The 110694-nt window shown below is 59.8% G+C and carries 122 protein-coding genes, 2 tRNA genes and 1 other RNA gene (2 of these 125 cut by a window edge); 90 read left to right on the top strand and 35 right to left on the bottom strand.

Annotated elements, in window-relative coordinates:
* The 7 genes in view from KIT08_01220 to KIT08_01190 are tightly spaced (at most 49 nt apart) and all read right to left on the bottom strand, a layout consistent with a single transcriptional unit that may run on beyond the window.
* Positions 1–341: the beginning of a hypothetical protein gene (locus tag KIT08_01220; GenBank protein ID UYN89873.1), read on the bottom strand. 475 nt of this gene lie to the left of the window's left edge; 341 of the gene's 816 nt are visible here — the first part of the coding sequence; its start codon is at positions 339–341; its stop codon lies beyond the left edge, outside the window.
* Positions 342–390: 49 nt separating this feature from the next.
* The gene (locus tag KIT08_01215; protein ID UYN89872.1) at positions 391–672 is read right to left on the bottom strand and encodes a hypothetical protein; all 282 of its coding nucleotides are present in this window, start codon (positions 670–672) and stop codon (positions 391–393) included.
* Entirely contained in the window at positions 669–881 is a 213-nt protein-coding gene (locus tag KIT08_01210; protein ID UYN89871.1) for a hypothetical protein, read from the bottom strand. Before KIT08_01210 ends, KIT08_01215 begins: the two co-directional genes overlap by 4 nt.
* Positions 882–1193, bottom strand: coding sequence for a hypothetical protein (locus tag KIT08_01205; GenBank protein ID UYN89870.1), 312 nt, complete (start codon positions 1191–1193; stop codon positions 882–884).
* Positions 1194–1646: a hypothetical protein gene (locus KIT08_01200; GenBank protein UYN89869.1), complete on the bottom strand. Its 453-nt coding sequence runs from the start codon at positions 1644–1646 to the stop codon at positions 1194–1196.
* Positions 1643–1825 carry a hypothetical protein gene (locus KIT08_01195; GenBank protein ID UYN89868.1) on the bottom strand — a complete coding sequence of 61 codons (183 nt, stop codon included), beginning with the start codon at positions 1823–1825 and terminating at the stop codon, positions 1643–1645. Before KIT08_01195 ends, KIT08_01200 begins: the two co-directional genes overlap by 4 nt.
* Positions 1818–2171 carry an HNH endonuclease gene (locus KIT08_01190; GenBank protein UYN89867.1) on the bottom strand — a complete coding sequence of 118 codons (354 nt, stop codon included), beginning with the start codon at positions 2169–2171 and terminating at the stop codon, positions 1818–1820. The genes KIT08_01195 and KIT08_01190 overlap by 8 nt, the downstream gene beginning before the upstream one ends.
* A 67-nt stretch (positions 2172–2238) precedes the next feature.
* Here KIT08_01190 and KIT08_01185 point away from each other — a divergent pair, with 67 nt between their 5' ends.
* Positions 2239–3735: a recombinase family protein gene (locus KIT08_01185; protein ID UYN89866.1), complete on the top strand. Its 1497-nt coding sequence runs from the start codon at positions 2239–2241 to the stop codon at positions 3733–3735.
* 159 nt (positions 3736–3894) lie between these two features.
* On the opposite strand, the gene KIT08_01180 is transcribed toward KIT08_01185, so the two are convergent.
* Positions 3895–3963, bottom strand: a tRNA-OTHER gene (locus KIT08_01180).
* 65 nt (positions 3964–4028) lie between these two features.
* Between KIT08_01180 and KIT08_01175 the strand changes: the two genes are divergently transcribed.
* Entirely contained in the window at positions 4029–4424 is a 396-nt protein-coding gene (locus KIT08_01175) for a hemolysin III family protein (GenBank protein ID UYN90771.1), read from the top strand.
* A gap of 48 nt (positions 4425–4472) precedes the next feature.
* On the opposite strand, the gene KIT08_01170 is transcribed toward KIT08_01175, so the two are convergent.
* Positions 4473–4640 (bottom strand): DUF1328 domain-containing protein, encoded by a 168-nt coding sequence (locus tag KIT08_01170; protein ID UYN89865.1) that lies wholly within the window; start codon positions 4638–4640, stop codon positions 4473–4475.
* A 130-nt stretch (positions 4641–4770) separates the two neighbouring features.
* On the opposite strand from KIT08_01170, the gene KIT08_01165 reads away from it, so the two are divergent.
* The 18 genes from KIT08_01165 to KIT08_01080 all read left to right on the top strand — a co-directional run bounded on the left by KIT08_01165 (position 4771) and on the right by KIT08_01080 (position 20004).
* Positions 4771–5574 carry a GntR family transcriptional regulator gene (locus KIT08_01165; GenBank protein ID UYN89864.1) on the top strand — a complete coding sequence of 268 codons (804 nt, stop codon included), beginning with the start codon at positions 4771–4773 and terminating at the stop codon, positions 5572–5574.
* Positions 5575–5606: 32 nt separating this feature from the next.
* A complete protein-coding gene (gene rpiB, locus KIT08_01160) occupies positions 5607–6230 on the top strand; it encodes a ribose 5-phosphate isomerase B (GenBank protein UYN89863.1) in 624 nt (207 codons plus the stop codon).
* Entirely contained in the window at positions 6217–7155 is a 939-nt protein-coding gene (gene deoC / locus KIT08_01155; protein ID UYN89862.1) for a deoxyribose-phosphate aldolase, read from the top strand. The genes rpiB and deoC overlap by 14 nt, the downstream gene beginning before the upstream one ends.
* Position 7156: 1 nt before the next feature.
* Positions 7157–7444: a EutN/CcmL family microcompartment protein gene (locus KIT08_01150; protein ID UYN89861.1), complete on the top strand. Its 288-nt coding sequence runs from the start codon at positions 7157–7159 to the stop codon at positions 7442–7444.
* A 2-nt stretch (positions 7445–7446) separates the two neighbouring features.
* A complete protein-coding gene (locus KIT08_01145) occupies positions 7447–8919 on the top strand; it encodes an aldehyde dehydrogenase family protein (GenBank protein ID UYN89860.1) in 1473 nt (490 codons plus the stop codon).
* 53 nt (positions 8920–8972) lie between these two features.
* Positions 8973–9296: a BMC domain-containing protein gene (locus tag KIT08_01140; protein ID UYN89859.1), complete on the top strand. Its 324-nt coding sequence runs from the start codon at positions 8973–8975 to the stop codon at positions 9294–9296.
* Between the two features lie 11 nt (positions 9297–9307).
* Complete coding sequence (gene eutJ, locus KIT08_01135) at positions 9308–10180, top strand: ethanolamine utilization protein EutJ (protein UYN89858.1); 873 nt, start codon at positions 9308–9310, stop codon at positions 10178–10180.
* 7 nt (positions 10181–10187) lie between these two features.
* A complete protein-coding gene (locus tag KIT08_01130; GenBank protein UYN89857.1) occupies positions 10188–10817 on the top strand; it encodes a hypothetical protein in 630 nt (209 codons plus the stop codon).
* 9 nt (positions 10818–10826) lie between these two features.
* Positions 10827–11180, top strand: coding sequence for a hypothetical protein (locus KIT08_01125; GenBank protein ID UYN89856.1), 354 nt, complete (start codon positions 10827–10829; stop codon positions 11178–11180).
* Complete coding sequence (locus KIT08_01120) at positions 11180–11500, top strand: EutN/CcmL family microcompartment protein (protein UYN89855.1); 321 nt, start codon at positions 11180–11182, stop codon at positions 11498–11500. The genes KIT08_01125 and KIT08_01120 overlap by 1 nt, the downstream gene beginning before the upstream one ends.
* A complete protein-coding gene (locus KIT08_01115; GenBank protein UYN89854.1) occupies positions 11500–11778 on the top strand; it encodes a EutN/CcmL family microcompartment protein in 279 nt (92 codons plus the stop codon). Before KIT08_01120 ends, KIT08_01115 begins: the two co-directional genes overlap by 1 nt.
* Before the next feature lie 43 nt (positions 11779–11821).
* Positions 11822–12448 carry a signal peptidase I gene (gene lepB / locus KIT08_01110; GenBank protein ID UYN89853.1) on the top strand — a complete coding sequence of 209 codons (627 nt, stop codon included), beginning with the start codon at positions 11822–11824 and terminating at the stop codon, positions 12446–12448.
* A 181-nt stretch (positions 12449–12629) separates the two neighbouring features.
* Positions 12630–12702, top strand: a tRNA-Glu gene (locus tag KIT08_01105).
* A 156-nt stretch (positions 12703–12858) separates the two neighbouring features.
* On the top strand, positions 12859–14670 hold the full coding sequence (locus KIT08_01100; protein ID UYN89852.1) for an oligoendopeptidase F family protein: 1812 nt from the start codon (positions 12859–12861) through the stop codon (positions 14668–14670).
* Between the two features lie 71 nt (positions 14671–14741).
* Entirely contained in the window at positions 14742–15713 is a 972-nt protein-coding gene (locus tag KIT08_01095; GenBank protein ID UYN89851.1) for a zinc ABC transporter substrate-binding protein, read from the top strand.
* A 122-nt stretch (positions 15714–15835) separates the two neighbouring features.
* Positions 15836–17416, top strand: a complete 1581-nt coding sequence (locus KIT08_01090) for a diguanylate cyclase (GenBank protein UYN89850.1) — start codon at positions 15836–15838, stop codon at positions 17414–17416.
* Positions 17417–17466: 50 nt separating this feature from the next.
* Positions 17467–19545: a PAS domain-containing protein gene (locus KIT08_01085; GenBank protein UYN89849.1), complete on the top strand. Its 2079-nt coding sequence runs from the start codon at positions 17467–17469 to the stop codon at positions 19543–19545.
* Between the two features lie 12 nt (positions 19546–19557).
* Complete coding sequence (locus KIT08_01080) at positions 19558–20004, top strand: response regulator (protein UYN89848.1); 447 nt, start codon at positions 19558–19560, stop codon at positions 20002–20004.
* A 221-nt stretch (positions 20005–20225) separates the two neighbouring features.
* On the opposite strand, the gene phoU is transcribed toward KIT08_01080, so the two are convergent.
* Entirely contained in the window at positions 20226–20918 is a 693-nt protein-coding gene (gene phoU, locus KIT08_01075; protein ID UYN89847.1) for a phosphate signaling complex protein PhoU, read from the bottom strand.
* A 174-nt stretch (positions 20919–21092) separates the two neighbouring features.
* Here phoU and KIT08_01070 point away from each other — a divergent pair, with 174 nt between their 5' ends.
* The gene (locus KIT08_01070) at positions 21093–21773 is read left to right on the top strand and encodes a metal-dependent transcriptional regulator (protein ID UYN89846.1); all 681 of its coding nucleotides are present in this window, start codon (positions 21093–21095) and stop codon (positions 21771–21773) included.
* A gap of 413 nt (positions 21774–22186) precedes the next feature.
* On the opposite strand, the gene KIT08_01065 is transcribed toward KIT08_01070, so the two are convergent.
* From KIT08_01065 to KIT08_01040, 6 genes are all read right to left on the bottom strand, one after another.
* The gene (locus KIT08_01065; protein ID UYN89845.1) at positions 22187–23410 is read right to left on the bottom strand and encodes an AAA family ATPase; all 1224 of its coding nucleotides are present in this window, start codon (positions 23408–23410) and stop codon (positions 22187–22189) included.
* A 978-nt stretch (positions 23411–24388) separates the two neighbouring features.
* Entirely contained in the window at positions 24389–25054 is a 666-nt protein-coding gene (locus KIT08_01060) for a hypothetical protein (protein UYN89844.1), read from the bottom strand.
* Positions 25055–25409: 355 nt separating this feature from the next.
* Positions 25410–26804 (bottom strand): ATP-binding protein, encoded by a 1395-nt coding sequence (locus tag KIT08_01055; protein ID UYN89843.1) that lies wholly within the window; start codon positions 26802–26804, stop codon positions 25410–25412.
* A complete protein-coding gene (locus KIT08_01050) occupies positions 26722–27435 on the bottom strand; it encodes a DnaD domain protein (protein UYN89842.1) in 714 nt (237 codons plus the stop codon). The genes KIT08_01055 and KIT08_01050 overlap by 83 nt, the downstream gene beginning before the upstream one ends.
* The gene (dnaB, locus tag KIT08_01045; protein ID UYN89841.1) at positions 27413–28813 is read right to left on the bottom strand and encodes a replicative DNA helicase; all 1401 of its coding nucleotides are present in this window, start codon (positions 28811–28813) and stop codon (positions 27413–27415) included. Before dnaB ends, KIT08_01050 begins: the two co-directional genes overlap by 23 nt.
* The gene (locus KIT08_01040) at positions 28814–29410 is read right to left on the bottom strand and encodes a bifunctional nuclease family protein (GenBank protein ID UYN89840.1); all 597 of its coding nucleotides are present in this window, start codon (positions 29408–29410) and stop codon (positions 28814–28816) included.
* A gap of 268 nt (positions 29411–29678) precedes the next feature.
* Between KIT08_01040 and KIT08_01035 the strand changes: the two genes are divergently transcribed.
* Complete coding sequence (locus tag KIT08_01035; protein ID UYN89839.1) at positions 29679–30362, top strand: response regulator transcription factor; 684 nt, start codon at positions 29679–29681, stop codon at positions 30360–30362.
* A 478-nt stretch (positions 30363–30840) separates the two neighbouring features.
* Here the strand turns inward: KIT08_01035 and KIT08_01030 are convergent, their stop codons facing one another.
* Complete coding sequence (locus tag KIT08_01030) at positions 30841–31656, bottom strand: hypothetical protein (protein ID UYN89838.1); 816 nt, start codon at positions 31654–31656, stop codon at positions 30841–30843.
* A 63-nt stretch (positions 31657–31719) separates the two neighbouring features.
* Positions 31720–33495: an arginine--tRNA ligase gene (argS, locus tag KIT08_01025; GenBank protein ID UYN89837.1), complete on the bottom strand. Its 1776-nt coding sequence runs from the start codon at positions 33493–33495 to the stop codon at positions 31720–31722.
* A 268-nt stretch (positions 33496–33763) separates the two neighbouring features.
* Between argS and KIT08_01020 the strand changes: the two genes are divergently transcribed.
* Genes KIT08_01020 through KIT08_01010 form a run of 3 tightly spaced genes read left to right on the top strand, consistent with a single transcriptional unit; the run spans position 33764 to position 37271 of the window.
* Positions 33764–34237, top strand: coding sequence for a universal stress protein (locus tag KIT08_01020; GenBank protein UYN89836.1), 474 nt, complete (start codon positions 33764–33766; stop codon positions 34235–34237).
* 1 nt (position 34238) lies between these two features.
* A complete protein-coding gene (locus KIT08_01015; protein ID UYN89835.1) occupies positions 34239–35957 on the top strand; it encodes an ABC transporter permease subunit in 1719 nt (572 codons plus the stop codon).
* A 3-nt stretch (positions 35958–35960) separates the two neighbouring features.
* A complete protein-coding gene (locus tag KIT08_01010) occupies positions 35961–37271 on the top strand; it encodes an AAA-associated domain-containing protein (protein ID UYN89834.1) in 1311 nt (436 codons plus the stop codon).
* A gap of 71 nt (positions 37272–37342) precedes the next feature.
* Here the strand turns inward: KIT08_01010 and rpsT are convergent, their stop codons facing one another.
* Positions 37343–37618, bottom strand: coding sequence for a 30S ribosomal protein S20 (gene rpsT, locus KIT08_01005; protein UYN89833.1), 276 nt, complete (start codon positions 37616–37618; stop codon positions 37343–37345).
* A gap of 181 nt (positions 37619–37799) precedes the next feature.
* On the opposite strand from rpsT, the gene era reads away from it, so the two are divergent.
* Together era and KIT08_00995 are read left to right on the top strand one after the other, a co-directional pair.
* Positions 37800–38711, top strand: a complete 912-nt coding sequence (gene era / locus KIT08_01000) for a GTPase Era (protein UYN89832.1) — start codon at positions 37800–37802, stop codon at positions 38709–38711.
* The gene (locus tag KIT08_00995) at positions 38711–39427 is read left to right on the top strand and encodes a hypothetical protein (GenBank protein UYN89831.1); all 717 of its coding nucleotides are present in this window, start codon (positions 38711–38713) and stop codon (positions 39425–39427) included. The genes era and KIT08_00995 overlap by 1 nt, the downstream gene beginning before the upstream one ends.
* 118 nt (positions 39428–39545) lie before the next feature.
* On the opposite strand, the gene KIT08_00990 is transcribed toward KIT08_00995, so the two are convergent.
* Together KIT08_00990 and KIT08_00985 are read right to left on the bottom strand one after the other, a co-directional pair.
* Positions 39546–41456: a DUF2075 domain-containing protein gene (locus KIT08_00990; protein ID UYN89830.1), complete on the bottom strand. Its 1911-nt coding sequence runs from the start codon at positions 41454–41456 to the stop codon at positions 39546–39548.
* A gap of 3 nt (positions 41457–41459) precedes the next feature.
* Positions 41460–42356: an NAD-binding protein gene (locus tag KIT08_00985; GenBank protein UYN89829.1), complete on the bottom strand. Its 897-nt coding sequence runs from the start codon at positions 42354–42356 to the stop codon at positions 41460–41462.
* 152 nt (positions 42357–42508) lie between these two features.
* On the opposite strand from KIT08_00985, the gene KIT08_00980 reads away from it, so the two are divergent.
* The 7 genes from KIT08_00980 to KIT08_00950 all read left to right on the top strand — a co-directional run bounded on the left by KIT08_00980 (position 42509) and on the right by KIT08_00950 (position 50054).
* Positions 42509–44293, top strand: coding sequence for a class I mannose-6-phosphate isomerase (locus KIT08_00980; protein ID UYN89828.1), 1785 nt, complete (start codon positions 42509–42511; stop codon positions 44291–44293).
* The gene (locus tag KIT08_00975; GenBank protein UYN89827.1) at positions 44286–46967 is read left to right on the top strand and encodes a hypothetical protein; all 2682 of its coding nucleotides are present in this window, start codon (positions 44286–44288) and stop codon (positions 46965–46967) included. Before KIT08_00980 ends, KIT08_00975 begins: the two co-directional genes overlap by 8 nt.
* Positions 46964–47296, top strand: coding sequence for a fructose PTS transporter subunit IIB (locus KIT08_00970; protein UYN89826.1), 333 nt, complete (start codon positions 46964–46966; stop codon positions 47294–47296). The genes KIT08_00975 and KIT08_00970 overlap by 4 nt, the downstream gene beginning before the upstream one ends.
* A gap of 95 nt (positions 47297–47391) precedes the next feature.
* Positions 47392–48435 carry a PTS fructose transporter subunit IIC gene (locus KIT08_00965; protein UYN89825.1) on the top strand — a complete coding sequence of 348 codons (1044 nt, stop codon included), beginning with the start codon at positions 47392–47394 and terminating at the stop codon, positions 48433–48435.
* Between the two features lie 76 nt (positions 48436–48511).
* Complete coding sequence (locus tag KIT08_00960; protein ID UYN89824.1) at positions 48512–48949, top strand: fructose PTS transporter subunit IIA; 438 nt, start codon at positions 48512–48514, stop codon at positions 48947–48949.
* Positions 48950–48993: 44 nt separating this feature from the next.
* Positions 48994–49719 carry a GntR family transcriptional regulator gene (locus KIT08_00955; GenBank protein UYN89823.1) on the top strand — a complete coding sequence of 242 codons (726 nt, stop codon included), beginning with the start codon at positions 48994–48996 and terminating at the stop codon, positions 49717–49719.
* A 71-nt stretch (positions 49720–49790) separates the two neighbouring features.
* Positions 49791–50054: an HPr family phosphocarrier protein gene (locus KIT08_00950; protein ID UYN89822.1), complete on the top strand. Its 264-nt coding sequence runs from the start codon at positions 49791–49793 to the stop codon at positions 50052–50054.
* An 83-nt stretch (positions 50055–50137) separates the two neighbouring features.
* Here KIT08_00950 and rnpB read toward each other — a convergent pair.
* An RNA gene (gene rnpB, locus KIT08_00945) (RNase P RNA component class A) lies at positions 50138–50489 on the bottom strand.
* 188 nt (positions 50490–50677) lie between these two features.
* Between rnpB and KIT08_00940 the strand changes: the two genes are divergently transcribed.
* From KIT08_00940 to mazG, 38 genes are all read left to right on the top strand, one after another.
* Positions 50678–54610 (top strand): DNA-directed RNA polymerase subunit beta, encoded by a 3933-nt coding sequence (locus tag KIT08_00940; protein UYN89821.1) that lies wholly within the window; start codon positions 50678–50680, stop codon positions 54608–54610.
* 320 nt (positions 54611–54930) lie between these two features.
* Positions 54931–55356 carry a 30S ribosomal protein S12 gene (rpsL, locus tag KIT08_00935; GenBank protein ID UYN89820.1) on the top strand — a complete coding sequence of 142 codons (426 nt, stop codon included), beginning with the start codon at positions 54931–54933 and terminating at the stop codon, positions 55354–55356.
* 64 nt (positions 55357–55420) lie between these two features.
* Positions 55421–55891, top strand: a complete 471-nt coding sequence (rpsG, locus tag KIT08_00930) for a 30S ribosomal protein S7 (GenBank protein UYN89819.1) — start codon at positions 55421–55423, stop codon at positions 55889–55891.
* A 23-nt stretch (positions 55892–55914) separates the two neighbouring features.
* Positions 55915–57984 (top strand): elongation factor G, encoded by a 2070-nt coding sequence (gene fusA, locus KIT08_00925; GenBank protein UYN89818.1) that lies wholly within the window; start codon positions 55915–55917, stop codon positions 57982–57984.
* 33 nt (positions 57985–58017) lie between these two features.
* Entirely contained in the window at positions 58018–59220 is a 1203-nt protein-coding gene (tuf, locus tag KIT08_00920) for an elongation factor Tu (GenBank protein ID UYN89817.1), read from the top strand.
* Between the two features lie 7 nt (positions 59221–59227).
* Entirely contained in the window at positions 59228–59542 is a 315-nt protein-coding gene (rpsJ, locus tag KIT08_00915) for a 30S ribosomal protein S10 (GenBank protein UYN89816.1), read from the top strand.
* A gap of 226 nt (positions 59543–59768) precedes the next feature.
* Positions 59769–60398 carry a 50S ribosomal protein L3 gene (gene rplC / locus KIT08_00910; protein ID UYN89815.1) on the top strand — a complete coding sequence of 210 codons (630 nt, stop codon included), beginning with the start codon at positions 59769–59771 and terminating at the stop codon, positions 60396–60398.
* An 18-nt stretch (positions 60399–60416) separates the two neighbouring features.
* Positions 60417–61049 carry a 50S ribosomal protein L4 gene (gene rplD / locus KIT08_00905; protein ID UYN89814.1) on the top strand — a complete coding sequence of 211 codons (633 nt, stop codon included), beginning with the start codon at positions 60417–60419 and terminating at the stop codon, positions 61047–61049.
* Positions 61050–61067: 18 nt separating this feature from the next.
* Positions 61068–61370, top strand: coding sequence for a 50S ribosomal protein L23 (rplW, locus tag KIT08_00900; protein ID UYN89813.1), 303 nt, complete (start codon positions 61068–61070; stop codon positions 61368–61370).
* Complete coding sequence (rplB, locus tag KIT08_00895; GenBank protein UYN89812.1) at positions 61370–62209, top strand: 50S ribosomal protein L2; 840 nt, start codon at positions 61370–61372, stop codon at positions 62207–62209. Before rplW ends, rplB begins: the two co-directional genes overlap by 1 nt.
* A 23-nt stretch (positions 62210–62232) precedes the next feature.
* On the top strand, positions 62233–62514 hold the full coding sequence (rpsS, locus tag KIT08_00890) for a 30S ribosomal protein S19 (protein UYN89811.1): 282 nt from the start codon (positions 62233–62235) through the stop codon (positions 62512–62514).
* An 8-nt stretch (positions 62515–62522) separates the two neighbouring features.
* Positions 62523–62921, top strand: coding sequence for a 50S ribosomal protein L22 (rplV, locus tag KIT08_00885; GenBank protein UYN89810.1), 399 nt, complete (start codon positions 62523–62525; stop codon positions 62919–62921).
* A 9-nt stretch (positions 62922–62930) separates the two neighbouring features.
* Positions 62931–63608 carry a 30S ribosomal protein S3 gene (gene rpsC / locus KIT08_00880; protein UYN89809.1) on the top strand — a complete coding sequence of 226 codons (678 nt, stop codon included), beginning with the start codon at positions 62931–62933 and terminating at the stop codon, positions 63606–63608.
* 27 nt (positions 63609–63635) lie between these two features.
* Complete coding sequence (gene rplP, locus KIT08_00875; GenBank protein UYN89808.1) at positions 63636–64058, top strand: 50S ribosomal protein L16; 423 nt, start codon at positions 63636–63638, stop codon at positions 64056–64058.
* A 5-nt stretch (positions 64059–64063) separates the two neighbouring features.
* Positions 64064–64330 carry a 50S ribosomal protein L29 gene (gene rpmC, locus KIT08_00870; protein UYN89807.1) on the top strand — a complete coding sequence of 89 codons (267 nt, stop codon included), beginning with the start codon at positions 64064–64066 and terminating at the stop codon, positions 64328–64330.
* The gene (rpsQ, locus tag KIT08_00865) at positions 64327–64587 is read left to right on the top strand and encodes a 30S ribosomal protein S17 (protein ID UYN89806.1); all 261 of its coding nucleotides are present in this window, start codon (positions 64327–64329) and stop codon (positions 64585–64587) included. The genes rpmC and rpsQ overlap by 4 nt, the downstream gene beginning before the upstream one ends.
* Entirely contained in the window at positions 64587–64958 is a 372-nt protein-coding gene (gene rplN / locus KIT08_00860) for a 50S ribosomal protein L14 (protein ID UYN89805.1), read from the top strand. Before rpsQ ends, rplN begins: the two co-directional genes overlap by 1 nt.
* A gap of 15 nt (positions 64959–64973) precedes the next feature.
* Positions 64974–65306, top strand: coding sequence for a 50S ribosomal protein L24 (gene rplX / locus KIT08_00855; GenBank protein ID UYN90770.1), 333 nt, complete (start codon positions 64974–64976; stop codon positions 65304–65306).
* A 36-nt stretch (positions 65307–65342) separates the two neighbouring features.
* Complete coding sequence (gene rplE / locus KIT08_00850) at positions 65343–65891, top strand: 50S ribosomal protein L5 (protein ID UYN89804.1); 549 nt, start codon at positions 65343–65345, stop codon at positions 65889–65891.
* Between the two features lie 3 nt (positions 65892–65894).
* On the top strand, positions 65895–66077 hold the full coding sequence (locus tag KIT08_00845) for a type Z 30S ribosomal protein S14 (protein UYN89803.1): 183 nt from the start codon (positions 65895–65897) through the stop codon (positions 66075–66077).
* 16 nt (positions 66078–66093) lie between these two features.
* Positions 66094–66501, top strand: coding sequence for a 30S ribosomal protein S8 (gene rpsH / locus KIT08_00840; protein ID UYN89802.1), 408 nt, complete (start codon positions 66094–66096; stop codon positions 66499–66501).
* 25 nt (positions 66502–66526) lie between these two features.
* Complete coding sequence (gene rplF / locus KIT08_00835; protein UYN89801.1) at positions 66527–67075, top strand: 50S ribosomal protein L6; 549 nt, start codon at positions 66527–66529, stop codon at positions 67073–67075.
* Positions 67076–67090: 15 nt separating this feature from the next.
* Entirely contained in the window at positions 67091–67456 is a 366-nt protein-coding gene (rplR, locus tag KIT08_00830; GenBank protein ID UYN89800.1) for a 50S ribosomal protein L18, read from the top strand.
* Between the two features lie 42 nt (positions 67457–67498).
* Complete coding sequence (gene rpsE / locus KIT08_00825) at positions 67499–68074, top strand: 30S ribosomal protein S5 (protein ID UYN89799.1); 576 nt, start codon at positions 67499–67501, stop codon at positions 68072–68074.
* A complete protein-coding gene (gene rpmD / locus KIT08_00820; protein UYN89798.1) occupies positions 68064–68261 on the top strand; it encodes a 50S ribosomal protein L30 in 198 nt (65 codons plus the stop codon). Before rpsE ends, rpmD begins: the two co-directional genes overlap by 11 nt.
* A 3-nt stretch (positions 68262–68264) precedes the next feature.
* Positions 68265–68738, top strand: coding sequence for a 50S ribosomal protein L15 (rplO, locus tag KIT08_00815; GenBank protein ID UYN89797.1), 474 nt, complete (start codon positions 68265–68267; stop codon positions 68736–68738).
* Complete coding sequence (gene secY / locus KIT08_00810; GenBank protein ID UYN89796.1) at positions 68735–70078, top strand: preprotein translocase subunit SecY; 1344 nt, start codon at positions 68735–68737, stop codon at positions 70076–70078. The genes rplO and secY overlap by 4 nt, the downstream gene beginning before the upstream one ends.
* 20 nt (positions 70079–70098) lie before the next feature.
* Positions 70099–70758 carry an adenylate kinase gene (locus KIT08_00805; protein UYN89795.1) on the top strand — a complete coding sequence of 220 codons (660 nt, stop codon included), beginning with the start codon at positions 70099–70101 and terminating at the stop codon, positions 70756–70758.
* The gene (map, locus tag KIT08_00800; protein UYN89794.1) at positions 70755–71525 is read left to right on the top strand and encodes a type I methionyl aminopeptidase; all 771 of its coding nucleotides are present in this window, start codon (positions 70755–70757) and stop codon (positions 71523–71525) included. The genes KIT08_00805 and map overlap by 4 nt, the downstream gene beginning before the upstream one ends.
* 111 nt (positions 71526–71636) lie before the next feature.
* Entirely contained in the window at positions 71637–71750 is a 114-nt protein-coding gene (rpmJ, locus tag KIT08_00795) for a 50S ribosomal protein L36 (protein ID UYN89793.1), read from the top strand.
* Positions 71751–71758: 8 nt separating this feature from the next.
* Entirely contained in the window at positions 71759–72148 is a 390-nt protein-coding gene (rpsM, locus tag KIT08_00790; protein ID UYN89792.1) for a 30S ribosomal protein S13, read from the top strand.
* Positions 72149–72169: 21 nt separating this feature from the next.
* Positions 72170–72622, top strand: a complete 453-nt coding sequence (gene rpsK / locus KIT08_00785; protein ID UYN89791.1) for a 30S ribosomal protein S11 — start codon at positions 72170–72172, stop codon at positions 72620–72622.
* A 120-nt stretch (positions 72623–72742) separates the two neighbouring features.
* Entirely contained in the window at positions 72743–73732 is a 990-nt protein-coding gene (locus KIT08_00780; protein UYN90769.1) for a DNA-directed RNA polymerase subunit alpha, read from the top strand.
* Positions 73733–73735: 3 nt separating this feature from the next.
* Entirely contained in the window at positions 73736–74113 is a 378-nt protein-coding gene (rplQ, locus tag KIT08_00775) for a 50S ribosomal protein L17 (GenBank protein UYN89790.1), read from the top strand.
* A 107-nt stretch (positions 74114–74220) separates the two neighbouring features.
* Positions 74221–74898 (top strand): tRNA pseudouridine(38-40) synthase TruA, encoded by a 678-nt coding sequence (truA, locus tag KIT08_00770; protein UYN89789.1) that lies wholly within the window; start codon positions 74221–74223, stop codon positions 74896–74898.
* An 83-nt stretch (positions 74899–74981) separates the two neighbouring features.
* Entirely contained in the window at positions 74982–75419 is a 438-nt protein-coding gene (rplM, locus tag KIT08_00765; GenBank protein ID UYN89788.1) for a 50S ribosomal protein L13, read from the top strand.
* 12 nt (positions 75420–75431) lie between these two features.
* Positions 75432–75824, top strand: a complete 393-nt coding sequence (rpsI, locus tag KIT08_00760; GenBank protein UYN89787.1) for a 30S ribosomal protein S9 — start codon at positions 75432–75434, stop codon at positions 75822–75824.
* Between the two features lie 221 nt (positions 75825–76045).
* Entirely contained in the window at positions 76046–77110 is a 1065-nt protein-coding gene (mazG, locus tag KIT08_00755; protein ID UYN89786.1) for a nucleoside triphosphate pyrophosphohydrolase, read from the top strand.
* A 247-nt stretch (positions 77111–77357) separates the two neighbouring features.
* Here the strand turns inward: mazG and KIT08_00750 are convergent, their stop codons facing one another.
* The 5 genes from KIT08_00750 to KIT08_00730 form a co-directional block, all read right to left on the bottom strand.
* Positions 77358–79589, bottom strand: a complete 2232-nt coding sequence (locus KIT08_00750) for an excinuclease ABC subunit UvrA (GenBank protein ID UYN89785.1) — start codon at positions 79587–79589, stop codon at positions 77358–77360.
* Between the two features lie 110 nt (positions 79590–79699).
* A complete protein-coding gene (locus tag KIT08_00745) occupies positions 79700–80194 on the bottom strand; it encodes a DUF1801 domain-containing protein (GenBank protein ID UYN89784.1) in 495 nt (164 codons plus the stop codon).
* 2 nt (positions 80195–80196) lie between these two features.
* On the bottom strand, positions 80197–80646 hold the full coding sequence (locus KIT08_00740) for a DUF1801 domain-containing protein (protein UYN89783.1): 450 nt from the start codon (positions 80644–80646) through the stop codon (positions 80197–80199).
* 93 nt (positions 80647–80739) lie between these two features.
* Entirely contained in the window at positions 80740–81186 is a 447-nt protein-coding gene (locus KIT08_00735) for an SRPBCC domain-containing protein (protein ID UYN89782.1), read from the bottom strand.
* Entirely contained in the window at positions 81183–81524 is a 342-nt protein-coding gene (locus tag KIT08_00730; GenBank protein ID UYN89781.1) for a winged helix-turn-helix transcriptional regulator, read from the bottom strand. Before KIT08_00730 ends, KIT08_00735 begins: the two co-directional genes overlap by 4 nt.
* A gap of 103 nt (positions 81525–81627) precedes the next feature.
* Here KIT08_00730 and KIT08_00725 point away from each other — a divergent pair, with 103 nt between their 5' ends.
* Positions 81628–82230: a hypothetical protein gene (locus KIT08_00725; GenBank protein UYN89780.1), complete on the top strand. Its 603-nt coding sequence runs from the start codon at positions 81628–81630 to the stop codon at positions 82228–82230.
* A 50-nt stretch (positions 82231–82280) separates the two neighbouring features.
* Here the strand turns inward: KIT08_00725 and KIT08_00720 are convergent, their stop codons facing one another.
* From KIT08_00720 to KIT08_00700, 5 genes are all read right to left on the bottom strand, one after another.
* A complete protein-coding gene (locus KIT08_00720) occupies positions 82281–83984 on the bottom strand; it encodes a DUF262 domain-containing protein (protein ID UYN89779.1) in 1704 nt (567 codons plus the stop codon).
* 111 nt (positions 83985–84095) lie between these two features.
* Positions 84096–84905 carry a leucine-rich repeat domain-containing protein gene (locus KIT08_00715; protein UYN89778.1) on the bottom strand — a complete coding sequence of 270 codons (810 nt, stop codon included), beginning with the start codon at positions 84903–84905 and terminating at the stop codon, positions 84096–84098.
* A complete protein-coding gene (locus tag KIT08_00710) occupies positions 84905–85747 on the bottom strand; it encodes a DUF1684 domain-containing protein (protein UYN89777.1) in 843 nt (280 codons plus the stop codon). Before KIT08_00710 ends, KIT08_00715 begins: the two co-directional genes overlap by 1 nt.
* A gap of 64 nt (positions 85748–85811) precedes the next feature.
* Positions 85812–87326: a mechanosensitive ion channel gene (locus KIT08_00705; protein UYN89776.1), complete on the bottom strand. Its 1515-nt coding sequence runs from the start codon at positions 87324–87326 to the stop codon at positions 85812–85814.
* A gap of 166 nt (positions 87327–87492) precedes the next feature.
* On the bottom strand, positions 87493–88863 hold the full coding sequence (locus tag KIT08_00700; GenBank protein ID UYN89775.1) for a tryptophanase: 1371 nt from the start codon (positions 88861–88863) through the stop codon (positions 87493–87495).
* Positions 88864–88929: 66 nt separating this feature from the next.
* On the opposite strand from KIT08_00700, the gene KIT08_00695 reads away from it, so the two are divergent.
* The 3 genes from KIT08_00695 to KIT08_00685 all read left to right on the top strand — a co-directional run bounded on the left by KIT08_00695 (position 88930) and on the right by KIT08_00685 (position 91189).
* Positions 88930–89568 carry an MBL fold metallo-hydrolase gene (locus tag KIT08_00695; protein ID UYN89774.1) on the top strand — a complete coding sequence of 213 codons (639 nt, stop codon included), beginning with the start codon at positions 88930–88932 and terminating at the stop codon, positions 89566–89568.
* Between the two features lie 8 nt (positions 89569–89576).
* Positions 89577–90074 carry a DinB family protein gene (locus KIT08_00690; protein UYN89773.1) on the top strand — a complete coding sequence of 166 codons (498 nt, stop codon included), beginning with the start codon at positions 89577–89579 and terminating at the stop codon, positions 90072–90074.
* A gap of 443 nt (positions 90075–90517) precedes the next feature.
* Entirely contained in the window at positions 90518–91189 is a 672-nt protein-coding gene (locus KIT08_00685) for a hypothetical protein (GenBank protein ID UYN89772.1), read from the top strand.
* Between the two features lie 76 nt (positions 91190–91265).
* Here the strand turns inward: KIT08_00685 and rny are convergent, their stop codons facing one another.
* From rny to recA, 3 genes are all read right to left on the bottom strand, one after another.
* A complete protein-coding gene (gene rny / locus KIT08_00680; GenBank protein ID UYN89771.1) occupies positions 91266–92786 on the bottom strand; it encodes a ribonuclease Y in 1521 nt (506 codons plus the stop codon).
* A 10-nt stretch (positions 92787–92796) separates the two neighbouring features.
* A complete protein-coding gene (locus KIT08_00675; GenBank protein ID UYN89770.1) occupies positions 92797–93429 on the bottom strand; it encodes a RecX family transcriptional regulator in 633 nt (210 codons plus the stop codon).
* Between the two features lie 297 nt (positions 93430–93726).
* On the bottom strand, positions 93727–94752 hold the full coding sequence (gene recA, locus KIT08_00670; protein UYN89769.1) for a recombinase RecA: 1026 nt from the start codon (positions 94750–94752) through the stop codon (positions 93727–93729).
* Between the two features lie 198 nt (positions 94753–94950).
* Here recA and KIT08_00665 point away from each other — a divergent pair, with 198 nt between their 5' ends.
* From KIT08_00665 to KIT08_00600, 14 genes are all read left to right on the top strand, one after another.
* Positions 94951–97218 (top strand): NADP-dependent malic enzyme, encoded by a 2268-nt coding sequence (locus tag KIT08_00665; GenBank protein UYN89768.1) that lies wholly within the window; start codon positions 94951–94953, stop codon positions 97216–97218.
* Between the two features lie 182 nt (positions 97219–97400).
* Complete coding sequence (locus tag KIT08_00660; protein ID UYN89767.1) at positions 97401–97898, top strand: low molecular weight phosphotyrosine protein phosphatase; 498 nt, start codon at positions 97401–97403, stop codon at positions 97896–97898.
* Positions 97899–98058: 160 nt separating this feature from the next.
* Positions 98059–98751, top strand: coding sequence for a fructosamine kinase family protein (locus KIT08_00655; GenBank protein UYN89766.1), 693 nt, complete (start codon positions 98059–98061; stop codon positions 98749–98751).
* A gap of 155 nt (positions 98752–98906) precedes the next feature.
* On the top strand, positions 98907–100043 hold the full coding sequence (locus KIT08_00650; protein UYN89765.1) for a GNAT family N-acetyltransferase: 1137 nt from the start codon (positions 98907–98909) through the stop codon (positions 100041–100043).
* The gene (locus KIT08_00645; GenBank protein ID UYN89764.1) at positions 100040–101095 is read left to right on the top strand and encodes a polysaccharide deacetylase family protein; all 1056 of its coding nucleotides are present in this window, start codon (positions 100040–100042) and stop codon (positions 101093–101095) included. Before KIT08_00650 ends, KIT08_00645 begins: the two co-directional genes overlap by 4 nt.
* A 211-nt stretch (positions 101096–101306) precedes the next feature.
* Entirely contained in the window at positions 101307–101750 is a 444-nt protein-coding gene (gene mraZ, locus KIT08_00640; protein UYN89763.1) for a division/cell wall cluster transcriptional repressor MraZ, read from the top strand.
* Between the two features lies 1 nt (position 101751).
* Positions 101752–102690: a 16S rRNA (cytosine(1402)-N(4))-methyltransferase RsmH gene (gene rsmH, locus KIT08_00635; GenBank protein ID UYN89762.1), complete on the top strand. Its 939-nt coding sequence runs from the start codon at positions 101752–101754 to the stop codon at positions 102688–102690.
* Positions 102691–102789: 99 nt separating this feature from the next.
* Entirely contained in the window at positions 102790–103263 is a 474-nt protein-coding gene (locus KIT08_00630) for a hypothetical protein (GenBank protein UYN89761.1), read from the top strand.
* A 2-nt stretch (positions 103264–103265) separates the two neighbouring features.
* Positions 103266–105050: a penicillin-binding protein 2 gene (locus tag KIT08_00625; GenBank protein ID UYN89760.1), complete on the top strand. Its 1785-nt coding sequence runs from the start codon at positions 103266–103268 to the stop codon at positions 105048–105050.
* Entirely contained in the window at positions 105047–106483 is a 1437-nt protein-coding gene (murF, locus tag KIT08_00620; protein UYN89759.1) for a UDP-N-acetylmuramoyl-tripeptide--D-alanyl-D-alanine ligase, read from the top strand. The genes KIT08_00625 and murF overlap by 4 nt, the downstream gene beginning before the upstream one ends.
* Complete coding sequence (mraY, locus tag KIT08_00615) at positions 106473–107462, top strand: phospho-N-acetylmuramoyl-pentapeptide-transferase (protein UYN89758.1); 990 nt, start codon at positions 106473–106475, stop codon at positions 107460–107462. Before murF ends, mraY begins: the two co-directional genes overlap by 11 nt.
* Positions 107463–107465: 3 nt before the next feature.
* Entirely contained in the window at positions 107466–108836 is a 1371-nt protein-coding gene (gene murD, locus KIT08_00610; protein ID UYN89757.1) for a UDP-N-acetylmuramoyl-L-alanine--D-glutamate ligase, read from the top strand.
* Complete coding sequence (locus KIT08_00605) at positions 108833–110131, top strand: cell division protein FtsW (GenBank protein UYN89756.1); 1299 nt, start codon at positions 108833–108835, stop codon at positions 110129–110131. Before murD ends, KIT08_00605 begins: the two co-directional genes overlap by 4 nt.
* On the top strand, positions 110049–110694 hold the 5' portion of the coding sequence (locus tag KIT08_00600) for a UDP-N-acetylglucosamine--N-acetylmuramyl-(pentapeptide) pyrophosphoryl-undecaprenol N-acetylglucosamine transferase (GenBank protein ID UYN89755.1). Its footprint extends 467 nt past the window's final position; only the first 646 of its 1113 coding nucleotides appear in the window; its start codon is at positions 110049–110051; the stop codon falls past the right edge of the window. The genes KIT08_00605 and KIT08_00600 overlap by 83 nt, the downstream gene beginning before the upstream one ends.

Below are 110694 nucleotides of genomic sequence, written 5' to 3'. Positions count from 1 at the left end.
CCCTCGCGGGTCTGAAACCAGCGCGAACGGGCGGCAATGGGGGCTACGGCTAGGCCGCGGCGCATGTAGGCCTGGTACGGGTCGCCGGCCCGGGGCGTCAGGGTTTGCAGGTTGAACGAGTTGAGAACATCCTGCTTGCCGATGGCGGCGAGGTAGTCTACAAACTCGGCTTCGTCAGCCTGGAAGCCGCCAAAGTACTGCTCGCCGCGCTCTTTGCCGGCGTCGCGTTTGCCGTTGCGGAAGCTCATAAAGATATGGGGGAAGGGTAGCTTTACGCCGCCGCCCACGTCCATGCTGCCGCGCATTTCTTCGTTTGCACCAATCGGGATGTTGAATGACATTTTTTCTGTTCTCCAGTTTTGTTTGGGTTTAGGGTTTGTCTGAGTCGGGTTACGCAGCTTGCATTTGCAACTCCTCAATGCGCTTCAGTACGTGCAATTCGTAAGGTGCGCCCATCTTGCGCGCCGTCTCTAGGCTAGTTTGGATGCACACCAGACAGTTGTCTTTGTGGTGTTGGTACTCTGCGTTACGCTGATGGGCGAGAGGGTGGTCGAAGGGGTTGTAGTCCTCCGGTAGGGCGTTCCATTCATCGCTGAATGGATCCGGCATCCACAACCCCAGCAAACGGTTGCCTTCTTCGCAAAGGCGGTCGCGGACGTATTGGTAGGTCATTTGTCAGAGTCCAGTATCTTTGCGGAAAGTAGATGGCCGCCGTTGATGTAGTCCCATGCCTTGTTTGCCAGCGTGCCGCGCAAAACCAAGTCATATTCTTCGGTCTTGCCGCCAATGAAAGATATAAAAAGCGTGTTGCTGAGAAAAGCAATCTCGCTAACTGCGTCAAGATTGATAACTGTGTTGTCTACACGAATCAGATTAGCCATTCACACCCTCTCCTTCATGGGCTGGCTCATACAAATACTGCACCGCCCATCATTCATTAGCGGGATGGAGTGATACATGCAGGTGGCATGTTCGCTCACCAGGGTGGGCTTCGAAAATCCGCCCGTTCCTCGGCGCACGATAGTTTGAATGGCGCGTACCTGCTCCCCGTGATCGCAACCTGCCAGCCAGGCGCGCTCTAAATCCTCTTTTGCGAACTTAGCCTGGGACGCGGTGAGATAGAACGAGTCCGAGAAACGCTGCCCGTCTTTGTAGATGGCGTAGGCGTTGGTGGTGGGGCGGATTTCAAACATTTAGCCCTCCCTCTCTAGTATTTGTTCGGCAGTCATTTCGCCAAAGCGCTCGTTGTATTCCTTATGGAGTTCATCCCAGAGCCATTCTTCGCCGTTGGCAAAGAACTGCTCCATGATTTTGTCGGCGTAAAGGCTTGATCCGCCGTAATAGCAATTCGCGCCATCCAGGTATTCACATGCACCCATTGGCGACTGCCCCTCATACTGAGGTTCGCGGGCGTGGTAGCCCCAGTCGTAAGCCATTGGCGCTAAACCGGAGTGGGCCTTTTTGGCAAGCTCGTCGTGATTGTGTTTTAGATACCATCCCGTTGACATGACGAATTGCGTAGCCCCCTTTTCGCCAACGAGGACAAAGCGAACAGTTACCGCGCCAATTCCATAGTTCTGCTTGGGGTCGGTGTGGCGCTTGTCGAACGCCGGACGCCACTGAGTGATGCGCTTGAACTTGCTCACGCCACCACCTCTACTTCCTGCACCAACTCCACAGAGATAGGCGCAGAACAAATACGGCACTCGCGCTTGTGGTCTGCGATGAACCCGGGATCGCCATCCTTCTCGCGGTTCCAAGTGCTTTTGTAAGCACGCGCGGCCCAGGTCAGTTCCAGGTAGTGAAGTTCTTGGCAGTTAGGCATTGGTTTGCTCCATTACTCGGTTTAGAATTTCAGTGAACGATCCGCCGCTACTTGCCCACGCCTGGTAATCTTCGCGGGTGTCGTGGACGGGCTTGGTGCGATTGCAGAAGTAGCACATGGCTACCAGGTTCTCGGCTTCGTCCTTGCCGCCAGCCACGCGGTCTACCATGTGGCCGCACTCGTAGTTGCCGCCCCATTCGAGGGGCTTCTTGCACACCTGGCAGCGGCCACCGTCGCGTTCGAAGACGGTGCGGCGCAGGGAAGCCCAGGATTGGGCGCCTGTGCCGGTGGCGATGATGGCGATGCGACCGAGTGCGTTATTGGCGGTCATTATAAAATCGGGCATGCCTGAATAATACAGGCGTACCCGATAAATGTCAAGTGGCAATTACAGCGGTGCTAAAATAGAACAAATGGACAGAGCCGCTATTTACACCCGCGTTTCCACCGATGAGCAGACAGAGGGTTATTCGCTAGAGGCCCAGGTAGAGCAGTGCCAGCGCTACTGTGAGCAGAAGGGCTATGCGGTGTCGCGGGTGTACCGTGAGGACTTCACTGGAACATCAGCCAACCGCCCGGCCATCAACGAAATGCTTGCGGATCACCAGGCTTATGACGTGGTGGTGGTGTACCAGGTTGACAGACTTTCCCGCTCCCGTACTGCAATGGTGGTTATTGAGATGGAATTGGAGCGCCTGAAGAAGCGCACCGAGTTTGTGGTGGGCAACTTTGACACTACGCCGGAGGGCAACTTATTCAAAAACCTCATGGTGGACTTTGCGCAGTTTGACCGTGAGAATTTGCTGCGCAGAACTTCCAGCGGGCGGACGAACAGAGTGCGGGCCGGCAATGTGACTGTGGGCAGGGCGCTGTTTGGATACAACTATGTTAGCGAGGGGCGCGTCGGTAAATACGCCATCAACGAAGACGAGGCCAAGTGGGTGCGCCAGATATTTGAGTGGTATCTGGGTGGAATGAGCTTGTTTGGGATTGCTAAAAAGCTGACTGCTGAGCAAGTTCCAAGCAGGGCTGATAAGAAGGGGTGGCGCAAGAAGACGCAATACGCTACTTGGTACGATTCCTCGGTGGTGCGAATTCTCAGAAATCCCGCCTACTACGGAGAGTGGGCTTATGGGCGCCAGGGGCCGCGCGTGATTGTCAATGTGCCGGCCATCGTAAGCAAGGATGTGTGGGAGGCGGCCGGGCGGCAGATAGCCAACAATCGGCGCATGGGGAGGCGCAATACCAAGTATCCGTATTTAATGCGAGGGCGCTTGAAGTGCGCTCATTGTGGCTATCACTTCGTTGCTATTCAGCGAAATCCCAGGGGTAAAAACATTCAGCGCCGCTATCGATGCAAGGGGACTATTGGTTCACCGCTTCATGGATGGGAGAAGATATGTCGCGGTGAACCTTCAACAGAAGCGGTAGATGCTGCGGTTTGGGATTTTGTTGTACGCGCAATCTCTCAACCCGAATTGACAGCAGAAGCAATGCGGCAAAAACATGAGTTGGTGCGGCAATCCACCGTTCAGCTGCAAGCCGCTATAGACACGCTGGGGAGGCAGCTCGAAAAGCTGGATGAGCGCCGCGTGCGATTATTGGATTTGTATGCTGATCAGAAAATCCCCAAAGAGGATTTAGAGGGTCTTGTTGCAGAGAATGTTCGAGAGGCAAAGTCTGCGCGAGAAAGGCTGGACGATTTGAAGTCGGCTTTGGGTGAAAGCCCCCCGGATCCCGAAATGGCCAGGGAATTCCTTGAAAAGTACCGCGATGGTTTGGAGGAGGCCACTTTGGGAGAGCGCGAGCGTATTGTGGCCGAGCTTGGATTAACTGGGCTGGTTTCAAAAGACAGAAAAACAGTTACTGTGCGCGGCGATTTTCTAGAGGGCATTGTAGCCCTCCCTTAAACGCACACCGCCCCATTGCTGGGGCGGGGCGGACAGGGGGATGGGACAAAAATCGATCTGTCTTTTTGCTTCACCAGGCTATGCCGGTAAAGGAATCTCCAGAAACAATGATAGATTTTATAGCCCCGATTGTCAAGTGTACAATTGTTCTAAGGGGCGTGGTGGACCCGGAGGGAGTTGAACCCTCTAAAGCGAATTTTGGAGATTCCTTTACCACCCGGCGGGCCCACACAAATATTATAGACCGACTCCTTACAGACAAGCAAGGTTTGCTGTTTTGACTAGCATTCTTCCTGCTGATCGCCGGCACCTACACGCCCTTCCTGCTGGTCAATCTGCGCGGGCCATGGGGTTGGAGCCTGCTGGCCGTTGTGTGGGCGCTGGCGATTGCCGGAATCGCCCTGCAAGGCGTCATGCTCAAGCTGCCGCGCTGGGTCAATGCGATCCCGTACATCGGCATGAGCTGGCTGGTCGTGGTCGCCATCCGCCCCATGCTGGAGAACGTGGCGCCCGGCGGCCTGTGGCTGCTGGCGGGCGGTGGGCTGGCTTATATGCTGGGCGTGATATTCTATGTATGGAAGCGGCTGCCTTTCAACCACGCCATTTGGCATGGTTTCGTGCTCATTGGCAGCGCCCTCCATTATTTTTCGGTTCTCTTCTATGTAATACCGTTGGCGCCAGGTGCCTGAACAATAAAAAAAAGCCCGCCATTTGGCGGGCTTTTTTTTGCTCTCAGATCAGGCTACCGGTGGGCGCCGGCCAAACACGAGCGAGATAACGAACAGCACCAGAAATACGATGAACAGAATTTGGGCAATGTCCGTAGCGGCGCCGCCGATGCCGCCGAAACCCAAAGCGCCAGCGATCAGCGCAACGATCAAGAAGGTAAGGGCCCAGTTAAGCATAAATCCTCCATTTCTAGCTGGCAGAGGGCCAACTACTGCGGACAACGGCAGGGCCGCACCTAAGTTACCTTGGGGGCTTGACTCACATCTGGCTTTTAGTTATTCTTATGGAGTTAGAACATGTTGGAATATGTTGGAACAGCAAACTAGACTCCAATCCAGTGGCAAGCCACTATACGAGGCCATGGCCGACGAGCTGCGCGAGCAAATGCGCACCGGCCGTCTGCAGCCCGGCCAGCGCATCCCCTCCGAGAGCGAGCTGTGCGAGCTGTACGGGGTGGGGCGCAACACCGTGCGCCACGCCATTGCCGACCTGACCGCCCAAGGCTACCTGCGCACGCTGCAGGGCGTGGGCAGCTTCGTCACCGAGCCGCGCGTAAGCAAGACCGCCGAGTACCTGCTGGGTTTTACCCAAGAGATGCAGATGCAGGGCCGCCAGGTGGGCAGCCGCGTGCTGGAGGCCAGCCTGGTGCCGGCCGACTCCTTCCTGGCGCGCCGGCTGCAAGTGCAGTTGGGCAGCCCGGTCGTGTTCCTCAACCGTTTGCGCTTTATGGATGGTGAGCCCACTGCGATCGAGCGGGCTTATTTGCCGCATGAACTCTTTCCCGGAATTCTGGAGCATGACTTCGCCACCGCGTCGCTGTACCAGGTATTAGCCGAAGAATACGGCCAGCGGCCTGACCACGCTGAGCAGGAGATCGAAGCCAGCCTGGCCACCGAACAGGTGGCCCAACTGCTCGGCCTGTCGCAGCCTGCGGTGGTGTTCGTCTTCCATCGTGAAACCCGCACCGCCGAGGGCCGTGTGATCGAATACGTCGACTCGGAAGTGCGCGCCGACCATTTCCGCTTCTACGCCAATCTCAAACTTCATGCACCCGTGCAGGATTTTGGCTTTCGCCGCTTATCTGTTCCCGTTGGGGGCGGGAAGGGCTAGCGCCACCCTGTGGCCGTGCCTATAATCCAGCTATGGCTCCCATCTCAGACGCCGAGATCCAGCAGATCGTCCAGCGCGTGACCGCCCAGTTGAGTGGCAGTATGGCGAAGGCAGTTTCACCGCCTTCGCCCGCGCAGCCTGCGGCTGCGAAGCAGACGTTGGCTGCGCAAGACCCATCGGCTGGCTGCGTCATCGCCGTCGGCGCCGACCACGGCGGCTACGCTATGAAAGAGGTGCTCGAAGAGCACCTCAAGGCCAATGGCTACACCGTCGTCGACTGCGGTACCAACAGCACGCAGGCGGTGGACTATCCTGATTTCGCCGAGGCGGTGGCCCGCAAGGTGGCCGGCGGCGAGGCCTGGCGCGGCATCATTGTAGATGGCGCCGGCATCGGCAGCTGCATGGCTGCCAACAAAGTGCGCGGCGTGCGCGCCGCCCTGTGCTACGACTACGCCACCGCGGTCAACAGCCGTGAGCACAACGACGCGAACGTGCTGACCCTGGGCGCCGGCCTCATCGGCCTGGCGCTGGCCAAGCAGATCGCAGACACTTGGCTGCGCACCGAATTCGGTGGCGGCCGCCACGCCGGCCGCGTGGACAAGATCATGTCGATCGAAGGACGATCGGCCATCGAGGCAGCCAATGGCATACGATAGCGAACAAGTACGCAAGATCGTGGAGATCGTGACCCGTGAGGTGCTGCACGCCCTTGCTGAGCAGGAGCATGCCCATAATCACGACAACTGTGAGCACTGTACCCAGGAATGCGCGGATGGCATCTGCGTCAAGACCTGCTTTGACCGCGTGGGGCATGTCATCAATGCCGGCGCCGAGCGTTTGACTTCCTCCCTGGGCGGCATCCCTCAAGACCCCAGTGTGGCCAAGCTGATCGACCATACCCTGCTTAAGCCAGACGCCACGCCTGACCAGATCGCCCAGCTGTGCTACGAAGCGCGCAAGTACGGCTTTGCTTCGGTGTGCGTCAACCCGGGCTATGTCAGATTGTGCGCCGATCTGCTCAAGAACACGGATGTTAAGGTTTGCACCGTCATCGGCTTCCCCTTGGGCGCAGATGCGCCGGATGTCAAAGTCTTCGAGACCGAAACGGCGTTGCGAGACGGCGCCACTGAAATTGACATGGTCATCAACATCGGCGCCCTGAAAGGCCGTGATTACACCCTGGTGGCACGTGACATTGCCGGAGTGGTGCACATCTCGCACGCCGCGGGTGTGCTGGTCAAAGTAATTATTGAAACCGCGTTGCTGGAAGAAGAAGAAAAGGTTACCGCCTGCTTGCTGGCCAAAGAAGCCGGTGCTGACTTCGTTAAAACCTCGACTGGCTTCTCTGGCGGCGGCGCAACCGCCGCCGACATCGCCCTGATGCGCCGCGTGGTCGGCCCGGATATGGGCGTCAAGGCCAGCGGCGGCGTGCGTGACTATGCCGACGCCAAGACCCTGGTGGATGCTGGCGCCACGCGCATTGGCGCCAGCGCCGGCGTCAAGATCGTGGCCGGCGAAAAAGAGATGAGCAGCACCGTGGTTACCAAGGCGGCTGCTCCTGAACCGGCAAAGGCATATTGATATGTTGATCGCAAAAGTCATCGGTACCACTGTAGCCACCATTAAGGACCCCAAGCTGGAGGGCCGCAAGCTGCTCATCTGCCGTGAGGCCGATGAGAGCGGCAAGGCCACCGGCAAACCCTATGTCGCCATCGACACGGTGGATGCTGGGGTGGGCGATCTGGTGCTCACTGCCCACGGCTCCAGCGGCCGCCAGACCGCCATCACCAAAGACACGCCAGTGGATGCGGTCATCATGGCCGTGATCGACTCGCTGCAGGTGGATGGCGCCAACACCTATAAGAAATAACCATGGCTGAACTCGACAAAGACCTCCAGTCCATCCAGCAGGCCCGCCACATGGTGGAGGCGGCCCACGCCGCCCAACGCATCTGGGCCAAGGCCACCCAGGAGCAGGTGGACCGCGTCTGTCAGGCCATGGCGGATGTCGCCTTCCAGGCCTCCGAGCGCCTGGGGCGCATGGCCAGCGAGGAAACCGGCTACGGCGTACCTGAGCACAAGAAGCTCAAGAATGAGTTTGCCTCCAAGCATGTGTGGGAGAGCATCCGCAACATTAAGACAGTCGGCGTAGTGCGCCATGACCCGCAGATGCGTGTGTATGAGATCGCCTGGCCGATGGGTGTGGTGGCGGCGCTGGTGCCCAGCACCAACCCCACTTCCACCACGATGAACAAGATCCTCATCTCGGTCAAGGCCCGCAACGGGGTCGTCGTGGCCCCGCATCCGGCGGCAGTCAACTGTTGTGTCGAGACGGCCCGCCTGATGGCGCAAGCCGCGGTGGCGGCCGGCGCGCCGGAGGGGCTCGTCCAGTGTATGTCGCAGATCAGTTTGCAAGGCACCAATGAACTGATGAGCCACCACCGCACGGCGGTCATCCTGGCCACCGGCGGCAGCCCCATGGTGCGCGCTGCCCACTCGCAGGGCAAGCCGGCCTACGGCGTTGGCCCCGGCAATGTGCCGGTGTATGTGGACCGCAGCGCCGATATTGAACGCGCCGCCCGCTACATTGTGGCCAGCAAGTCCTTCGACTATTCCGTCATCTGCGCCACGGAACAAGCCGTCATCGCCGACCGCCCGATCGCTTCCCGTTTGCAGCAGTTGATGGAGAACGAAGGCGCCTATTTCATGAGCGAGTCGCAGACCCAGGCCATGCGCACCACGCTCTTCCATCCCGATGGCAGCATCAACACCGCCACCGTCGGCAAGTCGCCGCAGGCACTGGCGGGGCTGGCAGGCATTTCCATCCCCAGCCATGCACGCATCCTGGTGGCCAAGCTGCGCAAGATCGGGCGCGAAGAACCCCTCTCGCGCGAGAAGCTCACCACCGTGCTGGGCTGGTACGAAGTGGACGGGTGGGAGCAGGGCTGCGACCGTTGCGTCGAAATGATCCTGTTCGGCGGGCGTGGGCACAGCGTCATCCTGCACACCGGCGACGACAAGATCGCCATGGCTTTCGGCCTGGAGAAGCCGGTCTTCCGCATCGGCGTCAACACCATGGGCACCCTGGGCACCATTGGCCTCACCACTAATGTGATGCCTTCGCTGACCCTTGGCTCCGGAGGCATCGGCGGCGCCATCACCGGCGACAACATCACTGTCTATCACCTCTTCAACGTCAAGCGCATGGCCTACGAAACCACGCCGCCGCCCGAGGCCGCCATGCGGCCCGGCAGCGTGCCGGCTCGCTCGGTGGATACGCCTTCGGCCGGTGACATTGAGAAGATCGTTTCGGATGTAGTTAGCGAGATTTTGCGTAACTCCTAAGGGAGTGCGATATGAAATCAACCAAAAAGACAAGTTCTACGAAGGAGAGAAGTATGGCACAAGATCTAGGTTTGATTGCTTTGGGTATGGTGGAAACCCGCGGCCTGGTGGGCGCGGTGGAAGCCGCAGACGCCATGGTGAAGGCTGCCAACGTCGTGCTCATCGGTTCTGAGTATGTGGGCGGCGGCTATGTGACCGTGATGGTGCGTGGCGATGTGGGCGCGGTCAAGGCCGCCACCGACGCTGGCGCCGCGGCTGCCAAGCGCATTGGCGAGCTGGTGTCCGTGCACGTCATCCCGCGCCCGCACGAGAATGTGGAGATGATCCTGCCGCAGCAGACCCGCGGCACCATTGGCGGCCGCTCCGGCGCTAAGTAAACGAGCGCAGCTTGACGCGTAGCGCCGTCGCCATGCGCGATCCGGCAGCCACGCTGGCGCAGGCCGCACAGGTGCTGCGCTGGCTGGGCGACCCCGAGCCGCCGCCGCTCGCACAGCCGCCGCAAGGCGAGCTGTATGTGGGGGCAGACCTCGGCACGGCGTACCTGACCCTGGTGGTGCTGGATGCTGAAGGCACGCCCATCGCCGGCGAATATCAATTCGCCCAGGTGGTGCGTGACGGCCTGGTGGTGGACTATGCGGGCGCGGTGGAGCGCCTGGCGGGCATGAAGGCCCGCGTGGAAGCACGCATCCGCCGCCCGCTGGAGTACGCCGCCAGCGCCTACCCGCCGGGTGTGCCCATGGCTGAGGTGCGCGCCACCGCTAACGTGGTGGAAGCGGCCGGCCTGCGCTGCGAGACCTTGGTGGATGAGCCCAGCGCTGCCAATGCGCTGCTGGGTATCCAGAATGGGGCCATCGTGGATGTGGGCGGTGGTACGACCGGTATCGCCATCCTGCGAGATGGCGAAGTGGTCTACACCGCAGACGAAGCGACGGGTGGCACGCACTTCACGCTGGTAATTGCGGGAGCGCACCGCGTGAGCTTTGAGGACGCCGAGGCCATGAAGACCGACCCGGCCCAGCAGCCCCGCTTGCTGCCGGTGGTGCGCCCGGTGATGGAAAAAGTGGCCAGCATTACCGCCCGCCACATCGCCGCCTACGAGCAGCAGGGCGGCGGCAAGGTCGGGCAGCTGACCTTGGTGGGCGGCACGGTCAGCTTCCCCGGCATGGCCGAAGTGGTGCAAGAGTTCACCGGCATCCGTACTGAGGTGCCGCCGCATCCCGTGTTCGTCACGCCCATCGGCATGGCGCTGCACAGTAAATAGGAGTTGTATGGCACAAGAAAAATTCTCATTACGCTGCTACTGCTATCTCGACCGCATGCAGCCGCAATACGCCGCCTTCGTCGGCACCATCACCCAGGGCGATCTGCCCACCGAGGGTATGGCCTCCCTATATGTGGAGATGGCGCCCGGCAACGAAGCCTTCCGCATGGTGGACATCGCCGTTAAGGCCACCGAGGCCCGCCCCGGCGCGCAGCTGGTGGAGCGCGAGTTCGGCATGTTCGAAGTGCATTCCATGAACCAGGCCGCCGTCAAAGAAGCCGGCCAGGCCGTGCTCAACCGTCTTGGCCTGACGGTGCAGGACCGCATCAAGCCGAAGATCGCTTCGCAGCAGATCATTACCAACGTGGACCCGTACCAGGCCCAGCTGCTCAACCGCTTCCGCAAGGGCAGCATGCTGGTGCCCGGCGAGACCATGCTGGTGATGGAAGTAGCCCCCGCCGCCTACATCAACCTCGCTTGCAACGAGGCCGAGAAGAAAGCCAGCATCAAAGTGATGCATGTCTCCTCGGTTGGCCGTTTTGGCCGCATGTGGCTGGCAGGTAGCGAATCCGAAATTGTTACCGCCAGCGAAGCCGCCACCCAGGCGCTCAACGCGCTGGATGGCATCGAGGGCTAAGGAGCACGTATGCCGAAGGTCTTTTACACCGAGCGAGACATTCAAGACCTGGCCCACCAGGGCGTGACCTCGCTCACTGTCACCGAAGACACGGTGCTGACCGAGCTGGCCCGCGAGAGTGCCCGCCGCCTGGGCATCAGCCTGGTGGACGAGAAGGACAGCCGCCCATCCTCCGCTCCAGCCCGCCCGTACATCAGCGAAACTGCTTCCCCCGCGGCTGCCCCGGCGGCTAAGCCTGCCGCTGGCGGCAACGAGCTGGAAGCCCGCGTGTTCACCGCGGTCAAAGCCAAGCTAGGTGGCCAGGTGGACGAAACCCTGTTACGCACCATCGTGCAGCGCGTCATCAAGAGCCTGGGCAAATAATGATCTTTGGCCGTGTGCGCGGGGTAGCTATTAGTACCCTCAAATATCCAGACCTGGCTGGCTGCCGCTTGTTGGTGGTGCAGCCGCTCAACAGCAAGCTGGAGCCGGTTGGCAGCCTGCAGGTGGCCGTGGATGTTGTGGAAGCTGGCGAAGGCGACCTGTGCGTCATGGCTCGCTCGCGTGAGGCTGCCCTGGCCCTGCCGGACGTCAAGTTTGTGCCGGTGGACCTGGCCTTGGTCGGATTGGTGGATGAGCTACAGGTGCGCCCCGATGGCGAATTTGACTTCACATTGAAGGCGGGCACGGCCCGATACAGCTGATGATAATTGGCAAAGTCACCGGCACAGTCGTAACCACCCTCAGCCACGCTGCCTTCAAGCATCGCCGCCTGCTGGTCGTGCAGCCGCTCACCCTGCCGGGCGAGCAACCCAGCGGCGATTTCATCGCTCTCGATAGTACCCAGGCAGGGGTGGGGGATACGGTCCTCGTCAACCGCGAGGGCAACGGTGCCCGCCAGGTGCTCGCCAACCCAGATGCCCCGGTTACCTCCGTAATTGTTGGCATTGTTGATTCGTTGACTATCCCGAGCCTGGACTGAGCCTGCGCTCATCTGCGTGGGTATATAATCCCAGCTCACTTTCATGGCACTCCCTCCTCATCCCACAAGCACTACAGATAATGTAGGCCCTCTCGACCGCCAAAATGTGGTGGCTCTTGAAGCGCCAGCACCATCCAGGGCGCGCCGCTTGCTGGTGGAGCTTATCGAGACCATTCTGCTGGCGCTGTTTCTTTTCCTCGCCATCAACTTTGTCTCCGCTCGCATCCGCGTGGATGGCGTCAGCATGGAGCCCACCTTTCAGCTCGGTGATTATGTCGTTGTCAATCGCCTGGCCTACCGCGCCGGCGATATTGAGCGCGGCGATGTGGTGGTGTTCCCCGCGCCCAACAGCCCGGAGATCGACTATATCAAGCGCGTCATTGCACTGCCGGGTGATCGGGTTGCCGTGTACAACGGCGCCGTAGTCGTCAACGGTGTCACTCTACAGGAGCCTTACATCCTGGAGTTGGCTGGCGGTAACTATGCTGAGCGCATCATCCCCGCTGGTTATGTCTTCGTCATGGGCGACAACCGCAATAATTCAGATGATTCTCGCAGTTGGGGCTTCCTCGCCATCGAAGACATTATTGGCAAAGCCGTTTTCCGCTACTGGCCTTTCAACAACATGACCGTCGTGGATCATCCGGTGTTGCTGGCGGGCCAACCCTAAATTCGTGCAAATTTCCCTTTACTGGCATGGTAAAATGCCGCCTGCTCTGCGTTAGAGCAAGGCTGTTCCAGAACTAAGTGTCCTCCAGAGTTCGCTTGCGAACTCTGAATCCAATTGCGAGCAATTGGAGGCCCGACCAGTTTTGGAGACAGCTTATCCAAATTGCTTCGCAATTGGATAAGCCCCCATCGTCTAGAGGCCTAGGACGTGGCCCTTTCAAGGCTAAAACCGGGGTTCGAATCCCCGTGGGGGCACAAGCAGCGCTTAGGCGTTGCAGCCCAACCCACAGATACGCCCCAGTAATGGGGCGTATCTGTTTAATGCGGTCGCCGGCTTGCATGCCCCCGCTTTCAGCTTTTTTCGCTGTGCTACACTCATGGCTTCCACCACGAACAAACAAGGAGAAATCAATGGCTGAAATCACTCGCTCGCAGGCGCCCATTGAAGCAACCTGGAAGCGCGAAACCACCTTCGCCTCTTGGCAAGCCTGGGATGCTCAGTTTGAGCAAGCCAAAGCCGGCTTGCCCGAGCTAAAGGCGTGGAGTGGAAGGCTGGCTGTTGGACCCGCGGCCCTGGCTGACTGGTTCGAGGTGTATGACAGGCACGCCGTAAGCCTGGGCGAGCTGGGTGGTTTTGTGGGCTGGGCAGTCACGGTAGACGGCAGCGATGAACAAGCCAATCGACGCCAGGGCTTGTTCGGCGCGCTGGACGCGGAATTTGACGCCACAGTTGCCTTCGCCCTGCCGCAAATGCTGGCGGTCGGTGAGCAGCTGTTGGATTGGGCGCAGCAAGAGCCGCGTCTTGCAAAGTATAGGCATTATCTCCACAATCTTCTGCGTTTGCAACAGAACACTCGGTCAGAGGAAGTGGAAGAGCTGTTGGGCATGGTCAATGATCCGTTTAGCCTGACGTATCGCAGCTTTAGTGAGCTTACAAACAGCGATCTCAAGTTTGCGGATGCGGTGGATGCAGCGGGCGATCATCATCCCATCTTTCAGTCCAGCTATGGCTCTTCAATACAGTCGGTTGATCGTACTCGTCGCCGTAGTGCTTGGGAAAGCTACTTTGATGGCTATCTCGGCATGCAAAACACCCTCGCCGCCATGTACCTGGGCAACGTGAAGCAGCAGGAGTTTCTGCGCAAAGCGCGCGGCTTTGACAGTGTGCTGGAGATGCGCCTGGCGCCAACCAACTTGCCGGTGCAAGTTTTCCGCAATCTCATTGATGTCTTCACAGATAATCTGCCAACCTGGCACCGATATTGGGCGGTCAAATCCAAGCTGTTAGGTCTGGAACGCATGGCGCCGTATGACATTTGGGCCCCCATATTGCAAAAAGTGCCCACCGTGCCCTATGCGCAGGCCGTTGAATGGATCTGTGATGCGCTCCGACCGTTGGGCCAGGACTACGTTGCCACCATGCGTGCTGGTAGTCTGCAAGAGCGCTGGGTGGATTGGGCGCCCAATAAAGAGAAACGCCAGGGCGCAGCCTCGTCCCGCATGGTGGGGCGCAAACCTCCATATATTTTCATGAGCTACAACGACACCGTTTTCAGTCTAAGCACGCTGGCGCATGAGCTGGGCCATTCCATGCACAGCCATGCCTTTGCCCGTCACCAGCCGATCGTTTACAACGACTACGGTGCAATCTCATCCACCGTTACCGAAACCGCCTCTAACTTTCAACAGGCGATGACCCGCGCCTATCTGCGCAAGGAACTGGCAGGCGATGCTAACTTTCAGTTGGCGATGGTGGATGAAGCCATGTCCAATTTCCATCGCTATTTCTTTATCATGCCCACGTTGGCGCGTTTCGAAGAAGAAGTCTATAGCCGCGCCAAAGCAGGCAAACCACTCAGCGCCAGCATCTTCAATGGCATCTTGATGGAGTATTTTGCTGAAGGCTATGGAAACACGTTTCAAGACGACCCCGCACGCACAGCCGTTACCTGGGCGCAATTTCTACACCTATACATCCCTTTTTACAGTTTTCAATATGCCGTCGGTATAAGCGCTGCGCATGCAATAGCCGAGAAAGTGTTGGCCGATCAACCGGGCGCCGTGGCTGACTATCACAGCTTTTTGCAAGCTGGTGGTTCGCTGTACGCAATGGATCTGTTCGATCTGGCAGGGGTGGACATGAGCTCGCGCGCCCCGATCGAGGCCGCTTTTCGTGAACTGGAAGCCAACGTCGCTGCCCTCGAGAGGTTGGCCGATCAGTAGCACCAATCCTTGACAAATGGCAACCTTGCTCCTTATAATGATAATGATAATCATTTTCAATAAGGAGAATTATGCGTAAGATTTTTCTAGTGTTCCTGGCTTTTTTGCTGGCCTCTTGTTCTGCATCGCAGGGAACAGATGCCCTCACGGTCGTAGCAACTACGCCTATTCTGGCCGATGTTGTCTCGCAGGTGGGGGGTGATCACATCCAGGTCAGCGTGCTTATCCCCGCCGGCACTGATCCGCATGCGTTTGAGGCAACACCGCAGGACGCTGCAAACATCGCTGAAGCCGATCTGGTATTCGTAAACGGCCTTGGTCTGGAAGCTTCGCTTGAAGCGTTCCTTCATGATGTGGCAGATGCCGGCCGCGTAGTCGTAGCCTCCGAAGGGGTAGTGGCTTTGGAGTTTGAGGATCATGATCACGAGGAAGAGCACGAAGCCGGGCACGAACACGAGGGCGAAGACCACGAACATGAAGGGGAGGAGCACGAGGGAGAACACCATCACCACGAAGGTGAAGATCCCCATGTGTGGATGAATCCGCTCAACGTAAGTATCTGGGTCGATAACATCACTGCCGCGCTGATTGTCGCTGACGGCGACAATGCTGCCGTATACGAGGCGAATGCCGAAGCTTACAAAGCCAGCCTGACCGAGCTGGACGGGTGGATCACAGAGCAGGTAGGCGAAGTGCCTCAAAGTAACCGTCAACTAGTGACTGATCACGAATCCTTCAATTACTTTGCCCACCAATATGGCTTCGAGATCGTTGGCGCATTGATCCCAAGCTTCAGCACGCTGAGCGAGGTCTCCGCGGCTGAGCTGGCCGAGCTTGAGGAAGCTATTGCATTCCACGACGTACCAGCTATTTTTATCGGCGCGTCCATGAATCCCAGCCTGGCTGAACGCGTTTCGGCCGATACCGGGGTTACGCTGATAGTTCTATATGGCGAAACCCTCAGCACATCAGATGGCCCGGCCCCGAGCTACATTGAGATGATGCGTTACAACGTCAGCTCAATAGTCACCGCGCTACGTTAGTTCCCGGTAAAAGAGGGCAGCCGTTTTCGGCTGCCCTTTTTTCTTTGCTTCCCACCTTGTTTTTGCATTCGCCAAGTTGAAAGTTTGATATAGTCTCAACACTCTATGGATGAGGTTTGCACGTGATCGTTGAGTGGGGCTACGCGCTGGCGCTGGTCATTGCCGGCTTCATAAGTGTTGGAGTTGCGGTTGGTAACTGGCCGCGCCGCGCTTTTCATGCTGGGCGCGCCCTATTGGCATTCTTGCTGTGTCTCAGCTGGTGGTCCTTCACTTATGCCCTGTTCTGGCTGCGTATTCCGGGGCCAACTCCTTTTTTCTGGATCGATCTAACATACTTTAGCGTCGTGGCTGTGCCCATAGCGCTCACCGTTTTTACCCTGCAGTTTACTGGACGCGGCCGGTACCTAACCCGGCTCAACATGACCTTGCTGCTTGTCGTGCCTATTCTTACGCTCGTGCTTTTGTGGACAGATCCACTGCATGGCCTGTTCTTTGCTGGCACGCGCGTTCCGGGCCAGGGAGTGATCTTTGACGGCGGCCTGGGCTTTTATCTCAATCTGGTGTTCGGCTATGGCCTGATCCTTGTTTCGATCGTGATGCTGTTGCAGGCCTTTGGTCGTTCAACGGGCTTGTATCGCAGCCAGATCCTTGCAGTGCTGGTGGGCATTTTCATTCCCATCCTTGTCAATGTGCTCAGCCTGCTTGGCGCCAGCCCGTTCCCTAATCTGGATCTTACGCCCATCACCTTCACCATTACAGGCATCTTTTTTGCTTATGCCCTATTCCGTTTAGGCCTGCTGGATATTGTGCCGATCGCTCGCCACGCGCTGGTGGAGCAAATGAGCGATGGCCTGATCGTGTTGGATGGCCAGGAGCGCGTGGTGGACATCAACCCGTCAGCCCGTTCGATCCTTGAGCTTGCCGTAGACCCGATCGGGCAGACCGGCGCCAAGGTGTTCGGCGCCTGGCCGCAGCTGGGGGCCTTGCTGCTGCAAATGCGCCCAGCCAGCCAGGAGCTGCTGCTGGGCGGCATGCCGCAGCGCACTGCGGAAGTCTTCATTACACCGCTATATGACCAGGCCGGCGAATTTGAGGGGCGCCTCATCGTCATCCGCGACATTACGCAGCGCGTAGAAGTAGAGCGCCAGCTGCGCGAGCAGATCGCCCAGAACGAGGCGTTGCAAGCCCAGCTGCGGGAGCAAAACATCCGTGACCCGCTAACGGGTGTTTTTAACCGCCGCTACCTGGAAGAGTCGCTCCACCGTGAGCTGGCCAACGCCACACGCAAGCATGAGCCTCTAAGTGTCGTGATGCTGGACATTGATATGTTCAAGAGCTTCAACGATACGTATGGCCACGCCATTGGCGACCTGGTCTTGCAAACCGTGGGGCGTATTCTGAACGAGAACACGCGTGCCGGAGACATTGTCTGCCGCTATGGCGGCGATGAGTTCGTGGTCGTGTTGCCAGGTGCCACCGCAGAGACCGCCCGAACCCGTGTAGATGAATGCCGCCGCCGCTTTGCCGATGCAGTTTTTCAGGTCCAAGGCAAATCTTTGCGCTCTACGCTATCGGCAGGGGTGACCATTTACCCGTTGCATGCTGACAACGCGGCTGCGTTGTTGGAGTGTGCAGACCGCGCCCTGTATCAAGCCAAGCAGCAGGGCAAGAACCTGACGGCCGTACTCAGTTCCTCGGCGTAGCTCCCTTGCAAATCTGTTAGCAAGCTGATTTTCGAAATCATGTAAGCTGATTGCGGCTTGCAGTACTGCAAGCTGTTGATGTGCAGCTGGAGGCAAAGATAGACGATAAAAAGATAGTCCTTGTATTCAGCTGGCTGGTGCTGATCTTGGGCTTGCTAGTGTATTTAGGCTGGGCCTTTGATGTCCCCCAGCTCACCTCGCTTTTTATCAATGAAGGCGCCATGAAGGCTAATACGGCCTTATGCCTTGCCCTGTTGGGTGGAGTACTTGTGCTGCGTCAAAGTTCGAAGCTGGCCCATCAGCTTTGGGTGCCTGTGCTGGCTGGTTTAGTGCTGGTGATCGCGCTAGCTACTCTGGCCCAGTTTGTCTTCGATATTAATCTGGGTATTGATGAGCTTCCCTTCAAAGACGACATGACCTCCGTGGTCACGGAAGCCCCAGGGCGGATGTCGGCTACGACTGCCATATCCCTTGGACTTCTGGCGCTCGCCGTGTTGCAGGATCAAGTATGGTCTGACAAAGTGCGGCGCTACATGCTTTTTACCGTACTGTTACTGAGCCTGAGTGTCTTTCTTAGCTATCCTTTCACCTTTGCGTTTGGGGAGAGCATATTTCTGTATACGGGGATGGCGCTCAATACTTCCATCCTGATAATGTTTGTGGCACTGGCATTGTTGATCGATATGCCTGACCGCGGCTGGTTGGACCTGGTGGTTGCCCGTACGCCGCACGGTGCAAGCACCCGCGCTTTGCTTGTTACGGTGCTGCTGGTGCCTTTTGTACTTGGCTGGCTGGCCTATTACAGCGAGGACCAGGGTGTTCTGCAGAGTTCACTTAGTCGCTCCACTTACACGATTACTGTGATGCTTCTGTTGGGCGGGATCGTGTTGGCCAATGCTGATCGGCTGTACCGGGCGGGCAAGATGCAGATGACATTGGAGCGCAATCTTGATGTGTTGACCCGCCAAATGAACTCGCTGATCGAGAATTCGCCTTCGGCCATCTCTGTGAAAGACGTGCGCGGGCGCTACAAGCTGGTCAATTCTCAATTTGCCCAGTTGGCCCAGCTTGACCGGGAAGAGATCATTGGCAAGCCAGCAGAGGCCATCTTTCGCCAGCCTCTGCTGCAATCTGTGATCGACTCTGACCGCAAGGTGCTGAGCAGCGGCAGCCCCGCCAGCCGAGAAGTGACCGCCATTGTGGACGGCGCCGAGCGTACGTACCTTAATGTCAAGTTCCCTTTGTTTGATGAGAGGGAAGAAATTCTTGGTCTGGGCGGGATCTGGACTGACATCACCGAGCAGAAGCAGCTTCAGGAGACTTTGCGCACCAAGAATACGGATCTGGAACGCTCCAACCAGGAGCTGGAGCAGTTTGCCTATGTGGCCTCTCACGATTTGCAGGAGCCGTTGCGCATGGTTTCCAGCTATATGCAGCTGCTCGAGGCGCGCTACAAGGACAAGCTGGATGATGATGCCAAGGAGTTTATAGCCTTTGCGGTGGATGGCGCGGCGCGCATGCAGCGCCTGATCCAGGACCTGCTGGCCTTCTCTCGCGTGGGCACCCGTGGACAGGCGCCTGAAGTCGTTTCGGCTGAGGCGGCCCTGGATGAGGCGCTGCAGAACCTGGGCATGCGCATTCAGGAGAACCGCGCCAAAGTTGAACACGATGACCTGCCCAGCGTATTTGTAGATCGCAACCAGCTGACCCAGGTTTTCCAGAACCTGGTGGGCAACGCCATCAAGTTTCGGGCGGAGCGGGAGCCGGTGGTAACGGTGCAGGCGCACCCGCATGGGGACTTCTACGAGTTCCGGGTGCAGGACAACGGTATCGGTTTTGACCAAAAGCACGCCGACCGCATTTTCGTCATCTTCCAGCGCCTCAACAGCCGCGAGCTCTATGAGGGCACGGGTATCGGCCTGGCCATCTGCAAAAAGATCATTGAACGGCATGGTGGCCGAATATGGGTTGAATCTACAATAGGGGAAGGCACAACCTTCTACTTTACGCTGCCCAGGCTGCCACAGGCCGAGGCGGATGCGCCGGGGGCGGGCGGCCCACAGGTGGACGCAAACACGCCAGAGCCCAGCCAGGATGCAGTACAAGAGCGCGCCCAACGCATGCTTTAGACGAGGAGCACAATGACCGACAATGGACAACTGATCGATATCTTGCTTGTGGAGGATAACCCCGGTGATGTACGCCTGACCCAGGAAGCCTTCAAGGATGGGATGCTGCGCAACAACCTGCATGTGGCCATGGATGGCGAGCAGGCGATGGACTTTCTGTATCGGCGCGGCCAGTTCCCGGATGCGCCGCGCCCGGATCTGATCTTGCTGGACCTCAACCTGCCGAAGATGAACGGGCGCGAAGTGCTGGCCGCCATCAAGCAGGATGAGAGCCTGAAGCGCATTCCGGTGGTGGTGCTTACTACGTCGCAAGATGAAGCGGATATCACAGAAAGCTACCGCCAGTTCGCCAGTTCGTATATTGTCAAGCCAGTCAGCATGGAGAAGTTCCTGAAGGTGGTCAGCTCGTTCAAGCAGTATTGGTTGAGCGTGGTGAAGCTGCCAGGCGCCGAAGACTAGCGCGGTTTGGACTTTTAAGCCAAAGAGCCCGGAACGGGCTCTTTGGGTTTTCGCGCAGCGGCAGCTTATTTCACAAAAGTGAGAAGGGCTGCCGCTGCGCTATGTTGGATACTATCCATGGGCAACACCTCCTCTTGTGTGGGGTAGCGGGGTTATGTGATGGCAGGAGTATTACATATGGGCGGGCGCTTGTCAACGCAAATGGGGGAGCAACTGGCCGGCTAGGCCTCGACCCATTTCTCGTCGTCGCTGACGTCAAATTCGCGCATTTCGCCGGTGGCGATGTAGGCGGTGCGCTCGCAGATGTTGATGACCCGGTCGGCCAGGCGCTCGAGGTTGTGGCAGGCCCAGAGGAGATGATTGATCTGGTCAATGCTGTCTGGGGCGGCGATCATCTGGTCGAGGATCTCTCGCTGGACTTCGTTGAAGAGCTGGTCGACCTCGTCGTCCTGCTTGGGGACGCTGCGGGCTAGATCGACCTTGCCGGTGACGAAGGCTTCGAGGGCTTTGTGGAGCATATCCACGCCGATCTCGGCCATCTGGGTGAGGCCGGCGGGGGGCTTGAGACGGGTCTCACGGCCGAGGTTGTGGTTGATGCGGGCGATGCCCTTGGCGTAATCTCCCATGCGCTCAAGCTCGGTGATGACTTCAAGGACGGCGGTGAGCTGGCGCAGGTCACGCGCCATGGGCTGCTGGGTGGCGATGAGGGTGATGGTGCGCTCTTCGATCTCGAAGCGCTTGGTGTTGATCTTCTGGTCGTTCTTGTAGACTTCCTCAGAGACGGCAAAATTGCGGTCTTTGAGGGAGCGCACGGCCTGCAGGGTGGCCTGCTCGACCATGCTGCCGAGCAAGAGCACCTCGTCCATGAGTTCGCCCAGTTTGCGTTCCAGCGTTTCGCGTGTATTTGCGTTCACAGCTACCTCGGCCCTCATTATACGCTCACAGTATACGGCGGCTTGTTTATTAAATGGTTAAGCCTTTGTTTACAAAGTGGGGGGTGGGCGGGTACAAAGGGCAAAGTTTGCTAGTATAATCAACTTGAATTTCTATCAGAAATATCATATTAACACCCAGGTTGAAACGAACCTATGACAAGTAGCTCCCAAGTTAGTCCGGCAATGCAGCGCTATGCTGCTGAAGTGTTCCGCATCCAGCAGGATGAGGGCAAGGTTTCGCTCTCGCACCTGGCGGAGCATGTGGAATCCTCTCCGCAGGCGATCGCCCGGATGGTGAAGCGCCTGACGGACGCCGGTTTTGCGACCTATGAGCCGTACCGCGGGGTGCGCCTGACGAAGGATGGCGAGCGGATCGCTATGCCGGCCCTGCGCCGCCACCGGCTGGGCGAGGTGTTTTTGGTGAAGGTGATGGGGTACGACTGGGCCTCGGCGCATGAGCTGACGGATGTGTTTGAGCGCGGGATCAACGAGGAGCTTGAGGACCGGATTGATCAGCTGGCCGGCCACCCGACGAATTGCCCGCACGGGGAGCCGATACCGACGAAGGATGGGAAGATCAACTTCCCGAATGATGGGCCGCTGGTGGACAAGGAAGTGGGGGTGAGCTGCAAACTGACGCGGGTGCGGACGCATGATGCGGATAAGCTGCGCTATATTGCCAACCTTGGGCTGACGCCGGGAGTTGAGTTTACGCTGGTGAGCCGGGCGCCTTTCAACGGGCCGTTGCGCTTGCAGATGGGGCGGAATGACCAGGTGATCGGCTATGAGCTGGCGAGCAGTTTGTGGGTGGAGGAAAACGGCAAGGCGAGTTAAGTTAGCCATTGTGGTTGAGTTTGAGAGGCGGTCGGCGAAAGCTGGCCGCTTTTTTGTTTTGGGAGGTTGGGGTTGCGAGGATCCCTCGCTGCGCTCGGGATGCACGTTGGACCTGGCAGCGCACGCCCCTACGCGTGCCCGACAGGGAATTTCCTGACAATGGAGCCTGCAGATGCCCTTCGCTGCGCTCAGGGCGACACGATGAGGAGTACGGAAGCAAAGACGGGATGCGTAGGGCGCAGCATGCTGCGCCCTACGGCTACCAAGTGCAGCATGACGAGGAGTGTGTACGGATGTGGCTGCGAGGATCCCTCGCTGCGCTCGGGATGCACGTTGGGTCCGCGGAGGGTGAAAGTTGTTGTTGCTGGAAAGGGGGTGGGGGTCAAAAGATAATACTAATAACTTTTGGGCGTTCATGAGCGCTCCTTCGAAAAGAGGGCGAGGCTTGAAGGGGTGAGGCCATATGTTGCGGTGGCACCTTGCCTACCTGTATTGGTGCGAGCGAGATAACCAGCGCTTTTGAGTTGATGAATCTGATGGCGCAAAGTGCTGGGGCTGAGAGAGTCAAGCTGGGTAAAGATGCTGGCGGTGGTGGCGGGGCCGTTGAGGTGGAGATGGTGGAGGAGTTTGACGGCGGCGGGGGCGAGGTTGGTGATGGCGGGCGGTGGGTCGGCCTCGGCGGTGAACCAGGTGCGGCCGGGCTGGAAGTGGGCGCGGGCGCTGAGGGGCTGGGGCGAGGCTTCACGCGATTTGATGGGGGTGAGGGTGACGATGGGACTCTGGGGGCTGGAGTGGGTGGCGAGCATGAGGTCTACGGCGGCGGCGATGGCAGAGGAGCCGCGGAAGTCTCCGGATTTGTTCATGTGGTGGATGACGAGGACGGCGGCGTTGGCCTGCTCTGAGAGGATGCGCAGGTTGTTGAGGATGGGGAAGACGGAGGCTGTGTTGTTCTCATCAGCGCCGCGCAGGAGGCCGGAGAGGGCATCAATGATGATGAGGCCAGCGGCGAGCTGATCGGCATCGTTGCGGATGTTGCGGCGATGCTGCTCTTGCTGAAGATCGTAGATGGGGAGGGACTGGAAGTAGAGCGGGGTGTCTGGGCTGCCGCCGTGGGCGAGGAGGGCGCTGTGGATGCGGGACCAGAGGCGCGGGCGGCCGGTTTCCATGTCAATGAGATAGGCGGGAGTTTGCTCGACCGGGAGGCCGAGCCAGGGTTTACCGAGGGCAATGCAGGCGGCCAGATCGAGGGCGAGCAGGGTCTTTTTGGAGCCGGGCTGGCCGACGAGGATGTTGAGGCTGGGGCGGGCGAGAAGGTTGGGAATGAGCCATTCGATGCGGGGCGGAGGGCCGAAGGCATCTTTGGCGGAGTAGATGATGACGGCGGGGTGATCTCGGTTGGGTAGCAGGCTTTGGGCGTCGTAAAGCTGGCTGAGCATGGTGCGCTGCTCACGAGTCTGGATGGTGGCGAGCAAGGCGGCCCAGCGGCCTTTGGGGCCGGTTTCGAGGGCTTGCCAGACGGCGTCATAGAAGGGCATCCACTCCTCAGGTAAAGGCTCGGTAGGGACGGGGGCGGAGCCAAATTCGATGAGGCGGATGAGGCGTTCGGCCGGTGTTAGGTGGTCTTGTGGGTTCCCCATGCTGGGGATATAGCGCGGTTTGGGGAGGTTGTGGGGAATTGGCGGTGGGTGTCAAGGGATAGGGGGAAGGGGGAAGGGTGAAGGATGAGGGATGAGGGATGGAGGCTCAGCCTGTCATTCCGAAGGAGCAAGTGGTGGAGCGTAAGCGGCACCGTTTGAGGGGTTATAGGCTGGTCTGTTGACTAGAAATGTAGACTGATTGCTCTGGATGAGAATAAGTGCCGCCCTTTCGCAATGATTTTTTGCTGGACTAGCTTGTGCAAGTATTTTTCTCTCTCTTTCAGGGGCTTTGCCCCTGTGACCCCACTGGGGGAACCTACGCTTCGCTTGGGTTGGTTCCCCCGGCGCTGCGAAGCAGCGCAGCCCCCTCCGCAATGGGCACGGCTAGAGAGTGGAGGCGGGAACGGAAGGCTGTGACACGCTTAGCAGAACGAGCTTGGCGTGGCTATGGGTGTGGAAAGCGAAATTGGCTGGGATGGCGGACGCATTGCGCCCCCCTGAACTCGACGGTGGGTAACAAGCCCTAGATTGCTTCGTCGACAGATGGCTCGCTGCGCTCGCCTTGCCTGCTCGCAATGACGTAGGGGCGCAGCATGCTGCGCCCCTACGGAGTTCGATGGAGGATTGCCAAGACTGGTTTGAGCAGCGGCTGGTGGCAGCGAGGATCCTTCGCGGGCGGGTAAGTACTGGGCAACGCCCAGCACTTACGCTGGCTCAGGATGCACGCGGGCGGTGGGGATTGGCAAATCCCAGATTGCCTTCCTTCGCTGCGCTCAGAACAGGCTCTGGCAGATGGCTCGCTGCGCTCGCCTTGCCTTCTCGCAATGACGTGCTGCGTTGGGCGGACCGGCACCCCTCAGCGCTGCGAAAGCAGCGCAGGGCTCCACACTCAGTACCAACGCTTTACCTGTGTTGCTTCCCTATTTTGCTGCAAAGCATGTAGCTTACCTAAGAATCTGAACACATGACTAATGCCTCTTAAGAGTGCTTCGGGAGTGGGGAGAAGCCCCTTGTTCTTGAGAAGTTCAGTTCATGGATGAAGTTGTCCAAGCATGCAGATGGATCTACGTGGTCAATATTGAGCTGTTGTAGTGTGTCGTATACAAATGTTACGCTGAGAATAGGTAATGTTTCAAGATGACCTGACTTAGGATTAAGTTGCTTGCAGTATACAGACACTACAGCGGTATATTCAGGAACTGCCGCGAAAATTTCTCTGGCTGCTCGAATTGCTGCGCCACATACATAAGCCTTGTAAATTTCGTAGTACAAGGACTTTGGCATTTGCTTAGAGGAAAGTTTTCCACTCTTGAGCAACACCTTCTGATGGCTAGGAACAATGCTGGCGGGGCTAACCGTAATGTTGGCATAAATTGATTTGGCCGTGACACTAATGCTCGGCTCAGGTCCAATCTGAATTAGGTCACCTAAATCAGAATGTTCTACTAGCACCGTTCTTATGGCTTCAGGGGATTTTCTTATCATTGCCTGGGCCAAATCACGACGCTCATTGTAATCACTTAGTTTTTGCTTATACTTGGCCAACCGCTGCCTGTGTTCTTGGGCGTCCTTCTTCGTAGCTAAATTGACTGCAAGCTTTAGTTCTTCTTTCCTTTCGGCAACCCTGTTGAGCACATTGTCCACGAGTGAAGGTTTGTAAGCATTAAGTATCTCTTTTGCGTGTCTCTCATGCTTACTTGACTTTTTTGGCTCAACTGGAGGTGTTGCTTGGAGTATGCTCTCCCAGTCCCACTGCTCCGGTAAAGTTCTGTGGACGCTAATTAACTCTTCTATTTTTGCTGAAAAATTTCAAATTCCAGCAAGGCGTGTTGTTGTTCTGTTAGTCTTTCAAGTAACTTTTGTTGACGCTCGCGTTCACTTTGTTGTTTTCTTTGAGATCGGTCGTACCTATTTGCTGCGGCATTCAGTGTTCGAATAGTGCCTCTCCAAGACATTTTCCCTCCAATCTTCTCTGTCAGCGGGCGGTTTTGTTTACCTACTACCGCTTCTTGCGCCCAGTATACGCCGGCGCGGTCAACGCATATATCGTGCACAGACGCGTGTCCAACATCCGCGCCCGTATGCGCGTGTCCATGTCTTCGAGGCGGTCGGCGGTGGTGATGACGGTGGGGAGTTGGGCGTTGTAGCGGTGGGTGAAGAGCTGGTAGAGCTTTTCACGGGCCCAGGGGGTGGCGGATTGGGTGCCGAGGTCGTCGAGGACCAATAGTTCGGCGTTGCGGATCTCTTCGAAGCGCTGGTCGTAGCTAACCGGGCTGGTGGGGTTGAAAGTGGCGCGCAGATGGTCGAGCAGGTCGGGGACCATGATGAAGAGCGGCATGCGGCCAATGTCCTGGGCGTAATTGGCGATGGCGGCGGCCAGGTGGGTCTTGCCGCTGCCGTGGCCGCCAGTGAACAGCAGCCAGCCTTTGGGCTTCTCGGCGAACTTGCGGGCAGCGTCGAAGGCTTTCTTCAGGCTGCGGCTGTCGGCGGCGGGCAGGCCCTCGCCCTCGCGCAGGTCAAAGCTGGCGAAGTTGCGCTCGCGCAGCAGGTGCAGCGAGGATAGCTCGTTGGCGCTGTCGTCGGTGGGGCGGCGGAAATCGGGGGCGAGGATGCGGATCTGGGTGACCAGATCGGGGTCGCTGAGGCGCGAGCGGATGCGGCCCTCGATCTGGTCAAGCGCCAGGTTGGTGGTGACGATGAGGGGCAGGCGATTGATGTAGCGGTGGTTGATGATCTGGAAAAGCTTCTCCTGCGCCCAAGCGGTGGCGTTTTGCGTGCCGAAGTCATCAAGGATGAGCAGGGGCGCCTGGCGGATCTCTTCAAAGCGCTCTTCGAAGCTCTCTTCGGTGGAGCCGTAGGTGAAGCGCAGACTATCGAGCAGGTCTGGTACGGTGATGAAGATGGTAGGCAGGCCGACCTGGACGGCGAAGTTGGCGATGGCGGCGGCGAGATGGGTCTTGCCAGAGCCGTAGCCGCCTTCGAGCAGGAGCCAGCCTTCCATGCGCTGGGCGAACTGCTGGGCCTGGTTGAAAGCGAGCTCGAGCGAATCGGCCTGGCGGGCGGGGAGGCCAACGCGGCCGCGGGGGTCGAAGTTATCGAAGGTGAGATCGTTGAGCTCGTCGAGGCGGCTGATGGCGTAGAGGCGGCGACGGGCCTGCTGAGCGACCTCGTCTTTGCGGCAGATGCAGATGACGGTGCGGCCGAATTCAGGATGGCCGAGCGGCTTGTCGGCGCGCACGTAGCCCAGGCCGCCGCAGTGGGGGCAGTTGGGGTCGCCGACCATTTCAGGGCGCAAGTGCCCGTCTGGCTGGTTAGTGTTCGATGAAGTCGGAGAATTCGCCTTCGACGTATTTTCGCCGATCTTTTTCAGAATTCCCTTCAGTTCGTCGCTCATCGCGTCCGTCTTCCTGCCATCTGCGCAGAATGGCTTGCACATAGCTCCACGAGCGGGCGTTGTTCTCCACGGCGATGCGCATCGCCTCTTCGAGCCACTCGTGGGGGTACTCGCGCTCGGCGTCCTTGAGCGCGTCGGCCATCATGGGAGTGAGCGCCCCAATGTTGCGCTCGTAGAGCGCAAAGATGTTGGGGCGCTCGTGGGCCAGTTCAATCGGGTAGCGCGGGTCGCCACTGGGTTGCCACTCGCCGGATCGCACGGCCTCGTAGAGCGCCCGGCCGCGGGGCGAGTTGAGGAAATAGAACTGGCGCATCTGCCCGTCTAATTCTAGCTGGGCGTGCAGCAGCGTGCTGCGGCTGACGGCGGCCAGCAGCCCAGCGTCAAGGTCGGCTTCGCCGCCGGGTAGGCCGGCGAGGAACAGCGCGTCTTCGGTGAAGTCTTGCGGCTGCAGGTAGCGGGCTTCGCCTTCCATGCGTTCGAGCTTCCAAAGCGCGTAGAGGGTGACCTTGAGCTCCGCCAGGCTGTCAATGTGCGGGAGCAGCTGGCTGAAGAAGGGGCCGGGCAGGCGCGTGAAGCGCACTTTGCCGGCGGGGAAGCCGGAGAACGGCTCAGGCCCCGCTTTGGCGCTCATTGAACCCTGCGAAGTCTACGTTGCGGGTGGCGGCGTTCTCGAACTTGGCGAGCTGCTCGCGGAAGACGAGCTCGACCACGCCGGTGGGGCCGTTGCGGTGCTTGCTGATCATGATCTCGGCGATGTTCTTGCGCAGACTATCTTCTTCGTATTGGTCTGGGCGGTGGATGAACATCACGATGTCGGCGTCCTGCTCGAGGGAGCCGGACTCGCGCAGGTCAGAGAGCATGGGGCGCTTGTCGGCGCGCTGCTCGACGGCGCGGGAGAGCTGGGCGGCGGCGAGCACGGGCACGTTGAGCTCACGCGCCAGGACTTTGAGGCTGCGCGAGATGTGCGAGACCTCCTGGACGCGATTGTCGTTGCGGCTGTCGCCCTGCATGAGCTGCAAATAATCCACGACTACAAGGTCGAGGCCGAATTCCATATGGAGACGGCGGCACTTGGCGCGCATCTGGGTGGGCGAGATGCCCGGCGTATCGTCAAGGAAGACTTTGATGCCGCCGAGGGTCTCGACCGCCTGGGCGAACAGGTCCCACTCACGCTGCTCCAGCTTGCCGCTGAGCATCTTCTGTGAGTTGATGCCGGTTTCCTGCGAGAGCAGGCGGGCCACCAGCTGCTCGTTGGACATTTCCATCGAGAAGATGGCGACATGCTTTTTGTGCAGCTGGGCGGCGTTCTTGACGATGGACATGAGGAAGCTGGACTTACCCTGGGCGGGGCGGCCGGCGATGATGAGCAGGTCAGACGGCTGCATGCCGCTGAGCAGGCGGTCCAGGTCAATAAACCCTGTGGGCACGCCGTAGAACTCCTCGTTGCGGCGGGAGAGCTGGTCAATGCGGTCGTAATAGTCGCTGATGACCTGCTTTATCGGCTTGAGGTCAGTGGAGAGCTGGTGGTCGCTGGCGCCGAAGACGGCTTTCTCGGCCTCTTCGATGGCGGCCTCGATGCTCAGGTTCTCCTGGTAGGCGGTTTTGGCGATCTTGTTGGCGGCTTCCAGCAGGCGGCGGCGGATGCTGGTCTGCTGGACCAGGCGGCCGTAGGCCTCGGCGTTGATGGAGCTGGGCACGGTGTTGATGAGCCCGGTGAGGTAGGCTGGGCCGCCGATCTCGGCCAGGTGGCCCTGTTTGTCGAGGTCTTCGGTGACGGTGAGCAGGTCGATGGGGATGCGCTGCTCGTGCAGGCGGGTGAAGGCTTCCCAGACCCAGCGCAGGCGGTGGATGTGGAAATCTTCGCCGGTGAGGAAATCGGCAACGTCGTAGTATGCCTCAGGGTTGATCAGCACCGAGCCGATGACGGCTTCTTCGGCCTCGCGGCTGTGCGGCACCAGCTGCTGCGGGCCGGCCGGCTGCTGTATGTCTGAGGAGTACGCGTCGCTCATTTAGTTGTTCTTGCCCTTGGTGGGCTTGTTCTCATCGTCGTCTTCGTCGCCGATGTCGAGCTTGGAGAGGAAGTCTTCAAAGGCTTCGAGGCGCTCTTCGGCGGGGTTGACCTGGTCGGTCATTTCGGATTCTTCGAGGAACGGGCGTTCACCTTCGGGGTGCTCACCGTCGGGGGATTCCATGTCTTCTTCGGGCACGATGCCAGCGGCATCGAGCACGGAGCGGGCGACGAGGATGGGGACGTGCGTACGCACGGCCACAGCCAGGGCATCGGAGGGGCGCGAGTCGATCTCGATGGTGCGGCCGTTGACCTCGACGACGATGTTGCCGTAGAAGACATCACCCTTGAGGTCATGCACTTCGACGCGGATAACGCGGCCATCCATGCCGCGCACGACCTCGCGGATCAGGTCGTGGGTCATGGGGCGGGCGACTTCGACCTCTTGCAGGGCGAAGGTGATCTGCTCGGCCATGTAGGGGTCGATCCAGATGGCAAGATAGCGGTCGGCTTCGGCTTCGCGCAGGATGACGACGCGTTGCTGGGACATTAAGCCCACGCGGATGCTATCAATGACGACTTCAACCATTTCGCTCATGTGTGTGCGCCTCCGGGCAACCGGTGCCCAGGCCTGTGGCTGCTGGCGCGTAGGGCGCGCCGGATAAACAGTGCGCTATTTTATCACTCGCCCCGATGCATGGAAGTGCACGCGAGTGAGCGCAAGAGCGAACCTTAAAGAGAATTTTGATTAACCTTAAAGTCATGGCAAGCCGTTAAGGTTTGTGCGTTATAATCCCGGCCTCAGGTCAGCGAATGAGTTTATGCGCAATTCTCTTTTAGGCACGTTGGGGGCATTGTAGAACCACATGGCGCGTAAACTATCTCAAGCAAGCAAGACAAAAATACTTTGGGTCGAAGGCCGTTGGGTAAGCAACGGTGAATTTGTGCCCGCGCTGCTCAAGAAGGGCTTCCAGGTGCAACGGGTGGCCAGTGGAAAAGATGCGCTGGAGAGCGTGGGCGAAGCGAAGTATGACCTGGTGATCCTGGATGCGGCTTCGATGCGCACGAACGGCAAGCGCATCTGCACCTCGATCCGCAATCTTGTGGATGGGATGCCGATCCTGCTGATCTCAGACCCCAACCGGCCGCTGGAAGCAGACTTTGAGTGCGCCAACGCAGTGCTGGTGCTGCCGTTCACACAGCGCAAGCTGCTGAACCGGATCGCGCCGTTGCTGCCGACCGCCGAGGGCCGCCTGCTGAAGGCGGGGCCGATCGAGCTGGACCTGGACAGCCATGCGGTGAAGGTGGGCAGCAAGAAGACGGTGCTGACGCCGCGCCTGGTGCGCCTGCTGCAATTGCTGATCGACAGCAAGGGCGAGGTGGTGGAGCGCAATTCGCTGTTCAAGAAGGCGTGGAAGACGAACTACACGGGGGATACACGCACGCTGGATGTGCATATCAGCTGGCTGCGCAATGCGATCGAGAAGGACCCGAAGAAGCCGAAGCTGTTGGTGACGGTGCGTGGGGTGGGGTACCGGTTGGACATTTAGCCGCCGAAGGCGGCTTTGTAATTTCTACTCTGCTTCGCAGAGTAACGAAATTACACGCTTGTTGTGTTTGGCGCCTGAGGTTCAGGCGTTTTTTGTTGGCCGTTGACGCCCAGATTGCCACGTCGGCAAATGCCTCGCTGCGCTCGCCTACCTCCTCGCAATGACGGGAAGTGGGGCGCACTGCGGTGCGCTTACGGTGGTGCTCGGTTTTATGTGTGGTTGCATTGCGTAGTACGGATTCTTCCGCAGGAATGCACTCCGGCTCCTCGCGGCTGCGTCGCTCGTTCGGAATGACAGGGTATCGGGCGTGGGCTTGTGTTATTGATGCGCGTAGCGAGGATCCTCGCTACGCTCGGGATGCACGGGGTAGGCAGGGGCGCAGCATGCTGCGCCCAAATGAGTTTCCCCGCAGTGTTGTCGTACGAATAGACTGTGTAGATGCCCTTCGCTTCGCTCAGGGCGACACGAGAAGCAAGGCCTAGACTGGATTGTAGGCTTCGAGGGTGAGGCATTTGGCGCCGCCGCCGGATTTGGTGAATTCGCTCAGATCCATGGCGCGGGTTTGGAAGCCGGCGGCTTGGAGGGCAGCCTGGTAGCGGGGGGCGTGCGGGGTGCTGAGGATGACGGTGTCGCCGATGACGATGGAGTTGCCCGCCAGCTTGCCGGCTTCCTCATCGTCAATTTCGATGAGGGTGACGCCGAGGCTGCGCAGCATCTTCAGGCTGCCGGCGCCGATGGCGGAGGGCACGTAGGCCAGGGTGCTCTCGTTGAGCGGGCAGAGCACGGTATCCACATGGAAATGGGGGGCGAGGACTTCGACCGGGAGCACTTCGACATTCAGGGTGTGGGCGAGGAAGTTGTTGGCACGTGCATCGCTGCGCACGCCGTAGCCGGCGAAGATGCGCCCGTTCCAGGCCATGGCATCGCCATTGCCCTCAAAGTTCACGCCTTCGGGCAGGCGGTGGATGGTGTAGCCGCGCTGCTCGAAGCGCTGTACTTGCGGCTCCACTTCGCCGGAGCGCTCAGCGTAGCGGAAGCGACTGGCGATGGCTTGCTTACCGTACAAGAAAATGGAATCACCGGTGAAGACTGAATCAGGCCAGCCGGGCAGGGGTTCAAAGACTTCCACATGGGCGCCCAGGTCCAGATAGGTTTGGTAGAGCGCGTCCCATTGTTTTTGGGCCAGCTGTTTGTCTACCTGCACTTGGGGGTCCATCCAATTATTGATGCTGTAGGTAACCTCGAAAAGCGTGGGGCGGGTGAGATAGAAGCGGCGTTTGCTCGCAGACGACATAAAACTCCAGGTAGGTAGTGAGGGAAGCCAGCAGTGAGATGCAAACCGCTGGACGGCCATAGTTTACATTACTTCGGGCGCCTCGATGCCGAGCAGGGCGAGGCCATTGGCCATGGCCTGGCGGGCCGCGGCCACGAGTGCCAGGCGGAAGCTGCGCTGCGGCTCCTCGGCCTGCAGGACGGGGCACTGGTTGTAGAAATCGTTGAAGCCCTTGGCCAACTCATAGGTGAGGTTGGTGATGTGCAGGGTCTTGTGCTCGCTGGCGGCGCGCTGGACGGCGTCAGGCAGGCGTGAGATCCGCTCGATGAGCTCGATCTCGCTTGGCTGGAGCTCATGCTGCGGAGACCCGGTGGCAGCGGCGTGACCTTCCGCGGACGCTCGGCGTAGGATGCTATTGGCGCGCACACAGGCGTATTGGATGTAGGGCGCGGCCTGGCCGTTGAAATCCAAGGCGGCTTCCCAGTCAAAGGTGGCGATCTTGGTGGTCTCACGCGCCAGCATGGGGTACTTGATGGCGGCCAGACCGACCTGCTGGGCAACCTTGAGGCGGGTGGCCTCGTCAAGTTCGGCGTTCTTCTCGGCCACGATGGCGGCGGCCCTCTCAGTAGCCTGGCTGATGAGCTCTTCGAGCAACACCACCACGCCCTCGCGCGAGGAGATTATGACGTTGCCGGGCAAGTTGACGATCTCGTAGGGCAGGTGCAGCACCTTTTTTATCAGGTCTTCGTGGCCAGCCAGCTCGAGGGTCTTGAAGACCTGGGTGAAGTGCAGGCTCTGGCGCACGTCCACGACGTAGATGGACTGGTCGAGCTCGTATTCTTTGAACTTGGCCAGGGCGAGAGCAAGATCCCAGGCGCCATAGAGTGAAGTGCCATCTGAACGCAAGAGCACCAGCACGCGGAACTTCTCTTGCAGGCCGAGGAGCTCATCGAGCTTGACGACGACGGTGCCGCCCTCGGCGCGCTCATCCACGGCGATGTTACGGGCGATGAGGTCTTCGATGATGGGCTTGCACAGGCGCTCCATCTCGCTTTCGAAATAGATGCGGTCGAAATGGATGCCCATCTGGTCGTAGATCTCATTGAAGCCATCCAGCGACCATTGGCGGGTGAGCAGCCACAGGTCATAGACTTCTTTGTCCTCAGCTTCCCACTTGGAGAAGAGGTCACGGATCTCGGCCTCGCCGTTGGGGTCGGCCTCCAGCTCACGGGTGGCCTCGGAGTACAGGTCGCCCATCCAGCGGGTGACGTCTTTGGCAGGCGGCTGTTGGCCGGCGTGGCGCTTGGTGTAGTTCCACATCCATTTCATTACGTCTTTGCCGTAATCGCCAATGTAGTTGGCGCGCACCATCTCGTAGCCGGCGGCCTCGAGGATGTTGGCGAGCGAAGCGCCGAGGATCATGTTGCGCAGGTGGCCGACGTGGAAGGCTTTGTGGGTGTTGGGTTGCGAGAACTCGAGCATGACGCGCTGGTGCTTGGGCGCGCCCCAGCCGTAGTGGCCGGCTTGCTCGGCTACCGCGCCCAGGACGCGGGCGGCGAAATCGGCGGTGGAGAAGTAGAGGTTGAGGTAACCCTTGACGGCTTCGATGCGGCTGAAGCCGGGAGTGCCCTGCAGCTGTGCGGCGAGTTGCTCGGCCAGTTGGGCGGCGCGCTGCGGCACATTGATCTTGCCGCCGCCTTGTTTGGCCTCTTGCGAGGCGAGTTGGAAGAGCGAGGTGGCGATGCCCCATTCGCCGGAGAAGGGGATCTGGCTCCAGGTGAGAGTGGGCGCGGGTAAGCCTTCGGCTTGGCAATATTCGGCGATGCGCGCTTCGACGGCGGCTTTTTCTGCGTTGAACATAAGAAATTATTATAGCTGTTAGCCGTAAGCTACGATGTTGAACGTTGACAAGCCTTTTAATGTGCAGTAAGCTGTTCAGGAAACGGTCAGGTATTGTGAAAGAAGCTGTGATAACCATGGATTGTGATCCATTAAGTACTAAGAAAGCTTGCAGCATTTTGCGCGGCCTGTTTACGCTTGGCTAAACGATTATTTGTATAAGTCTGGCCCTGGTTGCTCAGTGCATAGCAGCCGGGGCTTTTTTTTTAAACCAGTGATTGAGGTTCAAATGTACAAGAAGATTCTTGTGCCGCTAGACGGCTCCGAAACCGCAGAATTGGCCTTGGAACATGCCATCGCGTTGGCCAGGGCCATGAGTGCAGAGATCATACTGTTGCATGTAATCGACTTTGCCTCGGATTTGTTCATCCCCAAGGTGGGGAAGATGCGCACCATGGAAGAGTGGAGCCTCTATCGTTTGCGCATTGAGCAGGCTGAAGAGGAGATTACAAGATATCTAGGCGCTAAGGCCAATGAAATCTCTCAGCTTCGAGTATTAGTCAGCGCCAGTGTGGTGAAAGGGTACGTGGTCGATTCGATAATCAACCAAGCCCGCGTTACGCGCACCGATCTAATTGTGATCGCTAGCCATGGGCGTAGCAACCTGAAGCGAGTTTTCTACGGCTCGGTGTGCAGCGCCATTCTGCAGAAGGTAGATCGACCCTTGCTTGTCGTCCGTGACGCGCCCCATGTGGAAGGTTAACATGGGGGTCAGCCGTTACTTTCGAGTTGAGGGGCCGCGCCGCCGTGGCCTTACCGCGGGAGATCTCCTTGTGCTGACGGGCGTGGCAGGCGTCCTTTACATCGGTTTGCGCCTGGCATTTAATGCGCCTGAAGAAGTCAGCGGCCCAACCATTTCCCTGCAGCCCTCGGCACTTCCCTGGTATGCATTTCTTTCTATCGGGCGTATGATCGCTGCCTACGCCTTATCATTGGTGTTTAGCTTGATTTATGGCCGAGTTGCTGCAAACAGCCGAGTTGCAGAGCGCGTCATGCTGCCGCTGCTAGACGTACTTCAAAGCGTACCCATCCTTTCTTTCTTGCCGGTTGTTCTTCTAGGTCTGAGCGCAGTTCTACCAACTGCTTGGGCTGCTGAGCTGGCTTCGGTAGTTCTAATCTTTACCAGCCAGGTGTGGAACATGACCTTTGCCTGGTATCAGTCCCTTACAACCCTTCCGGGGGAACTGCAAGAAGCCAGTTCAATTTTCCGCCTCAATAGCTGGTTGCGTTTCCGTTTTCTGGAGCTACCCTTTGCAGCTATTCCGCTGGCATGGAACAGCTTAATGAGTTGGGCCGGTGGCTGGTTCTTCCTAATGGCTGCCGAAATGTTCACCGTTGGGCAGCGAGATTTCCGCTTGGCCGGACTGGGGGCGTACTTGCAGGAAGCCGCCAACCAGAACGATTTGTCTGCGATACTCTTTGGCTTAGGTGCGCTGGTGCTAGTCATTGTGATACTTGACCAATTTGTGTGGCGACCATTGCTTAATTGGACCAACCGCTTCAAACTTGGGATGGCCCAAACAGAAGAAGAGAATCGTTCCTGGTTTCTACAGTTTATGCGAGGGTCAAACTTGTTTGCATGGCTGAAGTCCCTTTGGCTGGCAGGACCCGAAAATGCCATTGACCGCTGGATGGAGGGACGAGCGGAGGAATCTTCCAAAAGGACAGAGGTGGTAAGAAAATCTTTGGGATGGCGGCTGCTAAAGTTCGGTATGGTTGTTTTCTTTGCGATTTTGACGTACTTCATGACTGCCTCTTTGATTGCAGTACCGTTTGAGGATTGGCGGTTAATCCTGATTGGGCTAGGGGCAACCCTGTTGAGGGTTAGTGTGGCCTTGGTTCTTGCTTTGCTCTGGACGGTCCCAGTTGGGGTGGCCATCGCTACCAATCGCCGCTTATCTGCATTCTTTCAGCCATTGGCGCAAATCATGGCATCCGTTCCTTCCACTGCCCTTTTTCCTGTCTTCGTTCTCTTTATCATCGGTATGCCGGGCGGTTTGAATCTGGCCGCGGTGTTGCTCATGCTCACTGGATCGCAGTGGTACCTGCTTTTCAACGTAATCGCGGGCGCCAATGCCATTCCTGAAGACTTGCGGTACACGGCAACCCTTTTGAATCTCTCTCGTAGTGAGCGCTGGCGTACGCTAATCTTGCCTGCGCTGTTTCCATACTTAGTCACTGGGGCAATCACAGCCAGCGGCGGAGCATGGAATGCAAGTATTGTTGCTGAATACATCGAATTCGGCGGTGAGACGCTCTCCACAACTGGAATCGGATCCATCATTGCGCAGGCCACTGCGGATGGCCGCTATCCCCAATTGATAGCTGCGACTATGGCCATGGTCGTCTCCGTGGTGCTGATCAACCGTATATTTTGGCGCCGCTTATATACCGCCTCCGAAGAAATCTATCGCATGGAGTAAGCCATGGAAAAACCAATTCTCGCAAGCCTGAGTGGCGTTTCACAGATCTATGGAAGTGCCGAACGCTCATTCACGGCTATTGAAGATGTTGCTATGGATGTTCGTGAAGGTGAGCTCGTCGCATTGTTGGGTCCCTCTGGTTGTGGAAAGAGCACCTTGTTACGAATTATCACGGGACTCCAAAAACCCAGCCGGGGGCAGGTTATGTATCGAGGTTTGCCATTGCACGGCGTGAATCCACACGCCACCATTGTGTTTCAAACCTTTGCCCTGTTTCCCTGGTTGCGGGTGCAGGAAAACGTCGAGATGCCGTTGAAGGCCAAGGGGAGGCCAGCAGATCAGCGGCGTCAATTAGCCCTGGAGGCTATCGATCGAGTAGGCCTGGATGGCTTCGAGAGTGCTTATCCCCGTGAGTTATCCGGTGGAATGAGGCAGAAGGTTGGCTTTGCTCGTGCGCTGGTCACCGAGCCCGAGCTGCTCTGCTTGGATGAGCCCTTCTCCGCCCTGGATGTGCTTAGCGCTGAGGCTTTGCGAGGCGAGTTGCTGGAGTTGTGGCTCGAAGGCAATTTGCCTACCAAAGCCATCTTGTTAGTCAGTCACAATATCGAAGAAGTCGTGGCGCTGGCAGACCGCGTGCTAGTAATGGAGAAGAACCCCGGGCGGATCGTGGCGGAAATGCGCATTGACCTACTGCATCCGCGGCAACGCAAGTCTACTGCCTTCCAGGTCGAGGTGGATAGGCTTTATGCCCTCTTGGCTGGCCACACTCAACCCGAATGGATGGAACTAGGTACTGCCCCCGGGCAAACGGGTCACACGCCAGCCTTGCCTGAGATCAGCATCAGTGACTTGGCTGGTCTTCTTGAACACCTTAATGCCGCACCAGGGGACCGCGAGGATATCTATCGCCTTGCCGAAGATCTTGGCTTGGACTCCGATCACTTACTACGTCTGGTTCAGGCAACTGAACTGCTCAGCTTGGCGACTATCTCAGAGGGCGACATTGCCCTGACCAGTTTAGGCGAAACTTTTGCGGATGCCGGCATTCAGGCGCGGAAGGAGATCTTTGCCTCGCGTTTGCGACGGTTGCCAGTTTTTCAATGGCTTTTAGCTTTGCTTGGCGCGGCTGAGGGGCAGAAGCTGCAGGCGAAGGTGGTGCAAACCGCATTGGAGCTTGAATTCTCGGCTCCAGAGGCTGCCAAACAGATTGGGATTATTGTGAAGTGGGGGCGATACGCAGAGTTGCTAGCTTATGACCACAACGATGAGCGGCTTTACCTCGAGTTGGAGCAGCCGGCACCTAAAAGCGAATAAGGGTGCACAACAAAAAGAGCCTGCGCATTGCGCAGGCTCTTTGGCGTTCGGGTGCGGCACTCGGTGCCAGGCTACTTCTTGCCGGCTTCGAGCGCGTGGAGCTTGCTCATCAGTGCGCCCTTGCGGCGGGCGGCGTTATTGGCGTGAATGATCTTCTTCTTGGCGGCCTTGTCCAGCGCCGTAGCGGCCGCCTTGGTGGCTTCCTTGGCCTGCTCGACATCGCCGGCGGCGAGGGCGACATTGGCCTTGCGTACAAAGGTGTTGGCGCTGCCGCGGTAGATGCGGTTTTGCTGGCGGCGCTTTTCGTTCTGCCGATTGCGCTTGATGGCAGATTTAATGTTTGCCAAAGTAAATTCCTCCGAATCCTATATGAAAGCGGGCTGAATTCTACATGATGAACAGCGAACAGTCAACAGTTGACAGTAAACAGTTTACAGCCAACTGTTGAAAGTGCTCTGCAACCACGCTGGCCTTAAAGCCCTGTTCACTGCTGCCTGATCACTGCTCGCTTGGCCTCAGCCTGATAGAATGAGGTTGATGACATTTAAAGCAGGTTATGTAACCGTACTTGGCCGCCCCAATGTGGGTAAATCCACATTAATGAATGCCCTGTTGGGGCAGAAGGTGGCGGCTGTCTCCCCCAAGCCACAGACCACGCGGCGCAACCAGCTGGGCATCCTGACCACGGAGACGGCCCAGATCGTTTTTGTCGACACGCCGGGCGTGCATGAGCGCCGCAGCAAGCTGGGCGATTTTATGAACGCGGATGCCATGTTTGCCGCCGATGACGGCGATGTGCTGTTGTTCCTGGTTGACGCCTCGGTTTCGCCGACGGAAGAGGACCGCGCCCTGGCTGGGCGGCTGGCCGTCCGCCAGCGCCAGCGACCCCTGCTGCTGGCGCTCAACAAGGTGGACCTGCTGGCCGGCGATGAGCGCGACGGCCGACGCGAGCAGTATGGCGCCCTGGTGGAGGCTACCAAGATCGTGGAGCTTTCAGCAGTAAAACGCGAGGGCCTGGCTGAGTTGTTGCAAACGCTGGAGGGGCTGCTGCCGGAGGGCGAGGCGTTCTTCCCGCCGGACCAGGTGACCGATTTCTGGGAGCGCCAGATCGCCGCCGACCTGATCCGTGAGGCGGCTTTGCAGCACCTGCGCGAGGAAGTGCCGCATGGAATAGCGGTGCGTATTGATGAATTTCTCGAGCGTGGCGAGAGCGGCGCCAAGATCGACGCCACGATCTTTGTCGAGCGCGACTCGCACAAGGGGATCGTAGTGGGCGAGGGCGGACGCATGATCAAGAAGATCGGCCAGAGCGCACGGGAGGAAATTGAGCGCATGAGCGAGCGCAAGATATTTTTGGAATTGCGCGTCAAGGTTAATGAAGGCTGGCGCGACGACGAAGGCCAGCTGGAGCGCCTGGGCTATGCGCGGAGGAAAGACTGATGCAATGGTGGCTGGTATTGGGCCTGGCCGCGGCCGCCATGGCGACCAGCGCGTGGGCCGCGGCGGATGAGCGCCGCGGACTGGCGCACGGTGCGGCGGCAGCGGCGTATGGATTGCTGGCGCTGTGGATAGTGGGCCAGGCCGGGTCACACGCTTTCAGCGGCTCCGAGAGCCACTTGATGGGCTATTTTGTGATCGGGCTGGCGGGGCTGGCCGCTGGCGAACTGGCCGCAGGCTGGGCCGTCGCTAGGCGGCGGCTGGCCCGCGCCCCGGCCGCCACGCCGCTGGCGGCACTGCTGTTTGCGCTGGGTTTTGACTTGCTGCGTCCGGACGACTATGCGTACGTGCCCGCAGCGATATTGGCTGTGCTGGTGCTGGCAGTGGCGGCGCAGGCCAGCCGCCGCCTAGCGACGGCCAAGCGCGGGCGACGCAACCCCAGCCCGGCGCAGGTGCAATGGCGCAACTTGTATATTGTGTGCATTGGCGTACTGTTGTATGCGGCGCTGTTCAAGATGGTGGACCGCGGCTGGCCGATGTTCAGCGCGTATGCGGCGGCCGGCGGCAGTCTGCTGCTGGCAGTGGCGCAGCTGTGGTGGGGGTGGAGCGTGCTGCTGCGCCAGCAGGTGGTGGCGCCTTGGCTGCGGCGCCTGGCGCTGCAGGCGGGCGTGCTGTTGATGGTGGTGGGCGCGTTCTTTGTGTACAGGGAGTTTATTTAGCGCTTCTGGAGAAACGAAATAGAATGGCTTGCAATCCGGTCACAGTTCACTGATTCCGATTGCTTGCAGATAGCTATAGATTCCATTGTAGTACTCTGGCTTGCGGGTGTGGTCAGTTTCAATGCCAGAAGGGACGAAGATTGCCATACCTTGACGAGCGGCGAGTTAGAAGCACTCGATAAGTGTTTTTTAGGTATATACGCCGCTCCTCAGACGAAATGCTGTTCCAGCGGTTTCCAATAAAACTTTTGTATACCCATTCCCCATCTGAAAAGCGAAAATCTGCATCCCAACCAACAATGGCAAAATCCAGCTCTAAACCTTGAATGTCGAACTCTGTGACCACATCCTCCAGCGCATAACTGGACCGAACGTCATCTTTCCCGTTTAAGAACCAGTTGGCGACGGAAATATCATTTTTTACAAAGATACCTTCCGGCTTTAGGCGTAGTGCGCCGCTACTTGCCAGTAGGCCGTAGCGGGTGGTGCCCTGACATTGTTCCCGTACCCATTTCTTCGCCAATTCTAAATCACGCGTAATCACAATCGGATATTTGTCTTTGATGGACTGCTGTAAGCGCTTTGCCGTGTCTGTATCTGCATCCAAAATTGCTTTTACAAATGCTGCTAGATCTGGAGTGCGGAACGACCGTATAGAAGTAGCGAGATGCAGTTTTTCGCGCTCGAAAATCCTAAGGCCAGAAATCATGTTGCTCCAGCTGCTACCGCGGCGATATTCGTTATCACTTAACTGCGGAGGCACATATACATCCCAGTCGGCAAAAGACCTTCGCAGTGAGTTAAACCACTCCGGTAGACCGGCTTCGCCTGTATTGATCTCTTGCCCGCCTCCAACCAGACATATGACGACGGCCCAATCTTTATGCCTGTCCATCGTGCTTATCAAAAATTCTGGTTCACTGTATTGGAAATCAGGAACTCCTTTCTTGGTATGCATGAACCGTCTAATCATTTCATGGGTCCAAGCGCGCTGCGCCTCATCGAAAATGGCTACGCGCTCAGGCGGCGAGTTTTCGTTACCTACAAAAGAGTCTCTGTACTTATGAATAATCTGAATAAATGCGGTGGTGCTGCGCAAAGCTTCCTTTTTGCTAGTTCGGTCGTCATGCACGCGAGATTGCTCTACCTTGTCTCGGGCAAGAGCTTCTTGTAACACTGTAACCAGTGGAAAATTGCCAGATAAAAATACGGCGTGCTCGCCCTGGTTGGCATTGGACCTTTGAATAGCAATGTTCAGTCCAACCAGTGTTTTGCCTGCACCGGGCACACCAGTCAGGAAGCAAATTGACTTTCGGTTTTTTGCCTTGCTGTATTCGATGATCTTGTTGATCTCAGCAGTGGTAATTGTCAGATTTTCGGCACCCGCATCACTACGCGTAATGTCATGGACATTATGCCCACGATATAGTGCCTGGGCGGCTTCTATAATTGTTGGTGTAGGTAGATATTCTGAATTTTGCCACTCAATGTAATCAAAATTGGGCTCATTGAACTGTTCGGCAACAAGCCTAATTATTGCGCCGATATTGGTTGCGTTGCAGCGAATAGGTTCCAAAATGCGGTAATGTTCGTGCAAAACATTCTTGTAGTTGGGTGCATGGGTTGAGACCATAACAGGCACCAACAATTTGTCGTGGCTTTCTTTTTGGAAGTTGCGGAGATCTAATGCGTAGTCGTAAACTTGATCGTATGTAGATGCCAGGTACTCTGTGTCTCCGTTCTTGAATTCCAGTAGAAATACAATATTTTTGTAGAGAATGATTGAGTCGACGCGCTTTCCCATCCGTGGAATTGTGTATTCAAAAATTACCCTACCATCCGAAAGCTCAGATAGCTGATCTTTTAGAATACTAACTTCTGCCTTCCACGCATTTTTTTGTTGGATCCTTGTCTCTGCCGAGATGTCATTCGAATGTATGACGCCAAGGACTTCATCTCTTGATTGCAGTAGGAAATCTTGGATGGAAGCGGCGTAGTATGCCCTTGGGTACGCATAAGTCTTTGTCATCTTTTAATCCAACAACTCTACGCCCGCCAACTGCTCCATCACGCCTACAATGGCGGAGTTGTCAAGGTCTTGCATGCCGAGCGCCATCATGGCGTTGAAGAGTTGTGTGTTGGCGGCGGTGGCCGGCAGTGGCATGCCAAGTTCGCGGGCGGTGTCCATCACGATGCCCATGTCCTTGACCTGCATATAGGCTTTGAAGCCGGGCTGGCGGTTGCCCTCGAAAAGCAGCTGGGGCTTATTGTCCAGTGCCCAGCATTGCGCCGCGCCGCCGCGGATGGCGGCGACGACCTTCTGCGGGTCGACGTCGGCTTTGCGGGCCAGGATGAGCAGCTCGGCCATGGCGGCCATCTGGGCTGCAACCATCATCTGGTTGCAGCACTTGGCCACCTGGCCGGCGCCCGGGCCGCCGATGTGGGTGATGGCTTTGCTGAAGGCTTCGAGGGCCGGGCGGGCCGTTTCCAGGGCGGCAGCATCGCCGCCGACCATGGTGGTGAGGGTGCCGTTCTGGGCGCCCACCTGGCCGCCGCTGACCGGCGCATCGAGGAAGTGCATGCCGCGCTCGGCGAGGGCCGCGGCCAGGTGGCGGGCGGTGGCTGGCTTGATGGTGGAATGATCGATGACGATGAGGCCGGGCTGGGCGCCTTCGAGGATGCCAGCCGGGCCGAGCACGGCGGCCTCGACATCAGGCGAGTCGGGCAGGCAGGTGAGGATGATGCTGGCGTGCTGGGCCACTTCTGCGACGGAAGCCGCCTTGTGGGCGCCCTGGGCGACGAGCTCGTCCACGGCGGCCTGGCTGCGGTTGTGCACCCAGAGGGGGAAACCGGCTTTCAGCAGGTGGGCGGCCATGGGTTTGCCCATGAGGCCGAGGCCGATGAAGCCGAGGGTGGGTTTGTTTGCCATGTTGGGAATCTCCTCTGTGCTGCTAGTTGAAATTCTGTGCAAGGGCGAGGGTTACACCTTTCACCCTTGACAGGTTTTTGAGCTCGTAATAGTATATTGTTATAACATTATCACCACGGGAGGCTTGCGTGCAGGGGTGAGCGCAGCAGGACATGGGTTTCGCGTACAAACCAATTCCATTCGATGATCTAACGGCCATCAACACTGTTGCTCCCATCGCTGGGCTCAAAACCTCGATCGATGAAATTGCGCGCACCCTGACTGGCGAACTTCCCAGGGGGTTGGTGGTGCTGGATGGCTTCCCTTCGGCGAACTTTGCCAGTTTGGTAGGCCACCTGGGCCAGCAGATCGCTGCCACCCATGTAGCCCAATTCTATCGCTCCCCTGAGCAGATCCAGGCATTGCTTGCCCCGTATCTGCCGATGGATCGCGAGACGGATCCTGAACTGATCTTTGGCAAGCTGTTCGACCAGGGCTTTGAAGCTTTGTTTGACCTGGAGGCCATCGAAAACTTTTTGAGCGGTCTGCCAGCGGACAAGACCACCCTGCTGTACGGCTTTGGCAGCGCGGCGCCGATGTTCCGCACGGCGGCCAAGGCGATCGCCTATATTGATGTGACCCCGAAGGATCTGGGGCTGCGCGTGTTTGACGGGCGCTACCAGTGCATCGGTGCAAAGCCGGGTGCCGATCTGGACAGTATCGTGCGCCAGACCTTCTTTATTGACAACGAGCTGGCGGTGAAGACGCGTAAGGAATTGATCACCAGCCAAGCGATCGATTATTACCTGTTGGACTCCAGCCTGTCGTTCAGCATGATGGGCAAGGCGGAGTTGCAAACGGTGTTTGCGCAACTGCAGGGCCGCCCGCTGCGCGCCAAGCCTGTGTATGTGGAAGGCGTGTGGGGCGGTCAGTTCCTTCGGCGTTATCGCAATGTGCCCAAGCATCTGGTGGACAAGGTGGCCTGGTCGTTCGAGCTAATTCATACCGAGGCCAGCATCATGGTCAAGGCCGGCGAGCAGTTGTTGGATATTCCTTTCCTGACGATGATGGATGCGGTGGCCGAGAGCATTGTGGGTAAGCACATGTTCAAGCAATTTGGCGGTTACCTGCCGATCCGCTTCAACTATGACGATACCTGGCACAGCAACGGCAACATGTCGATCCAGTGCCATCCGAACGATGCAATGGCGCGCGAGCTATATGGCGATTTTGCCGCCCAGCATGAGGGCTACTACGTAGTGCTGACCGGGCACGGTGCGGCGACCTATTGCGGCTTCAAGAAGGACAAGGACCCGCACGAGTTCCTTGACCTGGCGCGCCAGTCTGAGAAGGACGCCTCGATCGTGGACTATCAAAAGTACATTCATGGCATCCCCTCCAGCGTGGGGCGGCAGATCCTGCTACCAGCTGGCACGGTGCACGGCTCCGGGCGCAACCAACTGGTGCTGGAGCTAGGTACCATGACGATGAGCGCTTATACCTACAAGATCTACGACTACACCCGCATGGACATCACCGGTAAGCCGCGCCCGTTGCACACCAAGCTGGCCGAGCAGGCGCTGCGCTTTGAGCGCGATGAAGACTGGGTGATGCAGAACATCGCCTTTGAGCCGCGCCCGTTTGCCGAAGGGCCGGGCTGGAAAGAGCTATTGGTGGGGCAGTATGACGAGATCTACTTTGAGACCCACCGGGTAGAAATGGAAACCGGCAGCCGCTACGAAGGGGATAACGGTGACGGCTTTTGCGTGCTGACCATTGTGGATGGCGAAGCCGCCCGCATTCAATCCCTTGAGGACCCCAGCAAGTATTACGACGCCAAGTATCTTGACGTCATTCTGGTGCCGGCCAGCCTGGGGCGCTACGAGGTGCTGGCGCAAGGCAAGCAGCCGGTGGTGCTGCACAAGGCATTTGTACGAGAGGACAAGATCGATGGCTGAGAAGTTGATCGCTCACGGAATACACCACACCCACTGGGACCCGTACTGGTGGTTCACCTCGCAGGAGTCGATGGTAGTGTTCGCCTACAACATGCGCGAGATGCTGCGCGCCTTCCGGGATGGCAAGATCCGGGACTTTTTCTTCGACGGCCAGACCGTGGCAATCGACGAATACCTGCAACTGCACCCCGAAGACACCGAGGAAGTGCGCGGGCTGGTGAGCAGCGACAAGCTGGTGATCGGGCCGTTCGTGTCGCAGCTGGATACGTATATGAGCTCGGCCGAATCGGTGGTGAACAACCTGCGCCTGGGCATCAAGAATGCCAAGAAGCTCGGCAAGGCCTCCCGCATTGCCTATCTGGCTGACCCATTTGGGGCGGCCAGCGACATGCCCAAGATCTACAACCAATTCAGCATCAAGGAATTTGTGTTCACGCGCGGAGTGGGCGACATTTACGGGCTGGGCAATGAGTTCTATTTCAAGTCTAACGATGGCAGCGAAGTGCTGTGCAATGTGCTGCTGTCTGGCTATGGATATGGGGCGCACGCCTTCCGTGACGGCAAGCTGTTCACGAATGAGGCTGAGGATTACAACAAGATCGATGTTGCCCGCCTGATCGACCGTTTGGTAGAGCGCAGCACGATCAAGAACGAGTTCGTCTTCCCGCTGGGCTTTGACCAGAACCCTGTCATGCTCGACATCCCTGAAAAGATCAAGCACTACAACAGCATTCAGGACCGGATCGAGTTCAAGTACACCACCTGGGCCGAATACTTTGAGCATGTGCGCAAGAACGGCAAGGACCTCAAGACCCACGTGGGCGAGATCCTTTCTCCCCAGTACCACCGCCTGCACATGAACGGCATGCATTCGGCCCGCTCAGACATCAAGACCCTGATCGACCGGGTCGAGCGGCGCGCCATTTATGAAGTGCAGCCCATGATGGCGCTGCTGGACGCGGTGGGTATTCCGTATGACCAGGGCATCATCGACGAGACCTGGTACAAGCTGGTCAACTGCCAGACGCACGGCTCGGCCACGCATGGGGATGTGACCAACAAAGCCATCAAGGATATGGCCAGCATCTCGTACAACATCATGCGCGGCACGCGGGACTATTTGTGCCGCCTGCTGTCGTTCTCGGTGGATGACAGTGGGCTGCCCGGCATGCCGCTGGTGGTGGTCAACAGCCTGCCGTGGAAGCGCGAGCTGGTGCAGCGCCTTTCGATCGTGACGCGTGGGCCGGGCTTCACCCTGGAGCTTGAAGGCAAAACCCTGCCGTATACCGTGCTGGAGCAGGTCAAGCATTACTGGGGCGTGGTGCGCAAGAACCCGGCAGATATGAATGAAGATGTGTGGTTCTACCGCACGGAGATCCTTTGTAACCTTGGTGAATTTGACGGTATTTCATACAAGACCCTCTCAGTAGTAGAGCAGGGCGACAAAGCCCCCGAAGCAGCCCCTTCCCAGAACAAGCACACAATTGAGAACGAGTACCTGAGCGTGAGCTGCGGCGCGGATGGCATCACCATCACGGACAAGCTGACCGGCCAGACCGTGCAGAAGAGCCTGTTCTTCCAGGATGGCGGCGATGAGGGCGACAGCTACGACTATGACTATCCGGCCCCTGAGGACGAGTGGCTGGTGACGCGTGAGATCACCGCGGCTGACTTCAAGAGCAGCATCCAGACCGAGCTGCACGCCGAGATGCACTTTGAAGGCGAGATGAAGATCCCCAGCACGCTGGAGCAGCGCAAGAACAAGATCGCTGACCACAAACTGCCGTTCTGGCTGAAGTTGAGCCTGGATGACAGCGGCATCCTGCGGGTGCAAGGCGAAGTGGTGAACGGCAGCATAGACCACCGCTTGCGCATTGGCATCCGCACCGGCAAGCGCATCGAAAGCTTCCACGCTGGGGCGCAATACAGCCTGATCGAGCGCCCGTGTGTGCGCGAAGAAATGGCGATCTGGAAGGAAAAGAAATACTTCGAAGAACCCAGCGCCACCGGCCCGCTGCTGAACCATGTCTCCACGCAGGATGACAAGGGCGTGCTGACCGTGTTCACCCGCAGCCTGAAGGAATATGAGTTCGTGGGCGACGGCTTTGGCGACCTGATGCTGACGGTGCTGCGCGCCATGGGCTACGTGGGCCTGCCTGACCGTCGTCGCCGCCCCGGCCGCCCCAGCGGCATGCCAGAACGGCTGCTGCCGGCGCCCACGCACCAGATGCAGGGCACGGTGGAGTTCGACTTTGGCATTGGCTTCTCCGCCAAGCTGGATGGCAACAAGCTATTCCGCGAATATGCGGTCTTCTCGGTAGACCCGATCTACAGCCAGAAGCAGAAGATCGACCCGACCTTCTTCCTTATTAGTTACTTCCCCATCAATCCATGGAACCCGCCGCTGCCGGCGCACTACACCTTTGGCTCGATCGAACCCGGGGTGAGCTTTGGCACGCTGATCAAATCAGACGGCGGCGAAGGCTACGTGCTGCGCTTGTTCAACGCCGAGGCTGAGCCGGTGAAGGCCGGAGCGTTGCGCTTGGGCAGCGACCTGCGCGTGACCGCCAAGACCGATTTGATGGAAGAGACGCATGCCCCGCAAGACAAGCTGGCTGAGGAGTTCAAGGCCGGCGAATTGCTGAACCTGGTGATCAGCCAGAAGAAAGGATGAATGAGATGAAGAAGCTGGTTGGCGTGGCCGCCTGCCCGGCAGGCATTGCCCACACATACATTGCAGCTGAAACCCTGATCAAGTTCGCCAAGAAGCACGGCTATGACTTGAAGATGGAGACCAATGGGGCTGGCGGCACTGAAAACCGCCTGACCGAAGAAGATATCGAGGAAGCCGAAGCCATTGTGTTAGCCGTTGACACGATGGTGGAAATGGAACGCTTCCGCGGCAAGCCGGTGTTGACTGTGTCATCCTCTGATGCCATTCATCGTGGCGAGCAGGTAATTCAACAGATCGTAGACGGCAAAGCTGAAGTTTATAACCCATAGGAGGCTGTATAAAAAAAGAGATATCCCGAGGAGCAATCTAACGCTTAGGTTTCGCTTGGCTGGCGCAAAAGACGCCAGCTCTATAAGGAGAAGACATGGATCGTAAAGCTATATATCGTCATTTGATGTCGGGTGTTTCGTACTTCATCCCGTTCATCGTGGCCGGCGGCGTGCTTATCTCGTTCGCCTTCCTGTTCGATGCGGCCAACTCTGGCACGGCGACTTTCGGCGCCAGCAACCCGGTTTCGGCCTGGCTGTTGAGCACCGGCGCCACGGCCATCGGCATGATGCTGCCCATCCTGGGCGGTTACATTGCCTACTCCATCGCTGATCGCCCGGGCTTGCTGGCCGGTGTGGTTGTGGGTCTGTTGGCCCGCGATGGCGGCTCGGGTTTCCTGGGCACCATCGCCGGCGCGTTCCTTGCGGGCTGGATCATCAACCTGCTGAAGGGCGCCCTGAAGGGCTTGCCGCGCTCGTTTGAAGGCGCCAAGACCTTGATCATCTACCCCGTGGTGGGCACCATTCTGGTGGCCCTGGGCATGATCGCCATCAACGCCTTCGTGGCCCCGCTCAACAACGCGGTCAACGGCTTCCTGCAGAACCTGAGCACCGGCAATGCGGCGGTGCTGGGTGCGGTGCTGGGCGCCATGGCGGCGTTCGATGTGGGCGGCCCGGTGAACAAGGCGGCCTACCTGTTCTCGGTAGCCACCCTGACCGGCGCGGATGGTAGCGCGGTTCCCTCGGTAGCGATGGGCTCGATTGCCACGGCGGCCTTCGCCATCAGCGGTGGCTGCGCCCTGGCCACCATCCTGTTCCCCAAGAAGTTCACGGAGGAACTGCGTGATGCGGGCAAGGCGGCCACCATCATGGGTCTGAGCTTCATTGCTGAAGGCGCAATTCCCTTCGTGATCGCTCACCCCAAGGTTGTGCTGCCCTCCATCATGACGGGTGCGGCGGTTGGCGGTGCTTTGGCCGGCCTGACCGGCATCACCCTCAGCGCGCCCATCGGCGGCATTTTCACGATCCCCCTGGTGAACAATGTCCCGCTGTACTTGCTGTTTGGCGCCATCGGTACCCTGGTGGCGGCGGTCATGATGGGTATGCTGCTGCCCAACGCTACTGAAGAGAAGAAGAAGTAGAGTACACCCTCCTTGAGACCTGGCTGGCTGGCATTTGTCAGCCAGCCAGGCTGAGGGTGAACGGAGCGCTCGAACCATGAACGACATCATCACCCAGGACCTGATGGCGCTGGATGTGGCTTTGGCGGACAAAGCGGCGGTGATCGCTCAGATCGCCGACATCCTGCAGGCCGCCGGCCGCCTAAAGGACCGCGAGCAATACATCAAGGATGTGTACGAGCGTGAGGCGATGGTGCCGACCGGCATCGGCAACCTGATCGCAATCCCGCATGCGCGCTCGGCCGGAGTAGGGGAGTCTGGGTTGGTGTTCGTGCGCCTGGCGGCGCCGATCGCCTGGAACGAGGACGAGCAGGCCCGGCTGGTGTTCGGGATCGCCGTGCCGGATGACAATGCAGACAACCTGCATTTGAAGATCCTTGCCAATGTGGCCAAGAAATTGCTTGATGATAAAATCAGGCAGTTAATCGAAGAGTCTCCTTCGAAGCAGGAAATTGTCGAGGCCTTGCTGGCGTAATGGGCTTGTGGGGCATTCGGTTTCCACAGTTTGACGACAACCCTATGCAGAGCCAAAGCTCGAAAACGTCGCTGCCCAAGTACCGCCAGATCGAAGAAGAGCTGCGGTATAAGATCTTGTTTGGGCATTGGAAGCCTGGTCACCAGATCCTGACCGAGATGGAACTGTGCGAGCAGTACAAGGTCAGCCGCATCACCATCCGCAAAGCCATCAACGAACTTGAGAATGCCGGCTACCTGGTGCGCCAGAGCGGCAAAGGCACTTTTGTCACTGACTGGCAGGAGAACCTGGAAGAGCGCCCGGTGCTCAAGAGCTTCACGAACGAGATGCACGCCCTGGGCAAGAAGGCGATCACGATCGATGTGGAGCTGACGGTCACGGAAGCGGACAGGATCCAATCGGGCATCCTGAGCATTCCGGAGGGGCACCGCATCATCCAGCTCAAGCGCGTGCGGGCGATCGAGGGTGGGGTGATCATTGGTTACTCGATCAACACCTTCCCATTCACGCGTGATTTTTCCACGAATCCTGAAGACTACTTCGAGTCGTTCTACGAATACCTGGGCCAGTTCGGCATCTTTTTCACATCCGCGCTGGATTATCTGGAGGCGATGCTGCCCCCGGCCGAAGTGGCGCAGAAGTTGCGCATTGCCGAGTCTGAGCCGGTGCTCAAGAGCGTCAAGATCAGCCACAGCACCGACCGGCTGTTTACTGAGTACAACACGTGTTACTACGTGGGCCGAGAGTACCGCTACTACGTCAAGTACTAAACGCTTGGCAGCTCCACCCAGTTTTTGAAAAACAGAGAGCGTGCTACGGCTCCCGCTGAGGAGAGCGGACTATGAATTCCATTGAATTGACGATAGCCAACGAGGTGGGCTTGCATGCCCGCCCGGCTACATTGTTTGTAAAGACGGCCCAGAAGCATCAGGCCGAGATCACGGTGAGCTTTGACGGCAAGAGCGTGAGCGCCAAGAGCCTGCTGGGGCTGCTGACCCTGGCGGTTACCAAGGGCTCGGTGATCACGGTGGCGGCGGAGGGCGAGGACGCCGAGGCGGCGCTTGCCGCGCTCAGCGAGTTGGTGAGCAACAATTTCGGCGAATAGCCGTTCTCTGCAGAACACCACGATGGCTGTAGACCAGCTTAAAAGCAATGCAGCTGCCCCCGGGGAGGGGTGCAGCTGCATTGCTTCCAGGCTGGTCTATAAGCCGCATTTTGTCCCGCCCGCATAGCGGGCGTGGATGATCATCTATCTGTGCAGCCTACCCGAGGCTCAAGCGTAGCGGGCCGCTGCTCACCTCTGTTTGGCCTTGCTCCGGGCGGGGGTTGCCTGGCCGCGGACATTACTGCCGCGCCGGTGAGCTCTTACCTCACCATTTCACCCTGGCCGCTTGCGCGGTGGTGTATTTCTGTGGCCCTAATCCGGCAGGTTTCCCCGCCCCGGGGTTTCCCCGGCGCCATGCCCTATGGAGTGCGGACTTTCCTCCAGGAACCCACGCCGCAAAGCGGCGTAGCTCCCAGCGATCATCCGACCAACCTGGAAGCTGGTATGATACCGTGCGGGGTAGGGTGGCGTCAAACTGTGCTTGCAAGCCGCATTCTTCCTTAGTTAACCTTGACAGTTCTAGACCGCATGCTCTATAATCACCTGTCGCAAGCTGGCCGCCCCTTGTGAATTTAGGAGCGGCTGGTCTTTTTTTCGTTGTACATCATTCTAGGAGGCGCTGAATGGCGCAAGCTCTTCCCACCAAAACATATTCCCGTCTGTCCACGCAGCTGAAACTGCCCGACCTTATTGAGGTGCAGCTCAGCTCGTTCCGCCGCCTTAAGTCTGATGGCTTGGGCGACCTGTTCCACGAGATCTCTCCCATTGAGTCCTATAACAAGGGCATGCGCTTATATTTCCCCAGCCGCACGCCGGAAGCGAAGCAGTGGGACCTCAAGTATTGGTTCGAAGAGCCCAAGTTCTCTATTGAGGAGTGCATTGAGCGCGACCTGACCTATGCCAGCCCGCTGTATATTTCCGTGCTGCTGGCCGGGCCGGATGTGCCTGAGCCGATCAAGCAGGATATTTTCCTGGGCGACTTCCCGGAGATGACCGAGAAGGGCACCTTCATCATCAACGGTACCGAGCGCGTGGTGGTATCGCAGCTGATCCGCTCGCCGGGTGTGTATTTTGAAGCCCCGCTGGACCGCGCCACCAACCGCCCGCTGGCGACCGCCAAGCTGATCCCTGACCGCGGCGCGTGGATGGAGTTCGAGACGCGCAAGGCCGACTACCTGACGCTGAAATTCAACCGCAAGCGCACCGTGCCCATCACGGTGCTGCTGCGCGCCCTGTGCGCCGTGGACGACGGCAACCGCACCTCGCCGTTGAAGCACGGCACCGACGAAGAAATTCTGGCGCTGTTCGCCGACATTGACACCAACCAGGACCGCCAGTTCATTCAGGCGACCCTGAACCAGGAACCGGATTGGGACACCAACAACGGCAAGCTGACGATTGCACAGGCCGCGTTGATCGAGTTCTTCAAGCGCATGCGCCCGGGTGACCCGGCCACGTTGGACAACGCCACCGAGTTCCTGGAGACCCAGCTGTTCGACCAGCGTCACTATGACCTGGAGCGCGTGGGCCGCTACAAGCTCAATCAAAAGTTGGGCCAGAAGGAGCGCGTCTCGCTGGACCATCGCACCATGACCAAGTGGGACCTGGTCAACCTGGCCCGCCGCATGATCCTGATCAACAACGGCGTCGAGAAGGCTGACGACATTGACCACCTGGGCAACCGCCGCCTGAAGACGGTAGGCGAGCTGATCCAGAACAAGCTGCGCGTGGGTATGCGCCGCATGGAGCGCGTGATCAAAGAGCGCATGTCCATCCGTGACCAGGAGCAGCTCTCGCCGATCACCCTGATCAACATCCGCCCGATGGTGGCGGCGCTGCGTGAGTTCTATGGCTCAAGCCAGCTCTCGCAGTTCATGGACCAGACCAACCCGCTGTCTGAGCTGCGCCACAAGCGCCGCGTCTCGGCCCTGGGCCCGGGCGGCTTGCGCCGTGAGCGCGCCGGCTTCGACGTGCGTGACGTGCACCACTCGCACTACGGGCGCATCTGCCCGATCGAGACGCCCGAAGGCCCGAACATCGGCCTGATCGGCAACCTGGCCTCGTTCGCGCGTGTGAACGACTATGGCTTCGTGGAGACCCCGTACCGCCGCGTGCTGGGCAAGCTGGCGCCGGACGACAAGCGTCTGATCGGCCGCAAGCTGCGCGAAGACGTGGTGGACCCCAAGACCGAGCGCGTAGTTGCCAAGGAAGGCACTCGCATTGACGAGAAGCTGGCCAAGGATATTGCCAAGGTCAATGTGGAGGAAGTGCTCATCGTTCCGTATGTGTCGGATGAGATCTCCTTCCTCTCGGCCGATGATGAAGACCGTTACTACATCGCGCAGGCGAATGCGCTGTTGAGCGACGAGAACGAATTCGTGCGCCAGCGTGCCTCCTGCCGTTACCACTCCGGCTTTATGTTTGCCAGCCCGGAGGAAATTGACTATATGGACGTGGCGCCTCACCAGGTAGTGGGTATCAGCGCTGCGCTCATCCCGTTCCTGGAGCACGACGACGCCAACCGCGCCCTGATGGGCTCGAACATGATGTCGCAAGCCGTGCCGCTGCTGGTGCCTGAGGTGCCGCTGGTCTCGACCGGTATGGAGAGCCACGCCGCCAAGGACTCCGGCCAGGTGATCCAGGCCGAGGAAGATGGCGAAGTCGTCTCCGTGAGTGGCGACGAAGTGGTCATCAAGGGCAGCAAGAGCAAGAAAGACCGCGCCTACAAGCTGCGCAAGTATCAGCGCTCCAACCAGAGCACCTGCATTGACCAGCGCCCGGCTGTTTTGAAAGGCCAGCGGGTCAAGAAGGGTGATGTGATCGCCGACTCCTCCTCGACTGTGGATGGGTTGCTGGCCCTGGGCCAGAACGCGGTGGTGGCCTTCCTCTCGTGGGAGGGTGGCAACTTTGAAGACGCCATCCTGATCAGCGAAAAGATGGTGCAGGATGACCGCTTCACTTCGATCCACATTGAGAAATACGAACTCGAGGCCCGCGACACCAAGCTCGGCCCCGAAGAGATCACGCGCGACATCCCCAACGTGGGTGAGGAAGCCGTGAAAGACCTCGACGAGTATGGCATCGTGCGCATTGGCGCCGAGGTTGGCCCCAACGACATCCTGGTGGGCAAGATCACGCCCAAGGGCGAGAAGGAGCTGACCCCGGAAGAGCGCCTGCTGCGCGCCATCTTCGGCGAGAAGTCACGCGATGTGAAAGACACCTCGCTGCGCATGCCGCACGGTGAGCGCGGCAAGGTGGTAGACGTGCAGGTCTTCTCCCGCGAGGACAACATTGAGCTGTCCGCGGGTGTGGAGAAGATGGTACGTGTCTCCGTGGCCCAGCGCCGCAAGATCACGGCCGGCGACAAGATGTCTGGCCGCCACGGCAACAAGGGTGTGGTTTCCAAGGTGGTGCCGGTGGAGGATATGCCCTTCCTGGAAGATGGCACTCCGGTGGACATCATCCTGAACCCGCTGGGCGTGCCCGGCCGTATGAACATCGGCCAGATCCTCGAGACACATCTAGGCTGGGCGGCCAAACGCCTCGGCTTCCGTGCCCTGGTGCCCGTGTTTGACGGCGCCAGCGAGAACGAGATTGAAGCTGAGCTGGCACGTGCCTGGCTGGTGGACCAAGCTTGGAAGGAAACCGGCGAACGTGCCTGGGCCTGGCTGGCTGAGCAGAACGGCAAGTACGACGCCGAGTCTCTGGAAGATGACAATGAAGTGCGTAACCTTTACCTGGAGCAGTGGCTGGGCAAGGAGTACAGTGTCAACCGCCTGGCACAAGACCCGTCTTACGCCCGCCAGTCGGCGGTGCGTGAGTGGCTGAAGGAAAAGGGCTACAACGCCGAAGAACTGCTGGCTTTTGAGCAGGCCGACATCTCCATGAATGTGCGCAAAGAGCGTGGCCAGAAGGCTGCGAATGCCTGCGCCCGCCTGTGGCTGGTAAGCCTGGGCGAAGATGACCCCGGCAAGAACGCGGATGAGACCGAACTGCGCGCCATGGCCCAGCAAGCCATGGTGAAGCACCACAAGCCCATCCCGTACCTGGGCAAGCAGGCCCTGCGTGACGGCATGACCGGCCAGCAGTATGACCAGCCGGTGACCGTGGGCGTGATGAACATGCTCAAGCTGCATCACCTGGTGGAAGACAAGGTGCATGCCCGCTCCACCGGCCCGTACAGCCTGGTGACCCAGCAGCCGCTGGGTGGTAAGGCTCAGTTCGGCGGCCAGCGCTTCGGTGAGATGGAAGTGTGGGCACTGGAAGCCTATGGCGCCTCCTACACCTTGCAGGAGATGCTGACGGTCAAATCTGATGATGTTGTGGGCCGCGTCAAGACCTACGAAGCCATCGTCAAGGGTGAGCCGATCGAGGAACCGGGCATTCCGGCCTCGTTCCGTGTGTTAGTCAAGGAACTGCAGTCCCTGGGCCTCTCGGTGGAAGCTGAGACCGAGGACGGCGTGATCAAGTTCGGCAAGGAAGAGCAGCGTGCTCGCCCGCCGCGCCTGGGCACCGGCCTGTTGGGCCTGGGTGAAGACCTGAAGAAAACACCTTGACGGGTGTAACGAGTGCGGTTAAAATCCGCCCTCGCGTACGATTGAAAATGGGCCTTGTGCCCGCTTTCAGGCGGCGAAACTGAATACCGCATGCAAATGCGGAACAGAGCCAAGTAATACAACGAGGCCATCACGAACATCGGTGGCCTCGTACTCTGTGAGCGGGCAGCGAAGCTGCCGGGTCACAGAGTAGTACGGCGCCGGGTGGTAGCAGCCCGGGGCAGTACACACAACGGAATACCCAGGGTCCCGGCCCTAACCAACAGCAAGTGTTTGCTTGCTGTGCATGTAAAGCAAGAAGGAATAGAAGGAACGGAGTAATGCCGACAATCAATCAGCTAGTTCGCAAGGGCCGCAAGACCAAGCGCGGCAAAACCAAGGCGCCTGCGCTGCAGTACGTGCTGAACACGTACAAGCAACGCCGCATCCGCCAGCCCAAGGGCGCGCCGCAGAAGCGTGGTGTTTGCACAGTCGTGCGCACCATGACCCCCAAGAAGCCTAACTCTGCCTTGCGCAAGATCGCTCGTGTGCGTCTGAGCAACGGCATGGAAGTCACTGCCTACATTCCGGGTGAAGGCCACACGCTGCAGGAGCACTCCGTGGTTTTGGTGCGCGGCGGCCGTGTGAAGGACCTGCCGGGTGTGCGCTATCACATCGTGCGCGGCACGCTGGACACCACCGGTGTCAATGACCGCAAGCAAGCCCGTTCCAAGTATGGCAGCAAGCGCCCCAAGGCGGGCGCGTAAGTAGCTCATAGAGCGAGCTCGCTCACTGATGAGCTTGCCGCATTTAAAGTGGAGAACAGAGTAAATGGCACGACGCAGACGCCCTGACAAACGCATTAGCACCCCGGATGTGCGTTACAACAGCACTGAGGTGCAGGCTTTTATTAATCGCATGATGCTGGATGGCAAGAAGAGCACCGCCACCCGCTTGATCTATGACGCTTTTGAGCTGATCGAGGCCAAGACCAAGCAGAACCCGCTGGAAGTTTTCCAGAGCGCTCTGAAGAACGTTGGCCCCAGCATGGAAGTGCGCCCTCGCCGTGTGGGTGGCTCCACTTACCAGGTGCCGATGGAAGTGAACAGCGCGCGCTCCTTTGCGCTGGCGGCTCGCTGGATCGTGGCTTCGGCCCGCAGCCGTGGCGGCAAATCGTTCGCCGAGAAGCTGGCTGGCGAACTGAGCGAGGCGGCACAGGGGCAGGGCGCTTCGGTACGCAAAAAAGAAGAAACCCACAAAATGGCAGAGGCCAACCGCGCCTTCTCCCATTACCGCATTTAGTTCGTTGGAGCATTTGGAAAAGAATGGCTAATTACCCACTCGAGAAGTTTAGAAACATAGGCATTATTGCCCACATTGACGCTGGTAAGACCACCACCACCGAGCGTATCTTGTTCTACACCGGCAAGACGCACCGCCTGGGTGATGTGGATGAAGGCAACACTGTGACCGACTGGATGGAGCAGGAGCGCGAGCGCGGCATTACGATCGTATCGGCCGCAGTGACCGCCGAGTGGAAGGGCCATCTCATCAACGTGATCGACACCCCGGGTCACATTGACTTCACCGCTGAAGTGCAGCGCTCCCTGCGCGTGCTGGACGGCGGTGTGGTTGTGTTTGACGCCGTGATGGGCGTGGAGCCGCAGTCTGAAACCGTGTGGCGCCAGGCTGATCGCTACAACGTGCCGCGTATCTGCTTCATCAACAAGATGGACCGCATCGGCGCCTCTTTTGAGCGCAGTGTCGAGAGCATTCGCGCCCGCCTGGGCGCCAACCCGATCAACATGCAGCTGCCCATCGGCGCCGAATCCGGCTTCCAGGGCGTGGTTGACCTGCTGTCGATGAAATCGATCATCTGGACCGACGACGGCAGCAAGCCGGTCGAAGGCGAGATCCCGGCTGACCTGGTGGCGGCTGCCACCGAGCAGCGCGAGCGCATGGTGGAAGCCATCGCCGAAACCGACGACGAGCTGACCGTCAAGTACCTGGACGGCCAGGAGATCGGCATCGACGAGATGAAGGCAGCCCTGCGCCGCGCCGTCATCGCCGGCAAAGCCAATGCTGTATTTTGCGGCTCTTCTTTAAAGAACCGTGGTGTGCAGGCCGTGCTGGACGCAGTTATCGATTACTTGCCTTCCCCGCTGGATGTTCCGGCGGTCAAGGGCATTGACCCGCGCACTGAGGAAGTTATCGAGCGTCACGCCACCAATGATGAGCCGGCCGCTGCGCTGGTGTTCAAGATCGTGGCTGACCCGTATGTGGGCCGCCTGGCCTACTTCCGCGTGTACTCCGGCAAGGTGGAGAAGGGTGGCTCCATCTATAACCCGGTCAAGCGCCAGCGTGAACGCGTGGGCCGCTTGATCCGTATGTATGCTGACCGCCGTGAGGAGATCGATGTGGTGGAAGCCGGCGACATTGGCGCCGTGCTCGGCCTCAAGAACTCCATCACGGGTGACACCCTGTGTGACGAGACCAAGCAGATCGTGCTCGAAGCCATCAGCTTCCCCGAACCGGTGATCTCCATCGCGGTGGAACCCAAGACCGCCGTTGACCAGGACAAGATGGCCGAAGCTCTGCACCGCCTGGCCGAAGAAGACCCGACTTTCCGCGTCAAGTCTGACCCTGAGACGGCCCAAACGGTTATCGCCGGCATGGGTGAGCTCCACCTGGAGATCCTGGTGGACCGCATGATGCGCGAATACGGCGTGCAGGCCAACGTAGGCCGCCCGCGTGTAGCCTATCGTGAGACGATGACCCGCGAAGTTAAGAAGGCCGAAATGCGCTACGCCAAGCAGTCCGGCGGCCGCGGCCAGTACGGCCATGTGGTCTTCGAAATGGCTCCGGATGAGCCCGGCAAGGGCGTGACCTTCGAGAACAAGGTCGTGGGTGGTGCTATTCCCAAGGAATACATCCCGGCTGTACAGAAGGGCGTTATGGAAGCCGCTGAGTCCGGCATTGTGGGCGGCTACCCGGTTGTTGACGTCAAGGTAACCCTGTATGACGGTTCGTTCCACGAAGTCGACTCCAATGAAATGGCGTTCAAGATGGCTGCCTCCATGGCTTTCAAGGAAGGCATGCGCATTGGTAAAGCCGTGCTGATGGAGCCGATCATGAAGGTGGAAGTTACAGTGCCCGAGGAGTTCCTGGGCGATATCGTGGGCCAGCTGAGCGCCCGCCGTGGCGAGATCCAGGGTATGGACATGCGCCCGGGTGGCGTGCAGGCGATCCGCGCCATGATGCCGCTTTCGGAGATGTTCGGTTACGCCACGGAACTGCGCTCGGCCACCAAGGGCCGCGGCGCCTTCACCATGGAATTCGATCACTACACTCAGGTCTCGGAGAAGCTGGCCGAAGAGCTGATCAAAGCCAACTAGAACTTATATAGAAAGAGTCAAGGAGAAAAGTAAATGGCGAAGTCAAAGTTTGATCGCAGCAAGGCGCACTTGAACGTGGGAACGATGGGACACATCGACCACGGCAAGACGACCTTGACGGCGGCGATCACCAAAGTAGCGGCTCTGATGGGCAAGGCTGAGTTCCGCGGCTACGACCAGATCGACAACGCGCCGGAAGAGCGCGAGCGCGGTATCACCATCAACATCACCCACGTGGAGTATGAGACCGAGAAGCGTCACTACGCCCACGTGGACATGCCGGGTCACCGCGACTACATCAAGAACATGATCACCGGTGCAGCCCAGGTGGACGGCGCCATCCTGGTGGTAGCGGCCCCCGATGGCCCCATGCCCCAGACCCGCGAGCACGTCCTGCTGGCTCGCCAGGTGGAAGTGCCCAGCATTGTCATCTTCCTGAACAAGGTTGACATGATGGACGACCCCGAACTGCTGGAGCTGGTCGAGCTGGAGCTGCGCGAGCTGCTCACCAGTCAGGGCTTCCCTGGCAGCGAGACCCCGATCGTGCGCGGTTCTGCGTTGAAGGCGCTGGAGAGCACCTCCACTGACCCCGACGCCGAAGAGTATGCTCCCATCCGTGAGCTGCTGCGTGTGGTGGATGAGTACATTCCTGAGCCGACCCGCGAGACCGACAAGCCGTTCATGATGTCGATCGAAGACGTGTTCTCGATCAAGGGTCGTGGCACCGTAGTGACCGGCCGCATTGACCGCGGTGTAGTGAAGCTGAACGACGCGGTGGACATTGTGGGCCTGCGTGAGCAGCCGGGCAGCACCGTCGTGACCGGTATTGAAATGTTCCACAAGCAGCTGGATGAGGGCATGGCGGGTGACAACGCCGGCCTGCTGCTGCGTGGTGTGGACCGTGAAGGTGTGGAGCGCGGCATGGTATTGGCCAAGCCGGGCAGCATCAAGCCGCACACCAAGTTCATGAGCGAAGTGTACGTGCTGAAGAAGGAAGAGGGCGGTCGCCACAAGGCCTTCTTCACGGGTTACAAGCCGCAGTTCTACATTCGCACGTTGGATGTGACGGGTGAAGTGACGCTGCCGGACGGTGTGGAGATGGTGATGCCGGGCGACAACGTGAACCTGCAGGTGCAGTTGCAGACCCCGGTGGCCTTGGAGCAGGGCTCCAAGTTCGCCATTCGTGAAGGCGGCCTCACCGTGGGTGCTGGCGTCATCACCGAGATCTTGTCCTAGGATATAGATGGCTACTACCAAGCAGAAAATTCGTATTCGTCTCAAGGCTTACGATCACCGCGTGATCGATCAGTCGGCCAAGCGCATCGTCGAGACGGCGGAGCGCACGGGCGCCCGCGTGGTGGGGCCGGTACCTCTGCCCACCAAGCGTGAGTTGTTCACCGTGCGCCGCTCGCCGTTCATCGACAAGGACTCGCACGAGCACTTTGAGATCCGCACGCACAACCGCATCATCGATGTGATGGAGCCCGACTCCAAGACCATTGATATGCTCATGCGCCTCAACCTGCCGGCCGGCGTGGACATTGAGATCAAGATCTAAGTCTGGACGGATTGCCAACTGTTTGGTATAGTTACAGGCTGTGTGTAATGGCCTGCCCGCTGCAAAGCGGGCAGGCATAAGTTTTGAGTAGGGGCAGTGTAAGAGCTGCCAGCCGAGGTGGCCCAAGGCGCCACCCACGTGCCGGCAACTGACTACGCTGCTGCGGGATGATGCGGTCTAGCCCAGACTGACAGTCCCAACCAAATTTTGTAGGAGACAAACTGAGATGTTTAAAGGGCTTATTGGCAAGAAAATCGGTATGACCCAGATTTTCGACGAGCAAGGCCGCGCTGTGCCGGTTACGCTTCTCGAAGCTGGGCCTTGCTTTGTCACCCAGATCCGCCGCCCCGATGTTGAGGGCTATAGCGCGGTACAGCTGGGCTTTGGCGAAACGAAGGCGAAGCACCTGAGCGGTGGCCAGTTGGGCCACCTTAACCGCGTCAAGGCGCCAACCTTGCGCTACCTGCGTGAATTCCGCACCAAACAGATGGAACTTAAAGAAGGCGACACCGTGAAGGTGGATAGCTTTGCTGTTGGCGACACTGTAGATGTCACCAGCGTCAGCAAGGGTAAAGGCTTTGCGGGTGTGATGAAGCGCCATGGTTATGGTGGTGGCCCTATGTCGCACGGTCAATCTGACCGCCAGCGCGCGGTGGGCTCCATCGGTTCCGGCACCAACCCCGGACGTGTGTGGAAGGGCAAGGAATTGCCCGGCCACATGGGTGTGCGCCAAGTGACCACGCTCAACCTCAAGGTGGCCTTTGTGGACACCGAGAAGAACCTGATCGGCCTGCATGGTGCCGTCTCCGGCGGCAAAGGTGCGATTGTGACCATTCGTGAGGCGCGCAAGGCGTAAGCCTGCGAGAGATTGAAGATGAAACTCGACGTATATACCCTCAAAGGCACCAAGCTGGACAAGCAGGTTGAACTGCCGGCCAGCGTGTTTGAAGCGCCGATCAATGTGGACCTGATGCACCAGGCGTACACGCGCCAGATGGCGAATGCGCACCTGGGCACCCGCAAGACCAAGAACCGCGCCGAAGTGCGCGGCGGCGGCCGCAAGCCGTGGAAGCAGAAGGGCACCGGCCGCGCTCGCCAGGGCTCCATCCGTTCGCCGCAGTGGGTGGGCGGCGGCAAGGTGCACACCCCGCGCCCCAAGAGCTTTGAACAGGACATGCCGCAGAAGATGCGCAAGGCTGCGCTGCGCTCGGCCTTGTCCTCCAAGGCGGCTGACCAGGGCATCGTGCTGGTAGAAAACTTGAACTGGGACGAGCCCAAGACCAAGCTGGTGGCCGAATCCCTTAACAAGCTGGTGGGCGAAGGCAGTGTGTTGCTAGTGATGCCGGCCAAGGATGAGAATTACACCCGTGTGGTTCGCTCCAGCCGCAACCTAGAGAGCTGCAAGACCCTGCTGGCGAACTACTTGAACATCCGTGACCTGCTGGGTTACGACAAGCTCATCCTGCCGCTGGATGCCATCAAGGCCATCGAAAGTGCGCTGGAATAAGGCGGAGTAGGAGCTGAAATGACTACCGTTTACGACATCCTGGTTCGCCCGCTGGTTACTGAGAAGACCAACTATCAGACCAGCAAGCTGCGCCAGATCACGTTTGAAGTGCACAAAGACGCCAACAAGGCCATGATCAAGGACGCCATTGAGCTGGTGTTCGGGGTCAAGGTGCAGCGCGTCAACGTCATCAAGGTGGCTCCCAAGCGTGGCCGTCACGCGCGCAACCGCCAGATGCGCGTTCGCAAGGGCGGCTACAAGAAAGCCCTGGTCACGCTGATGCCTGGCGAGTCCGTCGATATTTTTGAAGGTGTGAAGTAATGGCTGTTAAAACTTACAAGCCTACGACCCCAGGTCGCCGTGGCGCGAGTGGCTACACGTTTGACGAGATAACCAAGTCAAAGCCTGAGCGCTCGCTGCTGGCCAAGAAGACCAAGAGCGGCGGCCGCAACGTGCGCGGCAAGATCACCGTGCGCCACCGCGGCGGCGGACATCGCCAGCGCCTGCGCATTGTGGACTTTCGCCGCGACAAGCACGACATCCCCGCCAAGGTGGCCGGTATCGAGTACGACCCGAACCGCACGGCCTACCTGGCGCTGCTGCACTATGCCGATGGCGAGAAGCGCTACATCCTGGCGCCGCTGGGCCTGAAGACGGGCGACAGCGTGGTGACCGGGCCTAACGCCGACATCCGCGTGGGCAATGCCCTGCCGCTGGCCAACATTCCCACCGGCACGATCGTGCACAACATTGAGATCAAAGAGGGCAAGGGCGGCCAGATGGTTCGCTCGGCCGGCTCTGGCGCGCAGATCGCCGCCAAAGAAGGCGAGTATGCCCAGATCCGCATGCCCTCGGGCGAAGTGCGCCTGGTGGGGCAGAACTGCTATGCCACGATTGGCCAGCTGGGCAACGTGGACCATGGCAACGTCAAGCTGGGCAAGGCTGGCCGCAAGCGCCATCGTGGCATTCGCCCGACGGTGCGTGGCTCTGCCATGACCCCGCGTGACCATCCCCACGGTGGTGGCGAAGGCCGCCAACCGATCGGTATGCCCGGCCCCAAGAGCCCGTGGGGTAAGCCCACCCTGGGCAAGAAGACCCGTCGCAACAAGCGCACGGACAAGTTCATTCTACGTGGCCGCGCCAAGAGCAAGCGCCGCTAAGCTAACGGCTGGAGATTTTTGATATGGGACGTTCACTAAAAAAAGGGCCGTTTGTTGAGCCGAAGCTTCTAAAGAAGATCGAGGCCATGAACGAGCGCAAAGAGAAGAAAGTAATCCGCACCTGGAGCCGCGCCAGCCAGATCTTCCCGCAAATGGTGGGTCACACCATTGCGGTGCATGACGGCCGCCGCCATGTGCCGATCTATATCACTGAGAACATGGTGGGGCACCGCCTGGGTGAATTTGCGCCTACGCGCACCTTCCGCGGCCACGTTAATGAGAAAGCCTCGGATTCAGGAAAGTAAGGTAAGGCATGGCTGACTTTCAAGCAACCCTGAGCAATACCTCCGTCTCAGCGCAGAAGATGCGTCTGGTGGTGGACCTGGTGCGCGGCAAGAGCGCCCAGCAGGCCGTCAACATCCTCACCTTCACCCCCAGCAAGGCGGCCCAGCCGCTCTTGAAGCTGGTGAAATCGGCCGTTGCCAACGCCGCCAAGAACCAGGGCGTGGCGATCGAGGAGCTGTATGTGCATGCGATCAGCGCTGACGAGGCGCCGACCCGCAAATGGCGCCGCTTTGGTGCCCGCGGCCGCTTCAAGCCCGTGTTCCGCCGCACCTCTCACGTGACGGTCACGCTGCGCCAGCGCGCAGTGGCCGCCGCGCAGACCACCGCCCCGGCCGCCAAGCAACCTGCGGCCAAGGCCGAGAAGTAGGAGACGTAGATGGGTCGTAAAGTAGATCCGCGAGGCTTTCGCCTCAAGATTAATAAGACCTGGGACGGCCGCTGGTTTGCCGAGGGCAAAGACTATGTAGACCGCCTGCACCAGGATTTTGCCATTCGCAAGATGGTGCAGAACAAAGCACCGCGCGCCGGCATTTCCAAGGTGGAGGTTGAGCGCTTCCCGGGCAGTGTGAAGATCTCCGTGCACACCGCCAAGCCGGGCATTTTGATCGGCAAGAAGGGCGAGAGCGTCAAGGAATTGCGCAAATCGCTGGAAGCCCTGGTGGGCATGAAGATCGAACTGGACATCAAAGAGATCAAGCAGCCCGATCTGGATGCCAGGCTGATCGCCGTGAACATTGCGGACCAGCTGGAGCGCCGCATCAGCTACCGCCGCGCCATCAACCGCGCCCTGCAGCAGACAATGCGGGCCGGCGCCGGCGGCATCAAGGTGGAGGTGGCAGGCCGCTTGGGCGGTTCGGACATGTCCCGCCGTGTTTGGATGCGCGAAGGCCGTGTGCCTCTGCACACCCTGCGTGCCGATATTGATTACGCAGTAGTTGAGGCTCACACGCAGTACAGCTCGATTGGCGTCAAGGTGTGGGTGTACCGCGGGGAAGGCAAAGCCGAGACAGAAGCTGAGCCCGAGGCAACCGAAGGCGTGTACGTCAGCGAATAGGCTGGCGGTTAGGACTTAGGACAGAACATGTTGCAACCAAAACGTTTCAAGTTTCCCAAGATGCACCGTGGCCGCATGCGTGGCAAAGCCAGCCGCGGCGCCGACGTGCATTTTGGCGAGTATGGCCTGCAGGCGCTGGAGCCGCATTGGATCTCTGGCCGCCAGCTGGAAGCCTGCCGCCGCGCCATTGTGCGTGAGGCTCGCCGCCGCGGTAAGGTGTGGATCCGTGTGTTCCCGGACAAGCCGATCACCAAGCGCGCCGCCGAAACCCGCATGGGTAAGGGCAAGGGCAGTGTGGAGTTCTACGCTGCGGTTGTGCGCCCTGGCACGGTGTTGTTCGAGGTAGCCGGTATGCCGCCCGAGGTGGCCACCCGCGCCCTGGAGCTGGCGGCAGCCAAGCTGCCGATCCGCACCAAGATCATCAAGCGCATTGAATTTCTGAGCGAGTAACCGAGATGGCTAAAGCGACCAAAGCAGCCGAGCTGCGCAAACTGAGCAACCAGCAGATCGTCGAGCAGATCGACGAAGCCCGTGAGCAATTAATGCGCATGCGCTTCCAGAAAGCTACCGGCGAGCTGAAGGACCAAAACGCACCGCGTGCCCATCGCCGCAAGATCGCCCAACTGATGACGATCTTGAAGGAAAAGGGCGGCGTAGCGGCTATAGCCGCTACGAACTCCGCCGCCAAGAGCGCCGGGGAGAAGACAGAAGGTGAAGCATGAACAAGCGCCGCCAAATTGAAGGCGTAGTGACCAGCAACAAGATGCAGAAGACCGTGGTCGTACGCACAACCCGCAGTTTCCGCCACCCCGTGTACGGCAAAGTGGTGGAAGCCCAGCACAAGCTGGTAGCCCATGATGAACTGGGCTGCAAGATCGGCGATACCGTGCGCGTCATTGAAAGCCGCCCGATCTCCAAGACCAAGCGCTGGGTGGTGGTAGAGATCATCAACAGCTCGGTCAAAGAAGAGGTTGTGTAATGATCCAGCACGAAACTCGGCTGAGCGTGGCCGATAACACCGGCGCGCGTGAGCTGCTTGTGATTCACGTTGTCGGCGGCACCCGCCGTCGCTACGCCAGCATTGGCGACATTGTGGTAGGCACGGTGAAGAGCGCCATCCCGGCCGGGGCAGTGAAGAAAAGTGAAGTGGTGCGCGCCGTGATCGTGCGCATCTCCAAGGAATGGCGCCGTGAAGACGGCTCCTACATTCGCTTTGACGACAACGCCGCCGTGATCCTGGAAGGTAGCACCACCAATCCCAAGGGCACCCGCATCTTCGGGCCGGTTGCCCGTGAATTACGCGATAAGGGCTTCATGCGCATTGTTTCCCTGGCGCCTGAAGTTTTGTAGGAGAACAGCGTGAAGATTAAGCTGAAAATTCGCAAGGGCGATACGGTGGAAGTGGTAACCGGCAAAGAGGTTGACAAGGGCAAGCGCGCCGAAGTGATTCGCGTGTTGCCCAGGACCAACCGTCTGGTCGTCCAGGGCGTCAACATTCGCAAGCGCCACCAGCGCGCCACCCAACAGGGCGGGCGCCAGGTGCCAGCCAGCATCGTGGAGTTCGAGGGTCCGCTCTCCATCTCCAACGTGATGCTGGTGTGCCCGGCCTGCAGCAAGCCGGCCCGGGTAGGTTTCAAGCGTGATGACAAGGGCGTGGCCCACCGCGTGTGCAAGAACTGCGGCAAGGATATCGACTAAGCCCAACAGGGCATAGTTTGATCTAGGAGTAACTGAATGGCTCATTATTTGAAAGAGCGGTACACGAAAGAGGTCAGCCCGGCCCTGTTGAAGGCGCTAGGCTTGGCCAACGTGATGCAAGTGCCGCGCATTGAGAAGATCGTCTTGAACATCGGCCTGGGCAAATCCAAGGACGATTCCAAGGCGCTGGATGGGGCGGTGAACGACCTCACCATCATCACCGGGCAGAGGCCGCTGGTGACCAAGGCTCGCAAGGACATTGCCAACTTTGCCCTGCGCGCCGGCCGCGCCATTGGCGCCAAGGTCACCCTGCGCGGCGACCGCATGTGGTCGTTCTACGACCGCCTGGTGAACATTGCCCTGCCGCGCATGCGTGACTTCCGCGGGGTGTCTGCGGACGCGTTTGACGGCCGCGGCAACTACACCCTGGGCCTCACGGAGCAGCTGATCTTCCCTGAGATCCAGTACGACAACATTGAACAAGTGCGCGGCCTGGAAGTGACCATCGTCACCAGCGCCCGTAACGACGACGAAGGCCGCGCTCTGCTGCAGTTGATGGGCATGCCCTTCAAGAAGGAAGGCTAGACAATGGCCAAAAAATCGATCATTACGCGCGAAACTCGCCGTAAGTTTGCCAACCAGGTGCGCAACCGCTGCAAAGTGTGCGGCCGCCCGCGTGGCTATATGCGCCGTTTTGGTTTGTGCCGCATTTGCTTCCGCCAGTTTGCACTGGAAGGCAAGATCCCCGGCGTGGTGAAAGCGTCTTGGTAGGCGCGGAGGAACGATCATGGCAATGACTGACCCGATCTCCGATATGCTCACCCGCATCCGCAACGGCGTGATGGCCGGCCATGCCCTGGTGGGCATGCCCAGCTCCCGCCTGAAGGCGGCCATTGCGGGCATCCTCAAAGAAGAAGGTTTCATTGAGGACTTTGAAATTGTAGAAGACGGCCCGTTCAAGGTGCTGCGCATCCAGTTGAAGTATGTGGGTGAGCGCCGTGAACGCCGCCCTGTCATTTCCGGCCTGGAGCGCGTCAGCAGCCCTGGCCGCCGCATCTATGCCAAGCGCAGCGAGATCCCCTGGGTGCTGTCTGGCCTGGGTACGGCCATCCTCTCCACGCCCAAGGGCGTGATGAGCGGCCGCCGCGCCCGCCAGATGGGCGTGGGTGGCGAGATCCTGTGCAAGGTTTGGTAAGGCTCGCAGGTTTGGAGGTTTATACGTGTCTAGAGTAGGACGTTTGCCAATTGAGATCCCTTCCGGTGTGGAAGTGAGCATCAATGGCTCAACAATAAAAGTAAAAGGCCCCAAGGGCGAGCTTTCGCATACCTTCCCGGCTGAGATCAGCTTTGAGAAGGAAGGCAGCAACCTGCACGTCAAGCGCAACAGCGAGGAGAAGTTCGGCCGCAGCATCCATGGCACCGCCCGCGCGGTGGTGAGCAACATGGTGTTGGGCACCAGCTCCGGCTTTAGCAAGACGCTGGAAGTGCAGGGCGTGGGCTACCGCGCCGAAGTGAAGGGCAAGAACCTGGTTTTGCATGTTGGCTATTCCAACCCGGTGGAAGTGGAGCCGCCTGCGGGCATCTCCTACGCCACGGCGGAAGGCGGCCAAATCATTGTGAGCGGGCACGACAAGGTGCTGGTGGGTGAGACTGCCGCCCGCATCCGCAAGGTGCGTCCGCCCGAGCCGTACAAGGGCAAGGGTATTCGTTACCAGGGCGAGTTTGTCCGCCTCAAGGCTGGTAAGGCTGCTAAGGCTGCCTCCGGATAAGGTTGAGATTGAGATATGGCTACTAAAACACGAGCACAATCCCGTCAGAAGCGGCACAAGCGTGTACGCGGCAAGATCAGCGGCACGGCCGCCCGCCCGCGCCTCAACGTTTTCCGCAGCCTGAGCGGCATCTACGTTCAGCTGATCGATGATGTGGCCGGCCACACGCTGTTGTCGGCCTCCAGCATCGATGGCGAGCTGCGCGGCACGCTGAAGGGCAAGAACAAGACTGAACAGGCTCGCCTGGTAGGCGAGGCGGTGGCCAAGCGCGCGGTCGCCAAAGGCATCAAGCAAGTGGTGATGGACCGCGGCGGCTTCCGCTATGCGGGCCGCATCAAGGCCCTGGCCGATGGCGCCCGCAAGGAAGGTCTTGAATTTTAGTTTTGCTTACGCAAAACAAAAATTCAAGTAGGAGAGAAACCTATGGCTGATACGAAACAACGAACCAAAAAGGATCGCAAGAGCGAAGCTCCGGCCTCGTACGAGGCAGGCTTCGAGCTTGAAGAGAAGACCATTGAGATCCGCCGTGTATCCAAAGTGGTGCAAGGCGGCCGCCGCTTCGCCTTCCGCGTGACCGTGGTTGTGGGTGACCACAGCGGCCAGGTGGCCGCCGGCGTGGGCAAGGCTACCACCGTGCCCGAAGCGATCCGCAAGGCCACCACGCGTGCTCGCAAGCAACTGCGCCGCATGAACGTGTACGGCGGCACCATTCCGCATGCAGTCATCGGCCGCGTGGGCGGCTCGGTGGTGCTGCTCAAGCCCGCCTCGCCGGGTACCGGTGTTATCGCCGGCGGCGGTGTGCGCGCCGTGATGCAGGCCGTGGGCGTGCGTGACATTCTGACCAAATCAATGGGCAGCGGCAACATTCACAACGTGGTCATGGCCACCCTGGACGCGCTGGACCAGCTCAAGTCTGTTGATGAGCAGGCTCGCATGCGCGGCAAGGACGTGAAGGAGCTCAAGCCCTTCTGGGACCGAGGCAAGAAGAATGGCAGCTAAAGGCACTGGCAAGAAGATCAAGATCACGCTGGTGCGCAGCCCGATCGGGGCCACCGAGCGCCACAAGCGCACCGTGAAGGCCCTGGGCCTGCGCAAGATGCACCAGAGCGTGCTGGCTGAGGATAACGCCACCGTGCGCGGCATGGTGAAAAGCGTTACGCATTTATTGAAAGTGGAAGAGGCGTAAGCAATGAAGCTTCATGAACTTAAGCCCAACCCGGGCAAGATCACTCGCCGCACCCGTGTGGGCCGCGGCACTGGCTCTGGCAGCGGCAAGACCTCTGGCCGCGGCACCAAGGGCCAGGGCGCGCGCACCGGTGGTGGGGCTGGCCCGTACCACCAGGGCGGCAACCTGCCGTTCTTCCGCCGCTTGCCGTTCAAGCGCGGTTTCAACAAGCCGTTCCAGGTGACCTACAACGAGATCAACCTGGACCAGCTGGCGAATTTCAAAGACAACAGCGAGGTGACGCCGGATACACTGCGCGCCGCCCGCTTGCTGCCCAAGACCAACCGCCCGATCGTTCTGCTGGGCCGCGGTGAAGTGAAAGCTGCCCTCAAGGTGAGCGTGCACCGCGCCACGGCTTCGGCCAAGGCCAAGATCGAGAAGGCCGGCGGCAGCATCACCATTTTGCCGATGAAGGGTTCTGAGGAGTCCGCTAAATGAAACGTGGCGCCTGGCGTTTTCTCTGGACCGCTCCAGATATTCGCCGCAAGCTGCTGATCACGCTGGCGATCCTGATCCTGTATCGCTTTGTGTCGCACATCCCCGTGCCCGGCGTAGACCGCGATCTGATCTCTCAGTTCATGGCGCAGGGTGGGGCGGGCAGCACGCTGGTGGGTCTGATCGACCTCATCTCCGGCGGTACGTTGCTGCAGTTCTCCGTGCTGGCGATGGGCGTGTACCCGTACATTACTGCGCAGATCATTCTGCAGCTGCTCATGCCCCTCATCCCTTCGCTGCAGAAGCGCATGGAAGAGGATCCGCGTGAGGGCCGCAAGTTCATGGAGCGCTGGACCTACTATCTGGCGGTGCCTATGGCGATCCTGAGCGCGGTCGGCCAGATCAACATCTTCTCCACCCTGGCGGGTGGGGCGGTCATCCAGGGCTTCGGCTTTGGCGAGGGCCAGCTGTTGCGCTCCATCACCATCATCATCAGCATGACGGCCGGCACCATGTTCGCCATCTGGCTGGGCGAGCTGATCTCTGAGTACGGTATCCGTAACCAGGGCCTCTCGCTCATCATCTTCGCCGGCATCATCTCACGCATTCCGGGCAACTTTGCCTCGCTGCTGCAGAATCAGGCCGCAGGCTGGATCTCCGTGCTGGTGATCCTGCTCATCATGGTGGTCACCATCTTCGTGATCGTGTATGTGCAGCAGGGCCGCCGCAATGTGCCGGTGATGTACCCTGGCCGCCGCATGGGCAATCGCATGTCCATGCCGGTCAAAGGCACCCTGCCGCTCATGGTCAACATGTCCGGCATGATCCCGCTCATCTTCGCCCAGGCGATCCTACAGTTGCCCTCCATTTTGGCCAGCTTCTTCGCCAGTTCCACCACGCCGTGGGTGGCCAGCGTGTCAAACACGCTGACCACGTTCTTTAATCCGGCTGGCCCGGGCTACTGGACCATGTATTTCATCATGGTGGTGGGCTTTGCCTTCTTCTATACAGACGTGCTGTTCGCCCAGCAAAACTATGGCGAGAACCTGAAGCGGGTTGGCGCCCAGATCCCTGGCGTTAACCGCGGCGCTCCAACCCAGCGCTATCTCACGTCTGTGCTGCGTCGCATCACGTTGCCCGGCGCGGTCTTTCTGGGGCTTATCGCCATCCTGCCCTTCCTGATGACCCTGGCCATGCCGTTCCTGGCCACGGGCGGGCAGGGCATGTTCCTGGTGAGCGCGTCAGGTCTGCTCATCATGGTCGGTACGATCCGCGAAGCTTTCTTCAACATTGATGCTGAGCTGAAGCTGCACGGATACGAAGAGTCGCTGCTGGTTCGGTAAGCGAAGCTAGCGAGGGCTAAGTGCCGGTGTATGTTGTGTTGCTGGGGCCGCCGGGTGCAGGAAAAGGCACCCAGGCGGGCATCGTGGCCAAGGCCATGGGCTTGGCGCATATCTCCTCTGGAGATCTGTTCCGAGAGCACATTAAAAACCAAACGGACTTGGGCAAGCGGGTTGACGCCATTTTGAAGCGCGGCGACCTGGTGCCCGATGATGTCACCATCGCCATGATCCGCGAGCGGCTCAAGCAGCCAGACTGCGCCAACGGCGCCATTCTGGATGGCTTCCCACGCACGCCGGCGCAGGCGCAGGCCCTCAACGGCATGCTGGCTGAGTTTGGCGGCGAAGTGGACGTGGTGCCGTACATCCAGGTGGAAGAGGCCGAGCTGATCGATAGGCTGTCTGACCGCTGGGTGTGCCGAGCCCACGGCCACGTGTACAACGCCAACTCCAACCCGCCGAAGACCGCTGGTGTCTGCGACATTGACGGCTCGGAGTTGTACCAGCGCGATGATGACAAACGTGAAACGGTTGAAAAGCGCATCCGCGTCTACTTTGAGCAGACCGCGCCCCTGATCGAGCACTACCGTGGCGAAGGCCGCCTGGTGGATGTGAATGGGGCGCAGGAGATCGCTCAGGTGACCGAGGATCTGCTGAAGGCGCTGCCGGGGCAAGCCAAATGAGTTGGGAGCGCAACATTGTGCTCAAAACTCCGGCAGAGCTCGAGATGATGCGCAAGGCGGGGCACATCAATGCCATGGCTCTGGCAGAGGTGGCTAAGCATGTGCGCCCGGGGATCACCACCGGCCAGCTCGACAAGATCGCCGAGCAGCTGATCCGGGACCATGGGGCAACCCCGGCGTTCCTCAACTACCCGGGGCCGTACCCATACCCGGCCACGCTGAACACCAGCGTGAACGAAGAGCTGGTGCACGGCCTGCCCGGCAAGCGTGAATTGCGAGAGGGAGACCTCCTCTCGGTGGATTGCGGCACCGTCTACGAAGGATTTGTAGGCGACTCCGCATTTAGCATGGGCGTCGGCGAGGTTTCAGCCGAGGCTCAGAAATTGATGGATGTTACGCAGGAATCTCTGCGTTTAGGCATCGCCCAGATGCTGCCCGGCAACCATGTGGGGGATGTGTCGGCCGCGGTGCAGGAGCATGTGGAAGCGCACGGTTACCATGTACCGCGCGAATACACAGGCCACGGGGTGGGGCGCAAGATGCACGAAGGCCCACAGGTGCCCAACTATGGGGTGCGCGGCCAGGGCATCTTGCTGCGCCCGGGAATGACCATCGCCCTGGAACCGATGGTGCTGGCGGGCACGCACCGCACACGGGTCCTCAAGGACCAGTGGACGGTGGTTTCCGCCGATGGCTCGCTGACCGCTCACTTTGAGCACAGCGTAGCCGTGACCGAGGATGGTCCGTTGGTATTGACCGCCCTTTAGCGTGGTAGCAACGCTAGACGGATGAGGAAAGCAAGGATATAATCACGCGTTCGCCCAGACGCACGCCGCCAGTGTAGGCGGCCAAAGGCTGGGCTGCAGGAGTAAGTTGCAATGAAAGTAACCGCATCAATCAAGAAACGCTGCAGCAACTGCAAGGTTGTGAAGCGCAAGGGCAAGCTGTATGTTATTTGCAGCAACCCCAAACACAAGCAGCGACAAGGTTAAGGTGAATGATGGCACGCATTGAAGGCGTAGATCTGCCGCGCGACAAGCGCGTTGAATACGGGCTGACCTATATTTACGGCATCGGCCTCAACACGTCTCAGCACATTTTGTCTGAGCTGGAAATCAATCCTGACACCCGCGTGAAGGACCTCTCCGAGGGCGATGTCAGCAAGTTGCGTGAGTACATCACCAAGAACCTGAAGGTGGAAGGTGACCTGCGCCGCGAGGTGCAGCTGAACATCAAGCGCCTGATGGAAATTGGCAGCTACCGTGGCCTGCGCCACCGCCGCGGCCTGCCCGTGCGCGGCCAGCGCACCCGTACCAATTCCCGTACCCGCAAAGGCCCGGCCAAGACCGTGGCTGGCCGTGGGCGCCGCCGTGGCGCCACCAAGAAGTAAGCGCCAGGAGAGTGAACCAATATGGCTAACGAAAAAGACACCAACCCCCAGGCCACTGAAGGCGCCGCCCCTGAGTCCAAGGAGAAGCGCGCCGCTCGCTCATCTTCCAAGAAGGGCAAGCGCGCCAGCATTCTTACCGGCCAGATCCATATTTTCGCTTCGTTCAACAACACCATCGTCACTGTGACCGATGGACAGGGCAACACCATCTCGTGGGCCAGCGCTGGCCTGGTGGGCTTCAAGGGCTCTCGCAAGAGCACGCCCTTCGCCTCCCGCCTGGCGACTGAGCGCGCCGTCAAGGCTGCCCAGGACCTGGGCATGCAGGAAGTGGAGCTGTATGTGAAAGGCCCCGGCCCCGGCCGCGAATCGGCCGTGCGCGCCGTGCAGACCATGGGCATGCGCGTGCGCTCCATCTCGGATGTGACCCCGCTGCCGCACAACGGCTGCCGCCCTCCGAAACGCCGCAGAATGTAATCAAACGCAGCCCCCGTTGTAAACGGGTAGCCCGCAGCATGCGGGTGGTTGCGTAGAACTCACCCGGTGGTCAGCTCTGCGCTGCAGGGCCAGCCGCCTGGCTGGGGAAGGAATGAAACTGTGATCGTACTAAGCAATATGGTGACGCCCCGCATTGAGCGTGAAGCGGAGGCTCGTAATTATGGAAAGTTTGCCATTGCCCCGCTGGAGCGCGGCTATGGACACACGCTTGGCAACTCGCTGCGCCGTGTGCTGCTCTCCTCGCTGGAGGGTGCGGCCATCACCTCCATCCGCGTGACGGACGCCCAGCATGAGTACAGCCAGATCCCTGGCATCCGCGAGGATGTCATCCAGATCATGCTGCAGCTCAAGCAGGTGCGCCTGATACTGCATGAGGGCGAGACCAGCCGCATGCACCTGGAAGTGAAGGGTGAGGGCACCGTGACCGCCGCCGATATTATTGCGCCGGCCGAGGTTGAGATCGTCAATCCTGACCTGTACCTGTTCACCTCGGACAGCAGCAAGACCAAGCTGCAGATCGAGCTGACCGTAGAGCGCGGCCGTGGCTACTCCCCAGCCAACGAGCGAGCCGGCAAGCTGCCGATCGGCGAACTGCCGGTGGACGCCATCTACACCCCGGTGCGCCGCGTGAACTGGGAAGTGACCCAGGCCCGCGTAGGCCAGAGCACCAACTATGACAAGCTGATTATGGAAATCTGGACCGATGGCACGGTGCGCCCTGAAGAGGCGCTGAGCACCTCGGCCGGCATCTTGATCGAGCACCTGCGCCACATTGCCGGCGTGAAGGAGATTGCCCTTAGCCCCGCGCCGGAGAAGGTTGTCACCGACAACCGCCTCTCCAGCGAGGTGTATGACACCCCGATCGAGAACCTCGATCTTTCGGTGCGCGTATTCAACTCCCTGAAGCGCGCCGGCATCACCACCGTGGGCGAGGTGATGGAACTGCTCGACAAGGGCCTGGATGCGGTGATGTCGATCCGCAACTTTGGCGACAAGAGCATGGATGAATTGGTAGAGAAAATGCAGGAGAAGGGCTACATGCCCCAGGACGCCAAGGCGCCCTCTGCTGCAGATGGAGAAGGTGAATAGAGCATGCGTCACAAAGTAGCAGGCAAGAAACTCAGCCGCCATGTCGGCGCCCGCACCGCGCTGCGCCGCATCCTGGTGAAGCAGCTGTTCGAGCACGAGCGCATCACCACCACCCGCGCCAAGGCTGAGGCCATCCGTGGCCAGGCCGAGCGCCTGATCACCCTGGCCAAGAAGGGCAACGCCGCTGAGGCTGCCTCGGCCAAGGTGCATGCCCGCCGCCTGGCGGCCTCGCGCTTGAACGACGCCAAGATCGTCAAGAAGTTGTTTGACGATATTGCCCCCCGTTTTACCGAGCGCAAGGGCGGTTACACCCGCCTGACCAAGCTCGGCCAGCGTGAGGGCGACCGCGCTCCCATGGTTCTGCTGGAGCTGGTCGACTAAGATCGTTATGTCCGGCATTTGTGCCGATGCATATCCACCAGCCTGTTGAGGTGGAGATAGAACGTTACAAAGTTATTCTGGCTTACCATGGCGCCGCATTCAGTGGAATGCAACGCCAGGCTCGCGGCCGCAGCGTACAGGCCGTGCTGGAAGAAGCCCTGCGCACCCTTGGCTGGGCTGGGCGGTCACTACTGATCGCCGGCCGCACGGACGCCGGCGTGCACGCCAGCGGCCAGGTAGCTGCCTTTGACCTGGAATGGAAACACTCCACGGAGAGCTTGCAAAAGGCGCTTAATGCCAAGCTGCCGCCGGATGTGGCCGTGCATGCGGTGAGCGTGGCGGCGGGTGATTTTCACCCGCGCTATGATGCGCGCAAGCGCAGCTACCGCTACCGCATCTACTGCCAACCGCAGCGAGACCCACTTCGGGAGGGGCTTGCATGGCGGGTGTGGCCGGCGCCGCAACTGCGGCGGCTGCAGCACGCCGCCCGGCAGTTGCGTGGCGAGCACGACTTCGCCGCCTTCGGCAGCGCCCCGCAAAAGGGTGGCCACACGGTACGGCGCGTGCATGCCGCCGCTTGGCGGGCAGACGGAGACGAATTCGTCTTCGAGGTGACTGGCAATGCCTTCCTCTATCACATGGTCCGCCGCATGGTGGGCCTGCAAGTGAAGGTGGGGCAGGGCCTGGCTCAGCCAGATGCAGTGAAAGCCGCGTTGCAGGCTATGCAGCGTGTGCGAGAATTGGCGCCCCCGCAGGGGTTGGCGCTGACCAAGGTAGAGTATTAGCGTAGGCGGAGCACATGCCGCCGGCGATGCAGGAAGCTGCTGCTGAAGCAGTTACGAGATGAAATAAGGAACTGAGGATTAGGATGCAACAAAAAAGCTATTATCCCAAAGCGGGTGATGTTGAAGGCCAATGGTACATTGTGGATGCCGCCGGTCAGAATTTGGGCCGCCTGGCTTCCCGCATTGCTTCCGTTCTGCTGGGCAAGCATCGCCCTGAGTACACTCCCGGGGTTGACCTGGGTGATGCAGTGATCGTGCTGAACTGCGGCCAGATCACGGTGACCGGCACCAAGATGACTGACAAGACCTATTACCGCTATAGCGGTTTCCAGGGTGGCCTCAAGGAGACCAGCCTGCGCCGCATGCTGGAGACTCACCCTGACCGCGTGATCCAGGAAGCGGTGTGGGGCATGTTGCCGCACAACAGACTGGGTCGCCAGCTGATCAAGAAACTGAAGATCTACGCCGGCAGTGAGCACCCGCACACCGCCCAGAAACCGCAGCCGCTGGCTGTGAAGTAAGGTAGGAGAGTTATGGCTGAACAATTTTACGAAGGCGTTGGCCGCCGCAAGACCAGCAGCGCCCGCGTGCGCGTGATGAGCGGCGCCGGAGCTTTCATGGTCAACGGCAAGCCGTTGGACGAATACTTCCCGCGTATTGGTGATGCGGCCCTGATCCAGGGCGTGCTGCAGGACGCGACTGCCGCCGGCACCGTGGACGTGAGCGTGATCGTGCGCGGCGGCGGCCGCACCGGCCAGGCCGGCGCAGTGCGCATGGGCCTGGCGCGTGCTTTGGTCAAGATGAACCCGGATTACCACCCGGCCATGGCCAAGAACCAGCACCTGCGCCGTGATGCGCGTGCCAAGGAACGCAAGAAACCCGGCCTCAAGCGCGCTCGCAAGGCCCCGACCTATACGAAGCGCTAGTTTCAAGCTCAAACAAAAAACCGCAGCGAAAGCAGCGGTTTTTTTATGCCACTTGTGCTTCCCGAGCGCAGCGAGGGATCCTCGCTGGCTGTTCGGCAGACCACGCGCTGCATGGAAGATATGCCAGCAAGGATTCCTCACTAATCCGGATACAGCGATCTGATGTGGGTTTATAAACCCGTTCGGAATGATAGGCGAATAGTAGGTGTATCATCGTGCCCATGACTGATATTGCATCCCTGCTCGCTAAGCTACCCGACGCGACGACCCAAAACCTAAGCCTTATCTATGCGCCGACCATGGCCGCGCAATACCATCCCACTTTCCCGCCGCATATGCCCGCCTTGATCCATGGCATAGACTCCGCTGAACTGTTGGCCAAGGTGCACGCGCTAATGCTACTGGTGTACCCGCCGGCGCACAGGCTCCAACTCGACAGCCAGGCAACCACGCTGGCCGAGCTGGCCAGCGTGCGGCCTGCCTACCCAGCCAGCGTGTATATTCCGCCCCTCGGCCCCAACACCTCGCTCGAAGAATTCCAAGAGTTGATCGCTCACCTGCGGGCCCCCGACGGCTGCCCTTGGGACCGCGAGCAGACCCACCAGAGCCTGCGCCGCAATCTGATCGAAGAGACCTATGAGGTGGTGGACGCGCTGGACGCCAACGACCCGAAGGCCATGCAGGAGGAATTCGGCGATCTGATGGTGCAGGTGGCTTTGCACGCCCAGATCGCCAGCGAGGCCGGCGAGTTCCGTATGGCGGATGTGCTGCACGGCATCATCACCAAGCTGATCGCCCGCCACCCGCACGTGTTCGGTGATGTGGAGCTGGGTGACGCCGAGGCGGTCATCGCCAATTGGGAGAACCTGAAGGCGGCCGAGCGCAAGGAAAAGGGGACCGAGAAGGGCTTGCTGGATGGTGTGTCGGCGGCCCTGCCTGCGCTCAGCCAGGCCGAGGCCTACACCAGCCGCGCTGCCCGTGTGGGCTTTGAGTGGCCGAACCTGGAAGGCGTGCTGGGTGATGTAACTGAGGAGATCCAGGAGTTCCGCGTTGAAGCGGCCGGTTCCCCCGAACAAGAAGCTGAGTTCGGCGACATCCTATTCGCGCTGGTGAATTTATCGCGCTGGCTCAAGATCGATGCCGAGGCGGCCCTGCGGGCGGCCAATGCCCGCTTCCGCAAACGCTTCGCGTTTGTGGAAGCCGGAGCGCGGGCGCAAAGGCGCCCGCTGAGCGCGCTAACGCTGGACGAGATGAACGCGCTGTGGGAGGAGAGTAAGCGGCAATAGCAGCATGTTGCCCGTCATTGCGAGGACGTGAGGCGGCGCAGCCGCTGAAAAACGAAGCAATCTCCAGGATTGTTCTCTCAGAAGCTTGGGGGATTGCTTCATGCTCTGCTACGTAGCGTGGCTCGCGATGACGGGGTGATGATGATACTAGTAGGGGCGCAGCATGCTGCGCCCCTACGCGGTTTGTATCAACTTAAGTAAGCAGCGAAAAAAACACTGGAGTGGGCTGCTCACTCCTCATTGCCACCTAAATATACTTACTCGTGATCGTCCCCTTGGCCTTCTTCAACTCCGCAGGCGTGCCCTCGAAGAGCACCTGGCCGCCGCGGCTGCCGCCCTCTGGCCCCATGTCAATGATCCAGTCAGCGTTGCGCACCACGTCCATATTGTGCTCGATCACGATCACCGTGTTGCCGCCGTCCACTAGGCGGTTGATGATCTCCAGCAGGTGGGCCGTATCCGACATGTGCAGGCCGGTGGTCGGCTCGTCCATTACGTACAGACTGCCTTCTTTGTGCAGCTCGCTGGCCAGCTTGATGCGCTGGCACTCGCCACCCGAGAGTGTGTTGAGCGGCTGGCCCAGCTTGAGGTAAGTCAGGCCCACATCGCTCATCGCCTGCAGGCGGCGCGTGATCTCAGGCTGGGTGAAGTGCGCCAATGCCTGCTGGACGGTCATCTCCAGCACATCGGCGATGGATTTGCCGTCCAGCTTGTAAGCCAGCACCTCGTCCTTAAAGCGCTTGCCGTTGCAGATCTCGCAGGGCGACTTGACCACGTCGAAGAATGACAGGTCGGTGTACACCACGCCGAGGCCCTGGCAATTCTCGCAGGCGCCTTTGGAGTTGAAGCTGAATAGGCCGGCGTTCACCTTGTTGGCGGTGGCGAAGGCCTTGCGGATATCGTCCATGATGCCGGTATAGGTGGCCGGGTTGGAGCGCGAGTTGGCGCCCACCGCCGACTGGTCGATCACGATCGCTTCGGGATAAGCCTCAACGAAGGCCTGGTTGATCAGCGAACTCTTGCCAGAGCCGGCCACGCCGGTCACAGCGGTGAACACCCCAGCCGGGACATTCACGCTGACCTTCTTGAGATTGTTGACGCTCACATTGCTCAGCTTGAATTGCTTCTTGGCCTCTCGGAATACTTTTTTGATCGGCAGCTTCTGCTTGAGATGCTGGCCGGTGAGCGTATCCGCCTTCAGCAGGCCGGTATAGCTGCCTTCGTACACGATCTCGCCGCCCTGACTGCCGGCCTTCGGCCCCACGTCAATGATGTGGTCGGCGATCTGGATCACGTCGGGGTCGTGTTCCACTACCAGCACGGTGTTGCCCTTGTCGCGCAGCTTTTGCAGCATCTCGTTCAGGCGGTGCACGTCCCGCGGGTGCAGGCCGATGCTCGGCTCATCGAACACGAACATCACATCCACCAGGCTGCTGCTCAGGTGCTTCACCATCTTGATGCGCTGCGATTCGCCGCCGGAGAGGGTGTCGGTCTCGCGGCTGAGGGTCAGATACTGTAGGCCAATGTCCACCACGTGCTGCAGGCGCTCCACCAGGCTCTGCACGATCGGCTTGGCCACCGGGTCTTTGATACCCTTGAGCACCGTGATCAGCTCGCCCACTTCCATGGCCGCCATCTCGGCAATGTTGTAGCCCTCGATCTTGCAGCCCAGCACGGCTTTGTTGAGGCGGGCGCCTTTGCACTCAGGGCAGGGGCCTTCTTCCAGGTATGGCGCGACTTGCTTCTGGGTGCGCTCGGAGAGCGCCTTGAAGTCACGCTTGATGTAGGAGTTGGTGAACTTGAGGATGATGCCCTCATACGTGGCTTTGAAGGCGCCCATGCTCACCTTGCGCCCCGAGCCGTGCAACAGCAGCTCCATCTCGTCCTTGGTGTATTTGGAGAGCTTCTTGTCATTGTCGAAGTAGCCGCTGGTCTGGTACAGGCCGACCCAGCTACCGAAACCGGGCACGCGGATCGGGCCCTCGTTGAGCGATTTGCTCATATCCAGGATCTTGTTGATTGCCGGCTGCAACTTGCGGCCGAAGCCGTTGCACTCCGGGCACATGCCCGCCGGGTCATTGAACGAGAACGCATTCGAATAGCCCACGAACGGCTTGCCCACCCGCGAGAACAGCAGGCGCAGGGCGGTGTAAATATCGGTGATCGTGCCCATGGTGGAATGCGAGCCGCCGCCCAGGCGCTTTTGGTCCACCACGATGGCCATGCTCAGGTTCTCGATCGAATCGGCATCCGGCTGGGAATAGCGCGGCAGGAAGTTGCGCACGAACATGCTGAAGGTCTCGTAGAGCTGGCGCTGCGCCTCGGTGGCCAGGGTATCGAACACGATCGAGGATTTGCCCGAGCCGGACACACCGGTAAAGATGGTGATCTGGTCCTTGGGGATGCGTACGTCAATATCCTTGAGATTGTTCTCGCGCGCACCGCGGATCTGGATAAAGTCTTGGCTGGCTTCAGGCATGATTCCTCTTGGGTCTGGGTTTGGCAGGGGGTGAAGTTTACCCTCTTTGCTGCGATGGGTCGGGGCAATGCCTTGACAGCCCGCCAGCGGAACGCTGGGCGGGCTGTAGGCTACTTGCTGGTCTTGGCTGGGTTCAGGCGCACCGCGCCAGTCACCAGCGCGGTGAGGGCGGCCTTGTCGATGCTGTCTTCTTCCCCAAAGTCAATGGCGCGGACAGCGCTGCTATCCAGGCGGGCGTTGAACAACTTCTTGGGATCCTTGAGCTGCTTGCCCTTGTGGAAGTTGATACGCACCGCGCTCTTGAGCACATCGGCGTGGCACACAATGCCATTGTGTGTCCACACGATCACGCCTTCGGGCTTGGAGGGCATTTTCCACTTGACCTCTTCCACCAGGGCCGGGTCGGCCTTACTGATGACGGCGCGCAGCTCGGTCAGCTTCTTGCCCTTCCATCCCTCGGTGCCTTTGATGATGGCGTTGATCTCTTTGGCGGTCGTCTTCGGGTTGGCCGCCGGCGCCTTGGGTTTGCGGGCCGTGGTTGGCTTCTTGCCAGCCGCGGTTTTGGCCGCAGGCTGCTTTCTGGAGGCGCTCTTCTTTGCGGGCATGCTTAGCTCAGCGCCTTCTTGATCAGCTTGATGATCTTGGCTTCTTCGGCGGGCGTGATCTTCAAAAGGGCGAAGGCGTTGGCCCACATGTTCCCGTCATCCAGCTTGGCCAGATCGCTGAAGCCTAAGGTAGCGTAGCGCGTGCCGAACTTATCAGCAGGCTGGAAGAAGAAAATGTTCTTGCCTTCTTTGGTAGCGTAACCGGGCATGCCGTACCATGTCTTGGGCAGCAGGTCTGGCGCCGCCCTCATCACGATCTCGTGCAAACGGGTGGCCATAGCGCGGTCTTTCGGCGCAAGTTTGGCGATGGCCGCCAGCATGTCTTTTTCGCTCTTGGCTTTGTCGTTCCCGTACTTTTCTTGCGCCTTCAGCTCACGGGCGCGCTCTTTCATTGCGGCTTTCTCTTCGGCGGTAAAGCCGCTGGTGCTCTTGGTGGTCTTCTTTGCGGGCATAGCAACCTCTTGGTCAAATTGGCTCCCATGCCTGGGCCGTTGCGGCCCAGGCATGGGATGGTAGTTTCTCAAACGCGCAGGCTTGCCTGTGGGTTATTCGCCCAGGTACTTGGCCAAACCTTCCAGCGCCTGCTTGGCGCCGGCCACCGCGCCGTAGCTGGCGGCTTCCTGGTAGGCTTCAGCGCTGGCGAAGACCAGGTGCAGGGTTACTTTAGTCTTACCGCCCTCATCCTCGAAGGTGACATTGGTGCGCACCGGGTCGCCGGCATACTCACCCTCGTTACCGTAGTCGTAGACCAGGCGGCTGGGTTTGTCAATCTCTACGAAGGTGACCTTGAAGCCGTAACTCTCGCCGTCAGGCGTGGCGGTGCTGTAGCGCCACACGCCGCCGGGCTTGGCGTCCCATTCTTGGGTGGTGGAGCCGGGCGGCAGCCACCATTGCTCGGCGTGCTCCTTCTCGGTGAAGGCGGCGAAAACGGTGTCACGCGGGGCGTCGAATACTCGGGTTGCGATGATCTCGCGGTCTGCGGTGTTGCTCATTGTTTGTCTCCTTTTTGTATCTTGCGTAGATAGTCTTGAAGCCGGTCAAAGTTTGCTTCCCAGTGCTGGCGATAGTCTTCCAGCCAGGTGGATACCTCGCGCAGCGGCGCGGCCTGCAGCTGCGCCGGCCGCCACTGCGCCTCACGCCCGCGCTGGATCAGGCCCGCCCGCTCCAGTACCTTAAGGTGCTTAGAGATGGTGGGCATGCTGAGCGCAAAGGGCTCGGCCAGTTCTTTTACAGTGGCGGGGCCTTGCGCCAGGCGCGCCAGCATGGCCCGGCGAGTGGGGTCGGCCAGGGCGGCAAAAGTAAGGCTGAGGGTGTCATGTGCGGGAAGCATAATTAGCTAATTAGCTAAATAGTAAATTATCCCAGCCGGAATGTCAAGGGCCATAAATAGATTGAAAGGTAGATGCAAACTGTCGGGTAGGTATAGTAGAAGCATGAAACGGGGAGCTTCTCTCTACGTGTTGTGCGCACTGCTGGCCGCCAGCCTGGCTGCCTGTGCGCAGACGCCGGCCGCTGAGCCAGAGGCGCGCATTCTGTATTTCACATACCGCACAGATGCCGAACCGGGTCTGCTGGCGCCGAGCCGGCTGCGGACCGCCCTGGGCGTCCAGGCGGTGAGCGAGTGGGGCGACCTGATGGTGCTGCATGCCTCGCAGCCCGCCGAAGCCGTCATCATTGACGGCGCAGCGGTTGCGCAAGTGAACGCCGAGGATGTGGCCCGTCTGTATCGGGAATGTGTGGTGCTGGCCTTCTTCAACCTGAACGCGCCGGAGGTGGCACAGCTCGTGGACGACCCCAGCGTGGCCCACGACGGCTGGATGGATGGCAGCGAGCCGTATCCGAGCGACTTCTACATCATTGTGAACCGCACGGCCTCAGGCTCCTTCGGAGATTGCAGCGGAGCAACGCCTTCGGCCAGCTCTTACCCCCAAGGTGGAGTGGGCAAAGGCCGCTCACAATATTTCCTGGCGAATGAAGCTGATTTTGATATATTCGTCGGCGTGTTGATTACACAGCTTGCTCAGCAAGAGCCTTGATCTAAAAAGATGCAGCTACTGCTGGCGGTGCTGCCACGCGCTTGGCTTCTTTAGTCATATTTCTTCAGAAAATCATTTATACATTCTGCAATTTTGGCTCTACGAAAGTCCAAAAAAGCATTGAAGTTCTCGAGTTGCCAAAGCTCTTTGTTCATTGGAACTAATTGAGAGGTTAGGGCTTCTTCACCGCGTTTTGGAATAATCTCTTTGGTAAAGTATTCATTAGGCTCCTTGTCAAGGATGCGCCGATTTGTTTTTCCACTAATGAACGCAATGTTGGCGATCTCATTAATCTCGCGTTTATCTAAACCACGTTTTGCTAACAAGCTCTTTGGAAAGATATGATGCTTTTCAATTTTATTCGCCTCTCCCAATACTCGCTCTGATAACTCAAGTCCACTCAGCCAATCCTTCGCCTTATTATTCCGCAATACAAAGTACAGCATTGTAAAGATGGGACTTCTAATACTCTTCCCTGCTATCTCTTCCACATCTAAGTATGTCTTCTTGATGCTACCCAAAAGAGTAGAGAGCAAATCTTTAAGGCTGCCTTGTTTAAAAAGTACTGTCAGATCTGCATCTAGGGATGACTCTGCCGAGCCGCTATAGTGGCCGCGCAAATGTGCTAAGTACAACCACTTCAAAAGTTCCTTCTCTTCTTTGCTGCTAAGCTTTTGCTTGCTCAAATCTGTGTAAACAGCAATTGGAATAATCAGGAAGGCGGCTGAAAGGAAATTTAGACTCTCAACTTTAGCGTTGTTTCGCAGAAAATTAACTGTGAATTCTAGACTTTCCTTTGTTCGTTTCCACGCTTGCTCTAGCTCTGCCCGGCTAATTCTCCCAATGGTTTTGAATCGACTTTGCTGAGTTGCAAAGACAGTTGTTAGCCTAACCAGGACCCAGTCGAATAGGAAATCAGCGTCATGATCGAATTGCTCGACAAAATCCTCCATCTCTTTGATGAAACCAGGCCATTTTGAAGTGATTTGAGCTAAAGCTAAATCAGAACCCCTTAACTTGACTCCCAAGGAATTCACACGGACAAAGATTTCAGTAACTTCCTCGTACGACATGCTACTGTCAAGGATATGCATTGAATATGTATATTTCTCGATATCCTTGACTTTTTGCAGTCGCTCGGAGAACTTGGGATAGTTTGGGTCGTCGAATGAAGAAACACCCGCTTCCCGGAGGAGTTCGCCGCGGTCTCTCGTGAATATGTCTGAAACAGAAACCCAATTAGGATTGGCTTTAAGGACATTTGAGCTGACTACAAAAGCTCTCCGCTTTAGTTCTTCTTGAATTCCAGTCATTTCTGCGTCATCGTCCTCCTGTTCTTCTAGAACCGAATAAGCAGCATCGTCCGCTATTTCGAGAAGGTCGCTAGGTGGCCCCTCAGGATGGTTGAGGTTAAAGAGAATGTCAATGCTTTTTTTGGAATTTCGAACCTGTACAGATTTGCCTGTAAGCAAGGCTGCAAGAGATGTGATTCTCTGTTGACCGTCGAGCAGTAGCTGCTGCGTATTGGTAGTGGGATGTTTGTCTGGTCTTACGGCCAAGTCCCTGGTGACAACTTCGCTATCTGTCTCCCAAACTAGAATATTGCCTGAAGGATAATTCCGGTACAGAGAGTCCATCAGGTCACGGACGCGTGAGCTAGTCCAGACATACTTGCGTTGCATTTCTGGTAGTAGCAATTCCTCCCGCTCAACCTTGTTTACTAATTCTCTTATTGAGATTTCTGTCTTGGCCATTTCTCTTCCCTCTGCGCGGCAAGCGAATATTCCCTTTAGTCAGTAATTCTATTCCACTTTAAATTGCACTTCCCATTGCTAGTAACGCGTGATTGTTTATATATAGTCATGCTAGATATACACCAGGCAGTCTTCAAAAACAGGCTCAGTAATGAACTGGTTCCAGCGCAGATCCAGCTTACGTAGCTGTGTGAGCGCGTGCATGCTTACTGGCAAGTCGCTGAGACGGTTGTTGCGCAGGTCGAGATAGTACAGCTCGGCCAGCTCGCCAATCGCCTCAGGCAGGCCGGTTAGCTGGTTGTTGCGGGCGTGCAGCTCGCGCAGACGGGCCAGCTTGGCAATAGACGCTGGCAAATCCTTGATCTTATTGTTATAGATACGTAGCTCTGTTAGGTTGCTCAGTGCGTACACCGCTCCGGGCAGATGGCTGAACTGATTGTCGGTCATGCTCAGATAAGCCAGGTTGTGCATACCTGCAAGGCTATCGGGGAGAGCGGTCAGGTGGTTGTCGCTGATATACAGGAACTTCAAATTATGAAGCTGGCCAAGTTCAAGCGGCAGCGCGGTGAGCTGGTTGTGGGCAATATCCAGCACTTCAAGTTTGTGCAGCCGGCCAAGCTCAGCCGGCAGGCTGCTGGCGGGTGTGCCGAAGAAGAACAGTTGGCGCAGGTTCTGCAGCCGGCCAACCGCGGCGGGCAGCTCCGCCAGCTCATCTTCACCCAGCGAGAGTGTATCGAGTCCGTCCATCTCCCACAGCTCGCCCGGCAGCTGCTGCCAGCCGCAGCCCCGCAGCGAGAAGGCGGTGATGTGCTCGCCCTGCTGGCAGTAAGCGATCTTGCGGGTATGCAGGTGGCTGCGTTCCACCCGCGGGACGGGTTGGCCAATCGTGCGCTCCAGCCGCTTCAAAATGCCGTCGCTCATTACCCCTCGTAGCGTTCGCCCGCCTCGATCGCCATGGGCAGGACATTGCTGGCCTGTGGCAGCGGGCAGGTGGCGAATTCAGTGAAGGCGCACGGCGGGCTGTAGAGCTTGTTCAGGTCCAGCACCACCTCGTCGCCTATGGGCTGTTCGCTGGTGAGGAAGCGCCCTGCGCCGTAGCTTCCCTTGCCGGCAGTGGCGTCTTTGAAGAGCAGGTAGTAGCTGCCATCCTCAAGCAGTTCGGCTTGCGGGGCGCAGAGCACGCCGCCGTACTCAAAGTGCAGTGCGGCGTGCATTTCAGCCTCTTGCTGGATACCAACAATGTCATCCCGCAGCACGCGTAGCGGCGGGTCAAAGCGCTCGATGCGGGCAGTGACCCTGGCGGCAGGGTCGGGCAAGAACCAGATGCGGCCGGTGGCGGTCTGGCGTTCCGGGCGCTGTGGGTCCCACACGCGGATCGCGTAGCGCTCACCGCGCTTCAGCAGCAGCATGCGCACATCCTGCCAGAACAGGAAGGTGGGCTGCGTGCTGTGATCGTCGTCCAGATGTGTCTCGCCTTTCACCGTGTGCTCGCCCGCGTTCGGGTCGGCGCCGGCGCTCAGTGCCGCGCCTGGGGCAGGACGCAGCAACACCTGGCCGTTGGCCAGGTGCAGGCTGCCCAGCATGGTGGGGGCGCGGGCGGGCAGCTGGATGCGGCTGCCGGGGGCACTTCCCAGGCTGTTCTCGCCTTCGTCCAGCCAGAAGAGGCCAGCCAGCGCCAGCCAGCTGTAGGGAGAGCGCAGGCGTTTACTCATTTCCGCGCGCCAGGCGCTCAATTCGTCAATGTACGCTTCAGTGATGGCCATTCGGGCATTATAGCGTTGGCGCTGCTTAAATAAAAAATCCCGCCGAAAGGCGGGATTTTTACGTTTACTTCCGTGGCGTAGTTTTGCGTTGCGAGTCTTGCAGCCAGCTTTCCACCTGGCGGCCAGCCACATCCCGCGCTCCCAGGCCGAAGGCCAGCGCCGCGGCGATGCCGATCGCACCCAGCAGGATGCCAAAGGCCAGGTTGACGGTCTCTGTTGCCACCCCAAGTTGTTGCAGGCTTAGAGCGATGACAAAGACCAAAATTGCCACCCGGGCGATGTTGGCGCCCATCTTGGCCTGGCCACCGCTGGCGCTGAGGATCACGCTGCGCGCCAGATTGGCCAGGTACAGGCCGATGGCAAAGATGAACAGAGCGGCAACTGCCTGGCCGGCCCACACCGAGAAGCCTGTGATGACCACAGCCAAAGTGACCAGACCCAGCAAGCGGGCGGCTTCAGCCGCGGCGAGCAACATCACGCCGACCAGCACAACCACCCCGGCGATCTCAGACAGCGAGGCCTGGCCCTTGCCGCGCTTGACGTCAAAGCCCAAGCGGGACGGGATGGTGTCAAAGCCAATGCCAGCCAGCAGGTTGGTCACCAGGCTGGCGGCCAGCTTACCGGCAAAGTAGGCGATGGTCAGCACCAGCAGTGCGCCAAAGAAGGCCGGCACACCGTTCAACACCGTGGTCAGCATGGTGATCGCCGGCGTGGAAAGTGCATCGATCTCCAAAGCGTTAAGCGCTGCGATGACTGCGGGGATCAGCACCAGCACATACACGATGCTGCCGATCAACTGCGAGAGGCTGCGCCCTTCGCTGTTGATGCCATAGCGGGCGCCAAAGGCATCAGCATTGGCCGCCACCAGCAGATTGGTAACAATCTGGCGAACAATGCGGGCAATGAACCAGCCAACCACCAGAATGATGGCTGCGCCAAAGATGCGCGGTACTGCCGCCAGGATCTGGTCCACAACGCCTTGCACCGGCTGCACCAGCCCCTGCATGCCCAGCGTGTTCAACACAGCTGGCAGGAACAGCAGGAAGATCAACCAGAACAAGCCATCTGCAATGGATTGGCGCATCTTGGTTGATTCGGCTTTCAGACTGGCCTTATCGCGCAGGCGCTCCTCAAAGCGCGTGGCTTCAAGGGCGCGCAACACCAGGAAGCGCACCAGGCTGGCGACCACCCAGGCCAATACCAAGATCAGGATTGCGCCCAAGAGCATTGGGGCGGCCGTGACCACCTGGTTGAGCAGGGCGCTCAGCGGGCCGGAAACAGCCGTCAGGTTGAGGGTCTGAAAAAAGGCCACCAAAACGACCAACATAAGGACCCAGAACACAATGCCCGCGATCCAACCCTCAACGTTGGGGCGGTCGGCGGCCTTCTTGCCGGCGGGAGTGGTTACAGTGCCTTGCAGGCGCTCCACGACCCGCGTGCGCTGCAGCAAGCGGCGCACAAAGAACGCCACAATGCGTGCAATGGCCCAACCGCCTATCAAAATGGCTAGCGCGGTGAGCAAGTTGACCAAACCTGGCCCAGTCAGGCCAGCAATTTGGTCGAAGAAGTTATCGAACATCTTCACCTCCATAAATAGGGAATTGACATCCTGTTTTCCAGGATGGGAAACATAACTTCGGAAAGCCGGAGAACCAGCTTAAAACAGAAAGCAGGCCAGCCGATTCATCATCGTTGACCTGCTCATTGACAACTCAAATCGACCCTAAAACTATTGTAACACAGTTCTACAGGTACTCAAACTGGGCGGTGAAATGGCGCAGCAACTCGGGCGCGTAGGTCATTTTCATGCCATGGATCTTGCTGGCGTCTGCCTTGATCTCGCCGATCACCTCGGCTGCATAGTCAAAGTGGCTTTGGGTGTAGGTGCGGCGCGGGATGGCCAGGCGCACCAACTCCAACGGGGGGAACTTCCATTGGCCGTCCACCAGCTGGCCGAAGGCTACTGTGCCCATTTCCACGGCCCGGATGCCGCCGTACTGGTACAGAGCCACAGACAGCGCCTGGCCGGGCAGCTGCTCGCGGCTGAGGTGTGGCAGCAGGCCAGCCGCATCAAGATAGATGGCGTGCCCGCCCGTCGGCTCGATCAGTGGCATGCCGGCCGCACGGATGCGGTCGGCAGCGTATGCGGTTTGTGCCAGGCGGTAGGCCAAATAGTCTTCCTGCAGGCCATCGCGCAGGCCCACGGCCAGTGCGTCCAGATCGCGGCCAGCCAGGCCGCCGTAGGTGGGGAAGCCCTCGCGCAGGATCAGCTCGGCGCGCACCCGCTCAAACAACTTGTCGTCGTTCATCGCCAGGAAGCCGCCAATGTTGACCATGCCGTCCTTCTTGGCGCTCATCGTGGCCCCGTCGGCCAGGGAAAAGATCTCGCGGGCGATCTCCAACGGGGTCTTGTCGGCATAGCCCGGCTCGCGCAGCTTGATGAAGTAAGCGTTCTCAGCATAGCGGCAGGCATCAATAAAGAAGGGGATGTTGTAGCTGCGGTATATCTTTGAAACGGCGCGGATGTTAGCCAACGAAACCGGCTGGCCGCCGCCTGCGTTGTTGGTGATGGTCAGCATGCCAAACGGAATATTGGACGGGCCTTTCTCCTCGATCCAGGCCTTGAGCGCCTCAGTGTCCATGTCACCCTTGAAGTCCACCACGGTTTGCGGCTCGTAGGCGACCTGCTTGATCAGATTGGTGGGTACGCCGCCGCGCGCCAGGATGTTGCCCTCGGTCGTGTCGAAATGCATGTTGGAGGGCACGAACTGGCCCTGTTTGAGCAGCACGGCGGTCAGAATGTTTTCGGCGGCGCGGCCCTGGTGGGTGGGCACAAAATGCTTGAAGCCGAAAATATCCTCCATCACTTCTTTGAGGCGGAAGAACGAACGTGCCCCCGCGTACGATTCATCTCCAGACATCATGGCCGACCATTGCGCTTGGCTCATGGCGCCAGTGCCCGAGTCGGTCATCAGGTCGATGTACACATCTTGAGCGCGCAGGCCAAACACGTTGTAGCCTGCAGCTTTCAGCGCTTTCTCACGCTCCGCCTGGCTGATGAGCTGGATAGGCTCGACGACCTTAATGCGGAACGGTTCCGGCAGGTACTTGGGCATGCAATCTCCTTCGAAGTGGTGGTGTACGAAAGGCGTGTGCCTTGCGCAAAGTATAATCCCGCTGTTATGTCGCTTGAAATTGTGAAAATGACCCTGGGTCCGGCTCAGACCAATTGCTACATCGTGGCCGAGCCGAATAGTAAGGATGCGGTGGTGATTGATCCCTCATGGGATGGGCATCTGATCCTGGAGCAGATGCAGGCGCGCAGCTGGCGCACCGCCGCTATCTGGCTGACCCATGCGCATTGGGACCACTTCGGCGGCGCGGCTGCCGTGGCCGACGGTAGCCCCACGCCGCCCCAGGTGGCTCTGCACCCGGAGGATTACGTGCTGTGGCGCGCCGGCGGCGGGGCGCGCAACTATGGCCTGAGCTTTGACCCCGGCCCCGAGCCCACGATCGATCTGGCCGGCGGGCAGACCCTGTACATTGGCAAGACCCCGCTGGAGGTGCGCTTTGCACCCGGCCACTCACGCGGCAGCGTGATGTTCTATGCGCCCAGCGAAGGGCTGATGTTCTGCGGTGATGTCATCTTTCAAATGAGCATTGGCCGCACCGATCTACCCGGCGCGGACCATAAGACCTTGATCGATAGTATTTTTCGCGAAGTCCTCAGCCTGCCGGACGATGTACGTCTGCTGCCCGGTCACGGGCCCGAGACCACAGTGGGGCTGGAGCGCGAACACAACCCGTTTTTGCAAGACTAAGGAGAACGATGCTGAAAGAACTGTTGTTGGACATGTACGATTTCACTTGCTGGGGGCGCGACCTGATCCTGGCGCAAGCTGCCAAGCTGACCCCCGAGCAGTTTGAGGAAGAGACCCGCTTCCCGATCAAGAGCGTGAAGGAGACCCTAGTGCACACGCTTTCGGCGGAATATGCCTACCGCGTGCGCTGCATGGGCCAGCCGTACGAACCAGTCAAGCCCGAGCAGTTTGCCGACCTGGCCGCCATACAGGCGCGCTGGCAGGCCGAAGAGGCCGAGATGCGCAAGTACCTGGCCGCCGCCAGCGATGAGGAGCTGCAAGGTTCCGTGACCTATAAGGTCTCCACCGGCGAAGAGTTCACCCGCCAGCGCCTGTTGCTGCTCAAGCAGCTGCTGTTCCACAGCATGCAGCATCGCGCCGAACTGGCTCAGATGTTGACTGAATTTGGCTATTCTCCCGGAAACATTGACTACACCCTGTTCTATATGAGCAAACAGGCCGCGTAAGCTTTTGCTTAGTGTTTTGATCAGGCTGCGGGGCGAGCGTTAGCAGCGCCCGCCCCGCAGCCTGTTTGGTTTCCCTGTTCATGTAAGCAGAGCTATCGGCCTCCCTTGGGCTCAGCAGGCGGCGACCTGCAGCTGTGCTCGTGTGGCTCTCCCGGTCCGCCAAGCCGGTAGGATAATTTTTGCCGTTATCCCACGTTTTCCGCCCAGTCGCCGACCTCGTGCCCCCAAAAAATGAAGGTGTTGGACAAGGCCCTCGTGGGCAAACGGCTGAGTAGACGTACTTGTAGCTAAATTACCTTTTCTTGACACATCTCCAAGATTGCTTTACTCTTTGTGCTGTCATCAGGGGTTGGGAGATTACTATGCCAGTTTGCAGTGGTTGTGGTGGAAGTTACGAGGAGACATTTAACTTTTGCCCGCATTGTGGGAGAGCTAAGCCGGAAGTGCCAAAGACTCGGCTCGAAGTTGATGTTAAGCTCAAGCCCTCTCCATATGATTGCCCACTATGTGAAAAACCATTCGATGTTCAGAAAGTCTCAGCTATCCTTGCCTCTGGGACGGCACACTCCTCAACTCGTTCTACATCTAGCGGTACTACAGATATCTATAGTGAGCCTGGTGGGAACAGATTAAGTACGGGTTACTTGCACTCAAGCACTCAGTCGGCCAGTTTTAGTCAAAGCAGGCTTGCAGAACTCTTGGCGCCTGCGGAACCACCCAAAGGGCCGAATCGAAAGGAGTTTGATGAAGTTGGTTCTACTATTGGATGCTTATTTTTGCCTTTCTGGGGTGTTTCGGCTTACCTACTGTCCCGTGCATCCGAGGATTGGGCGGGGTCAATCCTTTGTGCAGGCCCAGTTCTTGGCCTGCTAGTCGCTGTGTTAGCTGCAAATTTAATACATTCCAAAGATGAACCAGAAAAGAAGTATCAACAAGCAATGGACGAACACAAAAAGATCCTTTCGGAATACGAGAACGCGTATGAGAAATGGAATCAACTCTACTTTTGCCACAAGCATGACATTGTATTTGTGGCTGGTTCAAAGGATTACGCCGGAAGTAATGAGGCATGGGATGCCTGCTTAGATTGGGGGCGGGCTGCCTCGACCTCATAAAACATCGATCTTTATTAATAACAAACATAAGAGGCAGCCTGGTGGGGCTGCCTCTTTGTACCCTCTGTAGTACTTTTTACTTCGCAAACTCGCTGGCACGCGTCTCGCGCAGCACGGTGACCTTGATCTGGCCGGGGTACTGCATGGTCTCCTCGATCTTCTTGGCGATGTCACGCGCCATGCGGGCGGCTTCCAGATCGTCCACGTCCTCGGGGCGCACAATGATGCGCACTTCGCGGCCGGCCTGCAGTGCATAACTCTGCGTCACACCCTTGTAGGAGTTGGCCATATCCTCGAGAGCCTTGATGCGCTTGATGTACTGCTCCAGGCTCTCACGGCGGGCGCCGGGGCGGGCGCCGGAGATGGCGTCGGCCGCCTCCACGATCACGGCTTCCACGCTCTCCTGCTCCACCTCATGGTGGTGGGCGGCGATGGCGTTGACCACCAGCGGGTTGACGCCGTAGCGCTTGGCGAACTCGGCGCCAATCGCGGCGTGCGTGCCCTCCACGTTGTGGTCCATCGCCTTGCCCAGGTCGTGCAGCAGGCCGCCCATCTTGGCCAGCTCCACATTGGCGCCCAGCTCAGTGGCAATGACGCCAGCCAGGCCGGCGGCTTCCACGGCGTGGGCGAGCTGGTTCTGCCCGTAGGAGGTGCGGTATTTCAAGCGGCCCAGCATCTTGACGACCTCTTTGTGCAGGTGCGGCACACCGGCTTCGTAGACGGCGTTCTCGCCGGCTTCGACCATGGTCTTATCCACCTCGTCTTGCTCTTTCTTGAGGATCTTCTCGATGCTGGCGGGGTGGATGCGCCCGTCCTGCACCAGCTTCTGCAGCGTGCGCCGGGCAACTTCGCGCCGCACAGGGTCGAAGCTGGAGATGGTGACCGCCTCAGGCGTATCGTCCACGATCACATCCACGCCGGCCACCTGCTCAAAGGAGCGGATGTTGCGGCCGTTGCGGCCGATGATGCGGCCCTTCATGTCGTCTGAGGGCAGGGTCACCACCGAGGTGGTGTTCTCCGATACGTACTCAGAGGCGACGCGCTGCACGGCCATCGCCACCAGGTTGCGGGCGCGCTTGTCGCCCTCTTCCTTGGCTTCGGCCTCGATCTGGCGGATGATGCGAGCCATATCGCCGCGTGATTCCTTCTCCACCTCGTCCATCAGCACTTTGCGGGCTTCATCCCGCGTCATGGAGGAGACGCTTTCCAGTTTCTTGACGATCTCGCCGCGCTGCTCGTCAAGCTCGTTGTTGCGCTTGTCCAGATTGCTCTGGCGCTTGTTCAGGGTTTGCTCGCGCTCTTCCAGTTTCTCGGTGCGGTTGTCCAGGTCTGAGCGGCGGCTACGCAGCCGGTCATCTTCGCGGCTGAGATCCTTGCGCTTGCGCTCGATATCGGCTTCGGCGTTCTGGCGCAGCTCCAGCGCTTCGTTCTTGGCCTTGAGCTCTACGTTCTTGGCCTCCTCGCGCGCCTGGGCCAGGATGCGATCGGCCTCCTCCTGGTTGCGACGTTTGGCGCTCTGCACCTGTAGGTGGCGCACCACGAAGCCCAGGGCGGCGGCGACCACCGCTACGCCAATGATGATGAGTTGGTTATCCATGCTTTTAGTGTTACCTCGTTTCTTGTGAGTGGGCGCGCTGCCAGGCCTCGCGGCAGACATCGGCTACGATGTCGTAGCCGAAGCCGCGGCGGGCCAGGTGCGCGCCAAGCTTGGTGCGGAAGGTTTCCCAATCCAACCCCAGCAGCTGGCGCAGTTTGCGCTCAGCGGCCTGGCTGGCCAATGCGTGCTCGTCAATATCCTGCACGGCATCGTCAATAAGTGCGTCTGGCATCCCCTTGAGGCGCAGCTCCATGCGCAGGGCGCGGGCGCTGCGCGGCTTGAAGGCGGCGCGGTCTTCCACCCAGCGGCGGGCGAAGTCGGCATCGTCCAGCAGGCCGTTGGCCTGCAGACGCTGCACAACCGCGTCGATCACGTCTGGCGCAACCTCAAACTTCTTGAGGTTGCGCTGCACCTCGGCGGTGGAGCGGGGGCGGTAGCTGATGAAGTTGAGGGCGCGCTGCAAAGCGGCTTCAACGCCGTCTTTGGCTTGCAATTCGGCGATCTTCTCGGGGGCAAGCTCCTGGCCCAGTTTCAGCCATGCGGCCACGATCTTGGCCAGCGGGAAGGCATATTCGCCATCCAGGTAGATATTGACCCGGTTGGGGTTGCGCTTTTGTTGAGTGATTGCCGTGATCGTCGCCATAACCAAACAAAAAACAGCCGCTGGGCCAGGGCCGCGGCTGCTTTGGCTGGTTCTGAGGATGTGCTGCTGATAGGTTGTGCTACGGGCACACTACGGCAAGAGCCGCGGGTGCCGAGGTTTTACAGGCGCGAAAGTTTCCTTGTTGAAGCAGTACACAGGTGCGCGAGTGAAATCATGTGCGTAGCGTTACGTATCAGCCCGTCCAAACCGCTCGTGCCTGCACGCAGGTACGGGCTTGTTTGGACATCGTCCAGAATTCAGTTGAAAAGCTAGCCGGCCTGTGGCCGGCCTGGCTGCCTAATCTTCCTCAGTGGGCTCGGCAGGGCCCAACAGCATGTTGGGGTCTGCCTGGGCACGCACCTTTTGTTCGATCTCGGCGGCCAGGTTTTTGTTCTCCCGCAAGAAGGCTTTCGCAGTCTCACGGCCTTGCCCCAAACGCTCCTCGCCGTACAAATAATGCGAGCCGCGCTTGGTGATGATGTCCATTTGGCTAGCCAAGTCCAGCAGGTCGCCAGCCTTGGATATGCCTTCATTATACATGATGTCAAATTCGGCGGTGCGGAAGGGGGCCGAAACCTTGTTTTTGACGATACGCACCCGGGTGCGGCTGCCTACAATATCCTGGCCTTCTTTAATAGACTGCACTCGGCGCACATCCATGCGCACCGAGGCGTAGAACTTGAGGGCCATGCCGCCCGTGGTCGTTTCCGGGTTGCCGAACATGACGCCGATCTTCTGGCGTAGCTGGTTTGTGAAGATTACCGCCGTATTCGTCTGACGAATGACGCCGGAGAGCTTGCGCAGCGCCTGCGACATAAGGCGGGCCTGCATGCCCATGGTAGCGTCACCCATATCACCCTCGATCTCGGAGCGGGGCACCAGGGCCGCCACTGAATCGACTACCACCACGTCCACCGCGCCGGAGCGCACCAGCGCCTCGGCGATCTCGAGCGCCTGCTCACCGGTATCCGGCTGCGAGACCAGCAGCTTTTCGACGTCCACGCCACACTTGGCCGCGTAGTTCGGGTCCAGGGCGTGCTCCATATCCACGTAGGCGGCGGTGCCGCCGCGTTGCTGGACTTCGGCCACGATGTGCTGGCAGATGGTGGTCTTTCCCGAGGATTCGGGGCCGTAGATCTCGGTCACGCGGCCGCGCGGCACGCCGCCCACGCCCAGCGCCAGGTCAAGCGAGAGCGAGCCGGTGGGGATGGCGTCCACCTCCATGCTCTCGGATTCACCCAGGCGCATGATGCTGCCTTCGCCCCAGCGTTTGGTGATCTGTTCAAGCGCATTTTGCAGCGCGTTGTCTTTTTCTTTGCTCATAAGTCGATAGTGTAGAGTGGAGTGAAGTGAAGTCTACCAGTTATTCGAGCTGGCGCCGGCTTTCGGGCAGACTTTTTTCTTACCGCCGCGGCATCGCGTCGAATTCCTCTAAGCAGTGTTGGTAGTATCATAGAGCCGAACTCCCGAGAGAAGACGCGCCTTCGCCTCGCTGTTTTCCCGGCTTTGTTCTAAAGGAGAATGGTAGTGGCAGACCTACGACAAGACGCGCTCGATTATCACCATCTCAACAACAAACCTGGCAAGATCTCCGTCCAGCCCACCAAGCCGCTGGACACTCAGCGTGACCTCGCGCTGGCCTATTCGCCCGGCGTAGCCGAGCCGGTGCTGGAGATCGAAAAAGACCCCAGCCTGGCCTACACCTACACCTCCAAGGGTAACCTGGTAGCCGTGATCTCGAACGGCACCGCCATCCTGGGCCTGGGTGATCGTGGGCCGCTGGCCTCCAAGCCTGTGATGGAGGGCAAGGGCGTGCTGTTCAAGAAGTTCGCCGACATTGATGTGTTCGACATCGAGGTCAACGCAACCGATGTAGACGAGTTGGTGCGCATCATCGCCGGCATTGCGCCCACGTTTGGCGGCATCAACCTGGAGGACATCAAAGCCCCTGAATGTTTTGAGGTGGAGCGCCGCCTGATCGAAATGCTGGATATCCCCGTCTTTCATGATGACCAGCATGGCACCGCCATCATCGCCAGCGCCGGCTTGTTGAACGGCCTGGAATTGCAGGGCAAGAAAATTGAGAAGGTCAAGATCGTGGTCTCCGGCGCCGGCGCCTCGGCGCTGACCTGCGCCCGCATGGCGATCAAGCTGGGCGCCAAGCCGGAGAATGTGCTGCTGGTGGACAGCAAGGGCGTGGTCTACAAAGGCCGCACCGAAGGCATGAACTCATATAAGGAAGAGCTGGCCGTGGACACGAAGGCGCGCACGCTGGCGGATGCCATGAACGGCGCGGATGTGTTCTACGGCCTCTCGGTGGGCGGCCTGCTGACCCCCGAAATGGTCAAGACCATGGCCAAGAAGCCGCTGATCTTCGCCATGGCCAACCCTGACCCAGAGATCGGTTACGAGTTGGCCAAGCAAACCCGGCCGGACGCGATCGTGGCCACCGGCCGCTCAGACTATCCCAACCAGATCAACAACGTACTGGGCTTCCCCTCCATCTTCCGTGGCGCGCTGGATGTGCGCGCCCGCACCATCAACGACGAAATGAAGATCGCCGCCGCCCGCTCGCTGGCGACGCTGGCGCGTGAGGACGTGCCCGACAGTGTGCTGCGTGCCTATGGCATCGACAGCCTCAAGTTTGGGCCGGATTACATCATCCCCAAGCCGTTCGATCCGCGCGTGCTGCTGTGGGAGGCGCCTGCCGTGGCCGAAGCGGCCATGCAGTCCGGCGTGGCCCAGCAGCCGGTGGACCTGGAGGCTTATCGTGAAGAGCTGGCGTTGCGCCAGGGCCGCGGCCAGCAGGTGCGCCAGTACTTCATCAACAAGGCCAAGCAGCTCAAGCAGCGCACCCGCGTGGTCTTCCCGGAAGGGGAGGACAGCAAGATCATCCGCGCCGCGGCTCAGGTGGAGGACGAGGGCATTGCCCATCCCATCCTGATCGCCCGGCCCGAAGTGATCGAGCAGCAGCTGGCCGACCTGGGGCTGGATTACAAGCCTGAGATTGTGGATCTGCGCCAGTTTGACAAGATGGAAGCCTATTACGAAGCCTACTACCAACTGCGCCAACGCAGCGGTGTAACCCAGGTCAGCGCGGAGAAGATGCTGCGTGACCGCAACGCCTTTGCCGCTATGATGGTCAAGATGGGCGATGCCGACGCGATGATCTCTGGCCGCACCTTTGAATATCCCGAAGTGATCCGCCCGGCCCTGCAAATTCACCACACCGCCCCCGGGGTCAACAAAGCCTGTGGCGTCTACATCCTCATCATTGAGCGCCGCGTGTACTTGTTCACGGATGCCACCGTGAACATCGACCCCAGCGCCGAGGATCTGGCCGACATTGCCATCCTGGCGGCGGATTTTGCCCGCCAGATCGGCCTGGAGCCGCGTGTGGCCATGCTCTCGTTCTCCAACTTTGGCGCCACACCGCACCCGCAATCCTTCAAGGTGCGCAAGGCCGTCGAGCTGGTGCAGACGCGGGCGCCGGAGCTGGTGATCGATGGCGAGATGCAGGCGGACACCGCCGTAGTGCCCGAGATCATTGAGAAGCGCTACCCCTTCAGCAAGGTCAAGAATGCCAACGTGCTGGTCTTCCCTTCGTTGGAGTCAGCCAATGTGAGCTACAAGCTGCTCAACCGCCTGGGCGGCGCGCACACCATTGGCCCCATTCTGCTCGGCCTCGGCGCGCCCATCCAGGTGCTGCAAACCGGCGACCAGGTGCAGGACATTGTGAACATGACCGCTGTGGCTGTGCTGGACGCGGAGCAGAGAAAACAGGGGTAAGAGAGTCATTCCGACGAGGCGTAGCCGAGGAGGAATCCTTTAGGTCATAAAAAGCCGACCAGGTTTTCATGACCTAGGGTTCTCTGTAGGAAAGCAAGCGGCTCGCAATTACAGAACACCGTGCTTCTCGCTTCATCCTTCCGCCTTCATCCTTGCCTTATTCCCTTTGGTATCATCGCCGCATGACTGACGCTCCCACCCGCATCCTCTTCGTCTGCCTCGGCAACATCATCCGTAGCCCGCTGGGCGAGAAGCTCTTCGAGCATGTCGCCAACGAGGCCGGGGTAGGGAACAAGTACGAGGTCGACTCGGCCGGCACGGCCGCTTACCATGTCGGCGAGCGGCCGGACGAGCGCATGCGCCGCACCGCCCAGCGGCGCGGCTTTGTGTACGATGGCCGCGCCCGACAGGTCAAAGCGCAGGACCTGGACGCCTTTGACCTCATCATCGCTATGGATCTTGAGAACATGAACAACCTGCTCAGCCTGGCCCGTACTGAGGAGCAGCGCGCCAAAGTGCACCTGATGCGCAGCTTTGACCCGGATGCGGATGGCGCCGTGGCCGTGCCCGACCCCTGGTACGACGGCCCGCAGGGTTTCGAGACCGTCTACGACATCGTAGACCGCAGCGTGCGTGGCCTGTTGCGCGCCTTGGAAGCAGGCCAGCTGAAGCTCAAATGAGCCTACCTGTTGCCGTGCAGGATTGGCTGAGCGCCAACGGTCACGGCGGCCTCGTTTCCAGCCGCCCGGCTGCGGGCGGCTGTATCAACAACGGCGCCCATCTGCTCACGCAGACGGGCGCTCGCTTCTTTATAAAGACAAACTCGCAGCTCCGGCGGATATGTTCGCCCGTGAGGCTGAGGGGCTGGCGGCCTTGGCTGCCACACAAACCCTGCGAGTTCCTGAGGTCCACCTGGTCGGCGAAGATTTGCTTCTGCTCGAAGACCTGCAACCGGCTACCCGCGCCGCAGATTATTGGCAGCAGCTTGGCCGCGGCTTGGCGCAGCTACACCAGCACACCAGCCCGCAATTCGGCTTTGCCCACGACAACTACATTGGCAGTACGCCGCAGCCCAACGGCTGGATGGCGGATGGCTTTGCCTTTTTCGCCGTGCGCAGGCTGGGCTACCAAGCCCGCCTTGCGCATAGCCACGGCCTGCTGGATGCGGACGAGGTAGCCGCCATCCAACGTCTGGCGGCCAGGCTGCCGCAGCTGGTTCCCGCGCAGCCGGCCAGCTTGCTGCATGGCGACCTGTGGGCGGGCAACGCCATCACGGATGGCGCCGGCGCGCCCGCACTCATCGACCCGGCCGCTCACTACGGCTGGGCCGAGGCCGAGTTGGGCATGACCGCGCTGTTCGGCGGCTTCCCGCTCGAATTCTATGCGGCCTATGAAGCCGAACGCCCGCTGGAGCCGGGCTGGCGCCAGCGGCTAAGCCTGTATAACCTGTACCATCTGCTTAACCACCTCAATCTGTTTGGCCGCAGCTATCACGCACAGGTGATTGAGGTGGTGAAGAGTTACTGGCAATAAGCCAGTCATTGCGAGGCGTATTGCAGCTTGCATGGAATGCAAGCTGCAAACGGACGAAGCAATCTGGTTTTTATCTGCGTTTATCTGTGTTCATCTGTGGTTAAAAACAAAGACTCCTAAGCGGGTGAGTGGGTTTTGGTATCATCACGGCTTGTATGGACTCCATTCGCATTGAACGCATCCCGCTCAAGGACTTGCCAAAAAAGGCAGCACGCTATGCCGAGCGCGCCCCGCGTGGCGCATTCATCCCCATTACGCCGCACCGCGCCATCGCCATGAGCTACAACCCCCACGCCGAGCCTGAAGACGTAGCCCTGCTGCTCGCCCTGCAGGGCGAGCGCCCGGTGGGCTACTTCGGGCTGATGGCCGTGCAGTTGGCCCATGCTGGTCAACTGCACCGGATGCATTGGCTCACTACCTGGGCGGTCAGCAAAGATATGCTGGGCAAGGGGCTCGGCTCGCAGTTGATGCAGGCAGCCCTGGATCTGGATGTCGATCTGGCCATCGTGGGCAGCGCCCCGGCCCGCCGGGTCAGCGCCAAGTTCGGTTTTCAGGAAGTGGCCCCGATGGAGTATGTGCGCATCAACTTTGATGTGCTGGGCCGCTATAACCCCATCAATCTGCTGTTGCGCGGCCTGCGCAAGCTGGCCGCCTTGCTCGGCAAGCCCGTCCGTATCGAGCCGCTAATGGCTTTTTTTCATAGTGTCTTCGAGTTTCTGATTGGCTGGCTGCTGCGGCCTGTTTTTTATCTGATCGCCGCGCTGGGCCTGTGGCAGCTGCCTCTGCGTAAAAAGTTCGAGCCGCCGATGGAGTTTGTCGTCGCGCCCGCGGCCGGCACGGGCTTCTACCGAGATGCCGCCGTGCTCAACTGGATGCTGGAGCATCGTTGGGTCACGCCCTGGCAATCCGAGACGGCCTGGAAGGATTACGAATTTACCGATTGGCGTTCTGGCTTTGAGATCTTTGGCGTTGGCACCGCGCAGGAGTATGCGCTGCTGCAGTTTTCAAAGATCCGCGGGCGCGGCGTGCTCAAGGTGCTGGACAGCACCTTGCCGCCCGGCCGCCTGCTCTCGACCGCCCTGTGGGCGGCCGTTCGCCGCGGGGCGCGCATCATCGAAGGTCCGGCCGAGCTGGCCAAGCCGCTCAATCCGTTGGCGCGGCTGTTGATGTTGCTGCGCCTGCAGCGCACGCTGCAGCTGCACCCGCGTGCCAGCAACAGCCCGCTGGCAAAGGCGATCGCCAGCGGCGAGTTCACGCAGCACTACACCGACGGCGATATGGTGTTCACATGAGGCGCCTGGCAGGCAAATTACTGCGTGGGGTGGGGCGGGCGCTGCCACTGGGCGCGTATCAGGCTTTGTTCCCACGGGATGTGGTCGGCGTCTTTTATCATTCCGTATCGGATGAAGTGCTGCCGCATGTGCAGCACCTCTACGCCCCGGAGCCGGTGGCCCGTTTTGAGGCTGCGCTGGAGTACATCAAGCGACACTACATTCTCGTCAGCGACGCCCAGATCGAAGCCCATCGTCTGCATGGTGAACCCCTGCCGCGCCGTGCCATGCACCTCTCGTTCGATGATGGCTTCAGTGAATGCTACAGCGTGGTGCGTCCCTTGCTGCTCAAGCATCGCATTCCATGCACTTTTTACGTCACCACTAGCTGGCTGGACAATGCCAGCATGTTCTATCGCAACAAGACCTCACTATGCATCGAACAGATGCGCACCTTGGAGCGCGATGCGGCCAAGATGGTGCTCACCAGCCTCAACAATGCCTTGGGGCTCAGCCTCTCTGATGCCGCCAGCTTTGAGCGCTGGATCAAGACCCAGCAAGCCGCCGAAGAAGGCGTGATCGATATGACCGCCAAGATGCTGGGCGTGGACGTCAAAGCGTATTTGCAGGAACGGACCCCGTACCTGACGCGCCAGCAGGTGCGCGCCCTGCACGCCGATGGTTTCACCATCGGCGCCCACACCGTGCGCCACGCCAAGCTGGCCACTCTGAGCGACGCTGAGATCGAGAGCGAGATCGTCACATCTGCCCGCGAAGTCCAAGCCATCACCGGCCAGGAGCGCGTGACCCTCTCGTTCCCGTACTCAGGCAACGGCCTCTCGCGCAAGCTGCTGGCGGATATCCGCCAGCGCCATCCCTGGCTGGGCCTGTTCTACGATACGCAGGACCTGCAGAGCGATGTGCCCTTTATCGTCCAGCGCATCTGGGCCGAGAAGGCTGCCTTCCGCCACGCAGGCCAGACCACCAATATGCCTGCGCTCTTGCGGGATGCCTACGAGCAGGAGCTGTACGACATGGCCCGCCGCGGCCCCGGCACGCGTGATGTAGGCTAAGAGACACTCGCCTTGATCACAAACCAACGGGACGCAATAAGCGTCCCGTTTTTATTTTCCCTTAGTACCAATGGAGTAACTCCTCGTGGGACCAATTGCTTGCATTATGGGCGAAATATCGTATACTGTGGGGACTTGTGGGACGAAGTGGCATAAAGTGGAGCGCCGGGAACTATCCCGGCGTTCTGCAATTAACCCACAAATAGAACTTATGTTTCTAGGCGAATACTCTCACTCCATCGATGACAAGGGCCGCCTCACGGTGCCGGCCCGCTTCCGCCAGCTGCTTGCGCAGGGCGGGGTCATCACGCGCGGGCTGGATGGCAACCTGGTGGTCATGCTGCCTGAGTCCTTCAAAGCGATGGTGACCCAACTCGAAGCGCTCAGCTTCACTGACCCTAAGGTGCGTGACCTGCGTCGTGTCATCACCGGCCAGGCCGAGCGCGTCGAGCCCGACAGCAGCGGTCGCATCCTCATCCCGCAGTTCCTGCGGGATGAGTTCAAGCTCGGCTCCGAGGTCAAGCTGGTCGGTATCAGCGACCAGTTCGAGATCTGGCCGCAGGAGGCCTGGACCAAAGTCCGTGGCCGTATTGACCAGGCCATGAAGGATGACCCGGGCAGCTTCTCGGGTGTGGACCTGACTTCAAAAAACTAGCATGAATGCAGATGGCCGCGGCCAGCCCGCGCATCTTTCCGTACTTTACAAAGAAACACTCGAAGCATTAGCTCCCCGCAGCGGCGGTCTATACGTAGATGGCACGCTGGGGGCGGGTGGGCACGCTGGGGGGCTGCTGGAGGGCAGCCACCCAGGCGGCCAGCTGCTGGGGTTGGATGTAGACCCCACCGCGCTGGCCCTCGCCACCCAGCGGCTGGCGCCCTTCGGTGAAAGGGCGCACATCCGCCAGGGCTCGTATGCAGACCTGGCCCAGCACCTGGCGGCGCTGGGCTGGCCCGTGGTGGATGGCATCCTGCTCGACCTGGGCGCATCGTCGATGCAGTTTGACCAGGCCGAGCGCGGCTTCTCCTTCCAAAAGGAAGGCCCACTGGATATGCGCTTCAACCCGGCCGCCGGCCGCAGCGCCGCCGACCTGGTCAATACTCTGCCCGAAGGCGAGCTGGCCGATCTGCTGTACGAGTACGGCGAAGAGCGCCAGTCACGCCGAGTGGCACGCGCCATCGTGGCCGCCCGCCCGCTGCACACCAGCACCGAGCTGGCCGCGGTGGTGGCAAAGGCGCTAGGCGGCAAGCGCACAGGGTTGCACCCGGCCACGCGCAGCTTCCAGGCCCTGCGCATCGCCGTCAACGCCGAGCTCGACTCGCTGGCAGCGGTGCTGCCGCAGGCGGTAGCGGCGCTCAAGCAGGGAGGGCGGCTGGCGGTGATCTCCTTCCACTCGCTGGAGGACCGCCAGGTCAAGCAGTACTTCCGCCAGGAGAGCCGGGATTGCATTTGCCCGCCCGGCCAGCCGGTGTGCACCTGCGGGCACATCGCCAGCCTGCGCGAGCTGACCCGCAAGCCGGTGCTGCCCGGCGAGGAAGAGATACAGGCCAACCCCCGGGCGCGCAGCGCCCGCTTGAGAGTGGCCGAGAAACTTTAAGGAAACAAGGTGCCATTAGGCACAGGCTTTGCACCGTTTTGCAAGCATGGCGATACCGCAGGAACTGCGGCACCGCCAAGGCAGGAGGCAGCCGCAAACATGCGAAACAAAAGCTATATACAAGCGCACAGCCAGACCCCCTGGCGGCGCCAAATGCAAATGATAGGCTTCTTTGCAGCGGCCGTAGCGGCTCTGGCGCTACTGGCCGGTTTGTATTTAAACGTCACGGCCCGCGCCTCCACCATTGGCCGCCACGTGCAGAGCCTGCAGAACGAGCGCATTCGCCTGCAGCAGCAGATCGAGAACATGGAGAGCCAGCTCGCCTCGCTGACCTCCAACGAAGCCATGCAGGCACGTGCCCAGCAGAGCGGCTTCGCCCCGGTGCAGCCGGGCGCCGTCACCTACCTCACGGTGGAAGGCTACCGCGGCCGCGCCAGCCTGCAACTGGCCCCGCGTTCCGGCGGCCAGTTCGCCGGCGTGCCGCGCCTGCCCGAGGCCTATACCGAGTCGCTGTTGGATTGGGTCGGCAAGCTCTTCGATGAGTACGGCTTCGGCCTGCTGGGGGGCTACTAGCCATGCCGCGCGAGCACATGTGGCGCTATTTGCTGATGGCTGGCTTCTTTGCCATCTTCGGCGTACTGATCCTCTACAAGACCTTCAGCATCCAAACCAGCCCGCAGGCTGAGGTCTTCCTGCGCCAGAGTGAGTTCTACAGCCGCGAGCGCGGCATCATCCAGCCACCGCGCGGCATCATCTATGATCGCAACGGCAACATCCTGGCCGGCAACCGCACCGTGTACGAGATCGGCGTAGACCTGGCCTCCGTGCGTGATCCGCACGCCATCGCCCTGGCGCTCAGCGCCCTGGTGGGCGCCGACTACAACACGGTGCTGGAACGCGCCAGCATTCCCGCCTCGCCCACCTCCGTGTATGTCGTACTGGCCAGTTATGTGCTGCCTGAGAAGATCAACCTGCTCAAGAGCTACGATGTCACCCGCGAAGCCGAGCCGATGGACAGCACGCGCTGCTCCAATGATCCGGCACTGTACGCCCTGCGCTGCGAAGCGCAACTGGCCCGCAGTTACCCGGAGCGCGACCTGGCTTCGAACCTGCTGGGCTTCGTCAACCGCGAGAGCCTGGGCTACTTCGGCGTGGAGCAGCAGTACCAAAGCCTGCTGGCCGGCGAGCCGGAGAGCATTTGGATCCCGGTAGCGCCTACCCAGGTGCAGGCCCGCCCAGAGGTGCCGGCGGGCGCCAGCCTGGTGCTGACCATCGACCGCGAGATCCAGGCCATGGTCGAAGACATGCTGGATGCCCACATTGCCCAGACCGGCGCCGAGTCGGGCACCGCCATCGTGATGGATCCCAAGACCGGTGAATTGCTGGCCATGGCCAGCACGCCGCGCATGGACCTGAACGAGTTCCAGAATTACGGCGACATCTACACCAACGAAGTGCCATACAACCGCGCCGTGGGCGAGATCTACGAGCCCGGCTCGATCTTCAAAGTTATCACCGCCGCTGCCGCGCTGGACCAGGGTGTCGTAACCCCCGAAACGGAGTTTGAAGACCGCGGCGTGTTCACCATCGGCGGCATCACCATCCGCAACTGGAACAACCGCGCCTGGGGTTTGCAGACTGTGCAAGGTTGCATGCAGCATTCGCTCAACGTGTGTCTCGCCTGGATGGGCGACAAGCTGGGCCAGGAAAAGTTCTACGAATATGTGGATCGCTTCGGCTTTGGCCACCCGACCGGGGTTGACCTGGCCGGTGAGCAAAGCGGCACGGTGAAGCGCCCCGGTGACCCCAACTGGTACCTGGCAGACCTGGGCGCCAACACCTTTGGCCAGGGCATTGCCGTCACGCCCATCCAAATGGTCATGTCCGTTTCGGCCTTCGTGAACGACGGCCAGATGGTCATTCCGCATATTGTGAAGGCGGTCATCCAAGACGGTTCGCAATACAACGTATCCACCCAGTACGCCGGCCAGCCCATCTCAGCCGAGACGGCACGCACCATGACTGAAATGCTGGCTCAATCGCTGGAGGGCGAAAGCTCACTGGCCCTGGTGTCCGGTTACCGTCTGGCCGGCAAGACCGGCACGGCACAGATCCCGGTGCCCACCGGCTACGAGGAGAACCAGACCAACACCTCGTTCATTGGTTGGGGCCCGGTCGAGAACCCGCGCTTTATTGTCTTCGTGTGGCTGGAGCGCCCGGTGACTTCCACTTGGGCGTCCGAAGTGGCTTCGCCGTTGTTTGCCGATATTGTCGAGCGCCTGGTGGTGCTGCAGGGCATCCCGCCCAACTATCAGATGGCCGGCGCGGTCACCAATTCGGGGCAGGGGAGCGAGCAATGAGCGCGGAAACATTGACCCTGGCAGACATCATCGAAGCCTTGAGCGGCGAGCGCCCGGCGGCCGCCGAGCAGATCGCGCTCAGCGGGGCCGTCCACGACTCGCGTGAGGCCAAGGCGGGCAGCCTGTTCGTTGCCCTGCGCGGCGAGCATGTGGACGGGCACGATTATGTGCAAGCCGCCTTCGCCAACGGCGCGGTGGCCGCCCTGGTTGAGCGCCCGCTGGACGGTGTTGCCGCGCTGGACCTGCGCGGCAAGCAGCCGCCCGCCGCCGATCTTGCACCCGGCCAGCCTGTGTGCATCGTGGTGGGGGATTGCCTGCAGGCGCTGCAGCAGGCGGCCCGCTTCTGGCGCCGCAAGCTCACCAGCCTGCGCGTGATCGGCATCACCGGCAGCGTGGGCAAGACAACCACCAAAGAACTGACCGCCGATGTATTGGGCCAGCGCTATCGCACCTTCAAGTCGGCTGGCAATTACAACAACGAGATCGGCCTGCCGCTCAGCGTGCTCAGCATCACGCCCGATACCGAGCGCGCCGTGCTGGAGATGGGCTTCTACGTGATTGGCGAGATTGCCCTGTTGGCCGATATTGCCGTGCCCGAGATCGGCGTGGTCACCAACATTGGCACGGTGCACGCCTCGCGGGCCGGTTCGCAGGAAGCCATCTACCAGGGCAAGGCTGAGCTGGTGCAAAACCTGAGCAGCGATGGCGTCGCCATCCTCAACTATGACGATCCCTTCGTGAAGCGCATGGCGCAGGAGACCAAAGCGCGGGTCTTCTTCTACGGGCTCGACCCCGCCGCCGACCTGTGGGCGGATGAGGTCGAAGGCCTGGGGCTGGACGGCGTGCGTTTCCGCCTTCACTATCAGAATGAAACTCTGCACGTGCGCATTCCGCTCATCGGCCGCCATTCAGTGCACACCGCGCTGCGCGCTGCCGCCGTGGGCGTGATCGAAGGCATGGACTGGGGCGCTATCCTCAGCGGGCTGCGCATGGGCAACGCCCAGCTGCGCCTGATGGCCGTGCCCGGCCGCAACGGCTCGTTGCTACTCGATGACACCTATAACGCCTCGCCTGAATCGACCGTGGCGGCGCTCAATCTGCTCAGCGAACTCGAGGGCCGCAAGGTGGCCGTGCTGGGGGATATGCTAGAGCTCGGCCAATATGAGGAGCAGGGCCACCGCGTGGTGGGCAACCTGGCCGCCCGCGTGGCCGACCTGCTGGTCACCGTCGGCCCGCGTGCCCACACCATTGCCGAGACTGCCCGCGCGGCTGGCTTGCAAGCCACCGCCATCAACGAATTTGAGGACACCGAAGGCGCGCTGGCTTATCTCAAGAGTGCCTTGGGCGCCGGCGACGTGGTCTTGGTCAAGGGCTCGCGCGGCGTGCACATGGACAGGATCGTGCCGGATCTGGAGGAACGTAATGAACGGTAGCGCCACCGCATTGGTGCTGGCCGGGGTGAGTTTCATTCTCACTGTCATCTGGGGCGGCCCGCTCATCCGTATTTTGCGTCGCCTGGAAGTGGGCGATAGCATCCGCGTCGAGGCACCCCAACGCCACATCGTCAAAGTGGGCACGCCCACCATGGGCGGCGTGATGTTCATTCTGCCCGTGCTGCTGGTGACCGTACTGCTCAACGCCGTCTCGCTGATCGGGCTGAGCGGGGTGGGGCTCTCGGTGTTGGTGCCGATGGGCGCCATGATCGCGTTTGCCGCCCTGGGCAGCCTTGATGACATTCGTAAGCTGCAGCGGAGAATCGGTGAGGGCATGCGCGCCCGCAACAAGCTGCTGCTGCAGGTGGTGCTGGCAACCGCTCTGGCGATTGCACTGCGTGAACTGCTCCACGTGCCAGATATGTACCTGCCCGGTGCCAGTGTTGAGTTTGACCTTGGCTTGTTCTTCTACCCGGTGGCGGTATTCATTATTGTGGGGGCGGCCAACGCGGTCAACTTTACCGATGGCTTGGACGGCATGGCGGGCTTGATCAGCGCCACCGCCTTCGCCACCTTTGGTTGCATTGCCTTGCTGCAGGGCCAGACCTTTCTGGCGCAGTTCTGCTTCACGCTGGTGGGCGCACTGTTCGGCTTCCTGTGGTTCAACGTGCACCCCGCCCAGCTCATCATGGGCGATACCGGCGCTATGGCGCTGGGCGCTTGCCTGGGCGTGGTGGCCTTGATGACCGGCCAGTGGATCCTGCTGCCGCTGATCGCGGTCATCCCCGTCAGCGAGATCCTCAGCGTTATTTTGCAGGTCGGCTTCTTCAAGCTCACCGGCGGGCGGCGCGTCTTCAAAATGACCCCGCTGCATTTGCATTTCGAGCTTTCCGGCTGGAGCGAAACCCAGATCGTGCAGCGCTTCTGGTTGATGGGCCTGTTGTTCGCCATGGTGGGCGTGGCCTTGGCGGTGTTGTAGCGCATGGACTGGAAGGAGCGCAAAGTGGTGATCGTGGGAGCCGCGCGGCAAGGAGTGGCAACCGCCAAATATCTGGCGAACCACGGCGCGCGCCCCGTGCTCACCGATGCGCGCCCGGCCGAGCAGCTGGGCGAGGCCCGCGCCGCGCTGGCTGGCCTGCCGGTGGAATGGGCGCTGGGCGGTCATCCGTTGAGCTTGCTGGATGGCGCTGATCTGGTATGCCTCTCCGGCGGTGTGCCCAGCGATATTGAGTTGGTGCGTGTAGCCAAACAGCGCAACATTCCTATCTCGAACGACTCGCAACTCTTCTTGGATGGTGCCCCGTGCCGCGTGGTCGGCATCACCGGCTCGGCCGGCAAGACCACCACCACCACCTTGGTGGGGCGCATGCTGGCTGGCCTCGAAGGCCAGAGTGTTCGCAAAGTCTGGGTGGGCGGCAACATCGGCCGCCCGCTGCTGGCGGATGTGGACGAGATGCACGCCGATGACATCGCCGTGATGGAACTTTCCAGCTTCCAGCTGGAATGGATGACCCGCGCCCCACAGATAGCCACCATCCTCAACCTGGCGCCCAATCATCTCGACCGCCATGCCAGTATGGACGAATACGTAGCCGCCAAAGCGCGCATTCTGGACTACCAGACCGCCGATGATGTAGCCGTGCTTAACCGTGAAGACTCACGCTCTTGGCCGCTGGCTGAGAGTGTGCGCGGAAGCGTACTGTGGTTCACCCGCGGCCTGCTGGCCGCCGGTCAGCACGGCGTGTTCGCGCGCGGCAACAGCATCTGGCTGCGCGATGCCAGCGGCGAGCACGAACTGCTGCCGCTGAACGCGATTGAATTGCGCGGCGAGCACAACCTGATGAACGTACTGGCTGCCTGCGCCCTGGCTGCCGCTGCCGGCGCCCGTCCGCAAGACATGCTGACCGGGTTGCAGGGCTTCCACGGTGCGCCGCACCGCTTGGAATTTGTGCGCAGCCTGCGCGGGGTGGAGTACTACAACGACTCGATCGCCACCGCCCCCCAGCGCGCCGAGGCCGCTGTCCGCGCCTTCGGCCAGCCGCTGGTGCTGCTGCTGGGCGGGCGCGACAAGCAGCTTGACTGGAGCGGGCTGGTGAGCCTAGCCGCGGAGCGCACCAGCCGCGTGGTGCTGTTCGGCCAAGCCGCGCCGATGCTTGAGCAGTTGTTTGCCAGCCGGGCGCCGCAGCTGCCGCGCCACACCGCGCCCGGCTTCGATGAAGCCGTGCGCCTGGCCGCCGCCGAAGCCCGCCCGGGCGAGGTGGTGCTGTTGGCGCCTGGCGCCACCAGCTTTGACGAATTCAAGGACTTTGAAGCCCGCGGCGAGCGGTTTCGCCAATTGGTGAGTGAGCTATGAGCGAAGAAACCTTTGACCAGTTTGAAGCCACGCCCGAAGCCTTCGAGCAGCCCGAGCGGCGTTCCCGCCGCCGCGGCCGCCGCAAGGGCGCCAGCCTGTGGCCGCAGTTGGAGCTCAACTTTGATGTCCCCATGGCCCTGGCCATCTTCGCCTTGGTCGTCTTCGGCCTGCTGATGGTCTACTCCGCCAGTTGGGACTTCTCGCTGAGTGAATACGATGACCCCACCTTCATGTTCCGCCGCCAAATGGTCACCATGACCATCGGTCTGGTGGGCGGGCTGGCAGCCTATTTCATTGACTATCGCTTCTGGCGCAAATATGCCATCCCTCTCATCGCCGGCACCATCATCAGCCTGCTGGTCGTGCTGGTGGTGAACGAAGTCCGCTTCGGTTCGGCCCGCGCCCTCAGTGGCGGTTCGTATATGCCTGGTGAAGTGGCCAAGGTGGCGACGATCCTGTATCTCTCGGTCTGGCTCAGCTCCAAACGTGAGCAGCTGGCCCATGTCGGCCGCGGCATTGTGCCGCTGGGCGCCATCGTGGGCCTGATGGCCGGCCTCATTCTGCTGCAGCCTGACTTCAGCGCCGCCGCCACCATGGTGGTGCTGGGCGGCATGATGTTCTTCCTCGCCGGCGGCAGCATCAAGCAGATCATCTTCATGTTGGCCGGCGCCAGTGTGCTGGCCAGCTTGTTCGTCAGCGTCAGCACTACCAGCCAGGTGCGTATCAGCAGCTACCTGGATAGTTTGCAGGACCCCACCCAGGCCAACAGTCACGTGCTGCGCTCATTCGAAGCGTTTGTGAAGGGTGGCTGGTTCGGCGTGGGCATTGGCCTGGCCGACACCAAGCTCACCGGCCTGCCCGTGCCGCCCACCGACAGTATCTTTGCCGTCGTGGGCGAAGAACTCGGCCTGGTGGGTTGTGCCATCCTGGCGCTCTTGTATGGCGTAGTGCTATGGCGCGGCATGGTCATTGCCCACCGCGCCCCAGACATGCTGGGTGCGCTGATCGCCGGCGGCATCACCGTCTGGATCACCATGGAAGCCTTCATCAACATGGGCGTGATGGTGGGTCTGCTGCCGTTTGCCGGCAATGCGTTGCCGCTGATCAGTTTCGGCGGCTCCAGCCTGGTCTCTGTGCTGGGCGCACTGGGCGTTGTAATGAGCGTTTCGCGCACATCAAGCGCGAAGAGCCAGAAAGAAGAAAGGATCATTGATGCGACTACTCGTGGCCGCCGGGGCGAGCGGGGGTGGGGTCTATCCCGCGCTCGCCGCGCTTCAAGAATTGGGCGCAACTGACCTTGAGCTGCTGTGGGTGGGCGGCCAAGGCGGCATGGAGGAGCAGCTGGTGACTCGCGCCGGGCTGACCTTCACCACGCTGCCCGCCGCCGGCCTGCATGGCGTGGGTCTTGCCCAGCTGCCGCGCAACCTGTGGCAGTTGCTACGCGGCTGGCTGGCGGCTCGCCGCATCCTGGCGCGCTTTAAGCCCGATGCGCTCTTCTTTACCGGCGGCTTCGTCGCCGCGCCCATCGCCATGGCTGGCCGCCGCGTACCCACGCTGGCCTTCGTGCCGGATGCGCGCCCAGGTTTCACCCTGCGCTTTATTGCCCGCTTCGCCGATGTGATCGCCACCGTGGCCAGCGAGGTGGGCCAATACTTTGACCGCCCGGCCCGCGTGCAGGTCACCGGTTACCCGGTGCGCGCCGAGCTGGCCGCCTGGGCGCAGCCCGCCCGCCGCACCGAGGCGCTGCGCCACTTCGGCTTGAGCGCGGACGTGCCTGTGCTGCTGATCTTTGGCGGCAGCAAGGGCGCACAAAACATTAACCGCGCTGCGGTGGCGGCATTGCCGGACTTATTGCAAG

The sequence above is a fragment of the Anaerolineales bacterium genome, from assembly GCA_025808555.1.
Lineage (GTDB): Bacteria > Chloroflexota > Anaerolineae > Anaerolineales > UBA11579 > JAMCZK01.
Note: the sequence above shows the minus strand (reverse complement) of the source record. Positions and strands in the feature narration are given on the sequence as shown.

Excerpts from the sequence above, each read along its gene's own strand:
- KIT08_01210 (UYN89871.1), bottom strand. The coding sequence starts at position 881 with ATGGCTAATCTGATTCGTGTAGACAACACAGTTATCAATCTTGACGCA.
- KIT08_01205 (UYN89870.1), bottom strand. The coding sequence starts at position 1,193 with ATGTTTGAAATCCGCCCCACCACCAACGCCTACGCCATCTACAAAGAC.
- rplW (UYN89813.1), top strand. The coding sequence starts at position 61,068 with ATGACTACCGTTTACGACATCCTGGTTCGCCCGCTGGTTACTGAGAAG.
- rpsS (UYN89811.1), top strand. The coding sequence starts at position 62,233 with ATGGGACGTTCACTAAAAAAAGGGCCGTTTGTTGAGCCGAAGCTTCTA.
- KIT08_01120 (UYN89855.1), top strand. The coding sequence starts at position 11,180 with ATGATCTTTGGCCGTGTGCGCGGGGTAGCTATTAGTACCCTCAAATAT.
- KIT08_00740 (UYN89783.1), bottom strand. The coding sequence starts at position 80,646 with ATGCCCGCAAAGAAGACCACCAAGAGCACCAGCGGCTTTACCGCCGAA.
- rpsL (UYN89820.1), top strand. The coding sequence starts at position 54,931 with ATGCCGACAATCAATCAGCTAGTTCGCAAGGGCCGCAAGACCAAGCGC.
- rplO (UYN89797.1), top strand. The coding sequence starts at position 68,265 with ATGAAGCTTCATGAACTTAAGCCCAACCCGGGCAAGATCACTCGCCGC.
- truA (UYN89789.1), top strand. The coding sequence starts at position 74,221 with ATGCAACGCCAGGCTCGCGGCCGCAGCGTACAGGCCGTGCTGGAAGAA.
- fusA (UYN89818.1), top strand. The coding sequence starts at position 55,915 with ATGGCTAATTACCCACTCGAGAAGTTTAGAAACATAGGCATTATTGCC.
- KIT08_00675 (UYN89770.1), bottom strand. The coding sequence starts at position 93,429 with ATGGCGACGATCACGGCAATCACTCAACAAAAGCGCAACCCCAACCGG.
- KIT08_00985 (UYN89829.1), bottom strand. The coding sequence starts at position 42,356 with ATGGCAAACAAACCCACCCTCGGCTTCATCGGCCTCGGCCTCATGGGC.
- rplN (UYN89805.1), top strand. The coding sequence starts at position 64,587 with ATGATCCAGCACGAAACTCGGCTGAGCGTGGCCGATAACACCGGCGCG.
- KIT08_00750 (UYN89785.1), bottom strand. The coding sequence starts at position 79,589 with ATGCCTGAAGCCAGCCAAGACTTTATCCAGATCCGCGGTGCGCGCGAG.
- KIT08_00960 (UYN89824.1), top strand. The coding sequence starts at position 48,512 with ATGAACGACATCATCACCCAGGACCTGATGGCGCTGGATGTGGCTTTG.
- KIT08_00665 (UYN89768.1), top strand. The coding sequence starts at position 94,951 with ATGGTAGTGGCAGACCTACGACAAGACGCGCTCGATTATCACCATCTC.
- deoC (UYN89862.1), top strand. The coding sequence starts at position 6,217 with ATGGCATACGATAGCGAACAAGTACGCAAGATCGTGGAGATCGTGACC.
- KIT08_00745 (UYN89784.1), bottom strand. The coding sequence starts at position 80,194 with ATGCCCGCAAAGAAGAGCGCCTCCAGAAAGCAGCCTGCGGCCAAAACC.
- KIT08_00970 (UYN89826.1), top strand. The coding sequence starts at position 46,964 with ATGAATGAGATGAAGAAGCTGGTTGGCGTGGCCGCCTGCCCGGCAGGC.
- KIT08_01055 (UYN89843.1), bottom strand. The coding sequence starts at position 26,804 with ATGAGCGACGAACTGAAGGGAATTCTGAAAAAGATCGGCGAAAATACG.
- KIT08_01195 (UYN89868.1), bottom strand. The coding sequence starts at position 1,825 with ATGCCTAACTGCCAAGAACTTCACTACCTGGAACTGACCTGGGCCGCG.
- KIT08_01125 (UYN89856.1), top strand. The coding sequence starts at position 10,827 with ATGCCGAAGGTCTTTTACACCGAGCGAGACATTCAAGACCTGGCCCAC.
- rpsE (UYN89799.1), top strand. The coding sequence starts at position 67,499 with ATGGCTGATACGAAACAACGAACCAAAAAGGATCGCAAGAGCGAAGCT.
- KIT08_00730 (UYN89781.1), bottom strand. The coding sequence starts at position 81,524 with ATGCTTCCCGCACATGACACCCTCAGCCTTACTTTTGCCGCCCTGGCC.
- KIT08_01150 (UYN89861.1), top strand. The coding sequence starts at position 7,157 with ATGTTGATCGCAAAAGTCATCGGTACCACTGTAGCCACCATTAAGGAC.
- KIT08_01130 (UYN89857.1), top strand. The coding sequence starts at position 10,188 with ATGGCACAAGAAAAATTCTCATTACGCTGCTACTGCTATCTCGACCGC.
- KIT08_00955 (UYN89823.1), top strand. The coding sequence starts at position 48,994 with ATGCAGAGCCAAAGCTCGAAAACGTCGCTGCCCAAGTACCGCCAGATC.
- KIT08_01170 (UYN89865.1), bottom strand. The coding sequence starts at position 4,640 with ATGCTTAACTGGGCCCTTACCTTCTTGATCGTTGCGCTGATCGCTGGC.
- KIT08_00725 (UYN89780.1), top strand. The coding sequence starts at position 81,628 with ATGAAACGGGGAGCTTCTCTCTACGTGTTGTGCGCACTGCTGGCCGCC.
- KIT08_01190 (UYN89867.1), bottom strand. The coding sequence starts at position 2,171 with ATGCCCGATTTTATAATGACCGCCAATAACGCACTCGGTCGCATCGCC.
- recA (UYN89769.1), bottom strand. The coding sequence starts at position 94,752 with ATGAGCAAAGAAAAAGACAACGCGCTGCAAAATGCGCTTGAACAGATC.
- rpsQ (UYN89806.1), top strand. The coding sequence starts at position 64,327 with ATGAACAAGCGCCGCCAAATTGAAGGCGTAGTGACCAGCAACAAGATG.
- KIT08_00735 (UYN89782.1), bottom strand. The coding sequence starts at position 81,186 with ATGAGCAACACCGCAGACCGCGAGATCATCGCAACCCGAGTATTCGAC.
- rplP (UYN89808.1), top strand. The coding sequence starts at position 63,636 with ATGTTGCAACCAAAACGTTTCAAGTTTCCCAAGATGCACCGTGGCCGC.
- KIT08_00965 (UYN89825.1), top strand. The coding sequence starts at position 47,392 with ATGGATCGTAAAGCTATATATCGTCATTTGATGTCGGGTGTTTCGTAC.
- KIT08_00700 (UYN89775.1), bottom strand. The coding sequence starts at position 88,863 with ATGCCCAAGTACCTGCCGGAACCGTTCCGCATTAAGGTCGTCGAGCCT.
- rpmC (UYN89807.1), top strand. The coding sequence starts at position 64,064 with ATGGCTAAAGCGACCAAAGCAGCCGAGCTGCGCAAACTGAGCAACCAG.
- KIT08_01040 (UYN89840.1), bottom strand. The coding sequence starts at position 29,410 with ATGAGCGAAATGGTTGAAGTCGTCATTGATAGCATCCGCGTGGGCTTA.
- rpsJ (UYN89816.1), top strand. The coding sequence starts at position 59,228 with ATGGCTACTACCAAGCAGAAAATTCGTATTCGTCTCAAGGCTTACGAT.
- KIT08_01035 (UYN89839.1), top strand. The coding sequence starts at position 29,679 with ATGGCGCGTAAACTATCTCAAGCAAGCAAGACAAAAATACTTTGGGTC.
- murD (UYN89757.1), top strand. The coding sequence starts at position 107,466 with ATGGACTGGAAGGAGCGCAAAGTGGTGATCGTGGGAGCCGCGCGGCAA.
- murF (UYN89759.1), top strand. The coding sequence starts at position 105,047 with ATGAGCGCGGAAACATTGACCCTGGCAGACATCATCGAAGCCTTGAGC.
- KIT08_00645 (UYN89764.1), top strand. The coding sequence starts at position 100,040 with ATGAGGCGCCTGGCAGGCAAATTACTGCGTGGGGTGGGGCGGGCGCTG.
- map (UYN89794.1), top strand. The coding sequence starts at position 70,755 with ATGAGTTGGGAGCGCAACATTGTGCTCAAAACTCCGGCAGAGCTCGAG.
- rplD (UYN89814.1), top strand. The coding sequence starts at position 60,417 with ATGAAACTCGACGTATATACCCTCAAAGGCACCAAGCTGGACAAGCAG.
- argS (UYN89837.1), bottom strand. The coding sequence starts at position 33,495 with ATGTTCAACGCAGAAAAAGCCGCCGTCGAAGCGCGCATCGCCGAATAT.
- rpsI (UYN89787.1), top strand. The coding sequence starts at position 75,432 with ATGGCTGAACAATTTTACGAAGGCGTTGGCCGCCGCAAGACCAGCAGC.
- mraZ (UYN89763.1), top strand. The coding sequence starts at position 101,307 with ATGTTTCTAGGCGAATACTCTCACTCCATCGATGACAAGGGCCGCCTC.
- KIT08_01070 (UYN89846.1), top strand. The coding sequence starts at position 21,093 with ATGACAAGTAGCTCCCAAGTTAGTCCGGCAATGCAGCGCTATGCTGCT.
- KIT08_01145 (UYN89860.1), top strand. The coding sequence starts at position 7,447 with ATGGCTGAACTCGACAAAGACCTCCAGTCCATCCAGCAGGCCCGCCAC.
- KIT08_01065 (UYN89845.1), bottom strand. The coding sequence starts at position 23,410 with ATGGGGAACCCACAAGACCACCTAACACCGGCCGAACGCCTCATCCGC.
- rpsC (UYN89809.1), top strand. The coding sequence starts at position 62,931 with ATGGGTCGTAAAGTAGATCCGCGAGGCTTTCGCCTCAAGATTAATAAG.
- KIT08_00695 (UYN89774.1), top strand. The coding sequence starts at position 88,930 with ATGTCGCTTGAAATTGTGAAAATGACCCTGGGTCCGGCTCAGACCAAT.
- rsmH (UYN89762.1), top strand. The coding sequence starts at position 101,752 with ATGAATGCAGATGGCCGCGGCCAGCCCGCGCATCTTTCCGTACTTTAC.
- rplC (UYN89815.1), top strand. The coding sequence starts at position 59,769 with ATGTTTAAAGGGCTTATTGGCAAGAAAATCGGTATGACCCAGATTTTC.
- rpsH (UYN89802.1), top strand. The coding sequence starts at position 66,094 with ATGGCAATGACTGACCCGATCTCCGATATGCTCACCCGCATCCGCAAC.
- KIT08_01215 (UYN89872.1), bottom strand. The coding sequence starts at position 672 with ATGACCTACCAATACGTCCGCGACCGCCTTTGCGAAGAAGGCAACCGT.
- KIT08_00975 (UYN89827.1), top strand. The coding sequence starts at position 44,286 with ATGGCTGAGAAGTTGATCGCTCACGGAATACACCACACCCACTGGGAC.
- KIT08_00980 (UYN89828.1), top strand. The coding sequence starts at position 42,509 with ATGGGTTTCGCGTACAAACCAATTCCATTCGATGATCTAACGGCCATC.
- KIT08_00845 (UYN89803.1), top strand. The coding sequence starts at position 65,895 with ATGGCCAAAAAATCGATCATTACGCGCGAAACTCGCCGTAAGTTTGCC.
- KIT08_00940 (UYN89821.1), top strand. The coding sequence starts at position 50,678 with ATGGCGCAAGCTCTTCCCACCAAAACATATTCCCGTCTGTCCACGCAG.
- rplE (UYN89804.1), top strand. The coding sequence starts at position 65,343 with ATGGCTCATTATTTGAAAGAGCGGTACACGAAAGAGGTCAGCCCGGCC.
- rpsG (UYN89819.1), top strand. The coding sequence starts at position 55,421 with ATGGCACGACGCAGACGCCCTGACAAACGCATTAGCACCCCGGATGTG.
- KIT08_00990 (UYN89830.1), bottom strand. The coding sequence starts at position 41,456 with ATGACAAAGACTTATGCGTACCCAAGGGCATACTACGCCGCTTCCATC.
- KIT08_01030 (UYN89838.1), bottom strand. The coding sequence starts at position 31,656 with ATGTCGTCTGCGAGCAAACGCCGCTTCTATCTCACCCGCCCCACGCTT.
- KIT08_00720 (UYN89779.1), bottom strand. The coding sequence starts at position 83,984 with ATGGCCAAGACAGAAATCTCAATAAGAGAATTAGTAAACAAGGTTGAG.
- KIT08_00710 (UYN89777.1), bottom strand. The coding sequence starts at position 85,747 with ATGGCCATCACTGAAGCGTACATTGACGAATTGAGCGCCTGGCGCGCG.
- rny (UYN89771.1), bottom strand. The coding sequence starts at position 92,786 with ATGGATAACCAACTCATCATCATTGGCGTAGCGGTGGTCGCCGCCGCC.
- rpiB (UYN89863.1), top strand. The coding sequence starts at position 5,607 with ATGGCTCCCATCTCAGACGCCGAGATCCAGCAGATCGTCCAGCGCGTG.
- rplB (UYN89812.1), top strand. The coding sequence starts at position 61,370 with ATGGCTGTTAAAACTTACAAGCCTACGACCCCAGGTCGCCGTGGCGCG.
- rpsM (UYN89792.1), top strand. The coding sequence starts at position 71,759 with ATGGCACGCATTGAAGGCGTAGATCTGCCGCGCGACAAGCGCGTTGAA.
- KIT08_01140 (UYN89859.1), top strand. The coding sequence starts at position 8,973 with ATGGCACAAGATCTAGGTTTGATTGCTTTGGGTATGGTGGAAACCCGC.
- rplV (UYN89810.1), top strand. The coding sequence starts at position 62,523 with ATGGCTGACTTTCAAGCAACCCTGAGCAATACCTCCGTCTCAGCGCAG.
- KIT08_01080 (UYN89848.1), top strand. The coding sequence starts at position 19,558 with ATGACCGACAATGGACAACTGATCGATATCTTGCTTGTGGAGGATAAC.
- secY (UYN89796.1), top strand. The coding sequence starts at position 68,735 with ATGAAACGTGGCGCCTGGCGTTTTCTCTGGACCGCTCCAGATATTCGC.
- KIT08_00630 (UYN89761.1), top strand. The coding sequence starts at position 102,790 with ATGCGAAACAAAAGCTATATACAAGCGCACAGCCAGACCCCCTGGCGG.
- KIT08_00690 (UYN89773.1), top strand. The coding sequence starts at position 89,577 with ATGCTGAAAGAACTGTTGTTGGACATGTACGATTTCACTTGCTGGGGG.
- KIT08_01015 (UYN89835.1), top strand. The coding sequence starts at position 34,239 with ATGGGGGTCAGCCGTTACTTTCGAGTTGAGGGGCCGCGCCGCCGTGGC.
- KIT08_01020 (UYN89836.1), top strand. The coding sequence starts at position 33,764 with ATGTACAAGAAGATTCTTGTGCCGCTAGACGGCTCCGAAACCGCAGAA.
- KIT08_00660 (UYN89767.1), top strand. The coding sequence starts at position 97,401 with ATGACTGACGCTCCCACCCGCATCCTCTTCGTCTGCCTCGGCAACATC.
- KIT08_00950 (UYN89822.1), top strand. The coding sequence starts at position 49,791 with ATGAATTCCATTGAATTGACGATAGCCAACGAGGTGGGCTTGCATGCC.
- rplQ (UYN89790.1), top strand. The coding sequence starts at position 73,736 with ATGCGTCACAAAGTAGCAGGCAAGAAACTCAGCCGCCATGTCGGCGCC.
- KIT08_00655 (UYN89766.1), top strand. The coding sequence starts at position 98,059 with ATGTTCGCCCGTGAGGCTGAGGGGCTGGCGGCCTTGGCTGCCACACAA.
- KIT08_01165 (UYN89864.1), top strand. The coding sequence starts at position 4,771 with ATGTTGGAACAGCAAACTAGACTCCAATCCAGTGGCAAGCCACTATAC.
- KIT08_01100 (UYN89852.1), top strand. The coding sequence starts at position 12,859 with ATGGCTGAAATCACTCGCTCGCAGGCGCCCATTGAAGCAACCTGGAAG.
- KIT08_01115 (UYN89854.1), top strand. The coding sequence starts at position 11,500 with ATGATAATTGGCAAAGTCACCGGCACAGTCGTAACCACCCTCAGCCAC.
- rpmJ (UYN89793.1), top strand. The coding sequence starts at position 71,637 with ATGAAAGTAACCGCATCAATCAAGAAACGCTGCAGCAACTGCAAGGTT.
- rpmD (UYN89798.1), top strand. The coding sequence starts at position 68,064 with ATGGCAGCTAAAGGCACTGGCAAGAAGATCAAGATCACGCTGGTGCGC.
- dnaB (UYN89841.1), bottom strand. The coding sequence starts at position 28,813 with ATGAGCGACGCGTACTCCTCAGACATACAGCAGCCGGCCGGCCCGCAG.
- KIT08_01095 (UYN89851.1), top strand. The coding sequence starts at position 14,742 with ATGCGTAAGATTTTTCTAGTGTTCCTGGCTTTTTTGCTGGCCTCTTGT.
- KIT08_00705 (UYN89776.1), bottom strand. The coding sequence starts at position 87,326 with ATGTTCGATAACTTCTTCGACCAAATTGCTGGCCTGACTGGGCCAGGT.
- era (UYN89832.1), top strand. The coding sequence starts at position 37,800 with ATGAGGTTGATGACATTTAAAGCAGGTTATGTAACCGTACTTGGCCGC.
- tuf (UYN89817.1), top strand. The coding sequence starts at position 58,018 with ATGGCGAAGTCAAAGTTTGATCGCAGCAAGGCGCACTTGAACGTGGGA.
- KIT08_00650 (UYN89765.1), top strand. The coding sequence starts at position 98,907 with ATGGACTCCATTCGCATTGAACGCATCCCGCTCAAGGACTTGCCAAAA.
- KIT08_00625 (UYN89760.1), top strand. The coding sequence starts at position 103,266 with ATGCCGCGCGAGCACATGTGGCGCTATTTGCTGATGGCTGGCTTCTTT.
- mraY (UYN89758.1), top strand. The coding sequence starts at position 106,473 with ATGAACGGTAGCGCCACCGCATTGGTGCTGGCCGGGGTGAGTTTCATT.
- rplR (UYN89800.1), top strand. The coding sequence starts at position 67,091 with ATGGCTACTAAAACACGAGCACAATCCCGTCAGAAGCGGCACAAGCGT.
- KIT08_00715 (UYN89778.1), bottom strand. The coding sequence starts at position 84,905 with ATGAGCGACGGCATTTTGAAGCGGCTGGAGCGCACGATTGGCCAACCC.
- rpsK (UYN89791.1), top strand. The coding sequence starts at position 72,170 with ATGGCTAACGAAAAAGACACCAACCCCCAGGCCACTGAAGGCGCCGCC.
- KIT08_01050 (UYN89842.1), bottom strand. The coding sequence starts at position 27,435 with ATGAGCGCCAAAGCGGGGCCTGAGCCGTTCTCCGGCTTCCCCGCCGGC.
- KIT08_00995 (UYN89831.1), top strand. The coding sequence starts at position 38,711 with ATGCAATGGTGGCTGGTATTGGGCCTGGCCGCGGCCGCCATGGCGACC.
- lepB (UYN89853.1), top strand. The coding sequence starts at position 11,822 with ATGGCACTCCCTCCTCATCCCACAAGCACTACAGATAATGTAGGCCCT.
- rplM (UYN89788.1), top strand. The coding sequence starts at position 74,982 with ATGCAACAAAAAAGCTATTATCCCAAAGCGGGTGATGTTGAAGGCCAA.
- mazG (UYN89786.1), top strand. The coding sequence starts at position 76,046 with ATGACTGATATTGCATCCCTGCTCGCTAAGCTACCCGACGCGACGACC.
- KIT08_01185 (UYN89866.1), top strand. The coding sequence starts at position 2,239 with ATGGACAGAGCCGCTATTTACACCCGCGTTTCCACCGATGAGCAGACA.
- KIT08_01010 (UYN89834.1), top strand. The coding sequence starts at position 35,961 with ATGGAAAAACCAATTCTCGCAAGCCTGAGTGGCGTTTCACAGATCTAT.
- KIT08_00605 (UYN89756.1), top strand. The coding sequence starts at position 108,833 with ATGAGCGAAGAAACCTTTGACCAGTTTGAAGCCACGCCCGAAGCCTTC.